This is a genomic window from Borreliella carolinensis, from assembly GCF_032595855.2.
Lineage (GTDB): Bacteria > Spirochaetota > Spirochaetia > Borreliales > Borreliaceae > Borreliella > Borreliella carolinensis.
Window position 1 is genome coordinate 115344 of sequence record NZ_CP132453.1, and the last position, 115343, is coordinate 230686.

The window sequence follows — 115343 nt, forward strand, 5'->3', positions numbered from 1 at the left end:
CTTCTGGCTTATGCTAAAATACATTTCTAATTTTTAATTAAATTTTAAAGTATATTAAAAAGACCTTTCAAATCGTTAAAAAGGCCCAAGCCAAAAAGAAATAGCCCAAAAAAAATACCAAAGCTATAAAAAGAATAAATGGTTTTTGCCTTAAATCTTTTTCCACGTAAAAGCTCAATAAAGCTGATAAAAATTTGTCCCCCGTCAAAAATAGGTATTATAATAAAAAATAGATTCATGCCAGCAAGAATTAAGCTCAAAAAAGAAATGCTATTGATCCAATATAATATTCCTAAAGAATAAGATGAAGAGAGAATGCCTACAATTCCAACAGGGCCTGATACACTCTTAGAGGTATTTAAAAAATTTGTTACTAATAAAAAAATAGAATACAAAATATCTTGCAAAGCATTTATAACCTTAAAAAAAGAATTTTTAATGGCACTTGAAACATTTTCTACTTTAACTATCCTTTTTAAAGGCGGTGAAAAATATATGCCAATCATCTTATTTTTATCATGAAATACTAATTTTGAAGAAAAAATCTCTCCATTTCTAGAAAACTTAATCTCCACAGCATCAGAATTTAAATTCTTAAGAAGATCATCTAAATCTCTTTTATTTTTCAAAAGAATATTATCAATGCTAATTATTTCGTCACCTGACTTCATTCCCGCAATCTTAGCAGGCGAATTTAAAACCACATCTGCTATCACAAGATCAACCCAAGGGCCAATTTCTTTTAAAAAATCTTGCAAACTAACAGTCTCTTTAAAAGTAATATTTTCTTTTTCCCTTAAAACATCAAATGTAACTGTAGATTTTTCCTCAGGAATAATTTTTCTTAAATCAGAAAAATATTCGGTTTTTTTATTATTAACCTTTAATATAACATCGCCGTCTCTAAATTTATCTTTTAAAAAAGAATCTTTATTTAAAACACTAACCCTTGAAGAATAATCAAAATATACAACACCCACCATACTTATAAAAATGAAAACAACAAATGAAAAAATCAAATTAAATAAAGGACCTGCAAAATATATTAAAATTTTTTTAAAATGTGAAATTCCAAATAAAGAATCTTTATCTGCTTTTAATTCTTTATTTGCTTTAAGTTCCTTTTCTAAGTGATCAAATCCCTTAAGCTTACAATATCCTCCTAGAAGAATTGGAGAAAGTCTATACTCAGTATTATTAATTTTAAACTTTAATATGCTGGGGCCTATACCCACAGAAAAAACTTCAACCTTAACTTTGAAAAGTTTGGCAAATAAAAAGTGCCCTAGTTCATGAATAAATATTATAAAACTAAGAGCCAGCACACTAAAAAAAATATACATAAATTCCCTCCAAAAATCACTAAGATAAGTATAAATAAAATATTGGGCCTGTCAAAAGAAAAGAGTCAATAGAATCAAGGGCCCCACCTCTACCAGGAACAATTTTCCCAGAATCTTTTACTCCAGCACTTCGTTTTAATCCCGATTCAAACAAGTCGCCAATAATGGTAAAAACTCCAATCAAAATGCCCAAAATAATAGATTCTCCATAGCTTAAATTTATTAATCTAAAAACCACTGCAAATATAGCAGTAAACACAGAAAACAAAATGCCCCCCAAAAACCCCATTAATGTTTTATTTGGGCTAATAATAGTAGGACGATAACTGTTTTTCCCTAAAAAATAACCAAAAAGATATGCAAAAGTATCATTTCCACTTACCATAGCAAAAAGTATTAACATTAAAAATGGCGCCTTAGGTAAAGTTGTAATAGAAACTGTAAAAGACATTAATGAACCGGGATATATAAGTATAAAAAGTATTGACGATGCTTGAGACAAAAAATTTCCAATCTCATGTTCTTTAATAAACACCAAATTAACAATCCAATTGCTAAAAACTAAAGCTATAACCAAGTAATATATTAAATTCATGCCTAAATAAAAAACATTAAAATGGATATACGTTAAAATTGGGGGAACAAATCCCAAAAAAAAAGATAATATGCTCGAAAGTCCTGACGATTTGAATTTTAATTTTAATAAATCATTAACTTCTTTTGCCGCAAAACCACTAAATATAAAAATTAAAATATTAAGGAATAAATAATTTTTAAAATCAAAAAATATTAAAAATAAAATCAAAGGAACAAAAAATAGAAATGTTCCCAACCTTGCAAAAAAAGCAAATCTATTAATCTTACTCAATAAATCATCTCCCAAAATTTCTTTTTCTAAATTGAAAACATTCCAAATCCTTACTATATCTATTGTCACAATATTCAGGCCACAAAACATTTGAAAAAATCAATTCAGAATAAGCAATCCTCCATAAGAAAAAATTACTTATTCTAATATTTCCACCTGTACGTATTAAAAGATCAAGATCGGGAAGCTCTGGATTATCCAAAAAACTGGAAAAAGTATTCTCATTTAAAGAATCTAAATCAAAATCACTTGAAACAAATTTTTTAACAGCTCTAAGTATTTCACTGCGACCCCCATAATTGATTGCTAAATTTAAAATAAGGTTATTGAAATTTTTAGAAAAGCTAATAGAATCTTTTATAGAACTTTTTACTTCTTCGCTCAAAGACTCAACATCTCCTGAAACTATTATTTTTATTCCATTTTTTTTGTAAAAATCAAATTCAGCTCTCAAGTAGTTAGCAATTAAAAACATCAACTTTTCTATCTCGCAAGCATCCCTTTTCCAATTCTCAGTAGAAAATACATAAAAGGATAAATGCTTAATGCCTATCCTTAAAGAATACTTAACTATTTCTTTTGCTCTTTTTAGACCCTCTTTATAACCCTCCAAAGAAGACAATCCTTTGCTTAAAGCCCACCTTCTATTGCCATCCATAATGATTCCAACATGACTTGGAAGAGAACCTTTATTCATGGATTTAAGCTTCCATTATTGCTTGAATTTTAGATTCTAAAATAGAATCAATCTTTTTGATATAAATATCTGTAGATTTCTGAATATCATCTAAAATTCTTTTTAAACTGTCCTCTGTAATTTCCGATTCTTTTTCTTGCTTTTTAACCTTATTGTTTAAATCCTGTCGTATATTTCTAGTTGAAATTTTATGCTCTTCTGCTATTTTTTTAGCATGCTTTACAATCTCTTGCCGCCTTTCACTAGTTAAAGCGGGAACCTTAATTCTAATAACTGAACCATCACTTGAAGGATTCATAGAAAGATCAGAATTAAGTATGGCTTGCTCTATTTTATTTAAAATGCTTTTATCCCAAGGCTGAATAACAACAAGCCTTGCTTCAGGAATTCTAATACTTGACACCTGGTTTATAGGTGTTCTTTGGCCATGGTATTGAATAAAAATTTTATCAAAAATATTGCTACTAATTCTACCTGTTCTTAACGTTTTATATTCATTATCAAGCGATAAAAGAACTTTGCTCATCTTTTCATCTAGAAAAGCCCTATAATCTTCCATATAAACTACTCCTTGCCGATAAAAAGCAGTACATTATCTACCCTATTCTTAAATACTTAAACTCAACTATTTCTATCTTGCTTGAAATTGATTTTGAAATCTCTTCAAGCATTTCCTTTACAGTAATTTTATCATTCTTTACAAAACTTTGTTCAAGAAGAGAAATCTCAGCAAGATGTTTTTTGATTTTTCCTGCAACTATACCTTTGACTATACCTTCTGGCTTACCACTAGATTTTAATTGTTTAGTAAATATTTCTTCTTGTTCTTTAATATAATTTGGACAAACATCATCATTTTTCAAATAAACAGGAGCAAAAGCAGCCACATGCAAAGCCAAATCCATGGCAAAATTTTGAAACATTTTATCTTCGGTTTTAGAAAAATCATCTACTTTTAATTTGACTAAAACACCAATCTTGGATTGTTCACCATGCAAATAAATTTTTACAAATTCATTAGATTGAATTTCGGTAATAAAAATTTTTTTAACCTGAATATTTTCTTTTATTGTAGCTGCTAAATTTTTAAGCTCTAACTCTTGAGAAGTAGTTAAAGAATCTCTCCCGCTTACTACCAATTCCTTAATCAAAGAATTTCCAAAATTAACAAAATTATGATTTAAAGCAACAAAGTCTGTTTCACAAGAAACAAGTAAAAGCCCAGCATGAATATTATTTGAATATGAGAATACTCTGCCTTCTTTTGCATCTCGATCAAGTCTTTTCTCAGCAGATGCAATTCCCATTTCTCTAAGTTTCTTTTTAGCCAATTCAAAGTCTCCACCAGCAGCAGACAAAGCTTTTTTACAATCTCCAAAACCGGCATTGGTTTCTTCTCGAAGTTTTTTTACATCTTGAGGACTAATAATGCTCATAAATTACTCTCCCCTTTCTTCAATAGAATCACTTTTGTCATTTTTAATTTCAATTTCTTTCATCAAATCTTCTTCATTTAAATTTTCAATTATCTGAATACCAACCTCTTTATCACTTTCTAAAATAGCATCAGATATTATTTTGGTAAACAAAGCAACAGAACGAATCGCATCATCATTACCAGGAATTGGACAATCAATAACATCTGGATTACAATTCGTATCAACCACAGAAATAATGGGGATTTTTAATTTTCTAGCTTCATTAATAGCTATCTGTTCTCGCTTAGGATCAATGATAAAAATAGCACCAGGAAGTGTTTCCATATCCTTGATACCTGTTAAATTTTTAGCTAATTTTGATTTTTCACGATTAAGTTGTGAAATTTCTTTTTTACTTATCATATCAAAAGTTCCATCAACTTCCATCTTTTCTAGCTTTTTTAATTTTTGAACAGATTTTCTAATCGTATTAAAATTAGAAAGCATGCCCCCAAGCCATCTATTGTTCACATATGGCATATCACTTCTTCTTGCTTCTTGTTCTATTATCTCGCTAGCTTGCTTTTTGGTTCCAACAAAAAGCACCTTTTTACCATCTTTTATTACCCTTTGAACAAGCTCATAAGAATCTTTAATGCCCTGTAAAGTCTTTTGAAGATCTAAAATATGTATTTCATTTCTCTCAGAAAAAATAAATCTTTTCATCCTAGGATCAAGTCTTTTTACTTGATGACCAAAATGAACTCCGGCCTCCAATAGGCTCTTCATCGTAACAATTGCCAAATCAACCTCCTATTATCCTTCTCTTTTACTCACCATGAAAACACACGGCGGAAATTATCCCTTCTTTTATAAGAATATAATAAAACAATCCAATTAATAAGTCCACCTCATTAAAAATAAACACCATTCCCTTTAATAAAATTATCAACAAATTATACTAATAAAAAATATTAAAAGCTAAGTTAATATCCAACTCTTTTAAAAATCATTCTTTTATAAATCGTTCTTATTTCTTTCAGAGAATTTAATCAAACCTATTAAAATAATTGACCCCAAAATAGGAAATAAATAAATAACAAAATCTATTTGCCTTTCATAATAATCAGAATAGAAAAAAGGAATAAAAAATAGAAATATAATTCCACCTAAAAAGCTTATTAAATAAACTACTAAAAACTTAAAATTCAATATGTTTAAAAACATAACAAAAAAGCTTACCAAAAAAGAAATAACAATGTTTGTTAAAATTAAATGAGAAAAAAATACTATCATGCTTCCTCTTAAAAATAACTAATCAGATAAACTAAATCCTGACAAATCTCCAAGATTAATAAGAACGCTATAAGCATCATCAACAATGCTGCCCACACCCATAACAAAAATTGCCAAATTATACTTAGGGGCAATATCTTTTGTAAAAAAATCCTCATTTATATGTTTTAGATCAATTGGCCTTTTTTCTTTGTCTGAAAAATTGGACTTTTTAATAGATTTTGAAAAACCCACATATTCTCCTTTGTCAATATAGGACCTATATATGTTTTTCTTCTCAAGAATAGCAGATGAAGAAGTAATTCCATTTTTCACAATAATGAAAGCCTCACCAGGAACATCCTTTCTTAATTCCCCAAAATTTATTTCAAAATATAAAGGCAACTTGTTATCTACCCATTCTTTATTTAATTTAAAAACAGGTTTACCCGAATAAACAGTAGAACTCAAATTTATTTTATAAAATCCTCTATTATTAAATTCACTAACATTGTCAAAAACACCCTTTAAGGCCTCAAAATCTTTTTCTACGCTTTTTTGAAAACTACTTATGTGATAATTGGCACCTTCCGGATAAAATTTGTAATATATATCAAAACCTCTTAATTTACCAGCTGCTTGATTGGAAAAATAACCTGCTGGTAAAAAAAAAGCTACAGAATCTCTTGAAATTCGATTGTCAACCTTTTCTGGTGAAGGAAGTATTAAAATATTGTCAAGACCACATCCAAAAAACCCCATACAAAATACAAAATATAAGATAAAAAAAATTATAAAACCTCCCCCAAAATATACAAATTAATTTTGCTTAAGTTCTAAAATTTTATTATTTGCTATATTTATATACAAATTATTTTCATACGGGAACTTAACAATCTCTTCATATACTTTCACAGCAAGATCTTTATCTTTTTCTTCAATCAATATTGCCTTACTCAAAAGAGCTCTTACCTTTAAAAAATCCAAATTAGTACTATTGATAAGATCTTCATAAACTAACAAAGCGTCTTCTTTTAATCCCATTTTTTCATAAACTGCAGCTTTATTAAGAACAGCAATTTCACTTTCAACACCTTTTGCCTTAATAACAATATCTAAATCCTTAATAGCCTCATCATACTGTGCTTGGCTTTGGAAATAAACAGCTCTGGCCAAATAAAACCTTGAAATAAAATAAGATGAAATTTCTTTTTCCTTTGCAATAAGTTCTTTTATCCTAAGAAATATTTTTTCTCTCTCTTTAGCATCATTTTCTTTTAAATAATCATTTAAATCTTTTTCAAGATTTTCTACTATTTCTCCGCCACTCTTTACATAATCTTTACCTAAAGAATTATAAAAAACAACAATAACAGATATAAACACAAAAATAATAGCAACAAAGAAAAATAAAAGTTTATTTTTAGCCATTATTCATCCCTCTTTAGCAAATTTTCAAATGGCTTATAAGATTCCTCATCATTGCCCTTAAATAAATAAGAAGAAATCTCTTCTCTTGATCTTTGATTTTCATACTCCCTATAAGAGAGCAGAACCGATTTGTCTTTAGAGTCAATGCTTGTTATTACCACCTTAAGTTTGTCTCCAACATTTAATTTTTCGAAAGTTTCTAAACTAGATTCTTTTGTATCTCCCAATTGAATTTTACTAATAAATCCCATTATTTTATTATAAACTCTTACTTGAAAGCCTTTTGATTTTTTCTCTACAATCTCAACTTCAATAGCATCGCCTTTTTTATAGCTTTTAGAAAAATCTTCCCAAGGACTTTCTTCTAGCTGTTTAATTCCTAATCTAACATTCCTCTTTCGTCTGTCAACCTCAAGCACTTTGCCATTAACTAAATCACCTATCTTGAAATATTCTTCAGGATCAATCTCTTCAAGCCAAGAAATATCAAACTTGCTAACATAAGCATCTATACCTTCTTCAATATTCACAAAGGCACCCGCCTTTGTAATATTAGTAACAACTCCTTGAACAACTCTCCCAATAGGATATTTCTCAGTTAATCTCTCCCAGGGATTCTCATTGATCTGTTTAATGCCTAGGGATATTTTTTGATTTTCTTTATCTATCTCTAAAACCTTAACTTCTACAATCTGGCCAAGTTTTATTAATTCTTGAGGGCTTTTTATTACTCTTATCCAAGAAAAATTACTTATATGCAAAAATCCTGACAATTCACTGTCAAGCTCAATAACAGCCCCAAAGGGCAAAATTTTTACAACTTTCCCTTTTACAATGCTATCAATTTTATATTTAACATCTACAGAATCCCAAGGATTTGCTTTTAAAGCCTTAAGAGACAATTCCATTTTGCCTGTTTGTGGGCTTATCTTAATAATTTTCAACTTTAGCTTATCACCAACTCTAACAAAATCTTCAATATTTTCAACTTGATTAAAGGCAATATTTCTTTTATGCAAAATTCCTGTAACAAAATTTTTAATTTTTACAATAGCACCATATTCTGTAATACGCTCAACAACACCATCAACAATATCTTCTTCATTGTAAGAACTTACTAGCTCTATTCTCTTAGCGAGATCTCTTTCTTTTTCTAAAGTGCGTCTATCAAGAATAAGTCTCAAACCGTCCGCTTCGCTTGCTTCAAGGATATAAAATTCAACAACAGAACCTCTTTTTAATTTTTCATCCTTGGACTTAGAGCTTAAATAAAAAGGCATAAAGCCAGAAACATTTTCATTAATTTGAATCTTATAACCATTTGGAAGTTCAACCAACACCTTGCCTTTAATTACTTTTTTATTTTGAATATATTCATATACTTTATCTTGAAAATTTAAAGAATCAAGCTTTTCAACACTTAAAATAAGACCCAATTCTCCGCCCATTCTTACAACGATTGCTTCAAGTTTATCACCAATTTTGGGAACATTTTCAAATTCTTCAATCTTGATAAAGCCTTCCGATTTATAACCAATATCTACTAGAACATAATCCTTCATAATATTAACAACCGTCCCAGAAACACGACTTCCAAGTTCTACTCTTTCAAGTACTTTCAAATAATTTTCTTGTAAATCTTTTTGATTTTCCATTCTCACCTCTCTCTTACTTTTTTCAAATTAAACTTTTTTATTATAATATTACACACATCGTCTAATCCTTTGTAGCTTGTATCAAGGTAAAAAACCCCTTTTGATAATTTTAACTTACCATATTGCTTTTTCTTGTCAACATCATCTCTTCTTTTAAGAGTGTGCTTTAATTCTTCTAAAGTCTCATTCCCATTTCTTTGCTTATATCGCCTCAAAGCTCGAACTTTAACAGAAGCATCAAGATATATTTTAAATTCAGATTCTGGAAAAACTACAGTAGTAATATCTCTACCTTCTATTATATAATTATCATTGCTAAATTTAACAACCTCTCTCAATTTTTTATTTACAATATTTCTTATTCCAACATAAGAAGAATAAAAAGAAACTTGAAAATCAATCTTATCGTTTAAAATTTGATTTTCAACATTCTCTCCATTAAGCAAAAAGGTGGAATTATTAAAACTTATATCATTCTCAATAATCAAATCTAAAAGACTATCTTCACTAATAAAATCGCTACTACTCATAAGAGATCTTTGAGCAATTAAAGTTATTATCCTATAAAGATGTCCAGAACTGATAAATTTATAGTTCAGCCTTACACCAAGCTCTCTTGCAATTGAGCTTTTTCCTGATGCTGAAGGCCCATCAATTGCTATTATCATTTAATTTCTCCAGCTTGGATTTCAAACTATTTATCTTAGACAAAGGAACAATTTTTACTTGGCCTTCCTTTAAACTATCCAAATTAATATTGCCAATTCTAATTCTATGAATTTTTTTTAAAAAAATATTTTTGCTCAAAAACACTTTTCTTATTTCTCTATTTTTTCCTTCGTCTAAAATCAATCTAGCAGAATTTTTATTTAAAATTTCATAAGATTTTAATTTAAAAAATTCTTTTTTTACCTTTATACCCGATTTAAAAGAAATAAGCAAATTTTCATCAATATCTTTTTTTGATTCAATAATATATTCTCTTTCAACTTTTCGCCTTGGGTGAATAATATCATTTGCAAATTTACCATCATTGGTGAATAATAAAAGTCCAGAGCTTTTAAAATCAAGTCTACCAATTGAAAACACACGCTCTTTAAATAAAGGTTGAACTAAAGATATTGCTAACTTTCTTCCATTAACATCAAAATTGGAACATAAGTAATTTTTAGGCTTGTTAAGAGCTAGATAAATTTTATTATTACTTTGAAAATCTTTAAAAACAAAAATCTGTTTTTTATAAATTATTCTGTCTCCTAAAGCCACTTTATCTCCAAGCTTAGCAATAGCGTTATTAACTCTTACAAGCTTCTTTTTTATCAGCTCCTCGCAAAATCTTCTTGACCCTACTCCCTTTTCAGCTAAAAAAACGTGAACTCTGGGGGTTTTAAGTGCAATCATTAATTTTACAACCTCGATACAACACTAATTTATGATTCAAATATCCTAAATTTACAATATTAAGCATTTTGCACTCAAGAGATACTAAAAAATAAGAAAATCTCTCAAAAGAATAATTATCGACATTTAAATCTAAAAGAGAATCAAAAATTACACTATTCTCTTTATTTAAAATAGAAATAATTTTCATCTTTTTTTCAAAAATTTTCAATTCATATTTATTGCAAAAAGGTTTAAATTTTTTATCACACAAAAAATTTTTATTAATAACTTTTTTCTTTAATGCGTCAGACTTTCTCTTCAAATTTTTCCTTTTATTATTATCATTAGCAATAACATTAATATTTTTAACAGAATTCTTACTACTGCTAGAAATAAACTTTTCAATCATTTTTGAGTCATAAAATTTAAAATTCTTTGTTTGACTTAATTGTAATTTTTTATTTTCTCTATTTTTGCCATAACATATTAATTTTTGAACTTTGCGATCAGCCTTATCTTCATATTCAAGCTTAAGTGGAAATAAAATTTGAGATTTCCAATAAAACAAATTATTAGCAAGATAAAAAAAATCGATTAATCCCCTAATGCTTATATTAAGGTCACCTGAAACAGCTATAAATTGTTCAATTATTTGATTTAAACTCAAAGTCTTAAGGATATGTCTATTCATACTAACATATTCAAAAAAAAGCTCTATTCCGCCCGTAAAATTATCAAGGCTGATAGAGTAACTATCCAATTCAGACATTTAAATTTTCCATATTACTCAGATTCATCTTCTTTAAATTCAATGAAGTTATCATCCTTTTGATCAAAATTATTAAAAATTATTTCTCTAAGCCTCTTATCCAAATCATTTGTAAGTGCCACTTCTTTACTAAGATACTCAATAACACTATCTCTTCCTTGTCCCAACTTATTATCTCCTAATGAATACCAAGAACCTGCTTTTTGTATTAAATTATGCTTAATAGCCAAATCTAAAATACCAGCTTCCCTTGAAATACCTTTCCCAAAATAAATTATCAATTCTACTTTGCGAAAAGGTGGAGCAACCTTATTCTTCACAATCTTAACTCTAATCTTATTACCAATAACATCATCACTTGAACCTGATCTGGTTACTTGTTCTATCTTTCGAACCTCAAGCCTAAGAGATGCATAAAATTTTAAAGCATTTCCGCCAGTAGTAGTCTCTGGATTGCCAAACATAACACCAATCCTCATCCTTATTTGATTAATAAACATAATACAAGTGTTGGATTTAGAAAGTATACCGGTAATCTTTCTAAGAGCCTTGCTCATTAATCTTGCCTGAAGGCCAATCTGAGAATCCCCCATTTCTCCATCTATCTCTAATTTGGGAGTTAGAGCTGCTACAGAATCAACTACAATCAAATCAATACCACCACTTCTGATTAAATGCTCAGCAATCTCAAGGGCCTGCTCTCCGGTATCGGGCTGACTAAGCCAAAGTTCTGCAACATTAACTCCTAAAGCTTTTGCATAAACAGGATCAAGAGCATGCTCAGCGTCAATAAATGCAGCTATTCCGCCCTCTTTTTGAATCTCAGCAATCGCTTGAAGAGTCAAAGTGGTTTTGCCAGACGACTCGGGGCCAAAAATTTCTATTACCCGCCCTCTAGGATATCCACCAATGCCAAGAGCCTCATCTAATACAATAGATCCACTTGACATACTCTTTATACCTTTTCCGACAGGAGATTCCCCCATCTTAATAAGACTTCCCTTCCCAAAAGCTTTTTCTATTTGAGCTCTTGCAAGCTCAACAGCTTCCTCTTTATTTGCTCTTTCTATGTCAACAACAGTTTTTTCACTTTTTTCCTTTAACTTTGACATTCTTGAATTTTTCCTAGCTAAATTTTATGGGTTCTATTTTCTTTACAAAATATCTAAAATCAGTATTATTTATAACAAAATTAAGACTATCCCCCTCTTTAGAATCAAGTAAATTTTCTCCAAAAGGCGATTTATATGAAATAATGCCTTCATCGGGGTTTGATTCCCAAGGTCCAAGTATTAAATAAGATTCATCTTTACCTGTAGCTTCATTTAAAATGATAACCTTAGTCCCAAAACCAACAACAGAACTTTGAAGATCCTTAGTATCTATAACTTTTGCATTCTCTATTTCCAACATTAAGGAATTTAATCTTTTTGTCAAAAACTGTTGTTTTTCCTTAGCAGAATGATATTCAGCATTTTCTTTTAAATCGCCAAGTTCACGAGCTTTTCCAATTTCTTTTGAATTTTCTGGAATTTCAACTTCCTTTAAATGTTTAAGCTCTTTTTGCTTTTTGTTCAAAGAACTTAATATGGTTAAAAATCCAATCTCCATTCTCTCGCCTGCAAGCTGCATCTTTTCATCTTCAAACTCAACCGAATCAAATAATTGCCTTATTATAGATTTAATCTCTAAAAGATCCTTTGGGGGGAAATCTTTTACATAAAAACAAGTCATATAAACTCTTTTTGCAAGTTCCTCATCTCTTGCAACTTCTAAGACCGATTTAAGATATCCATCTTTAACTAAAAGATTAATTACCATTTTATAAATTCTTTTACTTGCAACAGAATTATTTTTATTATTAATTTTGATAACACTATCTGTTAAAATTTTAATCAAATTAGACAAAAGATCTGAATCTGAATAACTCAGTTCTATCGAATAAGTTTTATAGTGCTTCAAAATCCAAATATAAGCATCTTTATAAACCTTATAATTTTTTATAACATAATTAAATAATTTTTCCACTTCTTTGGGATCTTCTTTATAAAGTGATTCAATCAATCTCTTATTAACAGAATGAGGAAAAAGTTCTTTGTAATACAAAATCCAATTGCTAAGTTCTTTTTTTATTAAAACAACCAATTCTTTTTTTATTTCTGCATTCAAAATTGAATCAAAAAGATCCACTATTCCTTTTGAATACTCCTTTAAAAGAGACTCTAAATTAACATTTTTTTCTATATTAACTTTTGATGATAATTCTTCAGAAAAATTACCTAAAGATTTAAGAATAACGTAAGAACTTATAACATGATGATCAACCTTTGTAAAATTGTTAACATAAATTAAAAAATAGTTAAGCATCTCTTCTTCAATATGCAAATCCTTAACAATTCCTTTAACATTACAATAGTTTATAAATATCTCGTATCTTTTATAAAAATCTTTCTCAATCTTGAATTTATCATACATTTTTTCATTCAAATTGGAAGATCTCTCATTATATATATAACAATCAAGCTTGCCAGAATCCATGACAAAATGGGGATTGTCCTTTAAAATTTGCTTTGCCTTCAAGCTCCATGAATTCCACGAACTTTGAGTCATCAAGCTTGGAACCAACTCTTTTTTTATCCCCTTTAAATCAATAGCTTTATAACTTTTTATAATAACCTTTATAGCCCACTCAATATCTTTTTTTACTCTATCTGCAAGCTGCTCCTTAGGTGTTACAGCCTTTAATACTCTAATATCTTCTCTGCTAAGAGGAGACAAAGCCGACATCGCCATATCAAACCCAATAAAATGACCTCTTTTGGAAACAAAATCAACTGTAATGCCGTTGTCATTTACGTCCTTTACTATTCCAACAGACCAAGTCTGATGATAAACAAAATTGCCCTTTGCAAAAAACAAATATTTTTCAAAGTCTGAATATACATCAACAAAATTTTTATCTAAGTTTTCAATATCAGACTTTACAAGATAATCCTCAATATTTTTAACATCTTTATATCTTTCTCTTAAAAATTTAACTAAATTTTCTCTTGCCTTATGATTTTTGTTATCAAGCTTTAAAATACCTTTTAAAATTTCTATTGTCTCATCAACATTATCAGTCAAAGAATAATGATCAAATAAATCCTCATAAAGAACTATAGCCTTTTTAAATCCAAGATCTTTTTCAATTTTTTGTAAAATAAGCAAAAAAGAATCAAAATCGTCCGAAACATAATGAATAAGTTTAGCCCATACTTCTCTGATTCCTGACATTTGTTTTTTATCAATAAAACGATAAATAGCTTTTCTAAAATAAAAAATTGATTTTTGCAAATCAATAGTTTCATAATAAGTAGCAAGCTGCCTAACAAACACAGTGTCATCAATATCTGCTTCAACAATTCTAGTCCAAATACTTGGAAGTTTATCATTTTCATTATTTTGAGCATATATTTTTGCAAGAGTATAAAGAGCGTGCTTATTCTCAGAAATTAAAAGCATTTCATTGCATATATGCTCAACAAGGGCCCATTTTAAATTTTGAGAAAACAAATCAATAACGGAAAGCAAATTCATATCATTTAAAGGTCGCCTACTATATATAAGCATTCCAGAAATATAAAGACCTGCTATGCTTTTTTTAACATCCTTTAAATGCCTGCCACAAATATCAAGCACATCTTCCGTTAAGCCTTCATCAATTATATTGTCTATTAAATCATCTAATTCTTTTATTTTGGCAAGAGAATAATTATTAACAACTATTCTTGTCCACTTATCTTCTTGTAAAATACTATCTAATTTCTCTATGGTAGTAATATTAGACATCAAACTCTCCTAATATCGATTTTTTAGCATCAAGCAACTAATTTACATACTGTTGATAAATACCTAGGTCTATTTCTTTTATGTATAACAAAATCTCATCAATACGTGCCCTATCTTCTTTTATCCTTACATAATGATCAATAAGCCAAAAATATTTATTAATAAGCCTTGGAAGCAATATGCTTTCATTTATTGATCTATAAGACTTTTCTTTAAGTTCATTGCGCAAACTGTAAACAGACTGCTTTAGCTGTCCAAGCTCTATAGGCCTTAACTCTCTTTTAATATTAAAAACACCATTAAGAGAGCCATAAACAGGAATCCATTCTTTTATAAGATCATCTGAAATATTTCTGTCAGACTTAATAAGATCTATCAATCTTAAAATCATATCAGACTCAAGAGAATATATATCTATCTTTTGAGGATTAATAAAAAAAGCCTCTCTGAATAAGACTTTAGCCTCTTTAATTTCATCAACTAACGCATAAGAATCAGCAAGCTCTGCAACAACATCTGAGTTATCTTTAAAATCCCCTAATATTTGCAAAAAAACATTAATTGCTCTCTCATAATTTCCCATGCCTTTATAAGACTTAGCAATTTTTATTAAAAGGTCCAAATTTTCTGGATGCATTTTGTATATATTTTTATATATATAAAGACAGGTCTGAAACACAAAATATTTAATAGAATTGCGACCTTGCAAAAACTTACAACCCATCTTTTTCAAATATCGTCCTGCAAAATTATTCCACTCTCGTATTAAAAATTCTGCCTTTTCATAATCTTGCCCTATTCTATCAAGGCTTTCAACTTGACCATTCCAATACACAGAACTTTTCAAAGCTGTTAGAATTTCAATATTATCAAAATCAAGAGAATGAGCCTCTTCGGATTTTATTAAAGCTTCTTTGAAATTGCCTTTTCTAAAATCTAAATAAATCTCTTTGATCAATTCAACGATTCTTTCTGATGACACATCCCCACCATTTTAAACAATATATACAAACCCCCGTTACACTTTATTTAATTATATCATTTATCAATTTTTAGTCAAACAAGAAATTAGGGCAAAATAACAATATTTCGTTTATTATTCTTTTAAAATAAAATCTTATATTATAATATTAAAAAGAAAATTGTGGAGTCAAATTCTAGTAGCTATATGGAACCTAATAAAATTATCAATAAGTCTATTTATTACTATAATTCAAAAAAATATTCACAGGCAATAAAACTCCTAGAAAAAGAAATTTTTTTATTCAAAAATTACTATTTGTATCACTATGTCTTAGGAATGTCTTATCTTCGTATTGGAAACCTTGGCAATGCTCAAACATATCTTAAAAAAGCTTACACTTTAAATCCAAGCGAACCAAATATAAAACAAGCTATTGCTATACTTTTAGTAAGTCAAGGCAAAGAAGAAAAAGCTATTCAGATATGGCTTAAAATGATAGAAGAAAATCAAGAAGTAGATAGATCAGAGCTGTCTCTTGAAATTATTCGAAAAAATCCCATTAAAGGCTCTGCCTTTTTTAAAAATAACAACTTATATGAAAAATTATTTCCAACAATTAAAGCAATACCCGATAAAAATTCAACAAAGTTGATCATAATAATTATCATGGGGGGAATTGTATTTATTTCAATGTTATCAACCTATTTTATTTTTTATGAACAAAAAACAACAACATCCGCAAATCTAAAAGCAGAAATAAACAAAAATTTAAACAATATTGCTGCTTACATTGATGACATTAAAATAAATAACAAAGAAAAAATAAAAAATGAAGAAGGCCAATTCATATTAATACTAACCAGCGACGAAATTAAAAATTCTTTCGAAAAAATCAAAATTTATTTAAAAAAGGGAAAAGATAATTTTGCAAGAGTAGAAATAAATAAAATATTAAATTCAAATGCATCAGAATCAATAAAGCTAAAAGCCAAAAATCTTGCAAGTTTCATCTCAAGACCAGATTTCATTAGCTTTAATGAACATCTAAACCTAAAAGATATTAAAAAAGATCCATCAATATATTCAAACGTATATGTAAAATGGGAAGGAGTAGTAAATAATATCGAAAAAAAAGATAACATAATTCAATTTGACTTTTACGTAGGATACAACAAAAATGTGCTCTCAGGAATTATCCCAACAAAAACAACTTTTGATATTGATATTGATTTTAAAGACAATGTTGAAATACTTGGGCAAATAGAATACAAAAAGAACAAACTTACCTTAAATGCAATAACAATTAGAAAAATAGATAAAAATGCGAATTGATCCTAATATTTTTGCTAAAATTTTAAAAAATAATTAACATTTAAGATTAAAAAGGGGTACACAGTAATTTTTCATTACATTTGATAAGATTTATTGATTCTTCAAAAGAAAGCAGCAATTCTTCTTTTTTTGTTAAATCTCTTACTTTCATTTTATTTTCTTTATATTCTTCTTGACCAACAAAAATTAAAAATCTTATTTCTTTGCTTAAAGCATATTCTATTTGCTCTTTAATATTTTTACCATTTTTATTTTTAAAATAGACTTCACAAGAAATATTTTTAACCTTAGAATAATCATGATTTCTAAACCTAGTAGCAAGTTCATAATAATAATTTTGCAAAGCACTGTCTAAATTTACAATCAAAACTTTAGATCTAGCCTTAGTGACAAATATTTTAATATAACTAAACTTTTCAAGATCAATTATATCCTTTATTCTGTCAACACCAAAAGATCCCCCAACTCCTGAAATTTTTTGAATAGAGTTCGAGAATGAAGAAACCAAATTGTCATACCTTCCTCCACTACAAACACTGCCCATATTGCTGCCAAACACCTCAGATTCAAAAACAATTCCTGTATAATAATCAAGCCCACGCGATATTTTAAGATTTAAGTTAAAAGAATCTTGAATTTTTAACAAACTAAGATGCCGGAAAACATCTTCTACTCTCTTGACAGACTCATTATCGCCTAAAATACTTTTTAAAGCTTGTATTTTATCTTTAAAAGTACCTTGCAAGCCCACTAAACTTAAGATTGAATCTACTGCTTCTTTTTCAATCTCAAGAAGCAACACTTCTTTAACCTTGTCAATTCCTATTTTGTCTATTTTGTCAATATTTCTTAAAATAAAAATAGATTTTTCTTTAAGTCCTAATTTTTCAAAAAAAGAATTCAATATACCAAGATGAGAATAATGAATAATAAATTTTTTATTAATACCCTCGATAAAATTCAAAAAAATCTCTTCAAGTCCATAATATACAACAGAAAGAATCTCAGCATCACCCCTAAAACTATCTTCTCCAACTATATCAAAATCGAATTGCATAAACTCTCTGTATCTACCTTTCTGAGAATTCTCTCCTCTGAAAACTTTTCCAAATTGAGAACGTCTGAAAGGAAATTTTAAAGCAGAAATATTTGTAGCAATAAATCTGGCAAAAGGCACGGTTAAATCAAATCGCATGGAAACATCTCTGCCCCCATTATCTTTAAACCTATAAATTTGCTTTTCGGTTTCCTCTCCACCCTTTTTCAAAAGCAAATCTGAATATTCAAGAACTGGAGTATCTATTAAGTCAAAATTATAAGAATTAAGAACGCTAAATATCTGCCTAACAATATGAATTCGAATCAAAGAATCTTTCGGTAAATAATCTTTAAAGCCTTTTAAAGTTTTAATATCCATTATATTATACCCTCTGCTATATAGTAATTTACTTTTTCAGAATATAATAACATATAATAATATAGATGCAAAAAAAAATGAATAATTTTTTATTTCATATAGTCATAAAATAATTTAAGAGGTCCAAAATTCATGACCAAAAGAATACTTAACAACAAGTATCGAATAAAAACAATATTAACAATCTTTTTTGGCATAACTTTGCTAACTATTTACAAATATTTCACACTAATGGCTTTCAATAACGGCCCAGACAACATAATACCTTTAAAGTCAAATGATATTGCCAAAAGAGGGACAATTTATGATAGAAATGGCAAACCAATAGCATTCTCTTCAAAGTCCTACTCAATCGGAACAAATCCTCAAAAAATAGAAAATATTGTAAGCACATCTGAAACTCTTGGGGCAATACTCCAAATTGACTCAAGAATTTTAAAAGAAAAGCTTTCTTCCAATAAAGGGTTTTTATATATAAAAAGAAAAATAAAAAGAGAAGAATCAGATTTAATAAAAAGAATCCAAGCTGAAGGCAGACTTTCCAATATTGCTTTATACCCTGATTATACAAGAATTTATCCCTTTAGGCATGCCACAAGCAATATTACTGGTTTTGTAGGAACAGATAATCTCGGCCTTGAGGGTATTGAATTTTCTCTAAATAGTATATTAGGAAAAGATAAAACCAAACAACAATTTTTAAATCAAGAGCTAGAAACAAACAACATCTACTTAACAATAGACATGGATATACAACAAGGTGTTAGTAAAATAGCTAAAAAATACTTTAAAGAAAATAATCCTGAAAGTTTAATTACTTTGGTAATGAATTCTCAAAATGGAGAAATATTGTCAATGGTTCAATTTCCTCAATATGATGCAAACTTTTATTCTGAATATCCTGAAGAAATACGAAAAAACCTTTCTTCATCTCTAACCTATGAGCCCGGGAGCATTAATAAAATTTTTACAGTTGCAATAATATTAGAAAGTGGAAAACTAAGTTTAGAAGAAAAATTTTTAGACAATGGAATATATCAGAAACAATTCCCATCGGGAGAAAAAATTACAATCAAAACATTAAATCCTCCCTATAAATATATCGATTCTACAGAGATTTTAATTTATTCATCAAATGTTGGAATAGCTTACATTACTGAAAAAGTTAGCAATGAATACTTTTACAAAAAACTTTTAGATTTTGGATTTGGAGAAAAAGTTGGATTTCCATTCCCCGGAGAAACAAAAGGACTTTTAAATCATTATTCAAAATGGTCGGGACGAAGCAAAGCTACAATTGGATTTGGGCAAGAAATAGGGGTGTCAGCGGTTCAAATATTACAAGCCGCAAGCATACTAGGCAATAATGGAATAATGTTGAAACCTAGAATAATAAAAAAAATAAACAACGATAAAGGAGAAAATATTAAAGAATTTGATAAAGAAGAAATAAGAAGAGTAATATCCAAAAGTTCAGCACAAAAAGTTTTAAAAATGATGAGAGAGGTTGTAAATAAAGGCGGAATTCCAAATCTTAAAATTAAAAATCTTGACATTTCTGCAAAAAGCGGAACATCTCAGGCTATTGACAGAAAAACGGGCAAATACTCAGAAGAAGACTATACTTCCTCTATATTGGCAATATACCCCACAGAACAACCAAAATATATTATTTATATTGTATACAGATACCCAAAAAAAATAATATACGGAACAAGAATAGCAGCTCCAATGGCAAAAGAAATAATAGAATTTATTGAACACCAACAAAATACAATAGCATATAAAAAAATTAAAATGCCATCAAAAATCAAGATTCCTAAAACTGCAACTAATTATACAAATAAAACATACTTGCCAAATTTCATCAACCTTTCCAAAAGAGAAGCAATAGACATACTAAAATACTATGAAAATACTATGAAAATAAAAATAAATGGGGACGGATTTGTTTACAAGCAAAGTATATCCCCCAATACAAAATTAGAAGATATAGCAGAGCTTGAACTGTATTTAAAATAATTGGGTTAATTAAATAAATAAATTTTTAATTTCATTTTTATAAAAATTTAAAATATAGCTTCGCTTAATGTCCATTTTAATCGACATTTCTTTGCCAACTTCAAATGGTTTTTCTAAAAGAGTAAACTTTAATATCTGCTCAAAAGGCTTAAATCCATTAGTTTTATTGATTAATTTTTTTATTTCATCATTTATGGCCTTAAGAACAATATTATTTGCAATAATTTGACGTCTATTATTAGCATCAAAAATTTTTTGCCCAACACTTTCCAAATATTTATTTATTTCTTCAAAATTTGGAAGAATAAGAGCGCCTAAAAATTTTTGATCTTGACCTACAACAACTGCTTTTTCTATTAATGCTGATTCTTCAAGCTTAATCTCAATTGGAGCAGGCTCAACATTTTCTCCATTATTCAAAACAATTGTATCTTTTTCCCGACCAATAATTTGAACAACATTATCCTTAGATAATTTTGCAATATCGCCTGTGTTTAAAAACCCATCAGGACCAATAATCCTACAAGTTGCTTCTTTATCCTTATAATATCCAAGCATTACTTGAGGCCCTTTTACAAACAAAATCCCCTTTCCAGGCTTTTTAAGTTTATTCCCATCGGCATCTCTAATCTCAGCAACAGTTCCAGGCAAAATTTTACCACAAGTCCCAATAATCACTTTTTTATGCTTATTAGAAGCCACTCCGGGAGAAGTTTCTGTCAACCCATAAGCATTGGCAAGTTCAATGCCAATCGAATTAAAAAATCTAGCAGCAGACAACGGCATACTTCCGCCACCAGTAATCCCAACAACAAAATTATTGCCTAAGATTTTATTTATCTTATTAAAAATTAAAATATTTCCCAAAGCTTTAAAAGGAAATAAACAGATTAATCCAAGTATTCCCAAAATTTTCTTTATAGGGAAAAATAAACTAAACCCGTTGTCCGGATAAAGCCCCATTACCACTCTATAGCAAATATCACTAAGAAATGCTGATTTTACAAAAAAATGAAAAATCATTCTAGAAATAAACGGTTTTTTAGAAACTTCTTTGTAAATATTTTGTCTTATTGCAATCCAAAGTCTAGGAACAGCTGCAATATAATGGGGATTAATATTTTTAATATCATCAAGCATTGCCCTTGGAACAATGGTAGAAAACAAACAAACCATACCCTTGAGGAAAATATTGTAAGAGAAAGACCTTTGAAAGGAATGCCAAATTGGTAAAATGCACATAAATATTTGTCCCACTTGCGTATCAACCATTAAACTAAAACTAGAAACCTGATAAAGAAGATTGGCATGACTGAGCATTACCCCCTTTGGATGACCTGTTGTTCCAGAAGTATATATTATTGTTGCCATATCATTAGAATCAACTTTATTTGCAATCTCAATAATTTCTGAATCTTTTCTTAAGTTGTCTCCTAATAAAATACAATCGCTATAAGTATAAATCTCAAAATCATTATATTTCAACCTACCTTCTTGGTTTAAATTTTCAATGATAATAAATATTGGCTTTTCTGTAAATTTAATTTGAACAAACATGTCAAGAAGATTTAAATTTTCTAAAATAACTACACTTGGAAGAACGGAGTTAAAAATAATTTCGGCTTCAAAAAGAGTAACATCAGAACCCTTTGGAATATCAACAGCACCTAAAGATAAAATCGCAAAATCTATCACGGTCCACTCAGCCCTATTTTCAGAGCAAATAAATATTTTATCTTGATGCTTAACATTGATTGACTTTAAAAAGGAAGCAAGCTTTAAAACATTGTTTTTTAAGTCGCCATAAGTAACATGGGCATATCCATTGCTAACTTTATATATTTGAGCAATTTTATCTTTTTGCTGATCAGCCACTTCAAAGAATGCCTTTGCTATTGACATATAATCCTCCTTTTAACAAAATTAACATGGTTTATTATATCATTATTAACCATAAATTCATAAAGATTATTTATAAAGACTCATACTGTAAAAAGCATACAGAAAGCCAATGAAAATAAAAACTTAAAAAGTCAAAACAAATTTTTAAAAAAAATATTTAATAAAAAAATAATTAAAAATCTAAAATTAAAACAATCAGACACTTTTTCTAAGAAATTTCCTTATTTTTTTCTCATAAATACAAAAAATATAATTTTCAAAATCTTTAAAATAATATTTATCCATTTGAAACAAAATGTTCACAAACCTATCAATATGAATTTAGTCGCCTGTTTACAATATTTTAAGTTTTTTTGAAATATTATCAACTTCCATTTCTCGTATTAAAAACTTCAAAAAACCATTAACTATTTCTTTATTACCCAAAACAGCAAATAAAATTTTAACCTTAAGGATTAATTTTTCAAAACAAAAAAATTAATCCCTTCCGTGGGGTAAGAACGATTTAAATCGTCTACAATATCCTTTAATCGATCAACAATTGATTGGTTGGATGTATAAATAATCAAAATAAAATTTTCTTCAGGCCAAACGCCATTACCATGCTTTTCTCCCTTCTTACCTTTTCCATAAACATTTTCTATCTTAGAATAATATATAGGCTCTCCCAACTCTTGCTCTATTTTTTCTATACATTCAAAAACATCAAGCTCTAAAGATAAGTTAGAAACTATTTCAATCCTATATCTATAAAATTCAGTCATATCATTCCCCATCTTCTTCAAATAAATTATCATAACTACTTTTATCTAAAGTATTAATTTTGAATGATTTTTCAACATCTACATTGGACGTTACTCTTTTTAACTTAGATTTAAAACTTGAAACAATGTTGGAAAAAATTTCAAAAAGCATGGGAATAAAAAACAAAGTAAGAAATGTGCTGGCTGTCATTCCGCCAATAAAAGTAAATGCAATTGGCTTTAAAAGCTCATTTCCACTTCCACTAGAAAATGCCATTGGAATAAGCCCTATTATTGAGGTTAAAGAAGACATTAAAACTGGTCTAAGCCTTGAACGACAAGATTCAATAATTGCTTCTCTTAGGCCAAATCCTCTCTTTATCAATAAACCAGTATAGTCTACAAGAACAATTCCCGTATTTACCACAACACCAACAAGCATAAGCATACCAATTGCAGCAAAAATAGAAAGTTTTTCTCCTGCAAGAAAATGTATAAGTACAACCCCTATTGCTGTTAAAGGAATTGTAAAAATAATAATAAAGGGTTTTAAAAAAGATTCAAATTGAGAAGCCATAATGCCAAACACAACAATAATAGCCATCATAATGATTATTTTAAACTGATCCATAATATTTGAAAATTCATTATATTCCCCCTCAACCTTAAGCACTATGCCTTCTTTATGAGGCACCTTATTATTAATAAAATCTACAACCTTTGCAGTTACTTGGGTTAAATTATCATCTGGAGAAATACCTGCATTAAGATAAACAGTTAAAGCTTGATTTTCTCTGTAAATAGATTCGGCTTTATTGGTTTTTTCAAAGATGGCTATTGATGAAAAAGGAATTTTAACCCCAGATGAATTTGTAATAAATATTTTTTCTAAATCTTTTAAATTTTTTACATCCATTCTATCAAGCTTAAGAACAATATCATAATTAAGTCCATTCTCTACATATTGCCCAGCAACAACACCATTAATATTAGCCTTTAACTCATTTAAAATGGTATTCATATCAATGCCATAATTATAAGCTAAGGCTCTGTCTATCTCAACGCCAATTTGGAGTTGAAAATCATTTATACTAAGTCTTGGATTTACAAGTTCAGGAATTTCCTTTTTTAACATAGAAACTAAAACTTTTCCATAATCTTTTATATATTCGAAATCATTGGCCGAAATTTTAATTTTAATCGAATCTCCACCGCCTAAAGCACCACCACTGGAAGGCTCAATATTAAATTCGGGATAAAGATTTCCAATACGATTCATAATTTTATATTTAATAGCATCGTAATCTATGCTTTGGGTTAACTCATCTCTTGATTCTTCCTTAAGAGGAAACAATACATTGAAAGTTATTCTATCAGCATGTAAAGTAGCAATAATGCTTTTATATCCTTTAGCCTCACTTTTTACAATTTCTAAAAATCTATTAGAATAAAATTTTGCATATTCCAAATTAGTTTTATGAGGAAAATTTAAATTAATAATAATTGAGTTCTCTTTACCTCTAGCAAAAGTTGTCACATCTAGCAATAATCCTAAAAGCAAACTACCAATAAAACTAAAAAATATAATTAACCCAAAAATCAATTTGTGATTTAAAACTATATTTAATAAATTGATATACAAAAATTCTAAAAAATAATAAATACTAGCAAAAAAAACATCGATTTTCCTAATAAAAGCATTTTTAATATTTTTTTGAAAACTTGTGTACAAACCTACATAATGGCTTGCTAAAACAGGAACCAAAAAAATCGCAACTAAAAGAGAAACCCCCAAGGAAATAACAATTGTAAATGAAAAGTCTTTAAAAAAATCTCCATATACTCCAAGTTCTGATTTGAAAATAAGAAATGGCCCAAAAACACAAATAGAAGTAAAAGTTGAGGATGTAATAGGCAGCATCATTTCTTGGGCTCCAAGAATGGAAGATGAAATAAGCTTTGCTCCTTTTTGCCTATATTTGTATATGTTGTCTATTACAACAATTGAACAGTCAACAACCATCCCAATCCCAAGCGCAAGACCTGCAAGACTCATAATATTAAGGGAAATATTTACAAAATACATTAAACAAAAGGTCAAAACAATTGCTATTGGAATAGAAATTCCAATAATTATTGTGGCCCTGAAGCTTCTTAAAAAAAAGAAAATAACAAATATCGCAAGCATGGCCCCAAAATAGGCTGAATTTACAACCGTTGAAATGGACGCTTTAATAAAATTAGTACTATCAGAAGCAATTTCTAATCTCATATCTTTAGGCATAGATAATTTCAATTTTTCTATTTCACTCATAACAACATTAGAAACAGCAATAGAATTGGCATCACTACGTTTTTGAACCGACAAAGAAATTGAAGGCAATCCATTATACTCAACATATTCTGACAAATCTTCAAAATCAGTTTTAATATTAGCAATATCTTTGAGTTTTATCTCAATAGGAGATGAATTTATGCCAGAAGAAATGTCGGGCATCTTATAAGCTATAACCACATTGCCTATCTCTTCAATTGATTTAAATTTTCCAGAAACTTCAACCAAATATTCTAAGTTATTTTCCAATATATTACCGGCTGAAAGTTCCAAATTTTGAGATGCTATAATTGAAGATATTCTTGACAAAGAAAGCCCATAAGACTCTAATCTGTTTTGAGAAACTTCAATTAAAACGCGCTTTTTACTCCCGCCATTAACAGTAACAATCGCAACTCCATCAAGCCTTTCAAGCCCGGGTTTGATGATCTCATCAGCATATCTTTTAAGCTCAGAAACTGGCCTTACAGAATTAATAACAATTTCCATTACAGGAATATTTTTAAGATTGTACCTCAAAATTTTAGGGGTTTGTGATTTACTGGGCAGTAAAGACTTTACCAATTCAAGAGCATCTCGAATTTCATTTAAAACCAAATCTAAATCGGTTCCATGATAAAATTCAAGTGTAACGGTGCTACTTTCTTTAGAAGAAATGCTATATATATTTTTCAAATTCTTTACCGAACTCAAGCCACTCTCAAGAACTCTAGAAACACTCTCTTCAACTTCTTTAGGAGAAGCACCGGGATAAACAGTATGAATACTTATTTGGGGAATATCAATCCCTGGCAAAAGATCTACCTTTAATCTTGAAAAAGTATATAAACTTATCATCATTAACAATGAAAATAAAATCAACATTGTTATTGGCTTGCTAACTATTCTCTTTACCAACATAACACATCCCCCAATAAATTAAATATTGCTTTCAGCTGAAAGACCCTCTTTGGTATCTACCAAATTTATTAGAGTTCCATTAGAAAGAGCAGACATACCTTCTACTACAATTAAATCACCCTCTTCAACCTCGCCCGAAAGAGCTACAATGTTATCTATTTCAAAAAGCGTCTTAATGGGTAACATTTGAACACTTTTACTCTCTAAATCAAGCTTAAATACAAATTTATTGCCCTCTCTCTCAACAACAGCCTCTCTTGGAATCTTAATTATATTTCTAAAACGTTTAGTAATAAGTTTGATTTTAGAAAACATACCAATAATCAGTTTATCTAAATTGTTACCAATAGGCGTAAGATATACTTCGATAGTTCGGCTCTTAGAATCTAAAATAGGAGATATTTCTGAAACCTTGGCCTTAAACTTTTCATTAGGATAAGCTCCAACCCCAATAATAGCATCATTTCCAACTTTAATATTTGAAATGTATTTCTCAGAAACATAAGTTAAAATTTGCTTTGTATCTATCCTTCCTACCACTGCTATGTTGGACTGAGGATTAACTGTTTCACCAATTTTTTTTGTAATATTTAAAATATATCCTGAGATTGGCGCTCTTACAGGACTTTTTAAATATACAGAACCAGGCCTTGAAGGATCAAGAGTTGCAACTATTTGTCCCTTTTGAACATAAACTCCAAGTTTTATTCCCAAAGAAGTTATTTTGCCCACAGCGTCTGGAAAAATGCCTGCTTTAACTTTTGTATCTACATCTCCATTTAAAGACAAATAATCACTCAAGATTCCCCTTTTAACCTTCATAGCAATTACTGGAAATCTATAAGGACCTTCTTTCTCCTTATTGGTGTCGCCTTGCTTGTTCTTGCCCGAACAAGCAACTAAGACTAAGAATAAAACTAAAAAATACTTTTTTAAATAAAAGTTAATATTAAAAATCAAATTCATCAAAATACCTCTTAGTCTAATGAATTTATTAAATTTTTATATTCAAGTATAGAATTGGCATAATTTAATTTATCTTCAATGAACTTCAAATCGCTCTGTTTATAAGCAAGCTCAATATCATTCAATTTAGAAAGATCCATGACCCCAGAATTAAAAGCATTAAATGCCATTTGATAATTTTTATTCGCTAATTCTACATTAATTTTAGAAGCATCAAGAATCGCTTTATATCTTCTAATATCCTTTCTTTTTTGAACAATATTAGATTTTAAATTCCTAATTTTACCTTCAAGATTGTTTTGTAGTATTTTTAGCTGATAGTTGTTATCTTGTATTTTTGTAAAACTCTTTGAAAATGGAAACATTTCAGTTAACCCATAATTTAAACTAAAGGATGCTAAAAATCCAGTTGAAAAACCTTTAGAATTTTCATGAAATGATTTATAAGGAGAATAAGAAAATGACAAAGAAAGGCTTGGCAAATAAGTATCCAGCCAAAGCGAACCAATAAGCTGTTCTGTCATTTTTAATCTTATATTCAAATCCTTAATCTCTAATGATTCATTAAAATTTAATTCTTCATTAAATAAAGAAAAATCTATTGTCTCATCTGGCAATTCTCCAATAATTTCAAAATCTTGATCCGGATCTAATCCTATTAATAATTTGAAAATTTCTTTTGATTTTTCAAAATTAATAATCTGACCATCCAAATCTGGTTGAGATTTTTTATACTTAAGCTGCGCATCAAGAAAATCTATTTCTGATATTAGTCCATTATTATAAGCAATTTTAGCTTGTTCAAATTTAAGTTTACTATTTTGTATTTGACTTTCAAAAACTTTTAAAGTGCCCTTTAAAGCTATCAATTGATTGTAAGACTTAAGAACATTTAGCTTAATATTGCGAACAGCGCTTTCTTTTTCTATTTTTGCGCTTTCATACTCCAACATAACTAATTGCATTCTCTTTAAAACAGAAGGAGACAAAGAAAGATTAATCCCAAACCCAAACCCAAACCCCCAATAATCTCTCTCAAGCTCACTCAAAGCAGAAGAATTTCTACTAAGTGTAGAGCTAAGGTTAACATTTGGAACAAAAACATTCCACGCATTATTTTTATAAAGTTTTTTTATATTTTCTTTATACAGAGCATTTTCTGAATCCAAACTATTTTCTAAGGCCATATTTACAGCTTGTTTGGGTGATATTTGAATAATTTCAGCAAAAGAAAAAGAGACGGTCATAAAAATTAAAAAAAATTTTTTAATTTGAAACCCCCTTATAATAAAAATCAAAACTCTAAAGTTATAAAACTTAATTAATATTTTCAATTCATTTGATTAATTATTATAATATAATACAATTCTAAGTATGAACATTTTTAAAATTTTATTTATCTTAAATTATACTCTTATTTTTTTAATAAAAATTTACCAAAATACTTTATCTAAAATATTTGGGCTACAATGCATATACAAACCCACTTGCTCAAAATATTCAATTGAATGCCTTAAAAAATATAACTTTTTAATAGCCTTAACATTAATGACATTAAGAATAATAAGATGTAACGCATTATTCAAAGGGGGAAACGATTTTATTCCTAAATACACCCCTATTTCAAAATCTTTAAAAGAATTTAAAAAAAGATTAATCAAATAAAGTCTTATATTTTTCTGGAACCCACGTCTTTACAACTTCTTTATTCTTTTCAACAAATTCAACTGCATTGCGATACTCTTTGCCCGGCTCTTTATCATTTCTATCCATTAAAGGCAATATTAAATCATCACTCCAATAAAAATGGTCAAAAACATAATATGCATCAAAATCATCATTTCCAAGACCAAGCCTAACAAGAGTATGCACGCTCTCAATCCCCCCCATAATTAAATCGGGATCATCAAGAAATTTAATATCATACCTAGAAAAAGCCCAATGGGGCTTCCACAAAGGAACTAAAACCCACTCGTTTCTCTTTATTGAAGAATCTAAACTTGCAAGCATAACACTCTCGCTTGAAGGAACCAGCTCATATTCTTTACTTAATCCATAATAATCAAGTGCTTGCTCTGTAACAATTTGAGTTCCTGCACCAGCATCTATGCCAATCATTTTGTTTTTAAACTTAGCACCTTTACCCTTAAGCTCGCTAATGCTAGAAATTGGAACATAACTTGGCACTACAAAACCCTGAATGGTTCCTTCATAATTTGCACCAAGATCAACAAACTTTGTTTTCAGTTTTTCGTAATAAAATTTATCGGCCGTAGGAACCCAAGAAGATACCGTACCATCTACCTTTCCAGATGCTAAGTATTGATACATTATAGATGTAGTAACTGAAAATATTTCTGCATTATAGCCCATTTTTTCAAAAACAACCTTCAATACATTTGTAGCTGCTGTTTCTCCACCCCAATTCACATATCCAATTTTTACCGATTTCAAATTCTTTGAACTCTTTTTTTCATCACAAGACAAAAAAGTAAGAAAAACGCAAAAGATAATGAACAATCTAGACATAAAAAATCTCCATTTCATCAACCAATTTCCAAAACCCAATAAACAATCTATACATAAAATAATCTCCATTATTTATTATATATTTCTAAAAATCTTTTAAATTTATTTTCTCTCTTTCCACTATAATGATCTGTATTCAAATAGCTAAATTTAATAAAAATAGATTGCATAATCCTATCTAAAATAATAGCTATAATAACAACTGCTAATCCAGATATTAAACCCTCACCAAAATTTAATCTTTCTATAGAGTAAATTACAGTCCTGCCCAAACCAGAAGATCCAACCATTGCAGCAATTACTATCATAGATATAGCCATCATTATTGACTGATTAATACCTTCAATTATACTCTGAAGAGAAAGAGGAAGCTGAACTTGAAAAAGAATGCGCAAATTACTACTACCAAAGGACTTGGCTGCCTCTATTACTTCATCTGAAACTTGAACAATTCCCAGCCTTGTATATCTAATAACAGGAGGCATAGCAAAAACTATTGTAGCAAAAATAGCAGAAGCTGTACCCATTCCAAAAAAAGGAATAGCGGGAATCAAGTAAATAAAAGGGGGCATGGCTTGCATTAAATCTAGAATGGGTTTTAAAAAAACATAAAACTTTGGGAAATATCCCCCCAAAATACCTATGGGAATTCCCAAAATAACAGAAACTAATACCGAGACAAATATAATAGCTATTGTATCCATTGAAGCTTCCCAAAGATTAAAATACAAAATAAAAAAGAATCCGGGTAAAATTAAAAATATTAATCTCTTTTTCAAGAAAACAAAACTTAGCAAACATACAGTCAAAATAAAAATAAGTGGATTAACGAAAAGAAATAAATTTTTCAAATTTTCATATAAAAAAATTATACTTTTAGAAAAACCTACCCCATCAGAAATTGAAAAATTATCAACCAAAAAATCAAAAAAATTATCTATTTTTAATATAAAAAAATCTTTATTCATAAATTCCTATCTTGATAATAAATCAGAGATTTCATTTAAACTAACATAGCCAACAATGGTTCCCTTTTCTTTTATTATTAAATAATCCTGCTTATTCAAATATTCAACAATCTTTTTTATCTCATCATTTAAATCTAAATTTAAAGATATAAGATTATCATACCTTTTATTGAGAATTTTGTCATATAAACTAAAATTTTCACCTTGACATTTGATAATAACATTTAAACCATTATCACTATCAGAGTTTAAATCAAAATCATCTTTTAAAATATCTTTTATTTTTAAAATATTTAAAACAGGTAAATTTTTAATAAAATCAGATATAAAATCTGTACTAGGATTAGCTAAAATTTCTAAAGGTTTGCCAACTTGAATGATTTTTCCATCTCTCATAAAAGCAATTCTATGTCCCAATTTAAAAGCTTCAATTAAATCGTGAGTAATAAACACAACTGTTTTTTTAAGTTTAGCTACCAGCCTTAAAAGTTCTTCCTGCATTTCTCCTTTAATTAAAGGGTCAAGCGCCGAAAAAGCCTCATCCATTAAAAGAATATCTGGATTAACCACTAATGCTCTTGCTATTCCAACTCTTTGCTTCATTCCCCCAGAAAGTTCATTAATATACTTATATTTTGAATCTTCAAGCCCCACAAGATTTAATACCTCAATAGCACGCTCTTCTCTGATCTTCCTGGGAACATGTTTAACCTCAAGCCCATAAGTAACGTTTCTCAATACATTCATATGAGGGAAAAGTCCAAAGTTTTGAAAAACCATTGCAAATTTATCTTTTCTTAAATTAGAAAGATCTTTGCGATTTATAGCATTCATTTCCATATTATTTACCAAAATAGATCCTGAATCTATTTTATAGATACCATTTAAACACCTGACTAAAGTAGACTTGCCACAACCTGACATACCCATAATAACTAAAATTTCATTTTCATAAACATCAAGATTAATATTGGCATTTGCAATAAAAATAGAAGATTCTTTGTAGATTTGCATTCTATCTTTGCCATCTTCATAATTTTTTATAGCTTGACTTATCTGCTTTTTGTCAACATAATACGAAAATACTTTATAACAATCTTTGATTTTAACAGCAACCCTACTCAAAGCAAACTCCTCAATAAGCCTGCATTATACTTCATAACACATCATTATAAATTATACTAAAATTATTAAATTTTTGCCGATCCGAAATAAAAAACAAAAGACCCCTTAAAGGATCTTTTGTTAAAAATTTGTACCAATTAAATTAGAATTTTATCTAAGCAATGACAAAACATATTGGGGAACTTGATTAGCCTGCGCAATCATTGCCATTGCAGATTGTGTTAAAATGCTGTTAGTTGTAGCTGCCACAACCTCATCTGTCATTGTAGCATCTTTTATTTGAGCATAAGATGCTTTTAGATTTTCAATTGCATACTCAGTACTATTCTTTATAGATTCAAGTCTATTTTGGAAAGCACCCAAATTTGCTCTTTGGTCACTTACCATTCTAATAGCATTTTCTATTTTAGCAAGTGATGTATTAGCATCAACTGTGGTTGTAACATTAACAGGAGAATTAACTCCACCCTGAGAAGGCGCTGTAGCAGGTGCTGGCTGTTGAGCTCCTTCTTGCTGAGCACCTTCTTGAACAGGTGCAGCCTGAGCAGTTTGAGCTCCCTCACCAGAGAAAAGATTTGCAACATTAGCTGCATAAATATTTACAGCAATAGCTTCATCTTGGTTTGCTCCAACATGAACTCTTAAGGTCCAAGAAGCCTGAGACCCTGAAAGTGATGCTGGTGTGTTAATTTTTGCAGGCTGCATTCCAAGCTCTTCAGCTGTTTTTACATTTTGAGAAGCAGATTTGTTTGATAACATGTGCATTTGGTTATATTGAGCCTGATCAGCAATTCTATTAATTTCGTCTGTAAGTTGCTCTATTTCAATTTGTATAGAACCTCTGTCTGCATCTGAATATGTGCCGTTACCTGATTGAACTGCCAATTCTTTCATTCTTACTAAAACTTTTTCTACTTCATTCAAATTTCCTTCTGTTGTCTGAATAAAATTAATAGCTTTAGAAGTGTTTCTAGAAGCTTGTGACAAACCTCTTATTTGAGCATTAATCTTACCAGAAACTCCCATACCAGCAGCATCATCAGAAGCTCGATTAATTCTATACCCACTAGAAAGCTTTTCTTGAGTTTTGCTAAGATTAGCAGCATTAATACCATTATTTCTTGAAGCATTAATAGCTGATGTATTATGATTTATAATCATATATCATTCCTCCATGATTAAATTTAATTATTTGTTTTTGGCAAATCCTTTTGCCTGTTAAAAAGAATAGCACAAAAATTTAAAAAAAAGAAACTCAGACAGCAATAGCATTAAAAATAATTGTTATTATTTATTTCTTTGATTAAAATCAAAAGCTCTTAATGTATTTTCTTGATCTTTCATACGCTTAACAGTAAAATCTAAGGTATTAAGATCACCCTCCACTTTTCTCTCTCTATCTTCGTATTTCTTTTTATAATCTTCAACTTTATTTTTTTGATTAAAAATTTTCAAGTCGTAATTTTTTATTTTATTATAAATAACTCCTCCAGAAGCTACAAGAGGCGACAGACAATCTCCTAGCATTTTAGCAATTCCATTATCATATACTCTGTCCCCATTAAGGTCAAATAAAAAAAGTTCTCTAACATTATCAATATTATTACGAATTGATTCATCAAACTTTTTCTCATCAAGCCTTAAATATCTAGAAAGTCCACCAGAAGAAGAAATAGAATTGGTAAACACTCCCATTTGATTAATTATTGAAAAATTAGGATCACTAGTAACATAGGGTTTAAAAATTATTGACTCTAGTCTAGACTTAAGATTTTTCAATAAAAATTCAGACCTTAGAATACCTAAATTTTTATAAGCCTCTTCTTTTTGAGAATCACTAAGATATGTCAGCTCTTCAACTATATTAGATTTTTGATTGCTGGGTTGATCTTCATTGGAGCTTACAATATTAATCTCAGCAAGAACCTCATTATAAGCACCAATAAAATCCAAAAGAACCCTCTTAATCTCTTCATAATCGGGCTCAACTTTAGCTTCAACCACATCGCTTGAGGCTTTTTTTAAACTTAATGTCACATTTGGAACTAAATCATTAATAACATTTGAATCTCTCTCAACATCTACTCCATCAAATTTAATTTTTGCATTCTCAGCAAAACTTTTAGCATTTATTGGCAAATAACCATCTCTATTTTTGGGATCAAAAATTTCAACATTACTAATAACAATTACTTTATTATTTGCTTTATTTTCAATATTTATTTCTTCCAGATTAGAAAGAGCTCCAACATCAACTTCAACTTCTTCAAAATCATTTGAAATATTTATTAAAGGAAGCTCTAAAGAACCTTCCTTGCTACTTATTTTAACCATATTCATTTGAATATATTTTTTCTCCAAAGGAGTTTTTAAATCAGATCCAAGATCAACTACACTATCTTCACTGTCAACTTTTGCATCCTTAAATGTAGCCCCTCCGGGATTAAAAATAATCTTGCTATCAGGCTCTTCTAGGCCTGTATCAAAATATTTAACTTTAAATTTAATTTTACTCCTAGATGTAATTTCAATGTCTTCAGGAATTTCAATTGATACTTCTGAAAGCGGATTTAAAACAAGACTATTGTTCTCAAAAGCAAGTCTATTATTACTGCTAGATTGATTTACAGCAATATCTGAAAGACTGGGATTAAAATTAGTTTTAAGTTCACTCAAAATACCAATTTGCTTAGCAAAAGACAATCCCTCTCCTTTGATAACAAGTTTGTTTTCTTTGCCTTCCTTTAAGGATTGCAAAACAAAACGACTGTTTCCATTTTTATCGCTTTTTACTATTTTTGCAGATAAAAAACCCTTTCCCTTGTTATTAATATCCTTTACAAGTAAATCAATATTACCGTTGCTTTTTACATTAATTTCCTTCTTGCCAACTAAAAATATATAATCTCCTTCTGGAATTGTAACTTTTTTAGGATCAAAATTTGCAGACAAAAACACATCAGCTGATGCTATTTGATCAACAATTAATTTATGAGTCTCATTCTTAGATCCATATCTAGTAGACAAGGTTAAAACCTCGCTATTGCTAGAATTTCCCGACATTAGATTAAAAGGACTGTTAAGCGATGTAATTTCTTTTGCAAGAGAATTTAAAGTAGAGATTTTTCTATTAATTAACTGCCAAGCACTTTTCTCTTGTTCTAAAGATTCAAGCTTTTTGAAAGAAGTATCAATTTTAGCTTTATCGGACTTAAGCATGGATTCACGAATTTCTTTAGTATTATATTTACTCTCAAGTCCAGGAACAAAAAATCCTGATGCCAAAATAACGCCCTCCGGGGTAAATTATATCATTAATAAAATCGAAAATAAAATATAATATGTAATAAAAAAAATAAACTTTTAAGCATCCAAACAATTTAAAATAAAAAAGTATAAAAAGTAAAACTTTAAAAAAAATTAATGTTTATAGTAAAATAAATTAAAAGGGGTATAAAAATGCCAAATTTTTGCTTATTTAACTCAAAATCCGTTTTAACTGGAAATGATAAACTGGATAATTCGGCAGTTCTGATTAAAGACAATAAAATTTTTGATATTGTAACATCTGATAGACTTAAAAAAATGGATCTGGAAGAGTACCAGATGATTGACACAAAAGGCAATTATATAACTCCTGGTCTTTATGACAATCACATTCATGGATTTCACGGTTATGGAACAGATCAATGTTCAACAGAATCAATACTCAAAATGTCAGAACATTTAGCTCAATACGGTGTAGTAGGATTTTTGCCTACTATTTATCCAAGACCAATAGATGAAATGATTGAAGCAATAAAAGCTTGCACAGCAGCAATAGGTAAAGAAAAAGGAGCTAAAATTTTGGGACTTCACCTTGAAGGGCCTTTTTTTTCTCCTGAAAAAAAAGGAGCGCACCCTGTTTCTCATCTTCATGAACCTAGTATTAAAGTTATGCAAAAACTAATAGATGCGGCTGGCGGAGTATTTGCGGGATCAAACGGCAAAAGAAAAACACACATAAGCACAATGACTGTTGCTCCTGAGCTTAAAGGCATGAGAGAACTTGCAATATTTTGCCTTGAAAACAATATAAACCTTCAAGCAGGACATACAAACGCAACATATGAAAATATGATAGAGGGATTTCAAGTTGGAATACTTCACACAACCCATTTTTTCAACGCAATGTCAAAACTTGACCACAGGAATCCAAATGCAATAGGAGCAGTATTAATACATGGCGATGTTTCTTGCGAAATTATTGCAGATGGCCACCATATACATCCAAAATTAGTTTTAATGCTTAGAAAGCTTAAAGATATAAGTAAAATAGTCCTTGTAACTGACGGACTTACTCCAAATTGTCAAACTTGTGGAAAACTAATTGCAAACGGAGATGAGGTTTATATCGCAGAAGATGGATTATTCCATAGCGTGAAAAGCAACACAATAGCCGGATCAACACTCACAATGATACAAGGTCTTAAAAATTTAGTAGAATTCGGATACAGCTTAAGCGATGCCGTTCAAGCAAGCTCTTACAATCCAACAAGAATCCTAAATATTGATAAAAAGGGATTAATATGTCACGGATATGATGCAAGCATCAATGTCTTAGATAAAGATTTTAATCTAAAGTTAACAATGATAGAATCTAAAATAATTTTTAACAATCTATAACTTTAAACCATTTTAAGGGGATCAAAATGAGATTAATAGTCAGACCTACATACGAAGACATATCAAGATGGGCAGCCAATCACGTAGCACAAAAAATTAAAGAATTTTCTCCAACAAAAGAAAAACCATTTATCCTTGGACTTCCAACGGGAAGTTCCCCAATTGGTATGTATAAGAATTTAATTGAATTAAATAAAAATAAAAAAATTTCATTTCAAAATGTCATAACTTTTAACATGGATGAATATATAGGAATTGAAAAAAATCATCCTCAAAGTTACCATTCATTTATGTGGAAAAATTTTTTTTCTAACATTGATATTAAAAAAGAAAACATAAATATACTAAATGGAAATGCTTTAAATCTTGAAAAAGAATGTGAAGAGTATGAAAAAAAAATCAAATCTTTCGGAGGAATCATGCTTTTTGTAGGTGGAATCGGACCTGATGGTCACATTGCTTTTAACGAACCCGGATCCTCCCTAACATCAAGAACAAGAATTAAAACCTTAACCCAAGACACAATCATTGCTAATTCAAGATTTTTTGAAGGCAATCTGAGTAAAGTTCCCAAAAGTGCACTAACTGTTGGGGTTGGAACAATCATGGATTCACAAGAAATTTTAATAATAGTAAACGGCCACAGCAAAGCAAGAGCACTAAAACATGCCATTGAAAAAGGCATTAATCATATGTGGACAATTAGCGCGCTTCAACTACATAAAAACACAATTATAGTATCTGACAAAAACGCAACTTACGAATTAAAAGTAGGAACAGTAGAATACTTTAATGATATAGAAAGAGAAAACTTTAATAATGACTTAAAATAAACTAATTAAATTTTTAAAGTAAAATACTAAATATAAGATTGAAAATCTTTATAAAATAAGGGCTAATTATCAACTTCATTGTAAATTTTTGAAACTTCTTCCCAATTTAAAGCCTTTAAAAATGCATCAACATATTCAATTCTTCTATTTTGATATTTAAGATAATAAGCATGCTCCCAAACATCAATACCTAAAATTGGTTTATAAGAATTCATCAAAGGACTATCCTGATTGGGCATTGAAATCACTTTAAGCCCATTATCAGGGCACAATACTAACCACGCCCAACCACTTCCAAAAATTTTCATCGCGGTATCTTTCAAATTAGCCTTAAGAACATCTAGGCTTCCAAAAGCTGCATTAATATCGTCTTTAAATTTTTCAAAAAGATTATCCTTGTTTCCCGGCCTTAAAGTTCTAAAATATAAAGTATGGTTAGAATAACCCCCAGCATTATTTTTTATTAAAGTTTGAAATTCTTCTGGAAAATCATGCATATTTTTTAATATATTTGACACATCTGTTAAATGAATTTTATCCATTTTTTCCAAAATAGAATTCAAATTCATTACAAAACCATTATGGTGCTTGCTATGGTGAATTTCCATAGTTTTAGCATCAATATAAGGCTCAACAGCATCATAATCGTAACCAAGTTCTGGCAGCTTAAACATAAAAAACCTCCTGTTTTAACTTTTGCCGTGACAATTTTTATATTTCTTTCCACTTCCACAATAACAAGACTCATTTCTACCTATTTTAGGAGAACTTCTAACCACCTGAACATTAGAAACACTTTTATTCTCATTAATAACAATTCCAGAAAGTTCTTTATGAATTGATTTAACATTCCTAGACTTCTTTGTTGTCTTAAAATCGGAAGAATTGCTATCCAATTTTAACTGAAGAACACGTCTTATGGTAGAAACTTTAATGTCTTTAATAAGCTCGCTAAATATTGAAAATCCTTCTTCTTTGTATTCTGTAATTGGATTTTTATTAGCATAAGATCTTAAATAAACAGCCTCTCTTAAAGAGTCTAAATTTGCAAGATGTTCTTGAAATTTAAAATCAATATTTTTCAAATATTCATATCTTAAAAATCCATTAAAAAGATCTCTACCAATCAAATTTTCCTTTTCATCTAAATTTTCCTTTGCTATTTGCATTAACTTGGCCTTTAAATCAAGAGAATTAATATTTTCAATAGAACCAAGACTTTCAAGCATATAAGCAAAAATTGAATTTACTTCATTTAAAAAAACATTTGAAACTGTACTACTCTTTGTCCCTTCAATTAAAAAACTAAGATATTCTTCTAAAGCAACAAGAATACGATCCTTAATAGCTGTATCTTCAAGAATAGAGTTTCTCTGAGCATAAATAAAATCTCTTTGCTTTGTAATAACATCGTCATACTCTAACAAATGCTTTCTAATTTCAAAATTTCTGTCTTCTACTCGTTTTTGAGCATTAATCAAAGATTTAGTTAAAAGAGAATGTGTAATAGGCTCTCCTGTTGCCATTCCAAGCTTGCCCATTAATGATCTTAGATTGTCTCCAGCAAAAAGACGCATTAAATCGTCCTCAAGCGATACATAAAATCTTGATCGCCCAGGATCACCTTGTCTTCCACTACGTCCACGAAGCTGATTGTCTATCCGCCTTGACTCGTGACGTTCGCTTCCAATAACATAAAGCCCACCAAGACTTTTAACCTCATTATAATCTTTTAGGTAATTTTCCCTCTCATTTTTAACAGCCTCTTGAAATTCTTCAAGGCTTACATTAGTTCCGATTTTTTTCCTAACTCTGTGTTCAATATTGCCCCCAAGTTTAATGTCCGTACCACGACCAGCCATATTTGTTGCTATTGTAACCGCATGTTTTGCTCCAGCCTCAGCAATAATAAATGCCTCTCGAGAATGATTTTTTGCATTAAGAACTTCATGCTTAATCCCCCTACTTTTAAACATGGCTGATAAAATCTCAGATTTTTCAATAGAAACAGTTCCCACTAAAACCGGTTGACCCTTTTTGTAAGTTTTATAAACCTCATCTGTAATCGCATTAAATTTAAATTCTTCCGTATAATAAATAGTATCATTCTCATCTATTCGTGCTAACAATCTATTTGTTGGAACTACAACTACATCAAGATTATATATTTTATGAAATTCCTTAGCTTCTGTATCGGCTGTACCTGTCATACCAGAAATCTTATTAAACATTCTAAATAGATTTTGAAAAGTAATAGTTGCCATAGTTTTATTTTCATTAGCAACTCTAACTCCTTCTTTAGCCTCAATAGCTTGATGAAGTCCATCAGAATATCTTCGCCCTGTTAAAACTCTCCCGGTAAATTCATCTACAATCTCAACACCAGAATCACCAACAATATACTCTCTGTTTTTTAAAAAAAGTAAATGCGCTTTTAAAGCTTGAGTCATATAATGAACATAATTAAAATTTAAATCATTATACATAGACCCGTTAATAATGCCCCTAGAAACTAAAAGTTGTTCAAGATTATTAAGCCCTTTAGCAGTAAAAGAAATTCTTTTGGCCTTTTCATCAACAGTATAATCACCATCAAGGTCATCTATTTCTAAAGGATAATCACCGGTTTTAGAATCCTTAGAGCACTCTTTTAAAAAAGATACAAGAGAATTAACTTCAAGATAAGCCTTGGTGTTGCCCTCTGTTGGCCCTGAAATAATCAAAGGGGTTCTTGCCTCATCGATCAAAATAGAATCAATCTCATCAATAATACAATAATTAAACTTTCTTAAAGATTTTTCATTAAGATCATAACGCATATTATCTCTTAGATAATCAAATCCAAGTTCATTATTTGTAACATAAGTAATGTCTTTAGCATATTGAGCCTTTCTTAGCTCATAATCCATATTAGATAGAACAACCCCCACGCTAACACCCAAAAGATCAAAAACTGGCTTCATCCAATTGGAATCACGCTCTGCAAGATAGTCATTAACAGTAACAATAATAACCCCATCTCCTGTCAAACTATTTAAATACGCTGCTTGAACTGAAGAGAGAGTTTTTCCTTCTCCCGTTTTCATCTCTATTATTTTGCCTTTGTGAAGAGCAAGCCCAGCAATGATTTGCACATCATAAGGCCTTTCTTTAAGGCGCCTTCTAGCAGCTTCTCTAGACAGAGTAAAAGCTCGCTCCAAAATATTATCTAAAGAATTACCCGATTTTAATTCATCTTTAAGCTTTTCTGTCTCCTTTGAAAAATCTTCATCTGCCAACAATAATGCCCAACGCTCAAGCTTATTAATATTTCTTAAAGCTGGAAGATAATCTTTTAAATCTCTTTTACTTTTTGAGCCAATAGTTGTCTCAAGTACTGCTTTTAACATGGTAGGTATTAATTCTCCTAAATAATTGACTTAAAGTCATTTTAAATAATAATATAAAAATATGAAAAAACACTATAAAGCTCTTACATTAAGCCTGCTTTTTGCAATTATATCATGTAACACTAAAACTTTAAACGAACTAGGAGAAGAACAATTCAAAATACCATTTGGAACACTTCCTGGTGCAATAATGCCTCTGAATAACAAATTTACAAATTCAAAATTTGATATCAAAACATATAATGGGCTAGTTTACATTGCAGAAACAAAAACAAATAAATTAATGATTTTCAACTCATATGGAAAACTAATACAGACATATCAAAATGGAATATTTAAAACAAACACCGATTTAAAAATAAAAAAAATAGATTTTGAAGGAATTCAAGCAATATACCCGCTAAACGATTTTATTATTGTTGCAGACAAATTAAATAATAAAAAATCAAAATTCAATCAAAAAGAAAATATTGCCTACTTCATGAGAATACTAATACTAAACAAAAACTCGTCTGTAGAAATTTTGGGGCAAGAAGGTTTAAACGGAATGCCATTCCCACAAATTTACGATGTTAATGTTGATGAGCATGGCAATATTGCAATAATATCAATATATAACAAAGGCTATATAATATATTCTTACAATAAAGAATTTTCTCCACTTTATAAAATTTACGTCAACAAAAACCTGCTAGAAACAATAAACAATCAAAAGACAAAATACAATATTTCAATAGACAAGGTTTTTTTTGAAGTTAACAAAAAAACTCTTTACGTAAAAACTACTTACTATGAAAACATTGGTGACAATGAAAATATAAACGATCTTGGAATTAAAATTAAAGATCAATATATCTATAAAATGAGTTTAAAAAAAAACAAAGAATTAGAAGTTATAAGTAAAATCGCTCTTCCTAAAAACTTACTAGATGATAAACAAGAAAGCTTTATCAACATTATAAAAATACAAAAAGACAAAATAATAGCATCTACTAACATGAAAAATTTATCTAACAATTTAATATGGAAATTAGACGACAAAGGCTCAATTAAAGAACAAATAGCTTTAATTGAGCCTTCAAATTTAATATTTCTCTCTGAGAGTTTATCTAAAGATGGAATACTTAGCATACTTTATGGCGGAAAAACTGGAGTTAGTGTTTACTGGTGGAATTTAAATACGTTATTAAAATTATAATTATAAGAGGGCTGAATTTGCCAACACAATGAAACAGATTAATTGCAATCAACAACTAGAAATCAAATACCAAAAAAAAATGAAAAAACATATCATTATTGGAATAATCTTTGTTGTAATTCTTTTATTTTTTAAAATTTTTCTAATTCCTAGAATTCAAAATCACGAAAACACTAAAAATAATATTAAAATGATAATAAACTATAAACAAGACAAAGACAGATTATCACTAAAAATAAATATAAAAACAAAAAAAACTTCAAGCTTAGGAAAAGCCAAGCTAGATATTTATCTAGACAGTAAATTAATTGAAAGCAATATGTTTTACATAAGCAGTAAAAACTTTACAACATATGCTAATATAATCTATCAAAATGAAAGTTTATTAAGTATAATACTAAAGAGTAATGGCAATAATAATGTCTTTTATAGTAAAAGAATAAAACCTAGGGGATAAAATATGATACAAATATACTTCATGTCCGTTTTGCTTAACATCTTAGGGGGAATAATACTTGCATTTCCAATATTAATAGAAAGAATGAGCTTTTTCAAAATTTTTGAAGATTTTGTAAATTTAATAAACGATAACAAAAAGGTAAAAAGCATTTTTGGATTATTATTTTTAATAACCAGTGCCCTTGAAATAATCAGGCCCTATAAATTGCCAATAATTGGAAATTTGATTCCAGCTATAAGTTTATTTTTAATTGGATTTATTTTGTTTTTAAAACAAAAATTACCAACAGAGGTTCAAAATAATAAAAAATACGGAAAATTCAAATCAATACTTGAAAGCAATCAGCAGTTAATTGGCATTATATCAATCATTATAGGAATAATTCATTTTTTAGCAGCAGAAATACCTTTATTGTAAGATGTTGCAAGATTAAAAATAAAGATACAATTTTCAACAAAACTACTAAAAAGCAACTTGACTTTGACATGATCATTCTATATTATTACTATGATTTAATTTAAATTTTAATTACCGGCTCAATAAAGGCCGTAAATGGTATAAAGGAAGAAGATATAATGATATTTAGAACATATAAGCATTTGGAACTAATAATACTTCCTATGTTAATGATTAGTTGTGCTTTTTTTAAAAAACCACAATCTGTATATCAAGAAAGTAGTACTGGCAAACCAATACGTGCTGAAAAATTACATTCAAAAAATTCACAATCTGCATATGTAGAACAAGAAAGCAGCACCGGAAAGCCAATAAGTGATGAAAAATTACATTTAATATCCGGCAAAATTTTAAATAAAAAATTACCAATCATAAATGGTAATCATGACGTAACTTGGATAAAAACAAAGGCAATGATAATCTTGGATGAATATGGGAAAGAAATACCAGAATTTAAAAACAAATTTGGATATTCTTATATAATATCCCCTATAAAAATGAATAATGAATATAGTTATTACGCATCGCTATTAATACTTTTTGAAACAACTAAAAATGGAGATAAAGAATATGAAATCGAAGATATTAAACTTGTAACAGCTGGTTCCAACCTAGAGCTTAAAAATTCCCTTTTAGCTGCTGAAAATTCACAAGAAGAAGGATATGTTACTGCATACCCATTTGGAATATTGATGAGTGACGAGATTAAAAATGCTTTTAAATTAACATATAAAAATGATCAATGGAATTATATGCTTGCAGATTTAACTGTCAAAAATAAACTTACTCAAGAAACTAAAATTTATAAAATTTCCCTTAATTCAAAATTAATTATTGAATTTTTAAAAGAAGTACTAAAAGAAAATTCTATATTAAAAGACATAGCTGGGGATTTATTTGAAGACATATAAATACAAACAAAAGGAAATATCTTATGAGCATTAAAAAATTTATTTTAACGGTGATAATTCTTTCTCTAGCTAAAAATATTTTTTCTGAAAACGAAATTAATATCTTCGAAAATGAAAATTATATTGTAAAAGAAAATATAAAAACAGAAATTAAAAAACTAAAACAAAGTTTTTTGCTTGCATCTGTTGATGTCGCAATTAGCCAGCCCTACATGGAATTAGTAGATTTAAATGGAGGCCTTATACAAGAACTTGTTGGAATTAGTTATTCATTTATAAATGTATTTTCAAAAATCGGATCTTCTGCTATTATTTCATTTGACTTATCAAACGAGGCTTCCAAGAAATACAAAATCACAAAATTAGAATTTTTAAGTCCCGATAAAGGCAATTTTATTAATAGATTAAGTAGTCTTACTAGTGGAAAACAACAATCAAAAAAAGAACTTGCAAAAGACGCTTACTCATTTGGCACATTAAGAACTGAATCTCTTTCAAAAACAATTGCAGAATATTACAAAGATAATAACTGGTATTATATTTTAGCAGCAATAACAGTGGAAAATAATATAAATAAAGAAACTAAAAAATATGAAATTAGAATTAACCCTAAAATATATAATGATTTTCAAAAAAAATTAAGATTACATTTTAAAGGTAATCAAATAACAAAATTCCCAATACCCGTTATAGAATAAACTTATAAATTAATAAAAAAAAGATTTTTACTTCTCTAAGAGAGCTAAATTTATAATAATAAAACAATGAGTAGTAACAAAACAATAACAATAAATTTAAATAATTTAGAACATAATTTAAATTTAATTAAAAATAAAATTGGCAATAAAGAAATAGTGGCCACTTTAAAAGGTGACGCTTATGGTCACGGGCTTATAAAAATTTTTAAATTTTTAAAATCAAAAAAAATAAATTATTTTGGACTTTCTAATATTGAAGATGCTAAAATACTTAAAAAAATTGATAAAAATATAAAAATATTAATGTACATTAAAGTGGATAAAAAAGAAATTAAAAATTTAATTAAACTTGAGTTAGTACCATTTGTTGCTGATTTTGAATATCTATTTTTAATAGAAAAAGAATGTGCATTGCAAAAAAATAAAATAAAAGTTCACTTAAAAATTGATATTGGAATGAATAGATATGGAATAAAAACAGATGGCGCCCTTGAAATAGCCACATATATTCAAAATTCAAAATTTCTAGAACTAGAAGGGGTCTGCTCACATCTCCCATCAACAGAAGACGTTAAAACCACACAAAAACAAATAGAACAATTCTTGTTTTTTTTAGAAATACTAAAACAAAAAAATATTAATCCCAAATTTGTCCATATTTCCAATTCGGGACACATTATCGATTACAAACTAAGTTCACAATTTAACATGATAAGACCAGGCCTTATTCTTTACGGCTATTGTCCATCCCCAAAAAACAAAAAACCTACTTTAAATTTTAAGCCCGTATTAAGTTTATTTTCAAAAGTAATATTTATCAAAAATGTAAAAAAGGGTGAAAAAATTTCATATTCAGGCACATTTCAAGCCAAAGAAGATATAAAAATAGGAATTATTCCAATCGGATATTTTGATGGAATACCTCAAAATATAAGTAATGATTTTTATTTTTTAATAAACAATAAAAAATGTAAAATACGAGGAAAAGTTTGCATGAATCTAACAATAGTAGAAATTCCTAAAGACCTAAAAGTTAAAACGGGTTCAAAAGTAGAAATTGTATCAGAAAAATTAAGCATAGATGAAATGAGCAAATTTTCCAAAAGAAGTAATTATGAATTGCTATGCAATATAGGTAAATATGATAAAAAAAAATACTTAGATTAAATTACCCAAAGAATCAAATTTTTGAAAATCTATTAAATTGCCTCTAGAATCATAAATCCATTTATAAATTGAAAATCCTCCAACATCATCTCTTAATCTCAAATCCGGACCATGATTTGACTGCTTTGATATTTTGCCAAATTTATTGTATTCATATTTATAAACACTAACTCCATGAATATCGTCTTGCAATTGTCCCAAACTGCCAAAATTTTTTTGAGAAATAAGCCTATTTTGTTTATCATATTCATATAAATACTCAAAAACAAAATTACAATCAGCAACCAAAACCCCATCCTTAGAATAATTTTTCTTTGAAATCATATTGCCATTAGAATCGTAACTAAATTTATACTTTGAAACTCCTTCAAAATCATCTATTGGATTAACAAAATCACCACCAAAATGTTCTTGAGCAATCAAAAATCCTTCTTTGTCGTAAGCGTATCTGTAAATCATCACGCCTTTAAAATCAGCTATTAAATTAAAATTTTTATCAAAAAAAATATTTTCTATTAGATAAAAATTATTATCATATTTATAACTATAAATAGCAATGCCTTTAAAATTATCCATTATTTCATACTTTTCCTCATAAACAGTCGGAATATCTCTATTATAGTTTTTATTGATCTTATTACTGTAGTTTATTACCCTTTTCTCATTATTTTGGATATAAAAAATAGTCTTCTTCATGGCATACCCATTTTGACTGATTGTTAAATTATTATTATTGTCATAATTATATTCTTTGTAATAGCAATCTTTATCTTTAAAATAATATTCATAACGATAAATTGCTACATTATTTTCATCAGGAGTCAAATTATTATTAATGTCGTAATTTAAAATCTCAATAACCTTTCCATCAACATCATAATGATATATTTTAGTAGCCACAGAAAATGGATTTGAAACAACATGAGCTGATTTATCAAGATATTCCTCTTTAATAAGATTATGATTAGCATCATAAGTTAATCTAAACCCACAAGTACCATTTTTTGATCTTACGATATAACCATTTTCATCGTAATACAAAACCGTTTTAACAAATTTAGCATGATCATAGCTAATCTTTGTAAAATATACACCATTTAAATCTTTGATTTGAATTCCTGATTCATTAAATCTGTACACACTAAACTCTCTCTCATTATCGTATAAAAAATGGTAATAAGAAACATCATATTTATCCCTAACCATTTCATTAGATCTATTATAATTAAAAATATTTTTAATCCTGCCATCACTCATATATTCTATATGTTCAATATAAACACTATTATTATTTTTAAAAGCAAGCCCCCTATTTAGAAATATGCGTCTTTCACTGCGCTTAGACCTTTCTATTTTAATTTGGCTTGCATTAAAAAAAGAAGGCATTAAAATGCTAAGCTTACCAATATAATCAACCAAAATAAGATTATTATTGCGATCATAAGTAAATTTATATCCGTACTCTTCCTCAGATTCTTCTTTTGTAATCTCATATTTGCCCACTATACTGTAATTAGCAGAATAATCTGCAAACCTATAATAAACTTCTTTTGAAAAAAGAGAAGCACTAATAAAAAATATTATAAATAGCATGAATAAATTCCTTGATAAATCAATCCTATTTTGATAGATTTTATTATACAATAAATCTATCAAAAGGAGCTTAAAATGGCTAAAATTTCTAAAAACGCTCAAAGAGTGGGCTCAAAAGAACTAATAAGTCGATGGGGAGGAAAAATCATAATGAAATCAAAATTTGAAAATGGAAAAATAAAGCATTATGCAGAATGTCAAACTTCAAAAAATACAGCAAGAAAACCAAGGGATTTATTTTAACAAATAAATCCACTTGCCCATAAACGTTATTTTTTTTGTATCCTATCACTAAATTTAACCCAAGCTTCATCTTGCTCTTGTTTTGTATAGCTCTTATTTGCTGCTTGCTTAGGTGCTGTGCCCCTTTTGGGGTAAGAATTTCTAACCTGCTCTTTTATTTCTTCTCTTTGTTTTCTAATTTTTTCCAACTGTCTTTTAACTCTTTCGTTTGGATCAAAAAGACCACTCCCGCTTTTATTCAAACCAGCTCTAAAATCCAATCTGGACAAAGCCTCTTTATAGCTTTGATGCTTGCCTGTCAAAAACAAAACAATTCTTTTAAAGAAACTTAAATCTTTATAAGCAGCATTCAAAATCGAATACAAATCAAGTTTATATATTTTATATAATGGCAAAAGTTCATTACTATTCTTAAAATATTTAGCTGCTTCAACTTTAATCAAATCTTTAAGATGAGCCTGAACACTTTGTGTTTTGCAAACTCTTCTAAAATGAGAAACAATAAGGTCAAGAAACTTGACTTTATTTTTTAAGCAATACTCATTCATAATATATTTAGATACTAATCTATTGAGAACTTCTTCTAAGCCTTCTTCTGTAAAAATAGACGAAGGATCATCCCCAAAACTAAGAATTTTAAATATATTAGCCTTCAATTCACTATTAAGAAATTTTAAAACCTTTTCATATTCTTCTAGAAAAAACTCATATGCAAAAGGTTTGTACAAATAAAAATTTTCTTTTACTTGAAATATTTTTGGCAAAATATCATGAATTTTAGATTCAAAAAAGTACATATTAGCAACTAACAAGAAATTTTCAGGATCATTTAGCCCTTCAGAATAAACTTTTAAAATACTGGAAAACTCTTCTGTATCAATTGAGCCTTTTTTAAACTCCAAAGTCTTTTCAATTGCTTTTAAAGATTCATCAATTTTAGTAGCCTCTATAGTCTTAAGCTCTTCTAAGTCTTTTTCATTTTTAATAAAAAGATTAAGAAACTCCAAAAAAACAAAATAATTTTTTGAGAAAGTAATTCCTTTCTTGCCAAGAACTTCATCCTTGATTTCAATTATGCCAGAGAGAATCTTGGAAATAGCCCCAATAATATTCTTGCCCTCTTCTAAAGTTTTCTCATAATCAATAAGCTTTAATCCTTTTATTCTAACGAAAACATCTTTTACAACATTATTAGAAGCAATATTAAAAAACATTTTTTTAACAAACTCAATAAAATATAAAGCCCTGCTAGATGGAATTATCAATGATTTCCAAACTAATATTTCCTTCAATTGTGATTTTGTTTCAAAAAACTTATAGTTAATATTTGAATCTGAAATAGTTATAAATTCATCTTGAAAAACCAGCAAGCTAGATTCCACATTCTTAACAGTAAGCAAAGAACTAAAAAGCTCTATTCCTATATAAGTTTTTAAAAATAAATCATCAATAGAATAATAATAAAAATCATAGCTGGCCTCATCGGTCAAAATTATGCTGTCTGGCAAAAATTCTCCGTCGATTGCTATTTTATTAGTAACTATTCCTCTTTTAACTTCATAAAGTTTGCGAAATAAAAAATCAAGTTCTCCTTTTAAACCTCTTATTCTTACAGAATGCTCTTCTATAAAAGAAGAATAATCTATAGCTTCCTTTTTATAAGACAGAATGGTTTTCAAAATTAATTTTTGGGTATCAGAAGATATTCCTAATTGAGAAATCAAAATATCTACTTCTTTACTACTCATATAAAAAATTTCTGGCAATTTTTTCATATTATTCCTTATATCACATTTAAATAATAAAGCATATTACATTAAAAATATATTAACAAATCAAAATTAAGATCAAATAATCAATAAAAGTTAAATAACATTAAATTATATAAAAGATATAAAAGCAAAAAAATTAAAGAAATGCCCCTGCTAAAAACCCCTTTAAATTTAACCACTAAAAATAAAACCAAAGTTATAAATACCATTATACTAAAATCTAAAAGATAAATATCTTGCAACAAGATGGGTCTGAAAAAACTACTACTAGCCAAAATAAACCCAATATTAAAAATATTACTACCAATAATGTTGCCAAATGCAATGTCTGCTTCTTTTCTAATTATTGCAAAAAGAGATACAACAAGCTCGGGAACACTTGTTCCAAAAGCTACAACTATAATTCCAATCAACTTTTCACTAACATTAAAAACATTGTTGGCAATGTAAAGAGCTCCATCAACCAATAATTTCGATCCCAAATAAAGAAAATACATACTAATAACAAAACTTAACGAACTAAAAAATATAAAGTTTAAACCCCGATTTAAATTGCTTGCACCTTCTTGAAAAGAATTTTCCAAGCTGGCATGTGCTTTTTCTTCTTTATAAAAAAGCAACAGATAGGATAAAAACAAAATCAAGATACTTAGCGAGCTAAAGCGATTATAAGGTGTTACAAAAAAAGAGTAAGATCTAAAATCAAATGAAAGCAACAAAAGAAGAAACATTAATAAAAACAGAAACATAAAAGAAAGCTTAAGTCTTTTAAAATTTGCCTTAATATTTAAAAAGAATCCCGCTAAAGGCAGAGCAAGCAACATATTAATAATATTGCTGCCAATAACATTAGAAACAACAATTTCGTTTTTTCCCTTAAAAGCTGCCACCAAACTTGTAAAAAGCTCTGGGGCGCTTGTTGAAAAAGAAACTATTGTAACTCCTATTAAAAGTGTTGGAACTTTTAAATAAGTAGCAATGCTAACTGAACTTTTCAAAAGCAAATCACCACCAAGATACAATAAAAAAATCCCAAATCCTACGTAAAAAAATTGAATTAAATGTTCCAAACGAATCTCCTTTGCAAAAAACAACAATTAAAAAGAATCTAAATATTCTTTTAAGTTGCCTTTAATCATATAATAAACATTAGATGCATTCCAAAGACTAAAGCCACTACCAAAAGACTCTTTGATTCCTTTAAGCTGAAACTTTAAATACTTCAAATAAATCTCGTCATCCACCAATCTTTCTTTTCCTAATAAAAAAGCTTGAACATAAGGCCTAATGACAACCCCACCTAAAGAAAAAGCAAGCGCTCTGTCACTCCCCTCTTTATAAATCCTATAAGCTCTTTTTGTATAATAAAAATTGCTTGGCAAAAAATCATCAGTATAATGTGAAGGATAAAACATGGGAGATATAACGTCAACATAATCTGATAACATTGCAATATTTTGCCCAATACTATTAGTAGGAAACCAGCCATTGTATCCATAAATATCAACTGAAATAGGTACATAAAGCTGTTCTCTTGCCATAATCAAAAAAGATTCAAGAGCATCAACGGGTTGCATTTCGCGCTTATTTATTCTTGAGATTGCAAGAGACACAGGCCCATCTGATGGAAACCTAATATAATCAAACTGTATCTCGTCAATTCCAAAAGATTGAATTTCTTTTGCAATAGAAATATTGTACTCCCAAGTAGCCGGAGAAAAAATATCTACCCAATGCTCTACTTGCACATATTTAACAAGCCCACTAGAATCAACTTTTTTAATAAAATGAGCCCAGGGTTTATTGGTTCTTTTATTCCAAAGAGCATGTTTAAAATTATCGTAATAATACAATTTTGCATCTTTAAATACAACACATCTAGCAATAACATAAATTCCAAGCTCTTTGGCTTTTTTAAGAATATAAGAAACATCAATAAAGTTTTTAACAGATTTCAACTTATTGGGCAAAGAAAGCTTGCTAGAATAAGTCAAATTACCATTATCATCTTTAAAATCAATTACAACGGCATTCATACCTGAATTTTTAATAAATTTAAATCTTTCATCAACTGCCCTCTTATTACGCAATGTATATGCTGTTAAATAAATAGACCCTTTATTTTTAGCAAGTCGCATTCTTTGTGATTTTTCAAAAAAATCTTGATCTTGCAAAGATAATTTTCCAATAAATATCCATTGCCCATTAATATAAGAATAAAAATGATTGTCATATGTTCTCACTAAAATTTTTTCTACATTCTTGCTAGATAAATCTAAAATACGTATTATTTGCTTTTTAAAAGGAAAAGAAATTTTTTTAATAAATCCACTTTTCTGACTAATTAAAAAAATATCTCCATAAACTCCAGAAGAAAAATATAAATTATTTATCTCTTCCTTTGAAAATTCAATAGCACTAATAATGTCGTAATACCCCGCACCTAAATAAATCTGTGGAATTAAACGATTTAAATTTTTAAAACTAACAGCTCCATTAACACTAAGATAAATGCCATGAATCGCAGTTCCAATAGCAATACGCTTATACTCTCCTTGAGAAAAGGCACTTGATGTAATATACGCACCGCTATTAAATTTATCTATTCCCACCAATTTTCTAAAATTTTTTGAATAATCATAAGAAACATAAAGATTGTCGCTTGTAGTCAAAAATGAATTTGAAGAATAAACATCTTCATAAATAGAGGTAATTCGACTAGGAACAAGCTGTTGAAAAGGATAAACCCACCTAGAATTTATCCCGCTCACTTTAACTTTGGTTATTTTTCCATTAACATTTTTACTTAAAAATCCTTTATGAATAAAAAATAAACTATATTTTTTAAAAAATTCTTCATCAGTTAATGGATATATACTAAAAACTTTAAAAACAAAAAAGAAGAAAATAACTATCCAATAGATAAAAATTTTCATATACATTAATACATGATACTTGCAAATCAAAAAATATTAAATAATAGTGATTTTTATTTGAACAATTGAATCTCAATTAAATTCAAAAATACTTAAATTTTATAACAACTTTGCTCCTAAAAATCTTAAGCCCTGCCATAAAGCCTTGTAATAAAACTTATATTTTGACTCAAGGCAGTATCTAAATCACTTTCTAATAATCTAAAAATACAATTATCTAAAGTACTTTTTGGGACATTTTCCCTAAATTTATCTCCTAAGCTAATATAATCTTGCATTGGCACTATTACATTGTCAGAAACACTGCCCATAGCACTTCTTATCATGTCCCAAACAACAAAATTTTCATTTGTATTTAAATAATCAAAAATGTACTTTTTATGCAAATCATCTAAAGAGTCAACAAATTCTCGTATTGTGTCATTATCACTAATTCCTGTGTAAACTATACAATTTTTAATATAATTATGAGGAAGATTCTGATTGCCTGAATCAAAATCAAAGGCAAGTTTCATTATTTTCATTCCTGGAAAATTAAAAAAATCTCTTAGCCTTGAAACATCTTCAAGATCATTTTCAAAATCTTCAACCCAAATTTTTAAATCTTTAATCTCATTTAAAATAAAATTGAAAAAATCTCTCCCTGGTGACTTTACCCACAACCCATTAAAAGCATAAGTCTCACCCGCACTAACTTCCCAAGTAGAAACAAAACCTCTGAAATGATCAATTTTAATTATATCTACATACTTTCTTAAACCCCCAATCCTTTTTGCCCACCATTCATACTTAAATTTCTTTAAAACATTCCAGCTATAAGCTGCACTATCCCAAGCTTGCTCTTGTTCTAAAAAATAATCTGGGGAAATTCCTGCAACCTTATCTTTGCTTGCATCAAATCTTAGCTTAAAATATTTTTGGTGTGCCCAAACATCAGCAGAATCATACGCTATAAAAAAAGGTACGTTCATAACTAGCTCAATCCCCTTATCATTTGCATAACGCTTTAAAGCTTGAAACTGTGAAAAAAAGAAATACTGCAACACCTCTTGCACTTTAATTTCTTTTGAAAGAATATTTCTCAATTTAAATAAATCTTTTTCATTTCTTTTAAGAATTCCTCTATCAAAAAGAACATTAAAAGCATTTTTTGATTCTTTAAAAAAATATTCTTTAAATGCAACAAAACTTGCAAAATCTAAAAGCCAATAAGAAGACTTTTTTTTAAATTTCTCAAAGCTTCTAACCTCATCAATCGAAGCTCTATTAATAAAATTTAACGCGGCTTCTTTAAGAAATTTATCTTTAAAACTTAATTTTTTTAAATCAGAATACCTAGTTTCATTTTCCTTTAAAAAGCTCAAATCTGAATCTATAAATTTGTCAAGGGATTCTAAATCAATATAATAAACATTGCCAGCAAAAGCCGAAAAAATTGAATAAGGGGGAGATCTTGTAAAATCAATAGGAGAATAGGCAAACATTTGCCAATAACTTTGAGAAGATGCAAACAAAAAATCTATAAATTTATAAGCTCCTTTGCCTAAATCTCCAATGCCATATTTAGATGGTAAAGAGCTTATGTTAAGCAAAATACCACTTTTTCTTTTTAAGTTTAAATTAATCCTTATTTTTTTATAATTCATATAAAACCTCTATTAATTAACAATTTAAATAATTCCCACTGTGTTATAAATTATAATAAATATCGCCTCAGAACAACATATCAAATAGCAATTTTAAGAAAAATTTAGAAATTAAATACTTTTATGATAAAATCTATTAATGAATAACAAAGCGACTACGTCATTGTTGCTATTATTTTTAGTTCAAAGCTTAGCTTTCTCTTCTGAAATCTTTGAATTTAAATACATTAAAGGCTCAAAGTTTAGATTAGAAGGCACAGACAATCAAAAAATGTATTTCAACGGCCACTATAATTCAAACTCTACAACCAATATTCAGATTTCAAGTGAAATAAAAGACACAAAAGAAAAATTTGCAAACATTAAAGCTTTTTTTAGAATCTTAAAAAGAGAAAATATTGACGAACCTTACCTATTAAATGAAGAATTTGAAGAAACTTTCAGCATAAATAAGCAAGGAGAATATATAATAGGAGTAAATCAAAAAAGACCTTCTGTTAGAGGTATTCCAAGATTTCCAAAAACACCAATCAAAATAAATGAAAAATGGACATATCCTGCAGAAGAATATATAGAAGCGTCAAAAATAGACAAAAGTATAAAAGATTTCATTGTAAAATTCAATGTTAACTACGAATATAAGGGCAAAGAAGAATACAATGGCAAAAATTACCACATAATTCTTTCGAATTATGAATCACAATATAATGTAAAAAACATCTCTTTCTATCAAAAAGTAGACCAAAAAATTTATTTTGATAATGAAATTGGAAATACATATAAATACAGCGATAAATACATATTTGAAATAAATCAAAATAACAACCAACATTTTAAAATGATTGGAAACTCTCTTGGCAGAGTAGTTTCAATTGAACTTCCAAATGATAATCTTATTGAAACTGAAATTGAAAATTACATCCGAGAAAAAAAAATAAAAACTATTGACGTTGAAAGAAACAATAAAGGAATTAATTTGAGCTTTGACATTGAATTTTATCCTAACTCATTCCAAATACTACAAAAAGAATATGAAAAAATTGACCTTATAGCTAAACTTCTTGAAAAATTTAAAAAAAATAACATACTAATAGAAGGGCATACCGAACAATTTGGACTAGAAGAAGAGATGCACGAGCTCTCTGAAAAAAGAGCTCGTGCAATTGGAAATTATTTAATAAAAATGAAAGTAAAAGATAAAGATCAAATACTATTTAAAGGATGGGGATCTAAAAAACCAAAATATCCTAAATCTTCCCCATTAAAGGCTAAAAATAGGCGAGTAGAAATTACAATATTAAATAATTAGCAAAGTGCATCATCTTTTGCTCTTTTTTTCCTTTTTTGTCTGACAACTAATACATAAAAAAGCATAAGGAATGGCTAAAAGTCTCTCCCTAGCAATCTCTTTTTCACAAGCTAAACACTTACCATAAGAATTTTGAGAAATTCTATAAAGAGCTTGATTTATTAAATTTAACTTTCTCTTTTCAACAAAACCCAACGCTTCAAGATTATTTCCATCCATATTATCAAAAGCAATATCGACAACATCCTTTGGATACATGTCATTATTAATTATTTCTTTTTTGCTATTTTCTACAGACTTAATAGAATCTAATATCTCTCTTTTTTCGGTCGAGAGAAATTTTTTTATCTCTTCAATAAACTCATGCTCAGAAATAGCTTTTTGCATGATACCTCCCTATAAATTACATTTTTAAAAAACTTCGTGTAATTATATACACAATTTCTTATAATGTAAATAAAAAATAATGCTTTTATTCTTAAAAAGAATAATTGAAATGATATGTTTAATCATGTAAAATTTATCCTATTAGAGAAAATTATGGAGGTTGCCTTGAATATTAAAGAAGAAGCCATTGAAACCGAAGGAATCGTAAAAGAATCCCTTCCAAATACCATGTTTAGAGTAGAGCTTAAAAACAAGCACATTGTACTTGCCCATCTATCTGGCAAAATGCGAAAACATTTCATAAAAATAGTTCCTGGTGATAAAGTAAAAGTCGAACTATCTCCTTATGATCTTACAAAAGGTAGAATAGTATACAGAGAAAAATAAAATTAAACCCTTTTAAAAAATTTCAAGTGTTTTAAATATTATTTATTTTTTAAATCAAATCATCTTTTAAAGACACAACAAAATTCTTGTGAATCCAGCCTTGAAGCCCATAACTTGTTTCAATAAGAACAAAATCGTCTTTGCTGTCAAGAATATAAACACTTGCATTTCCTTTTAAAAACCTCCAACTCCTTGAAAAATTGTCAGGAACTTTATAAAGAGAAACTAAATCACCTTTAATTATTCCTACCTCAGATTGTTGTTCAGAATAAAAATAATATGTTTCAAATATAGTAAAACAAGTCGCAGAAAAAATTAAAAATATAACTATTTTTTTCAAATTTTTTGCCAAAAATTTATAAGAAATAGACACAATTAAAAAATTAATCAAAAATAAGCTAATAATAAAAAAAATATTAGAAAAAATAAAACTATTGTTACGAACATTATCTGTAACTCCATTTTTAGCTTCAATCAAATCAATAACCTTGTAAGAAGCTTCATTATTTGGAGCAGCCAAAAATGCCTTATAAGCTGAATAAATAGCATCAAAATCTCTATCCATTTTACTCAAAACAAGTGCTCTATTTAACCAAAGTCCTGAATAATTTGGATATTTTTTAAGAATATTATCAATCTTGATAAGCGCAGCATCATAATTTTTAGTATTATAGTTTTCAATCAAATCATTTATATTTTTCTCTGACAATAAACCATCATTTACAGCATTTAAACTAATACCAACAGCCAATATTAAAATAACCAGTCCAAAACTTGATGCTACAAAAAATTTTTTATAGTTAATTAAAATGATTAAAGATAATAAAAAACCTGGAATCAAAAGTAAATAATAGTATGAAACAAAAAATAAAAAAGTTTTATTTTTGTAATTCAAAATATCAACATAAGATAATAGTTTAAACTCAGAATCTACATTATTTTGTATTTTGTTTATATTATTAAAATCTCCTGAATATTCGTACTTCAATTTTTTCCCTTTAAGGGTATAAACTGTATCATTGTCGGGATTTAAATAATTAAAGTCACCAATATTTAAAAATACACTACCTTTAGTATCAGGTTTAACTGTATAAATTTGAGAAATACTACCCTTGTATCCACTTTTAGAAGGCTTAAAATTATAATTTTTCTTTTTATTAAGAATTTTAGAATTATAAGTTTCAATCTCTGGAAAGTAAAAATGTGGAAAATTCCCTTGACCTGTAATTTTTATTAAAATAGTAAATATATCTTGCTTAATGGTCGAATAATTCGGAGTTTCATAATCAATTCTAAAAGTTCCTACCGCTAAAGATTTAACTTCTCCGGGAATCGGTTTAACTTTTAATAAAAGCTCAGGAGTATTTCTAACAAGGCCAGAATCAATATTAAAAGAAAAACTGGGAATCAAAACATTTTTTGAACCCTTAAGAGGGGTTAGTACAAAGTTATAAAAAGGCACATCTAAAATTTCTTTATTATGAAAAGTTCTATATTTAATATCCCCAAATATAGGCATCTTTTCAACCATTGCATCCTTAATAGCAGGCAAAAATCCAGACATTTCATTAGAATTGCTATCTGAAAGCCAATTTGAACGCAAAACAAGCCCAATACTTTGATATTCATAAATCTCTTTTTTATCAAGATCCCAATATAAATCAACCGGCAGCCCAAAAGAATTTATTTCATCCGCTCTTAGCACACTAACTTCAACTTCTGAAGATAGATAAAAATCACCCTTATAAATTACTTTTAATGGGGGAATCTTAATAAATCCCAAATTCTCAAAAAGATATTCAACTTTAATCTCAATAAAAGAAAAGTTATTATCTGTTGTTCTAGATATTGATAAAACATTGGAATTGGGTTGAACTTCTTTGTTTATTTCAACTTTTAGCAAACTTATGTCAATATCTTGCAAAGAATTATTAAGCCTTATAATCTGAATAAATTTATCACCTTTTAAAACTTTAATATTTTTAATAAAATCAATACCCGTAAGCGAATAAAGTTTTGCGATTGAAAAAAAATAAATAAAAAATACTACCAATCTTCTTTTGGAACAACTAAATTCTCGTCTATTTTTCTCAACCATACAACCCTCTCAAGATTTTCAATATACCTTAAAAAATTTTCATTACTTTCAACAAAATTTTTACTTTTTTCTACACTTAAAGAATTCAAACTATCACGCACTGTTCGTTTTTTTATTATTGCAAGCTCAAGATTATATTTAGCATTATAACTACCAGGATTAATCTTTAAAGCTTCTTTAAAAGCCACTTCGGCCTTATGATAAAGTCCTTGATTATAGTATATTATTCCCTCGTTATAATTGACATTAAAATTTAAAAAAACATCATCGGTCTTCTTTGCATAAGAGAATATTCTAAGAGAACTTTCATACTCACCTAAAGAATAATATACAACGCCAAGATTGTAATATCCCCAAGCAGAATATTTTTTATCATCTACAAGATTATAATAATTTGAAATTGCATTTTGATAATTTCCTCTAACATATTCATAATTGCCAATAGCCATTAAAGACATAGACTTGACATTTGAACAAGACAAAAAAACTAAACACAAAAAGCAAGAATATAAAACCGTTAAAAAGTTTCGTCCCACTTTATCATCCTGACAAATAAATACATAAAAATAAACAACAATGAAATAACCAAAAAAATTTTATATCTTGATACATCAACAAGTATAATGTCGTTTGATGTTCTTCTTATTATACCATTTCTTATATCATTGACAACAAAGTTAATACCTTTTAAATACAAGTTATAATATGATCCCTTAAGAGAAGAGGCAAGAAGAAGTAAATTTTCTTCATTTAACCCGGTTTTAACAAGATTCCCATTTTTATCTTTAATGCTTAAATTTTGATTAAATAAAACGGGATTACTCCCGCCAATCCCAACCACAAAACTTTCCAACTTTAAATTATTGACAAATTTAGAAAACCTATAATAATTATTTTCTCCCCAATCATCTCCATCTGTTAAAATAACTAAAAAATTATAATAAGAGTCATCCTGTACATTGGAGACTACACTAAAAACAGCATCTCCTAAAAAACTCCCAGGAGAGCTTATTAAATCAGGATCTATATAATTTAACATCTTATTTAAACTATTTTTATCCTTAGAAAAAGGTAAAGCCAATATAGACTTGCCTTTAAAAATAGTAAGAGAATATTCCGCATTCTCAAAATTACTTAAAATCAAACTAATCATATTTTTAGCGCTTTCAAGCCTATTAATAATTTTACCTTCATCCACACTTAACATACTACGAGAAATATCAAAAATAAAAGAAATTCTCAATTTACTTCTCTCATCCTCAACAGCTTTTTGTCCCCAAGAAATATCCAAAATGGATAAAATTAAAAAAATCAAGCTAAAAATAAAAAACATTGACATGAGAACTTTTTTAATGTAGTAATTTTGAATGTAGGAATTGTCCCCATACATGAAGCTTAAAGTTTTAAAAAATGGAATATTTCGTCTAAAATCAAGCACACATACAAAAAAAATAAACAATAAAATTAAAAAAAAGTATAAAGCATTATAATTATTTATACTCATAGAATCTCTTTTAAGAAAATTTTTGAAAAAATAAAATAAACAAGTAATAAGCAAAGCGCTAAAACCAAAAATTCTTTATAAATATCTTTATTGTCCACAGCTATTTTGATTTTTCTCTCTAAACTTTCCTTTTTTGAAAAATCTTGAATTGCAAATTGAAAAGAAAAATCATCATTAACCGAATAAAAAAGCCCCCCCGTTTTATTCGAAATCTCAACAAGCATACTAGGATCATAAACCTCTTTAAGACTTCCTTGATAAAATTTTCCAGATCTTAATTTAAAATCAACACTAAATTCCTCAGAACTTCCAATGCCAATAGAATAAATCTTAACATTTAAACCTTGAGCAAGATTGATCACTTGATCTTTATAAATCTCATCTGAATTAACAACCCCATCTGTTAAAACCACTATTGATCTTTTAAGAGCCTCAGAATGCTTTAAATGAGAAAGTGCAATAGAAATGCCTAATCCTAAAGCAGAGCCATTGCCAAGATCCATAATATAAATATCATCTAACTTTTTATTAAAAAACTCCCTATCCGTTGTTATGGGCACGACTATTGAAGCATCTTTTGCAAAAGCTACCAAACCAATATTATCATTTTCGCGTTGAGAAATAAAACTTCTAATCAATTCTTTTGAAAACTCAAGTCTATTCTTAGAAGAAAACTCAACAGCTCCCATACTAGGCGATATGTCAAGAACAATAACAATGTCAGCACCAGCACTAAGATGTATCAATTTCTTTTTTGAAACTGAAGGACCTGCTAAAGCAAACACCATAACCATTGCGGCTAAATATAAAAAAGAATAAGTGAAAAAATACATAAAATTTAATCTATAGTCCTTAAGTTTTAAAGAGTTAAAATTACCATAAAGCGATATTGGAAACTTTATCTTGCCCCCTCTATTTTTAAAAAAATGATTAAAATAAATTATTAAAGGAAAAATGACTAATAAAAACAAATATAAAGGCTCATTAAATGTTAACATTAGCACCTCTATTAAATTCTTCAAAATTCGATGCTGCGGTTCTTAAATCCTCTAAAACAAACGACAAACTATCAAATACTAAATCAACACCACTAAATTTACTAAAATCAGAAAGTCTTAATGTATTAATAAAAATTGAACGAATCTCATAAGGAACCTTAAGATCTTGCAAAATTACAGAAATTTCTGTTGTAGTAATCGCATTAAAATCAAAACCGGTTTTCTTAGATAAATAAACTCTTAAAGAAGAATTTATTAAATTATAAAATGCACTCTGATCCCCACCCTCTCTAACGTATTTAGATAAAATAACAAACTGCCTCTGCAATACTTTGTAAGGTTTTCTAAGTCCGTGCTTAACTATCAAGTAAATCAAAAATCGATTTAAAAGTTTTAAAAGTTTAATAATCAAATAAGGAATCAAAAACAAAACAAGAATGAATAAAAACAAATAGGTGCTTGTTCCAGGAATAAATAAAACGCCTTCTATATTTTTAATTTTAAAATCAGAATTATTAGATACTAGTTTATCTGTATTAATTTTTATATTCTTTAGAATAATCTTGTTTTTCTTACCACTACTAATTACATCCCCAATATAAATAGAAGGAAGAGAACTGCTTCCAATATAAAAAGAAACAAAATTAACTATTATTTCATTTGTTGTGTCATTAAAACTAATCGAATTTACTTCAACAAATTCATCTTTAATATCAATATCTTTAAAATCTACAGGAAAAAACTCTTCACCATCATTTAAAATTAATGAAACTTTAAAATCAACAGAATCGCCCACATAATAACGAGTTGGCATAAATATTTCATTTTTTATTTCATAAGAATACAAAGATAGGGTTAAAAAAAGAAAAAGATTTGAAATAACTCTCTTCAAAATCTATTGTCCCTTTTTAAGAAGAATTTTAAGTTTTTTAAAAACATCTTCTTTAGTATCAATCTCAATAAAACTAATATTTTTTTTAATACATTCTTTTTTCCATTTTATTTTATCAAGCGTCCAATAGTTTTTATAACCACTTAATGTTGATTTGCTAAACCCTGAAACTAAAAAATTTTCTCCAGTTTCAATATCTTCACAAATCAAAGTCCCAATTTTAGGAAAATTTTCATCAAAAAAATCTGAAATTCTTATAGCAATAACATTGTGTCTCTTGCTCAAAACATTTAAAGATTTAAAATAAGCATTCGCCTTAAAATCAGAAATAATTATAACTAAAGATCTTTTTTTATAATATTCTGCTGTATTTTTAAAAATATAAGCTAAGCTGCTACCCGGCTTAAGATTTCTATTAACCGTTTCACTTAATATCAATCCTAGGTGCGAATGACCCTTGCTAGAGGGTATAAACTTGTCTGTTCCACTTGAAAAAAAAGTAACTCCTATTTTATCATTATTAAAAAATGCCATATGTGCAAAAATAGAAACCAACAAATCTTGAACATCCTTTTTATTTACCTTGTCTCCCAAGCTCATGGAAAGTGAATTATCAACAAGAAGATGAAGATTCATCCCCCTATCTTCTTTGAAAACCTTTGAAAAAATGCTATCGGCTTTTGAGCTCACATTCCAATCAATAAATCTAGCATCATCAGAATCCTCATACGGCCTAAATTCATGAAATTCAAGGCCAAGGCCTTTAAAAATTGAACGATAACCACCAAAATTAAGCTCTGAAAGCATTTTCCTTGAAAAGAACTTTAAAGTTTTTATTCTAGTTTTAGTACTACTGCTTATCTCATTATCTTGTATCATTTCAAAATTATTCCCTAAGGAAGCGCTACAGCAGAAAGAAGCATTCTAATAATATCATCAATGCTCATTTCCTCTACCTCTGCCTCATAAGATGGTGTAATTCTGTGTCTTAATACGCTGTGGGCAACGGCTTTGACATCTTCTGGTAAAACAAATATTCGCCCCTCATAAAGAGCATTAACACGAGCACACTTTAATAAACTAAGAGAAGCCCTGGGAGATGCGCCAAATTCAATATATTTGGCAAACGGATAAGTTTTCTTATCTCTCTCTCGAGATGCTGAGATTAAAGTAACAATATAAAGCATTATTTTATCATCAACTTTTACTCTACCAACCGTTCTCTTAATATCAGCCAAAGAATAAGCATTCATCACCTTTGCAACTTTAATATTCTCAAGACGCCCATCTACTGAAAATATTTTCAAAAGCCTTACTTCATCTTGCACTGATGGATAATGAACATTAACTTTCAATAAAAATCTATCAAGTTGGGATTCTGGCAAATTATAAGTTCCCTCTTGCTCTATTGGATTTTGAGTAGCAAGAACAAAAAACGGATCTGGGAGCCTGTGGGTTTCGTCTCCAAGAGTAACTTGTCTTTCTCCCATAGCCTCAAGAAGAGCAGACTGAACTTTTGCAGGAGCCCTATTGATTTCATCTGCTAAAATAACATTTGAAAACACTGGACCTTTTCTAACCTTAAAGGTGCCTGTAGCATTTTTATAAACCATATTACCAGTAAGGTCGGATGGCAAAAGATCTGGGGTAAACTGTATGCGCTTAAATTCAAGATCAAGAACATCAGATACGGTTTGAATTGCAAGAGTCTTGGCAAGCCCTGGAACCCCTTCAAGCAAAACATGCCCATCTGTTAAAAGACCCATTAAAATAGCATCTATCATTTCTTTTTGACCAAGAACTCTGCTTGCAACTTCTCTTCTAAATTTATTTATTAAATGTAACGCATTCTCTACTTCTGAATCTATCTGAAAACTACTCTTCATAATACTCCTAGTCACAACCACTTTAAAATATAAATTGAACTAAAACGATAATAATATTATCTGTAAAGCAAAACCAAATTTCTGTCTACTCTTAATTTTGAATTTAAAGACTTTATTTCTATTTTACTAAATAAATCTTTAATCTGATTGACTTCAAGGTTAATTCTATCAAATTTACCCTTATATGCCATAATCAATCCCCCACTCTTTAAAAGATTCTTTAAAATTAATGCATATTCATTCATACTTCTAAAAGCTCTAATTGTAATAAATTCATACTTCTTTTTTTCTCTTTCAATTTCATATTCTAAAATTTTTACATTTTCTAAATCAAGTTCTAATTTTATCATTTTCAAAAAAGTAGACTTTTTTTTACTTCTCTCTAAAAGATAATATTTCCTAGAAGTATCAAAAATAGACAAAACAATACCCGGAAATCCAGCACCGCTTCCAACGTCAAGAATTTCAGAAGGATTAATCTCTTTAACAGTAGACAATCCCAAAAGAGAATCTATAACATGTAAATTAAGAATAGAGCTAAAATTGCTATTACTATTTGAAATTAAATTGAATCTTGTATTTAAAAGCAAAATTCTCTTTATATATAAATTTATTTTCTCAAGATCTTTGTAATCAAACTGCAAATTATGTTCTGACAAAGCAAATTCAATATCACTCATCATAAAGAAAAATTTATAACTACCTTATTTTTAGGATTTGAAAAATATATTAACAAAACAGTAATATCTGTACTTCTTATTCCAGGGATTCGACTTGCTTGAGCAAGAGTAGCTGGTTGAACCTTGGAAAATTTCTCTCTGGCTTCCCTTGAAAGACCTTCAATAATCTCATAATTAAAATCAAATGGTAGTTTGACAAACTCTAGATTATCAAGTTTTTTAATCAAATCTTTTTGTCTATTAATATAACCTTCATATTTAACATCTAATTCAACCTGTTCTAAAATTACTTTTGAATCACTTAAACTTGGATCAATCTTTATAAGATTATCCAAACTAATAGAAGGATCTTTTAAAATATGGTAAAAATCTTTACTAACATGTTTTTTTAATTGCTCATCAACAGAATCTTTTAAGCTAAGACGCCTTTGCTTTAAAAGCTCCTTTATCTCTTCAACTCGCCTTTCTTTAAAAAGATATCTTGAATATCTCTCCTCATCAACAAGCCCAAGATCATATCCAATCTTAATCAAACGCTTGTCGCTAGTATCGTGCCTTAAATTAAGTCTGTGCTCAGCTCTAGAGGTAAACATTCTGTAGGGTTCTTTAGTGCCTTTGGTAACAAGATCGTCAATAAGAACTCCAATATAAGAGCTGGTTCTTGTTAAAATCATTGGCTTTTTATTTTGAAGTTTAAGAGCAGCATTAATTCCAGCCATTAGCCCTTGAGCTGCCGCTTCTTCATATCCTGAAGAACCATTGGTCTGCCCTGCTATAAAAAGTCCTTTGACTCTTTTACTCTCAAGATTTGGGTAAAGTTCAATTGGATTTATATAATCATACTCAACAGCATAACCAGGCCTTGTAATAACAGCATGCTCAAGACCTTCAATACTGTTAATCAACTTTTGCTGAACATCTTCAGGCAAAGAAGAGCTAAGCCCATTAAGATACATTTCTTCGGTATTAAACCCTTCAGGTTCAATAAAAATTTGATGCCTATCTTTATCTTTGAATTTTACTATTTTATCCTCAATAGAAGGACAATATCTTGGACCATTGCCCACAATCTCGCCAGAATAAAGGGGTGACAGATGCATATTCTTGCTAATTATTTCGTGAGTTTTTTTATTGGTATAAGTTACATAACATGAAAGTTGAGATTTGTCTAACTTGCCATTTGAAAAAGAAAAGGGGATAATGTCTGAGTCTCCAAATTGAACCTCGGTCTTTGAGAAATCCACACTTTTTTTATGAATTCTTGCTGGAGTACCAGTTTTAAGCCTGCCCATTTCAAATCCAAGACTTAGCAAAGTTTTATCAAGCCCATAAGCAGAAAATTCAGCAAGCCTGCCCATATCAGCTCTATACTCCCCAATAAATATTTTACCTCGAAGAAACGTCCCTGTTGTAAGAATAACAACGCTTGATCTAAACTTATTGCCTCTCTCTGTAACAACACCTTCAATTTCATTTCTCATAGAATTAAGAATAAAATCAACAACTGTATCTTGGAAAAGATCAAGATTGTCTTGACGTTCCAAAGTTTCTTTGGCCTTGGTTTGGTACATTAATTTATCAGCTTGAGCACGCGGAGCTTGAACTGCAGGACCACGACTTTTGTTTAAAACTCTAAACTGAATCATGCTAAAGTCAATAATACGGCCCATTTCACCACCAAGAGCATCAATTTCTCTAACCATATTGCCCTTAGCAAGCCCACCAATAGCAGGATTGCAAGAAAGTTTGCCTATTGTGTCTAAATTTTGAGTAATCATTAAAGTTTTAAAATTTAATCTTGAAAGAGCAAGAGCGGCTTCAATCCCTGCATGCCCTCCTCCAATAACAATTGCGTCAAAGTCCATATTTATTTCCCCAAACAAAAATTCTTAAACATATTGTTAAGAACATCTTCACTGCTAACTTCTCCTGTTATTTCTCCTAAACAGTTGATAATCTCATAAGCATCAAATGCCAACATATCATAACTTAATTGGCGATCAATTTTACTCAGTAAATCCAAAATCAAAGCATACGCTTTCTCTAAAAGTTGCATCTGACGACTTGATGATATTATTATATCATCAAGACCAATCTCCACCCTCTCGTAAGAGATTAAAGCCTTTATTTTGTCATAAAGAATATCTATTCCTTCTAAATTTTTAGTACTAATCATTATTAAATTTGAAGAATTTAAAACCTTTGAGCGAACAAATTCTTCGGTGGATTTATTTATCTTTAAATCTATCTTATTTAAAACGAACAATATTTTACTATTAGATTTATTTGAATCAATAAATGAAAAATCATCTCTTGTTAAATTTGAACTAACATCGATCACATAAATCACTAAAGATGCTTCCTTTATTAAAGAATTACTTTTTTCAATTCCTAATCTCTCAACAAAATCATTAGCATCTCTGAGTCCTGCTGTATCAAAAAGATTAAATAAAATGCCATCAAGCTCAAAACTTGCTTCAATATAATCTCTTGTAGTGCCTGGATATGAAGAGACAATTGATCTATCTTTTTTGAGAAACAAATTAAATAACGAAGACTTGCCAGCATTAACAGAGCCTGCTAAAACCAAAGTAACACCGCGATCAATTTTTTCATAAACCTTATAAGAGTTAATTAATTTTTTAAGTTCGGCTTTGCTACTTAAAATTAAATCAAAAGGAATGCTAATTTCATGATCATCAACCTCATAATCAAGATAAACACTAACAGCCGATAAAAAATTTAAAATACATTTTTTTATCGTATCTATTTTAACAAACAAAGCTCCAGAAAGTTTATTAACTGCAAGAGAATAAGTTTTATTGGTCTTGGCAAAAATAATCTCATGGATTGCTTCTGCCTTTGTAAGATCAATTTTCTTAGCAAGAAATGCACGCAAAGTAAATTCACCAGGTTCAGCCATTCTAAAACCACTTTTTAAAAACAAATCTATAATCTTTTTAATCCCAATCACAGAGCCATGCGCCATAACTTCAACAGCATCTTGCCCTGTAAAGCTCTTTGGTGCTCGATACAAACAAACAACAACTTCATCTACCTTGCAATCATTTTCATTATCTAATATATAACCGTAATGAATCGTATTCCCAGATGCCGAATTGAGAGCTGAAGGATTTGAAAAGATTTTAGAAAATTTAGATATAGAAGAAGAACCACTGCTACGAATAACACATAAAGCACTACTTAAAAAAGGAGTTGCAAGAGCTACAATATCATCATCTCTTTCAAAAAACTTACTCATACCTTAATGTATTATAACACAATAAAAAAGACAAAATTGATTTGTAAATATGTTTATAATAGCTTATAATTAATTTTATAAAAATGAAAACAAAACTTGAAATTGAACTAAAAGAAGTTTTAAAAAAAGAACTCCTCTTGGTAGAAGAAATATATAATTCATACTTAAAAATAAAAGAAAATATTGATAATAAAAATGAAATGGAATTTAAAGAGGTCTCAAACAAAACAAAAATATTGCTTGAAAATTTTAAAGAAATTGAAAGCAAAAGAGACGAAATTTGGAAAAAATTCACCAAGAATGAAAACTTTAAGTCAACTTACGAAGCTGTAGAAAAATTAACTACAATTTACAAACAAGAAATATACGACTATCTGCACAAATTGAAAATTGGAATACTGAATATCAAAAATTTAAACTACATAATACAAAACTACGTAAACACATCCCTTGACATGTTAGCAATAATATTTCAAGATATCCAAGAAAGCGTAGAAAATGTAACTTACAAAAACCCTTACGGGCCAAAACTTGGACGCTCAAACGAAGCTTCCGTTTTAATAAATAAAAAACTTTAAAGGAGTTTAGAGTGGATTCAACATTTTCAGGAATAGAAATTGGAAAAAGAAGTTTATTTGCGCATAAAGATGCTATGAATACAGTTGGTCACAACCTATCCAATGCTACAAAACCTGGATATTCAAGGCAAAGAGTAACAATGAAAACCGAAATTCCTCTTTATGCTCCACAATTAAACAGAGCCAAAAAGCAAGGACAATTGGGCCAGGGAATCGTGGTTCAGTCTATAGACAGAGTAAAAGATGAACTACTTAACACAAGAATCGTTGAAGAATCACACCGACTAGGATACTGGGATTCGCAAGACAAGTTTATATCAATGCTAGAAGATGTTTATAACGAACCTGAGGATCAGTCAATAAGAAAAAGATTAAATGATTTTTGGGAAAGTTGGCACGATCTAGCAAATCAACCACAAGGCCTAGCAGAAAGAAAAATAATTCTGGAAAGAGGCAAATCTTTTTGCGAGGGAATAAGAAATAGATTCCATTCGCTTGAAAGAATTTACATAATGGCAAACGATGAAATAAAAATTACAACAGATGAGGCAAATAATTACATTAGAAACATTGCAAATCTTAATAAACAAATTTCAAAATCCCAAGCGATGAAAGACAATCCAAATGATTTAATGGACGCAAGAGACTTAATGGTTGAAAAATTAGGCAATATAATAAGTGTGTCAATTGAAAACAAACAAGATCCAAATGAATTTTTAATCCACTCAGAAGGAAGACACCTCGTACAAGGTTCAATTGCAAATGAATTTAAACTAGAAGCTACAAACGGACCCACCAGGACTAGATGGAACATTTTATGGGCAAATAATGACAAAGCTTACCTTAAAACTGGAAAGTTGGGATCTTTGCTTAACATAAGAGATGAAGAGATTAAAAATGAAATCGGCGAACTAAATAATATGGCTGCCAACATTATAGAGATTGTTAACGAAATACATGAAGCAGGGCACGGAATGGACAAAAAAAATGGGAGAAGCTTTTTTTCTCAAGAACTAAAACTAACTGATGATCGAGGCAGATATGATACTAACGGAAATGGTCAGTTTGATTCCGTTCATATTTTCAAAATTAACAGCACAAACGAAATATTTCCAGAAGAAAAATTGGGATTTTACGGAACTCTTAAATTTGAGGCTACAAATAGCAATGAAATTGTAGAAATAACTTACAATGCTCCAGATACAGTTCAAGATGTAATAAATAGAATAAATAATTCCAACTCACAAGTTACAGCAAGAATCAACTCAGAAGGCAAACTTGAAATCAAAGCGGTTAAAGAGCAAGAAGATGAAAACATAACATTTAAAATTAAACACATAGAAGATTCTGGATTATTTCTAACAAAATATACGGGAATATTAAATGCATCTGGACCTGAGGGGGCCTATGATTACAAAAACATTGACACAACAGACAAATTAGCACCCAAATCAACTTATTCAATCTCCCCTCTAAAAAATCCTGCAGCATGGATAAAAGTTGCAGACATAATAGACTCAGATCCATCAAAAATAGCATCGGGAATTAAAAATCCAACAAATGAAATATCTATTGGAGATAACCAAGCAGCATTGAGAATCTCCTCTTTTGGAAATTCTCAAGTTATGATTGGCAAAAATTTAACACTAAATGATTACTTTGCAAATACAGCATCAAATATAGCAATAAAAGGGCAAGTTTCAGAAATCACAAAAGAAAGTCAATCTCAAATATTAAAAGATTTAACAGATCTAAGAATGTCTATTTCTGGAGTAAACAAAGATGAAGAACTTGCAAACATGATCGAATTTCAACAAGCATTTATTGCAGCAAGTAAATTTATCACTGTTTCTGTTGAACTAATAGACACAGTAATAAATAAAATGGGAGTATAAGAATGATAAATAGAGTAAGTCATCCATTAACATATGAAAATTTCAAAACCTCTACAGCAGAACAAGAGTCTAAAATTACAAAAATTTTAGAAAACTTATACAAAGGCGGCAAAAGGATTGTAAAACTAAGGAACGATCCAACAGGCGTTACTCACGCAATAAGGCTAGATAACGACATATTTAAGCTTAATGTATACATAAAAAATATTAGTACTTCTAAGGGCAAACTAAGGTATACAGAAGGATATTTACAATCTCTTACAAATATTTTAACACGAGCTAAAGAAATTGCAATTCAAGGAGCAAGCGGAACTTATGAGGCAGATGACAAAAAAATGATATCAAAAGAAGTAAATGCTTTGCTTGAAGATGTTGTTGCAATAGCAAACGCTAAGGGGCCTGATGGATACAGTATATTCTCGGGGACCAAAATTGACAGCGAAGCATTTAAAGTAACCAGAGAGAACAAAATAAGCAAAACAAGCAAAGACGGCGCAGGCCCTCAAATAATCAAAGTAGAATACAACGGTAACCAAGCTGAAAAAAAAACAGAGGTATACAATGACATTCATATGTCAAATAATTATCCTGGGAATGTAATATTTTTCTTACAAAACCAGAATATTATCTCATCAATAAATACTAATGGATTTGCCGTAAAAGAAAATACAAAAATTTATATTGACAATGTTGAAATAGGACTAACAGCCGGAGATACTGCACTTGACATTGTTGCAAAAATCAATGAATCTTCAGCACCTGTTGAAGCAAGCATTGATCCGGTTTTAAACTCATTGTCTATTAAAACTACAACTCCACACCAAATTTGGATAACAGAAGAAAAAGACTCAAATGTTTTACAAACACTTGGAATACTTACCAAAAACAATGATACCAAACTGCCTCCTTACAACCTTTCTAGCAGCACAGAGGTTAGAAGCAGGTCTATTTTCGATGCGCTTATTGAGCTTAGAGACACACTTTACAATAACAAAGAAGAGCTTGTTGGAAGCAGAAGTCTAGCAGAAATTGACGAGAGCCTAAAAAGACTACTTATATCCGTTGCGGATCTTGGAGCAAAAGAAAATAGACTTGATAGAAGCTACGAAAGAATAAGTAAAGAGGCTGCGGATATGAAAGAAGATATGGTTCAATACACAGATCTTGATGTAACAAAAGCAATAACCAATTTAAATATGGCAAGCTTAGCTTATCAAGTATCTATAGGAATCTCTGCTAAAATAATGCAAACAACTTTATTGGATTTTATAAAATAAAATGATCGATGAAAAAAGTATAGAATTTGATTTTCCCGAAGGAATACTTGGATTTGAAAACATTAAAAAATTTATAATAAAAGACTCTAAGTATAAGCCTTTTTCTATTATGCAATCCATGAATAAAGACGTAAGTTTTTTGGTAACATCTCCTTTTAATTTTTTAAGCGAATACTTACCAAATATCGAAGAAAAAGATTGGTCGGATATTAAAGCAACAGCAGAAGATGAAAAAGTTATACTATGCATAATTAATATGCATGTTAATGATTATAAAGACATTACAGCTAATCTAAAAGCACCAATCATAATAAACAAAAAAAAATTACTTGGAAAACAAGCTATATGCACAAATGAAAATTACTCACTACACCATAAAGTTTTCAAGGAATAAAGATGCTAGTATTGTCAAGAAAAGTAAATGAAAGTATTAAAATAAACTCTGACATTGAAGTTTTAATATTAGAGATAAAAAAGGATACTGTTAAAATAGCAATTAAAGCCCCTGAAAACATTAAAATATTTAGATCTGAAATTTATGAATTTATTATAGAAGAAAATAAAAAATCACTACTAAAAGATAAGCATAATATAAGCAAAATTAAAAGCCTATTCAATCATTATTTCAAGAATGAAACTTAATCTCTGCATCACTTTGCCTTATGTAAAGAGGTCCTGATAAAATATCATCACTTTTGCGATTTTTTAAATATTTAGCTATCCCAAGTTCTGTCAAAATTTTTCCAAACGAACTTAAATTTTCAATGATTTTAAATTTATAATTGGACTCTTTGGAAACATTCTCAAGATTGTTCCCAATAAGCACTGAATTTGGATCAATCTGATTCAAATATTCAAACAAATCTTCCTTAGAAAAACACAAAATCTTCCCCACCAACTCGCAATTTTTATAGTGCCCAAGAAAATATTTACCTGCAGTAAAAGTTAATACAATTACACTAGGACTGTTTTTAACTAAATTTGCAAAAACATCTAATGTGGAAATATTGACAAAAGGAACAGAAAGACCCAAAGCAAGACCTTTGACAAAACTTAAACTAATTCTAAGGCCAGTAAAAGAACCAGGACCACAAGAATTTATAATTAATTCAATTTGATTAAGATCTATATTATTTTTAATTATAAAATCATTGAAAATTTTTGGAACACTAAAATTAAAATTTGATTTAAGTTCAACCAATGAAAAATTCTTATTATTAATTCTAAAATAAATTATTAACGCTTTATATGAATATTCAAATGCAAGCGTATTAATCATTAAATTCTAAAACCCTGCCTGAATCGATTATTTTAAAAGTTAAAGAAAATAATCTGTCTTTTGGAACAATGCTCAAAGCAATTTGTGGCCATTCAATAGCAATAATTGAGTCAAGATCCATAAGTATTTCCAATCCCCCAACAAGCTCAAATTCTTCTAAAGAAAACACCCGATATAAATCAATATGATAAAATTTAAAATCTACAAAATCATAAACATTAACAATATTATAAGTTGGACTTGTAAAATAAGAAATTCCAAGGTTAAGCGCAAGTCCCTTTAAAAAACTAGTTTTTCCCGCTCCCATATCACCACTTAAAGCAAATATTTTACCAATTGGTAAAGGATAAAAAAAAGATTTGGAAAAATTTATCATTTTTTTTTCTGATTTAAATTCTAAAATCAAGGAAGCTTACCTTTAAACTCCAAATCAATTACATGCCTTTTAATTGCAACCATTAGCTTTAAAACAGGATAATTTAAAAAATCTATAAAATCAATAGTGACGTGCTTTTCTCCTAAGGGTGTAGCCTCAATTACAAATTTGACTTTTTTGATTTCCAAAATGTCATTATACTTATAAACAACATCAGCAAAATATACATTTCTATAGTGTATAAAGCTCTCTTGCTTTTCAATATTATTAAGAGAAATAAGCTGCACAATAATAATCCTTAAAATAAATTAAACTCCCAAAAAGCCAACATAAGAACATTTTTATTTAGCGCTATTTTTAAAGGCGGAATTTTTATTCTTAACCTCTGAATTGCTTTTGGCTATCATTGACTAAAAATCTTCAAATTCCTAAATTTTATGAGATGTCGCAAAAAAATAACTCTAATTCTTAAAATTAAACCTCCCAGGAGTTTTGATTTTTCATCTTCTTATTTCTAAAACAATTTTTTTAAAAGCTTCAATATCTTCAATTGCCAAATTAGACAAAATTTTTCTATTAATTTTTATATTAGACTTCAATAAACCTTCAATAAATTTTGAATAACTAACCCCAGTATCACTTAAAGCAGCCGAAATTCTTGAAATCCACAAGCGTCTAAAATCTCTTTTTCTAACCTTTCTATCTCTTGTAGCATACATCATACCCTTTCTTAAGGTATCTTTAGCTTTTTTATAATTACTCTTTTTTGTACCCCAAAACCCTTTTGTTTTTTTTAAAATTCTCTTACGCCTTGCAACGTGAACTGTTCCGTTTTTAGCTCTAGCCATATCTGTCTCCTAAAATTATTTTCCATAAGGTAATAAAGTTTTAATTCTTTTAGTTTCAAAAGAAGAAAGATTACCTGATTTTCTTAAATTTCTCTTGCGCTTAGAAGATTTTTTCGTCAAAATATGCCTTAAATTTTGTTTTTTATACTTAACTTTACCATTTACAGTAAAAGAATACCTTTTTTTTGCACTTTTACGTGTTTTCATTTTATTTGCCATTTCATCCCCTTTAATTTAATATTTATTTTTTAAACTTGGGCGCTACAATCAAAAACATTGTTTTGCCTTCCATTTTAGCCGCAGATTCCAAAACATAATTCACATCCCCTACTTTTTCAAGAATGCTATTCAAGATGCCATATCCTAAATATGTGTGAGCAAGTTCACGACCTCTAAATCTTATTGTAACTTTAACCTTATTTCCATCTTTTAGAAAACCTAAAATGTTTTTTGATTTAAAATCAAGGTCATGAGCATCTATCTTGGGCTGCATTCTGACTTCCTTAAGCTTAATTACTTTTTGATTCTTCTTTTGCTCTTTTTGACGCTTTTCTTGATGGAATTTATATTTTCCATAATCAATAATCTTACAAACCGGAGGAGATACATTAGGAGAAACCTCAACCAAATCAAGTCCAGCTTCCTTTGCTTTTTTAATAGCATCTTCAATCGATAAAACTTCTTGTGTTCCATTTTCAAAAATAACTCTTACCTCACGAGCCTTGATTCTGTAATTAATTTTCAATTCCTTGTCATTTGATCTGGACCTATCCCTATCTCTATTGGCATTTCTATTTATCATTTAAAAAATATATACTCCTAAATCAATTAATAATTAATATTAATACTTAATTCTATTATACATTCACTAAAAAGTAAATTCTAAGAATAACGTTTACAAAAAGTAATAAAATTAAAAAAATTGATAAAACAAATATCCAAATCACACAAGTTTTTAATCAATCAATTGATTAAAAAAACGTTTAAAAGTAGAATTGTACTTACAATGAGTTTATTTTTATTAACAAGTCTACCGCTAATATTACAAATTTATATGGATATTAAGTTAAGACAAAGTCAAACAAAAAATATCCAAGCCCATGTTTTAGCAATATTTCTTGCAATAACAATGTTTTCTTTCCTTTATTTAACTCAGGAATTTATTCTATATAGATCATTTGAATTAGATTACACATCAAGAATAAGTCTGGGAATTTCAATATTTATCAAAGAACATTTATACTATTATATATTCCCACTATTAATATTTATATTTTTTTTTACTCTAAATGAAAATTCTTTATTTAAAAAAAATTTAACAATTCTTATATATTTCACATTTGGACTAATTTTTTCTAAAAACTTAGAAATAATAATTCTAAATAGCAAAATTTTTGGAGTCTATGAATATATTGAATTACCAATGCTTAATGCAATAGAGCTAATATTTTCAGCCACAATCTTTGAAAAGAAAATTAAAAACTACCAAAAATACTCGGCAAAAGAATACAAAATTATTCTTTCTCCTATTATATTTTTAGGATTATTTATTGCAATTTTAAAAACATTAATCCTAACCAATATGAGAATCTATGCACTAATAATACTTGGATTGGTTTTAATATCTATAGCTATTAATAATAAGTATACTAGGAAATAAAATGTCTGTCCTAAAAAAACTTGCTATAATAGCACTCTTAGCAATTTCAACACAAGGATGCAAAAAATATTCCATTACTGAAAAACAATTTAATTATTCAATAATTTTCTCAGATGCAACTGAATATTTTTTTGAAATTCAAAAAACTCCATTCATAAAAAACGAAATACTATTTATAAATGATAAAAATTTAGAAACTGTAAAAGACAAGCTTAAAACAACAAAAAAAATTCTATTAACGCACAAATCAAATAATGAAATACTAAATAACGAAATTCTAAAAGAAAAAATTTTTTATCTATCAAAAATAAAATTTTCTCTCAAAAAATCTATTGATTTTCTGCTCAACGAAAAATCAATAAACTTGCAAAAAACATTAATATTTAGAGACAAATCTCTAAATAGCGAAGACCTTGAATACTTGGAAAAAAAAGGCAAAGAAAAAAATGCTAATATTACCCTAATAAACGAAAAAAACATATCCTATATGCAAACATTTATTACTCCTCAAATAAACACAATAATATTATTCTCCTTAAGGGATAATAATATTATTTTAAAAAAAATATCAAATTCGCCCTTTTTCAAAAATATAAAATTTGTATTAATTGGCAATACAAGAAAAGACTTAAAAATCATTAAGCTACAATATATAATCACTCTTAAAGAGCCTGATTTAACAAAAATAGTAAAAGATATTGAAAGTAACTTCCAATATGAATTTAGCATTTACAAACAATAAAAATAATTAAATTTAATGCAACAATAAAAGATCTTTAAAACTATTGTATACTGCAATAGCAACATCATTAACAGGACAATTTTTAATCCTTGCAATCTCAAGACATACATATCCTAAAAACAAAGGTGAATTAATTTTACCTCTCAATGGTACTGGAGCTAAAAAAGGACTATCTGTTTCTATTAAAAGATCGTTGGTATTTAACTTGCCAACAAGAATCCTTAAAGATTGTGCATTTTTAAAAGTTATATTCCCAGAAAAAGAAACTTTAAATCCCAAATCAATAAATTTTTTAGCATGCTCATAAGTTCCTGAATAACAATGTAATATACCCCTATTTAAAAAATTTAAAGACCTTACAATATTATAGACATCATCATAGGCATCTCTTATATGCAAAATAACTGGCTTTTTATATTTATCAGCCAAATACAATTGCTCTTCAAAAACTTTAATTTGGAATTTCTTGTTATCTGCTTTAAAATAATCAAGGCCAATCTCGCCAACAGCAACAACATTTTCACTAATCAAAATTTTTTCAAGCTGTTTAATATCATCTTTAAAGTGATCACTTAAATTTAAAGGATGAATACCCGATGTTAAAAATACATTAGAAAAAGGACTTAAAAGATCTTTTCTATCATTAAAATCACTAGGATGCAAGCCGACATCAAGAAAATAAGAAAAGCCGTTTTTAAAACATTCATTAATAATGTAATTAACGTCCAAAGATCTTTTCTTTAATTCATAAAAATGAACATGGGTATCTATTAATTTATCAAAAAAAATAGATTTTTCAATTTCAAGTAAAGAGCCCGTCATTCCATTTTTTTCCTAAGAGCTGCAAGGTAGTCAATAACAACAATATTTTTCATACCAAGATGTAAAAAGCTTGACAAAATATCAATGGCATTCTCAATCTGCCCCAACGCTTCATAACATTCAGCAGCATTAACATACAATGCCGAATTTTTAGGATTATTTTTAATTAAACTTTTAATAGCTATTAATGCTTCTTCATATTTACCCTGATCCTTTTGAATAAGAGCAAGTCCAAGTATGGCAAACATATCAAAATCAACATCAAGAGCCTTTTTATAATAAATTTGAGAATTTTCATAATCATTCAAATAGCGATAAGCATCTCCTACTCTTGTAAGAACCAAATTATTTTTTGGATCTTTTTCGATAATATCAAGCCAATATTTTAAAGCCTCTTTGTACTCCTTATTCCCTCTATAACAATCGGCAAGTCCAAAAACAGCATAAAAATTACTAGGCGAAATTTCTAAAGCTTTTTTAAAAAAATAAATTCCTCTGGTAAATTCCCTTAGCTTGCGATAACAATTGCCAATTGAAGTTAATACTCTAACGTCAACTTTGGATTGATTTAATTCATACATTTTAAGCCAATACTTTAAAGCCTCTTTATATTCTTTAAAGTCATAATACAAATGACCAATACCTACAAGCGCATAATCATTCTCAGGCATTAATTCCATTACCTTAAGATAAGTTTGCTTAGATTTTTGAAAATTTTTTAGCTTCCTGTAAGATGCTGCAACTCTTGTTAAAACCGTTATATTCTCAGGATCATATTTTAAATATTCTTCCCATATGTCTGTGGCTTTTTTATAATTATCTAAATTTCTGTAACAATCTCCAAGTCCAAAAAGAGCATAATTATTGCTTGGATGCTTTACAAGACATTTTTGATAATAAACTATTGCTTTATCGTAATTATTCTTCTTCCTTTCAATGTCTCCAAGCCCAACAAGAGCATAATTATTCTCATTATCCTTTTCAAGGATATCAGAAAATAAACTTTCTGCTTCAGAAAGCCTTTCTTCTTTGATCAATTGATACCCTCTTTTTGATTTCTCAGTGACATCAAGAAGTTGATCATCAGAAATATTCGAGAGATCTTCTAAAGCATCCAAAATTTTTTCATTTAACATAAATACCCCTTTTAAATCGGTTTATCAAAGATATAACTTTAACTACCTCAAACACACCACAAATAATAATACGTAAAGCTCAATTTATATATAAATACAACAAAACCTAATCTAACTTTAATATCCAACTTAATAACATTCATTATATAAAAAAACATGAAAAAATATAATTGATTTTTATTAATCAAGATTATTCTATTTATTTCATGAAAGCAGTTTTGAAAAAATACTAAAATAAAACATAAACATAGACATCAACACAAAACTTATTAAAAAGTCTAACAAAAAAATCTAAAATTAATATAAACTATTACTATCTTTCAGGAGAAATCATAATGCTTTTAGAAAAATTAAATTCAGCAACAAGTAAGATTAAGTTGATAGAAGAAAAATTGCAAGATATAAATCTAATTAAAGATCAAAAAAAATATTCAAAAATAATAAAAGAATATACATATTTAGAAAAAATAAATACTAAAAAAATTGAATACGAGAAAATACTAAGCCAAATTAATGACAACAAAACCATCTTGGAAGAAGAAGATCAGCAAGAAATGAAAGAATTGATAAAACAAGAGCTAATTGATCTGGACAAAAAAAAAGAAGATCTTGAACATCAAATAAAAATACTACTTTTGCCTCAAGATGAAAATGATAGCAAAAACATAATAATTGAAATTAGGGCTGGAACAGGCGGAGAAGAAGCTGCTCTTTTTGCAAACAATCTTTATAGCATGTATATAAAATATTCAGAGAAAAAAAAATGGAAAACAGAAATAATAAACTTCAATGAAACAGAACTTGGGGGATTTAAAGAAATAATCTTTGAAATTAGGGGAAAAGATGTATTTAAAAAATTAAAATACGAAAGCGGTGTTCACAGAGTGCAAAGAATCCCAATAACAGAGTCTAGCGGAAGGCTTCAAACCTCGGCTGCTACTGTAGCAGTGCTACCCAATATTGAAGAAACTGAAATTGATATCAATGAAAAAGATTTAAGAATTGATGTTTACAGATCGTCTGGGGCTGGTGGGCAACACGTTAACACAACTGATTCCGCAGTCAGAATAACACATCTACCAACGGGAATTGTTGTACAGTGCCAAAATGAAAGAAGTCAACATAAAAACAAAGATCAAGCAATGAAAATATTAAGAGCAAGGCTTTATGAATTTGAAGATTCCAAAAAACAAGAGCAAAGATCAAGCAACAGAAAACAACAAGTCGGCTCAGGAGATAGATCTGAAAGAATTAGGACCTATAATTTTCCTCAAAATAGAATAACAGATCATAGAGCAAACATCACTCTTTATAAATTAGAAGAATTTATGCAAGGAGAACTTGATCCACTTCTTGATCCCTTGATGATAGAACTTCAAGAACAAACATTAAAAAGCAGCAATATCTAGCAATGAATATAAACGAGGTTATAAATTATGCTAAAAGTAAAAATTTAGATACAATAGAAGCGCTACTAATACTTGAATTAATTTTAAAAACTAGAAAAGAATTAATAATTGCAAATATAAAAAAAAGCTTAACAAAAAAAGAAAAAAAACTTTTTTTTGATCAAATAGATAAAATAAAAAAAGGAACCCCTATTCACTACATACTTCAAAAGAAAGAATTTATGGGAATTGAATTTGACCTAAACAAGCATGTATTAATCCCAAGATTTGATACAGAATGTTTGGTTGAAGAGGCCTTAATTCAAATTCAACAAAATAGATTTAAAAAAATATTAGACTTATGCTGCGGTAGTGGGTGCATAGGGCTTTCTATCGCCTATTACATGAGAGAAAAAGTAATACTCTCAGACATTTCAACAAAAGCTTTACAAATAGTCGCAAAAAATACAAAAAAGCTCAAACTTGAAAAATTTGTAGAAATAATTCACTCTAATTTGTTAAAATGTATAAAGGGAAAGCTTGATATAATTATTACAAATCCTCCTTATTTAAACAAAGAAGAATTAGAAATAAAAAATAAAATAATAAAAGAGCCCACAAAAGCTCTTTTGGGATTCGGAAAAGATGGGCTTAATATTTCTCGAAAAATATTAAGCCAAGCAAAAGAAAAGCTTAGTCCAAACGGACTCATAATAATAGAATCGGCTCCTTGGCAAATAAAAAGTTTGAAAGATTTTGCAATCAAAAAAGGATTTTCACATTTAAAAACAATTTACGATCTTGAAAAGAGAGCAAGAGCACTAATATTAGGACAAAGGGATGATACAAGCATACGAGATTGCACACTTAATAAAGATAAATGATCTTGAAAAAGCTAAAAATATTTTTAAAAAAACTGTTGAGAATACTTACAAAGATGAATTTGAACGAAAAAGCATATTCAAAGCTCTAGAAATAGCAGAACAACTTCACTATGGTCAATACAGAGAAAGTGGAGAGCCTTACATTATTCATCCAATAATGGTTTCATTATTTCTTGCCAAATTTCAACTAGACTTTAAAGCAACTATTGCTGGACTGCTGCATGACGTACTTGAAGATACAAACATCGAAAAAGAAGAAATAGTAAAAGAATTTGACGAGGAAATTTTAAGCCTAATCGACGGAGTAACTAAAATTCATGATTTACATAATAAAACAAGAAGCATAAAAGAGGCTAATACTATCTCAAAAATGTTTTTTGCAATGACACATGACATTAGAATAATAATAATAAAACTGGCAGACAAGCTTCATAATATGACAACACTCTCTTATTTACCCAAAAACAGACAAGACAGGATTGCAAAAGATTGCCTTTCAACTTATGTTCCAATAGCAGAACGCCTTGGAATATCATCTCTTAAAACATATCTTGAGGATCTTTCATTTAAGCATCTTTATCCTAAAGATTATAAAGAAATAAAAAATTTTTTATCTGAAACAAAAATAGAAAGAGAAAAAAAATTATACAAAGGCAAATTATCAATAGAAAAAGAACTTCAAAAAAGCGGAATTGAAGCAGAAATTACAGTAAGATCAAAACACTTTTACTCAATATTTAGAAAAATGCAAACAAGAACAAATAAGCTTACTCAAATTTTTGATACTCTAGGAATAAGAATAATTTGCAAAAAACAAAAAGAATGTTATGAAATATTAGAAATTGTTCACCGAGTGTGGAAACCAATTCCGGGAAGACTTAAAGACTACATTGCAAGTCCAAAAGAAAATAAATATCAATCACTACACACTACTGTAAGAATACCTGAGGACAACCAGCTTATTGAAATACAAATTCGAACAGAAGAAATGGACAGAATTGCTAATTATGGGGTTGCGGCCCACTGGATATACAAAGAACAAATCGCACTTAAGGCTGACGATCTTTCATTTATAAACCGAATAAAAAAATGGCAACAAGAATCGGCCAACAAAAGCCAATATTCAATGAATGACATACATAAAGAATTGTTAAATACATTCATATATGTTTACACCCCAGAAGGAGAAGTAGTAGAACTTCCCTTTGGATCAAATTCAATTGATTTTGCATACATAATCCACACAGATATTGGAGATCAAGCTCTTTATGCAAAAATAAATGGAAAAATAAGCTCAATCACAAAACCACTTAAAAACGAACAAATTGTTGAAATATTCACGTCAAAAGATTCAAAACCAGATGTAATATGGCTAAACAGTGTGCGAACAAAAAAAGCTCGATCAAAAATTAGATCGTGGCTTAACAAAAATGACAACACAATTTTTGTAGATAACAATATTATTGCGTATCTTGTTGGAGCAAACAAAGAGCAAAGAAAGCTTTTTAGCTTGTTTAAAGCTTATACCAAAACCAAAATAAAAAGAATTGCAATAGACCCCGAATGCAGCCCAACAACAGGTGAAGATATTATTGGAATAATACATAAAGACGAAATAATAGTGCACAATGAAAATTGTCAAAAGCTTAAATCTTATAAAAAAACACAACTGATTGAAGTTGAGTGGGAAGCAACGCCAACTCGGAAAGTGCATCACATTATCTTACTCTTAAAAGAACTTAAAGGGATATTTAGCTATCTTGAAAACATTTTCACACTCAATGATGTAAGACTTATTAGCGAAAAAATAGAAGACTGCGGCAATGGTCATGGAATAACAAATATAATAGTTTCATCAAACACTAAAAATATAACAAAAATTATTTCTGCTTTAAAAGAAAATCCAAATATCTTACAAATAATGCAAATAGAAGAAGATATTAAAAATTATGATAATTAGCATATTGTTATCATTATTATTGCTTGGCTCAACAGGCTCCACTATTGTGCCAAATAAAACGGAAAAAAATGTATTCAATTCAAGCAATAATACTACAAACATAGAAACTGAAAAGAGAATAAAAACGCATATTAGAAAAATTCATCAACTAAATGAAAGACAAGAAAAAATAATAAATACTTTTAATTATATAAAAAAATATTTTAATACAAATGAAGTTAAATATATGGAATATTCTTTACAAGAAATTGGATTTATTGGGTATTCACAAAAAATAATACATTCTAAAATCAAAGGGAACAACATAAATACTTATAATATAATCGTTCCAATTAAAATACAAAATAATTTAAAAAATAATTTAGCAATTGGAATTGCAATTGAGCTATTGCATAAACTTAAAAATACTAACCCTGAAAACAACATAAATTTTTTTTTTGTTGAGGATGATTCTTTAGAAGAAAATACAATAATTAGTAGCAGAATTTTACTTAGCAACAAGTATTTAGGAAAAAATACAAATACAATATACCTAATGTTAAACGAAAATAAAATAAAAAATAAAATTTACTTAGAAAATGAATCTTTCGTAACAAATTCAAAAACAAATTTAGGATTTTTAAAAGCCATTATAAAAACCTTTGAAAAAAATAAAATTGATTTTAACACATCAAAAATAACTGAAAAAAAAATAAACACTTTATATAATTTATATCGTGATGAATCTATACCCCTTTTAATAATAAATAATAATTTAAATCCTATATTAACTGGAAATAAAAATACTATTTTTGAAATTTACAAATCAATCGAAGAAGCATTGACCAGTGAATACAAAAGTAAAAATACCAATGAAGTACACTATATTGTAATTGATACGCCTTTTAAAAAAATAATAATTAATGAAATTGCTTTAATAGCATTAATCTACATTTGCTATAACTTAATTATAATTGTATTTATTAGAAAATATAAAGAAGCTGGACTAGTTATGAAAAAAGTAAAAAATAATTACTACAAATTAGTAAGATTGTTTTTTACTTTATTTTTAAGCACTTATTTATCCTTATTGCTTACAAATAAAATATTTGCGAGCTATGAAAACACAGTGGCTTACAGCATAACAAATCCCAAATATCTAATAACTTTTTTTGCAACTTTACTCATACATAATCTTTTGTCTCTTTTTACATATAATTTCACAATATATTTAAATTACAGACAACTTAAATACCTGGCAATATCAACTTCTATTATTGAACTAATAATATTAATGTTTGTTAAAATAGAATTTATCTTAATAGTTATCATAAAAAGCATTTTATTGTTAATAAAACCAAATAAAAATACTATTATTCGAAAAATAATGGTATTAATCATTTGGATAATCAATTTTGTATTAATAACATTAATACAAAATACTACATCAATCAAAAATACGCTCACACTAAGCTATTTAATATCAATTTGTCTTTTTTCTACCATATTTATTAATATCTCAGAACATTTAAAATCCAAACTTCCAAAAATTAAACAAAATTTAAAAAAAGCTGAAAAACTTGGACTTGCAACTTTTTTTTTAATAACCGCAATCATAATATCTAGCAATATTGATAAAGAAGAGCATGCAATACAAATAGAACAAACAGTTAACTTTCCAGAAAAAATAAATAAAATAAAAATTGAATATCCAAAAGGCAATAAACATCCTATTCAAATAATTTCAAATGACTTTAACCTAACTTTACAAGCAAACGAAAAAACATTAAAAACTAACATTGAAGCTAATGATGAGTTAATAAATATTGATTTTAAAAAAATAGATATAGCAGAAAGAGCTGTTTATAGTATCGATTTGGTTACTCAAAAACTTGCAAATCAAATCGAGCTGCATTTTAAAAACGCATCTAAACTAATAGTTTATCAAAGCAATACTCCTTATAAAATATTAGCTAATAAAATTATTTTTTCACTTAAAAACATTAACTCTAAAAAAACAACAATTGCATTTACTCTCAAATCTCAAGACGACATAGCATATGAAGCATTTGCAAATATTCATATTAAAAAAAATCAAGTTAAAATTTACAATAAAGCTAACAATAAAGAAATAAAAAATATAAAAATAAATTACTCTTACAAAATAAAATATTCAGGAATATTGCCTAAAGCAGCAAAATATAAAAATCTTGAATACTTCAAACTAAAAGATGATAAAGAAATTGAAAATCTAAAAAATTTAAAATTAAATTAATCTTCAAAATTAATCCTTTTTTTCCTATTAATGTAACTTTGAAAAGCATAATCGATTAAATTATCCACCAGGTCTTTAAACTGAAGACCGTCATGACTGCACATTTTAGCAAACATAGATATATCGGTAAATCCTGGAATAGTATTTATTTCATTAAGATAAATAGTTCCTGTTTTTTTTTCAACAAAAAAATCAACTCTTGCCATACCTCTGAGTTCTAGATTCTTATAAGCAAGAAATGCATATTCTTTAATGCTTAACAACTGATTTGTCTCAAGATGTGCAGGAATATTAAAAATAATAGAATTTCCGGGAATAACAGAATATTTAGCATCATAATCATAAAATATAAAATCTTGCACAACAACTTCCCCGGGAGAAAATATTTTCATCTTTTCATTCCCAATAATAGAACATTCGATCTCTCTAACCTCAATAAACTTCTCTATTACAATGGTAAGGTCATACTTTAAAGCCTCTTTAATAAAAGATTCAATTTGATTTTCACTGTAAGCTACATTTATTCCAATTGAAGACCCTAATACTGCAGGCTTAACAATAACAGGATATCCTAAAACCTCCTTTATGTTTCTTTTTACGTCCTCTTTATCTAAAAAATAATCATGTTGTCTAAATCCAATAAAAGGAACCAACGGAATATCAAAACTTTTAAGCAAAAGTTTGCAAAAATACTTATTACTAGAAATAGCACTCCCTATAATACCAGCGCCAACACAAGGAATATCCATGACTTTTAAAACTCCCTGAATAGCACCATCTTCACCGGTTCTTCCATGGACAACGGGGAAAACAACATCAATCTCAAGGTTTTTGTTATTTGAAAAAATTCCAAGCCCTGGCAATAAACTAACAGTGGGTAAAACATCTATATTAATGGACTTTGGGGGATCAGAAACAGAATCTAATAAATACCAAATACCTGTACATTTATCAATATAAACGGGATAAATATTGTATTTATTTAGATCCAAAAGGGCTAAATAAATGCTATAAGCAGATTTGCAAGAAATTTCATGCTCAAAAGAAACGCCACCAAATATTAACATAAGATTTTTCTTCACATCACTTCTCCTTTTCTGATTTTTTTAAACTTAAAATAGCATTTTTAACTACCTCTTGTTCATTCCAAAAAACTTCTCTATTTTTATAAATTATTGAACTTTCATGCCCTTTGCCCAAAGTCACAACCAAATCTCCTGCCCTTGCAAGACTTATTGCTTTTTCAATAGCCTGCTTTCTATCAGGAATAAAAAATAAATCTTGATTTATAACTTTATTAACAATTCCTTTTGCAATGTCTTTAATTATACACATACTATTCTCGCCTCTTGGATCTTCATCGCAAAGTACTATTAAATCAGAATAAATATCTGCAATTTGCCCTTGCAAAAATCTTTTCTCAACATCTCTTTCTCCCGCAGAGCCAAAAACAGAAATCAATCTATTAGCAGCAAATCTTTTAAAAATAGGAAAAAGTTTAGAAAAAGCACCAGGGGTATGAGCATAATCAATTATTACAGAAAAATTTTGACCTAAGTTAATACTATCCATGCGCCCATCAAGACTTTTAATGCAAATAAGCTTATCAACAATGTCTTGAATATCGCTATTTAAAATTTGAGAAACTAAAATAAGAGCAGCCATTACATTCTCAACATTAAAACTCCCAAGCAGATTAACATTAGCAAAATATTTAATCCCCTTGTGATAAAATTCAAACCTGGTAGAATTAGTTTTTTCATCAATAAAACTGACAAAAAAATCTGCTTTACTACTTTTTAAGCTATAAGTAAAAGATTTCTTAACAGCATTCTTAAAATCAGAAGAATAAACGTCATCAAAATTAACAACCCCAAAACCAGAAGCATCACTAACAGACCGAAAAAGACCCAGCTTGACATTCAAATAATTTTGAATTGTTCCATGAAACTCAAGATGTTCATGTCCAATATTGGTAAAAACAACTGCAAAATAATTAACATCGATAAGCCTTGCTGTTTCAAGGTCAAGTCCATGAGAAGTAGATTCAAGAATTGCATATTGAGCTTCATTTTTAACCATGTTACTTAAAAATGAATGTATTTCTGTAGACTCAGGAGTTGATTGTCTGTAGGGATTTTTAATCAAACTCCCACTCCCATCATCAAAAAATACCGTCGATATAAACCCTACTTTAACGCCCTTTTTTTTTAAAAGCAGATATATATAATAACAAACAGAACTTTTCCCGTCAGTGCCAGTAACTCCAATAACTTTTAATTTTTTTGAAGGTTCATCATAAAAAATATTTGAAAAATTAGACATAAATTTTCTTATGTTACAATCATCTACCTTGATATAAGTAACATTAGGACTGTAAAAATCCACATCCCTTGAACACACAATAACATTGCTGCCCTTTTGAATTGCGATTTCAATAAAATCATGCCCATCAAAATGAATTCCTGGAAGAGCAAAAAACACAAACCTGGGCAAAACCAATTTAGAACTATAAGTAACTCCCGATATTTCTAAATCAAGAGAACCTTTTACACATTTTATTAAATCTTGATTTAACTTTAATAAAACTTCATTAAGTTTTTTATTCATACATTAAAATTTTACATAAAACTAATAAAAATAGCTAAGAAATTCAAAATTATGCTTCAATAGAAAATATATTTACAATTTTCTATTTTTTTAATAAACTAAGCAATGTTACAAGGCGCTGTACCCAAGTGGCTAAGGGAGAAGTCTGCAAAACTTTGATTCGCCGGTTCGATTCCGGTCAGCGCCTTTTAAGGTCAAGTCAAAAATATTTTTACACTTAAGAGCATAACTTAAAGCATTTTTATTAAAGATAAATTAAAATAATACATATATGTTAGAATTAATCGTAATACTACTATTTATAATATTGTCTGCTATTTTCTCAGCATCTGAAACAGCTTATACTTCATTAAGTATAATTCAGATACAAGACATAAGAAAAAAAGGAAAATCGGGAATTTCGGTGTACAATTTGGTTCAATCTCCTTCAAAATTAATTACTACTATTCTTATAGGCAACAATATATCAAATATTGTGGCAAGTACGCTTACAACAAAATTTGTACTTGAAAAATATGGAAACAGCGCACTTGCAATATCAACAGGCCTAATAACAATAATCGTTCTAATTTTTGCAGAAATACTTCCAAAACAAATTGCAATTCTAAATAATGAAATCATTGCTCTGTCTACTTCATTTTTTTTAACACCATTAATTTTTATATTTACTCCACTAATATATGTAATAAACAAAATAATAAAAAAAATATTAAATCTCTTTAAAGGCAAAGCTAACTATCAAATGACTAAAGAGAGCATAAAAAATATGCTCTCTTTAGCAGGAAGTTTAGGAATTTTAAACAACGACTCTAGAATATTTATGCAAAAAATGTTAGACATAGATCAAGTAAGAGCTTCTGAGATCATGACTCACAGAACAGAAGTTTTTTCACTCTCAAGTTCATCAAAACTAAAAGATGTAATCAAATTGATCAAAGAAGAAGGATACTCTAGAATCCCTATATACAAAGGACAAAGCAGAGAACAGATAATTGGTATTTTAATAGCTAAAGACCTCATAGAAGTAAGTAAAAAAGATATGAATAAAAACGTTTCTCAATTTATTAAGCCTGCTGTATTTGTACAACAAAACAAAAGAATAAAAGACATACTAGACATTATGAGAAAAAAACAAAAAATAATGGCAATAGTAATAGATGAGTATGGCGGTTTTTCAGGAATACTTACAATAGAAGACATTGTAGAAAAAATTTTTGGAGCAATATCTGACGAATACGACATTAAAGAGGAAAAACCCCTGATTACTCAAATTGGCGACAATACTTACTCAATACTTGGAGAAACTACTTTTGACGAGATTGAAGAGACAATTGGAATATCTATTAAGCATAAAGAATATACAAATACAATTGGGGGATACTTAATAGACCTACTTGACAAAATACCAACAAAAAACGAAACCGTAAAAACAAATGATGGAGAATATTTTATTAAGGAAATTCAGAATAATAAAATCGAAACAATAACTTTTATCAAATCCAAAAAGTAGTGACAAAATTCGCTTACTAAAAGCAATTTAAAACATTAGGAGAAGCAAATGTTTGACATAAAAAAAATTTTTAACAAAACTTACGAATATTTAATAATTATTATTACTTTAATACTAATATCAATAATAGTTATTGCAAACATATTCATAGTAGGGCCATCAGAAGAAGCAATTGTACTTCGCCTTGGCAAGCTTAACAGAACTCTTGATTCTGGGATACATGTCAAGATTCCATTAATTGAAGAAAAATTTATCGTACCCGTAAAAATAGTCCAGGAAATTAAATTTGGATTTCTAATATCTCCAAGCGATATTAGAGAAAATGATAATACAAGCGACGAAGGTAGGATTATTACCGGAGATTTAAATATCATAAACATTGAGTGGTTAGTGCAATACAAAATAAGAGATCCTTATTCATTCAAGTTTAAAGTAGAAGATCCTGAGACAACAATTAAAGATATTGCAAAGTCATCAATGAATAGATTGATTGGGGATAATACTATTTTTGAAATAATAAATGACAACCGGGTGGGAGTAACAGAAGGTGTAAAATCTTCTATGAATGAAATAATAGACAATTATAATTTAGGAATTGACGTGGTGCAAGTACAAATTAGAAATGCTCTGCCCCCAAAAGGAAAGGTTTACGAGGCTTTTGAAGATGTAAACATTGCCATTCAAGATAAAAATAAATACATAAACGAAGGAAAAAAAGAATTTAATCAAATAGTTCCCAAAATTAAAGGTGAAGCATTAAAGGTTATTGAAGAAGCCAGAGGATACAAAGAAAGCAGAATAAACAATGCATTAGCAGATACAGAAATTTTTAATGCCATACTAGACGCTTACTTAAAAAATCCCGACATTACAAAAGAAAGACTTTACAATGAAACCATGAAAGAAATACTTGAAAACAAAGATAATATTGAATTAATTGACAAAAACTTCAAAAATTTTCTACCATTTAAAGAGGTAAAATAAATGAAATTTATAATAAATCTTTTATTATCTACTGCAAAAATTATAATCTTTACAGTAATAGTTTGTTTGGCTATTTTGTCTATTTTTCAACCAATGTATATTTTGAAAGAAAATGAAATTTCAATAACCACTCGACTTGGAAAAATTCAAAGAACCGAAAGTTTAGCCGGACTTAAATATAAAATCCCATTAATTGAAAATGTACAAATATTTCCCAAAATCATTCTTAGATGGGATGGAGAACCCCAAAGAATCCCAACAGGGGGTGAAGAAAAACAATTAATATGGATTGATACAACTGCTAGATGGAAAATTGCAGACATAAATAAATTTTATACAACAATAAAAACAATGAGTAGAGCTTACATTAGAATTGACGCAGCAATTGAACCTGCTGTTAGAGGAGTTATTGCAAAATATCCTTTGCTTGAAATTATAAGAAGCTCAAATGATCCTATTCAACGTTTGTCTAATGGAGTGCTCACCCCACAAGAAACAAAAATTAACGGAATTTATAAAATAACAAAAGGAAGAAAGATAATCGAAAAAGAAATAATTCATATAGCAAACAACAATACTAAAGATATTGGAATTGAAATTGTAGACGTACTAATAAGAAAAGTTACTTATGATCCAAGCCTTATTGAATCTGTAAACAACAGAATGATTTCAGAAAGACAACAAATCGCAGAAGAACAAAGAAGCATAGGATTGGCTGAAAAAACAGAAATTCTTGGAAGCATAGAAAAAGAAAAGCTAAAAATATTAAGCGAAGCAAAAGCCACTGCTGCCAAAATAAAAGCTGAAGGAGATCGAGAAGCTGCAAAAATTTATTCAAATGCATACGGTAAAAATGTTGAATTTTACAAATTCTGGCAAGCATTGGAAAGTTATAAAGCAGTATTAAAAGATAACAGAAAAATTTTCTCAACAGATATGGATTTCTTTAAATATCTTCACAAAAGAAATTGAAAGTTTATTAGTATAAATTTTTTCTTTAAATACCTGTAAAATATAAATTCTGTTATTATAAATTAAATTTTTAGAATTGCTCATTTTAAAACCCCAAAGCTAGCTATAAATCATTTTTTTAGCAATATATCCAAAAGTTAAAATTTGAGAAAAGAGTTGACAAACATATATACTTATGAAAAAATTAAGGTACTAGAATAAAAATGCTGCTGTAGCTCAGTTGGTAGAGCATAGGACTGAAAATCCTTGTGTCAGGAGTTCGATTCTCCTCGGCAGCATACATTTATTTAAATTGCAATTGTTGCTGTAGCTCAGTTGGTAGAGCATAGGACTGAAAATCCTTGTGTCAGGAGTTCGATTCTCCTCGGCGACATTTATTTAAAGATTAAAAGGATCTCAAAGTGATACTTAAAGAAATAAAGCAAATAAAAGATCTAAACGAACAAGACATAATTTTTGCAAGAATAGGAAACTTATCAAAACTTGGCACAAGAGTAAATGAAAAAATCATTAAAATACTTTCCAAAGGCAATACACCATACATTCCTGTAATTAAAAAAGAAGAAGATGAATCATATGAAAACCTGATAAAAAAAATAAATGAAAAAATTTTAAATGATGATCTTAACTATTTAAGAGAAAAGTTAATAGATAATCTAAAAGATGTATATAAGCCTTTTAAAGAAGACGACCCAATATTTATTACCAAGAGCAAAAAACCACTTATGAAAATAAATACATTAATGGAGGCTGAGCCTAATCAAATTTATTGGAAAGAAATATTGGAAGGGAGCTTTAAAATACTTCCAAGGCATAAAATAATATCTTTACAAAAAATTTTATTAGAAATATATCATTATTTTGATGTTCAAAAACTTAGAACAAAAGAAAATCTTAAAGATAAAAAAACTTTAAAAAAATTATATTTATATTCTGCTAGAAGAGATTATGAATTTTTTAAAGGAAAAGTCAAAACAGAAGGTGACTCAATACTGCTACATTCGGTCGATACAACAATTTACTTTCTAATTACAATTGCAAATTTAAACAAAATAAGGTCTTTGAAAAATGCACCTCGTTCAACTATCAAATTTTTTCTTGATAAAACTGAATATACCGAATTTACAGAATTTTTTTATGCAGAAGACATGATACTACAAGCCGCACTTGGATCGCTATTACACTCAATAGGATTAATGCATATAACGATATTAGAAAATATAGGGAATAAAATAAGCCTTAAAGACAAAAATTTTAAAGAACAGCACAAGTTAAAAATAGAACACTTGGAAAAAAATATTAACATTGCTAAAAATTTGTTTAGAATGCGGGAAGATATTTCAGCTATTACAAAAATGATAATCAATGGACAAAAAGACTACCTTGATGCTACCGGACATCCACAGCTAAAAATCAACAAATTTATTCATGAACTTGTTAGAATTTTTTGCATAGTAGATACTTACGACGAATTAGTAAATCCAATAATAATAAAAGAAAGCACTAACCCCTTAGAGGCTGTTAAATTCCTAATAGAAAATAGTGGAAAATACTACTGGAGCAGAAAAGAGCCAAACGAACAAACAAAAAACAAAAAATTTGACATTAACATGCTAGAAAATTTTTTAACAATACTTGCACCTTTTGATTATGGGCAAATAGTAGATGTAACCAAAAAAAATAATAATGAAAATCTTTTTCAAGCTGCTGTTATTGAATACAAAATGGGCATTACACCGAATTTATCTATAATAAACAAAAAAACTCAAACTTACAAAATAGAAGAAATAATAATGGATCTTGAGAACAAAGAAATTTTAATAAAAGATGCAAACGGAAATTATAAAAAAAATTCGTTAAAAAATGTGGACGATTTTATAATAAAAAACAGCATTCCAGAATTAAATAAAAATGAAATTCAACTCATTCTCTTTAATTATGGGAAAAAATAAATCCTACAATATTCTCAAAAAAATAAGTTTTGATCCTCCATACCTTTTTAAATTATAAATTGAAAATTTTGACGTATTTATCTCCAAATCTTCACCAGAAGGATAATGCATAATGATACTAACTTTATCATTTAAAATTTTACCTTTTAAAATAATCTCAAGCAAATTAACCTTATTTTTATAATTAAAAGGGGGATCAAGGTAAATAAAATCATAAAAAAGATCTTTTTTACCCAAAAAATCCTCTGCACTTTGAAAAAAGAATTTATAAAATTCCTCAACAAAACTAAAATTCTTAACTAATGTATTTTTAATTTTTCTATCACATTCAACAAGATGAGCAAGACTGGCCCCTCTGCTAAGAGCTTCAATAGACATTATGCCGGTCCCTGCAAAAACATCCAAAAATTTTGAGTTAATAATATCCTTGAAAATAATAGAAAAAAAGGCTTCTCTAACAAGAGACATAACGGGACGAACAGAACCATTCTTGGGAAACAAAATTTTTTTACCTTTATATTTACCCGAACTTACATACATAAATAAAAATTTTAAAACAATTTTAAAAAACAATGAATATATAAAATTAAATTTTTGCTATAATCTTATTTCAAGAGAGAGAAATATGAAAGGCATTATTCTGGCGGCTGGGTATGGTACAAGATTTTTACCAATAACAAAAACAATTCCAAAAGAAATGCTACCAATTTTAAACAAACCGGCCATAGATTATATTATTCAAGAATTTATCGATTCAGGAATAAAAGACATTTTATTAATAAGTTCAAGACGAAAAAAAGTTCTTGAAGATTATTTTGACAGAGAAATTGAACTTGAAAATATTTTTTTAAAAGAAAATAAAAAAGATGAATTAGATAAGATTAAAAACAAAAAAATTAACATAGGCTTCATAAGGCAAAAAGAAATGCTAGGCACAGGAAATGCTCTGCTTTATGCAAAACCCTGGATAAATAGAGAACCTGTAATTGTAGCTTATCCTGATGATCTTTACATTGGAAATTCACCATTAAGCTTACAATTGATTAATCTTCATGAAAAAACTGGAAAGAACATAATATCTATCATTGAAAATCCAGAAAATATAAATAGATACGGTGTAATAGAACTCTACAAAGACGAAATTCATGTAAAAAACATTGTTGAAAAACCAAAAATTGGAAGTGAACCTAGCAATAAAGCATCTATTGGGAGATTTTTGTACAATTATGAGTTTTTTGAACATTTAGAAGAAGGATTTAAGCTACACCAAAAAGGTGAATACTACCACATTTATGCTTTAAAAAAGCTAATGGATCAAAAAAAAGTATTATATAAAAATATTGAAGGAAAAAGAATTGACATAGGAACTCTTGAAGGTTATCTAGAGGCAATAATAAATTCTGCCAAAAAAGATAAAAATTTAATGGAAATTATAAAAAAAGGAATAAATGAAAACGATTAAAAAGGATTCAGAATTTTATGATTCCCTTGCCACATTAAAAAAGTATATAAATAAATACATAGAAGAAAAAGTTTTAAAATATAGTATTTCTTCCCAGCTTTACAAATTAAAAAAATCTGAAATAATTGAACTTATAAAAATTAGCAATGATTACGAAAAAGAAAAAAATGAATTAAATGCTTCACTTGAAGAATACTACTACAAAAAAACTCAAAATGAAATCATTAAAAAATGGATATTAGAAATAGTAAGAAGCAAAAATTTCGCTCAAATAAGCAAAGAAGCCAATCTCAACACCAAAAAACTAGGAACAACATATAAACTAAAATCTAGCAACTTTTTAAAACTGATTGAAATACAAAATAACCCTTATTATTCTCAAGAAAAAAAAGACATTTACAAGCAAATTATATTAAATTTTTCCAGCAATATTAACATTGACAACCTAGAACGAACAATAGACATTCTGGTAGCTGTAAGAAACAAAAATAAAAATAAAATATTAAATATTTTAAATAAAAATTTAAAATATAAACCGGAAAATCAAAAAGTTTTTAAATCAAGCTTAACCAATAAAGAAAGTAGACTAATAAAATTAAAAAGAATGCTAATACTTACATATTGGCCGGTTGGGTGTTTGAGTAAAAACATTTTTATTAAAATTTTAATAAAACATTATAAATACTTGGAAGAAGAAATTCTAGCACTAAAATACAATGAAATTTTAAACTACTTGCGAGCACTAAAAACTTTAAGTCTTAATGAAATTTTTTATAAGGGTTCGAGTAAAAATATTAACTTCAATTACTTTTTCAGCGATTTTACTCAATACTCTCCAAGGGATTTTCAAGACACATTAAAGTGTTATTTATATGTAATTGAAAAAACAATAACAAAAAAATATTTAACTTGGTTTTTCAAAGACAAAATATCTAACAATTGGGAATCTTTCATAGATGCACTTGAATACATTGAAAAACACAAATTAATCAACATAAAAGAAAAAATAAAAGAAATTATAACTGCAAAATTTCAAACAGAAGATTTTTTTATATCTTTTGACAAAACAAATTTCAACCCCTACGAAAGCTCAATCTTTAAAGAGAGATACATTAAAAGCGCATTTTTAGAAATTATTATGCATTATGTCAAAAAAATTTCTCATAATATAGAAACTTATGGATGGATTGCATTCTATATTTATGCTGACAAAAAGGATAAAAAAATTTTTTGTCAACGCATGAAAGAATTTTTCAAATCCAAAACCTTTGAAATACAAAATCAAATATTTGTATATTTTCTATCTTTTTATCCAAATATTGAAAATAAGCATTTCAAATTTATATCTGACATACTACTCTACCTTGACGAAAATAAAATTACAATACCTAAAAAAATAATAAAAATACAAAAAATAAATTCCAACCAACTAGATTACCAAAAATCATATATTTTAATAAAATCACTAAAAACAAGATCAAGAATTTTAAAAATTATTCTCAAAAATATAAGATTTGATCTTATTGAAACATTGGAAGATGAAAATGAGAAAAAATTATTCCCTGCAATATGCTATTTAATATATTATGAGAATCTGGTAGAATTTATAAGCAATAGAAAGATAAAATCTAATGAAAAAAATAGTTTATTAGAATTTATTTATTTTTTCAAAACAAAATTGAAGCAAAAAATAAATTTTAAAAAAGAACTTATGAAATCTAAAGACATTTAATCTAAATTAAGTATAATGGGAAAAGAATGAGGATTTATTTATTTTTAAATAAAAATTGCAAGATTTTTATTGTATTTTTAATTTTAATATTTAATTCAAAACTAGCATATTCTCAAAGACTAATTAGAATTGGCAAAGAAGAGATGAAAAACAAAAATTATATTCAAGCAATCGAAACACTAAGCGATGCTATTAAAAAATATCCAAAAGTACAACTAGGCTATTACTTTTTATCAATAGCATACAGAGAAAATAACCAACTAACAGAAGCAGAAGGAGCATTGCTTGATGGAATTGCGGTAGGAGGTGAAATCGATTACATACTATATTATGAATTAGGCAACATAATGTTTAACAGAGGAGAAGGTTACTATCCTTTAGCAATAAAATATTATTCTAATTCCATTAAAAGCAGGCCTAATTATGACAGCGCACTACTAAACAGAGCTAACGCCTATGTTCAACAAGGCAAAATAACATCTAAAGAAAAAGAATACCAAAAGGCTTGGGATTCTTATACTATGGCTATCCACGACTACTCGCAATTTATTACCCTTAGATCAAAAACAGAAAAAAAAGACAGCATTTTACTTTTAATAAGTTATTTAAGAAATGAAAAAATTAATCTTGAAAAACTTGACAAAAGCTTAAAAGGACGAACCGAGCATATTGTATACGCGAAAGAAGATAAAAATCAAATACTTAAAGATAGTTTTAAAGACAACCTAGAAACAAATTCTTTAATTGAGCTAGAAAAACTTAATTGGCAAGAGGAGTTATACATAGATGAATAAAAAACATACAAATTTTTCGGTATTATTGCTTTTAATTTTCTTACTTATCCTATCATTTGGGGGTTTTGGTTACTATATATATCAAAGCAAATTAAATGACAAAAATCGAGAAATAATGCTAAACGAAGTTAAAAATAGCGTAATAGATCGAAACTATAAAAAAGCATATTCTGTTGCAAAACTTCTGCAAGAAAAATACCCCAAAAATGAAGACATTACAATGCTTACAAATACACTAGCAGAAATTGCCAACAGCAGTCCTTTTGAATCAAACGAATTACAAAGGGACTCTGCAAATCAAATCTTAGACAAAATCAAAGGCCAAGACAATACAAAAACAAATGTAAACGAAAATTTTGATATAGCATTTAACAATAGATACATCAAAGACAGCACAATAACAGAAAATTACTCTGACAGAAACGATGATATTGGCATTGAAGATGAAGACATATCTGAATTTAAAAAAAGCAAAATCCCAGAAAAAATATACCCAAATACAAACCCAAAAGAAGAAGATCAATCAACACAATCTCCAAATTCCAAATTAAGCGTTAATGATCAAAAAAATTTATTTAATTTGGAAAAACTAAAAAAAAACTTAAGTGAAAAATCACATAGTGAAAATATTTTAAACAGCTCTCAAAAAATAGAAAATGATACGCAAAACACAAATTCTTTCAAAGAACAAACTTCAGAGAATATTTTAAAAACTCCAGACAACAGAAAATACTCAAACAATAGTAATGCTACAACTTTGAAAAAAAATCCTTCAAATTCCCAAAAAGAAAGTGAACTTTCTCCACCCAGTCAAACAATAATAGGGGAAATTCATAGGCCATATAGTTACTTAATAAAAAAAGAACTCTACGAAATATTAGACGATATTAATACCGGCAGAGTCACACTTGGGAAAAACAGATTAAAAGAATTAATTAAAAAAGGCCTAAGCAATAAATTTCAAAAAGTAAATGAGTTGATTGAAAGTCTAAAAAATAAAGAAGCCTCAAATTTACTATTAACCCTAATAAAAAAAGACATTGAACCAAATTTAATTAATATACCAAAAGAACCTTACAAGAAAGAAATTTTTCAATTAAATAAAAAAGACAAGAAACCCCAGCGCTTAGAGGATCTTAAGTCTAAGGTTTATTCAATAAAGCCCGTTGATCTTGAAAACACAAAAACACGTCAACAAGCAATTAACGATCTAAATGAATTCTTAAAAAACAATCCTAACGACACCCATGCCTCTAAAACTTTAGCTCAAGCTAATAAAATACAACATCTGGAGAACCTTAAATCTAAAGTTTATTCAATAAAGCCCGTTGATCTTGAAAACACAAAAACACGTCAACAAGCAATTAACGATCTAAATGAATTCTTAAAAAACAATCCTAACGACACCCATGCCTCTAAAACTTTAGCTCAAGCTAATAAAATACAACACATGGGGGATCTTAAATCTAAAGTTTATTCAATAAAACCCGTTGATCTTGAAAACACAAAAACACGTCAACAAGCAATTAACGATCTAAATGAATTCCTGAAAAACAATCCTAATGACACCCATGCCTCTAAAACTTTAGCTCAAGCTAATAAAATACAACACATGGGGGACCTTAAATCTAAAGTTTATTCAATAAAATCCGTTGATCTTGAAAACACAAAAACACGTCAACAAGCAATTAACGATCTAAATGAATTCCTGAAAAACAATCCTAATGACACCCATGCCTCTAAAACTTTAGCTCAAGCTAATAAAATACAACACATGGAGGACCTTAAATCTAAAGTTTATTCAATAAAATCCGTTGATCTTGAAAACACAAAAACACGTCAACAAGCAATTAACGATCTAAACGAATTCTTAAAAAACAATCCTAATGACACCCATGCCTCTAAAACTTTAGCTCAAGCTAATAAAATACAACACATGGAGGACCTTAAATCTAAAGTTTATTCAATAAAATCCGTTGATCTTGAAAACACAAAAACACGTCAACAAGCAATTAACGATCTAAACGAATTCTTAAAAAACAATCCTAATGACACCCATGCCTCTAAAACTTTAGCTCAAGCTTATGAAAACAATGGAGATTTGCTAAAAGCAGAAAATGTATACGAAAAAATTACCAAACTCACAAATACCCAAGAAGATCACTATAAACTCGGAATCATTAGATTCAAGCTTAAAAAGTATGAAAACTCAATAGCATCATTTGATCAAACAATAAAGCTCGACCCAAAACATAAAAAAGCACATAATAACAAAGGAATAGCTTTAATGATGCTAAATAAAAACAAAAAAGCAATAGAATCTTTTGAGAAAGCAATACAAATTGATAAAAATTATGGCACTGCCTACTACCAAAAAGGAATAGCAGAAGAAAAAAATGGCGATATGCAACAAGCATTTACAAGCTTTAAAAATGCCTACAATCTCGACAAAAAACCTAATTATGCATTAAAAGCTGGAATAGTCTCAAACAACTTAGGCAACTTCAAACAAAGTGAAGAATATTTAAATTTTTTCAATGCCAATGCAAAAAAACCTAACGAAATTGCTATTTACAACCTGTCAATATCAAAATTTGGAAACAATAAACTTGAAGAATCTCTTGAAATAATAAACAAAGCCATCGATTTAAATCCAGAAAAAAGTGAATATTTATATTTAAAAGCATCTATAAATCTTAAAAAAGGAAATTACCAAAATGCTATATCGCTTTACAACTTGGTAATTGAAAAAAACCCCGAAAATACTTCAGCTTATATAAACCTAGCAAAAGCATACGAAAAATCGGGAAATAAAAGTCAAGCAATCTCAACTCTTGAAAAGATAATAAACAAAAATAATAAATTAGCCTTAAACAATCTGGGGATACTTTACAAAAAAGAAAAAAATTATCAAAAAGCAATTGAAATTTTTGAAAAAGCTATAACCAATTCAGATATTGAAGCAAAATATAATCTTGCAACCACTCTAATTGAAATTAATGATAATGCAAGAGCCAAAGACCTTCTAAGAGAATATACAAAATTAAAACCAAACAATCCAGAAGCCTTACATGCACTAGGAATAATAGAATATAATGAAAATAACAATGATCAAACATTAAGAGAACTTATAAAAAAATTTCCAAATTACAAAAAAAATGAAAATATTAAAAAAATAATAGGAATATAAATTTCAATGAACAAAATAAGATTCTTAGATAAATACTTGGTTCAAAAAATAGCAGCAGGAGAATCAATAGACAGACCTTGTTCAATATTAAGGGAATTACTAGACAATTCAATAGATTCTGGAGCTACTAAAATTGAGGTTTTTCTTGAAGAGGGAGGAATTCACAAAATCTTAATAATAGATAACGGAAGCGGAATAAGTAAAGAGGATTTAAAAATCTGTTATCTACCACACACTACTTCAAAAATATCAACAGAAGAAGATTTAAGAAAAATAGAAACTCTGGGATTTAGAGGAGAGGCACTCTCTAGTATTGCAATTTGCTCCAACATTTCAATAACAAGCTCAACAACTAGCAATGAAAGCTATCAAATAGAAATAGAAAATGGAATTGAAAAATGCTTTAAAAAACAACCTGCCATAAACGGAACAATAGTAGATGTCACAAAAATATTTCACAACTTCCCAGCAAGGAAAAGATTCTTAAAGCAAGAACCTATTGAAACAAAAATGTGTCTAAAAGTTTTAGAAGAAAAAATAATAACTCATCCCGAAATAAATTTCGAAATTAATTTAAATCAAAAGCTAAGAAAAATTTACTTTAAAGAATCGTTAATTGACAGGGTTCAAAATGTATATGGAAATGTAATAGAAAATAATAAATTTAGAGTCTTAAAAAAAGAACATGACAACATAAAAATAGAAATATTTTTAGCACCAGACAACTTTTCTAAAAAAAGTAAAAGACATATTAAAACATTTGTCAACAGAAGACCTATCGATCAAAAAGATCTCTTAGAGGCAATAACTAATGGGCACAGTAGAATACTTTCTCCTGGCAACTTTCCAATATGTTATCTATTTTTAGAAATAAACCCTGAATATATTGACTTTAATGTACACCCGCAAAAAAAAGAAGTAAGATTTTACAATCTTCCATTTTTATTTAAACTAATATCTGACAATATTAATAATTTTTTTGATAAAAACATAAATAACTACCAAGACATAATAATAAAAAGACAATTAACAGAAGATGAACATTTAATAGAAATGATCAACGAACCAGAAAACTTTAATAAATTCACCACATATGATATACCACAAAACAACTATTTAGAAAAAGAAGATAATATAAAAGAACTAGACAAAACCATACCACAAGGCAATATTGACCTTAAAAGGTACAATTCAATTATACAAAATAGACCAACACTTAAGGAAAACATTGAAAACATTTTCTCTGACAACTTTTTAGAATTTGAAGAACTGCCAAACAAAAATGAAAAAGAAGAAATAAAATTTAACTATATTGGACAAATATTCTCTGAATTTTTAATCGTTGAAAAAATAAATGAAATTTACTTCATAGACCAACACGCAGTTCACGAAAAAATCATATATGAAAAACTTAGAAATTCAAAAAAAACTATTCAAAAGCTTCTAATACCAATTGAATTCACAGTAGTTGATAAAAACATAGAAGAAATTATAGATAGTGAAATAGAAGAATACAAAAAATTGGACATTATAATCTCCAAAATAGGCTCTAAAAAATATCAACTTGAATCTATTCCTAATATTTGTAATCAATATGAAAATACTCTTATTAACTTTTTTCAATCAAGAAGAAGCAGAACAATAAATTCTCTTGAATCTGACTTATATGCAACTATTTCCTGCAGAAAGGCTGTTAAAGCAAATGACATATTAAGCATTGAATTTAGCAAATTTTTAATAAATGAATTTTTTAAACTAGAAATCAAACATTGTCCTCATGGACGAAAAATTTATTACAAAATATCTAAGTTTGATCTTGAAAAAAAAGTTGCCAGAGCATAAAATAAAATCAGAGTTCCCATGATAAAAAAAATCAAATCAGAAATCAACTTGTTAAAGATAGAAAAAGAAAAAAGTTTAATTGAACTTGGAAAAATATTGAAAAATAATAATATAGTAGAATTAAAAAATTTAAACCACTATCCCAATTTAAAATTAGTAGAAAAAGAATTGTATCAAATGAAAAGCAATTTAAGCAAATCAGAAGAAACTGAAAACATATTAAAAAATTTAAACAAAAAGATTTATATTTTTAAAAAAGAATATAAATCTACTAGTAAATCATATAAAAAAAATCTTAAAGAACTTGCTAAAACAATAATCGAAATTTATCCTCAAAATTTAGAATTAATATCAAAATACAATATGAATTTTTCTAAATTAAAACTTGAAAAATATGAAAAAATAGAATTAGCAAGTGAATATAAAACAAAAAATTATTTACAAAAAATAATGCTTAAAGTCAACTCAGCAATAAACAATATCATCCATATGATAAATGTATATAAGATATCAAAAGAATTTGAAAAGCGGGTATTCACAAAATATTATCCTTCTGAAAATTTTGAAAGCATAATAAATGAATTTTCATTAAATAAAAAATTAAACAATGTAATTGTTAAAGAATTTAAAATAATGAATGAAATCAAAACAAATATAAAAAACATCAAAGAAGAAATAAAAGAAATAATATCTACAAGCAAAAAAGAAAAAATATACAAAAAGAATAAAATAAAAAACGAAATCAATAATATTACAAAAAATAAAGAAAATATTTTAAAAAAAATTGCTGAAGAATTTATTGAAACTACAAAAAAAGATAAAATTACAACTAAAAGCACTGCAATCAGCTCAATAATCCAAAAAATAGAAAAAATAAATCAAAAAATATTAAACTTAAATAATGATTTAATAAAAACAACAAAACAAGAAGAAATAAAAAATATTCAACAAAAAATGCGAATCCTAACAAAAGAAAAAAATAAAATTAATAACAAATTAGATGCATTAACTTCTAAAATAGAAGCTATTCAAAATGAACTTGACAATGAATAAAAAATAAATATAATAAATTAAAGCTAAGGGCCTATAGCTCAGTTGGTTAGAGCACCCGACTCATAATCGGTAGGTCCCAGGTTCAAGTCCTGGTGGGCCCATTTGATCTTTTCAATTAACCTTAAAAAAAAGATTTGAATTTTTTTCGACATAATAAAAGCTTATATAATTATCAAATGTTTTATCAATCTCTGGAATATCTACTGAATCAATTTTAGCAACTGAAGAGATAGGATGTAGTTTATCTTTATAAGTTTTAACAAAAAATACTTTGGAATTGCTTAACTTGTTTAACATTGCCATATCTTTAAACTTATATACATAATTGTGAACATCATCTAAATCATACTTTGACATTCTCAGAGAAATAACAAGCTCTTTATTGTACACCCTCATGCCCTTATCAAAAAGACGAACGCATGAAGTAAAATCTTCAAAAGTTTTATCAAAAAAATTAAACCTTAAATCTCTACAATATAGAATATCCTTGCCAAGGTTAGAATCAATAAAAAAAGAGCTATAATTATTATTAATTACTTGAATAAACTCATTAGTATTCTTATTCTCTATTGATAATTTAAAAACATCCTTTGGATTTAGAACTTTAATTGCAAAATCAAAACTCATGAAGTAATCTAAACGATTTTCAGTAAAATAATAATTTATCTTATAATCAAGCTCTTTTATTTCCGGATAATTCATTTCACAAGAAGAAGCAAAACAACAAAAAAACACTATTAATTTAACTTTTAATCCGTTCTGCATACTCTTTAGTTTCAGAATTAACTAAAATCCTATCTCCAACGTTAATAAAAAGTGGAGCTTTTACTACAAGGCCTGTATTAAGAGTAATATTTTTCATTGCATTTGTTACAGTGTCGCCCTTAACAGCTGCCTCAACCTCTACAACTTCAAAAGCAATCTTTGGAGCCAGCTTAATATCAATAACCACATTGTCAAACATTATAAGAGAATAGATTTCCGACTCCTGCAAAAAAAGTACCTTATCTTGAAAATTAGCACTTTCTTTTAAATCCAAGCTAACTTGATCATAAGTTTCTAAATCCATAAAAACCAAAACGTCTTTATCTTTGTATAAATACTGGGCACTAACTTCATAAATTTCAATAGCTTCTGCGGTATCTGCCCCTTTTAAAGTTTCTCTAATGACAAGTTTGTTTTTCAAGTTCTTAAGCTTTAACCTTACTATTGCCCCTCCCCTACCTGTTTTTGAAAATTCTCTCTCAAGAACAATATGAGGAACCCCCTTGATAAGCAAAAAAGAACCTTTTTCAATCTCACTAGATTTCACTACTGCCATTTAAATACCTCGCAAAACTTAACATACAAATCTAGTAGTAATTTATACCAAAAAATTAAAATATTTGCTATTATTCCTCAATTATAACTTAATAAATAAAGTTATTTTACAATTGACTTATTTTAAATTAATGATATTATATACTTAAACAAAGGAGTTTGCTTGATGAAAAAATTTATTATCTTAATTTTTATGCTATCAACAGGTTTATTATACAACTGTAAAAATCAAGACAATGAAAAAATTGTATCAATTGGGGGATCTACAACTGTAAGCCCAATACTAGACGAAATGATTTTAAGATTTAATAAAATAAATAGTAATACTAAAATAACATACGATGCACAAGGAAGTAGTGTTGGCATAAACGGACTATTTAACAAAATATACAAAATAGCAATATCATCAAGAGATTTAACAAAAGAAGAAATTGAACAGGGAGCAAAAGAAACTGTATTCGCTTATGATGCTTTAATTTTCATTACAAGCCCTGAAATAAAAATTACAAATATTACAGAAGAAAATCTAGCTAAAATATTAAATGGAGAAATTCAAAATTGGAAACAAGTAGGAGGCCCTGATGCTAAAATCAACTTTATTAATCGAGACTCTTCTTCTGGTTCTTATTCATCTATAAAAGATCTACTTCTTAATAAAATATTTAAAACTCACGAAGAAGCTCAATTTAGACAAGACGGAATAGTTGTAAAATCTAATGGAGAGGTAATTGAAAAAACAAGCCTTACTCCGCACTCAATAGGATATATAGGTCTTGGATACGCAAAAAATTCAATAGAAAAGGGTTTAAATATTCTTTCTGTCAATAGCACATATCCTACAAAAGAAACAATAAATAGCAATAAATATAACATTAAGAGAAATTTAATAATAGTTACAAATAACAAATACAAAGATAAAAGTGTAACTCAATTTATTGATTTCATGACAAGCTCAATCGGTCAAGATATTGTTGAAGAACAAGGTTTTTTGGGGATAAAAACATAATTAAATTAAAAGGAAAAACACTTGACTTAATATTAAGTCAAATAATACAATTTAACACTGACATGAGCTTTAAGGGATTCTTTTAAAAAATGCATCTAAGCTTAAAGACAAAAAGAAAAATAATTGAAATTATTTTCAAATCTTTTATTCTTATATCTGCAGTAATAAGCTTTCTATCAATATTGTTTCTAGGTTTGTTCATATTAAAAACCGGAATAACGCCATTTATTAATAACAAAATTAAAATTTTAAACTTTTTATTTAGCACAAATTGGGATCCTACTAGCAATATTCAAAAATCTTATGGTATCTTAGCATTCATTATTAATTCCTTTTTAACTACACTTTTTTCTATTTTAATTGCTTTACCAATTGGATTGGGATTTGCAATATATTTACTTGAAAAAACAAAAGGATTTTATAGAAAATTTCTACAAACAGTAATAGAGCTTTTGGCAGGAATCCCCAGTGTGGTTTACGGATTTTTTGGAAGCACATTTATTGCAGCTTTAGTAAAAAACATTTTTCAAAGAGAAGACAATTTGGGATACAATTTAATAAGCTCATCACTCATATTAAGCATAATGATAGTTCCTACAATAATTAGCGTTTGTTATTCATCACTTAAAGCCGTTCCCAAATCATATAAATTTGCATCTCTTGCATTAGCAGCAACAGACTGGCAAACGATATATAAAATAATAATACCATCGGCTAGTCGAGGTATTTTAGCAGGAACAATATTGGCAATAGGAAGAGCTATTGGAGAAACAGTAGCAGTATTAATGGTAGGAGGGGGCTCTCCTCTTTTTATAAAAAACGTATTTTCTCCCATTAGAACGCTAACCGTAAATATTGCTATGGACATGGGATACGCCTCGGGTGTTCACAGAGAAGCTCTTTTCTCTACAGCTCTAGTATTATTGCTATTTTCAATAATTACAAATTTACTCAAAAATTTTATATTATCTTCAAATAAAGGGTTAAAGAAAAAGTGACCAAACCTCAAATAAATAAATTAATTAATAAGTTCTATTTCTTTATAATTAATTTTATTGCATATTTTTTAACAGCTGTATTAATTTTTCTAATAGCATATGTATTGTACAACTCTTTATCTTATTTCAAAAAAAAACAAACTTTATTTTTAAACAAAGTTCAATATTTTGTGCCATTCAAAACAGAAGAAAACAAAGAAATACAAATTGTTTTTATTGTTAACAAAAATATCAATACAGACAAAATTTCAATAGAAGACATTTACAACATATATAATAATAAAATTTCACACTGGGGAAGCATTTCAGATCAAGGAATTGATATTATACCTATTGCCAGTTCAATTGACAGTATATCTAACAAAGCTATTCTAAAAACACTAATCAAAAACAAAGTATTTAATAAAAGATACATAAAAATCGAACCATCTACAAAAAAAATACTTCAAACTATAAATAGCACAACAGGCTCTATAAGCTATTTAACAAAAGAAGAATTCGAATCCTTGGACTTTAAATTATATCCCAATATTAAAGCTTTAAAAATAAAAACTATATCGGTCCTAATAGGTAAAAAAACTTTAACAAAAAATGAAAATGAAATAATTAATACATTAGGTGTTGATGAAGTTGAAAAACTCATTAAAGGCAAAGAAAAATGGGTTAATTTAATATCAAAGAATATTAAGTTAACAATATTAAAATATAATCTTGATCAAGAAGAAAATATAATACAAACTATAGAAAAAACAGAAGGCGCACTAGCAATTGTGCCTTGGCATTATTTTCAAAATCTTAAAGCACCCTTTATTAAAATGCATTATTTTGATAAAAGCAGTCCTTTGAATTTAAATTTCATATTATCTATTCCAAGAGATTCTGGTGCATATGGCGGAATTTCTTATTTAATATTAAATACTTTTTATGTAATACTGCTAACAACTGCTATTTCAATATGCATTGGAATAGGAACCGGCATAATGCTTGCCGAATACACTTCTAGTAAAATATTTTACAAAATACTATCTATGAGCGTTGACATCCTTTCCTCAATTCCTGCAATAATTTTTGGACTTTTTGGACTGATTTTTTTTGTGCCAATTTTTGGAATAGGAATACTCTCAGGAGCAATTACAAGCTCTCTAATGATATTGCCAATGATTGTTAAAACAACCGAAGAAGCATTTAAAACAATCCCAAAATCATACAAATATGCTTCATTCGCCTTAGGGGCAAATAACACAGAAACTATAATTAAAGTTATGGTTCCAGCAGCTATTCCTGGAATACTAACAGGAATAGTTCTTGCAATAGGAAGAGCTTTGGGAGAAACGGCCGTATTACTTTTTACAATGGGAACAAACTTGGGGCTTGCAACAAATTTAAATGAACCATCAAGAACACTAACTGTACACTTACTGATGTTATTTCAAGAAGGACATTTGGACAAAGGATTTGGAACGGCTTCAATACTTGTAATAATGGTACTCATAATAAATTTGACTTCAAAATTTTTAATAAACAAATTATATAGGATTAAATAAGTGATAAAAGAAAAAGATACACCAAAAAATGAAGTTATAATAGAAACAGAAAATTTAAATCTATTTTATACAGATTTTAAGGCTTTAAACAAAATAAATATTAAAATACTAAAAAATAGCATTACTGCTTTAATAGGTCCATCCGGCTGTGGCAAATCAACATTCTTAAGAACTCTCAACAGAATGAATGACCTTGTTGAAGGTATTAAAATAGAAGGCAATGTAATATATGAGGGAAAAAACATTTATTCAAATAATTTCGATATCTTGGAGCTTAGAAGAAAAATAGGAATGGTCTTCCAAACCCCTAACCCATTTTTAATGTCTATCTATGACAATATAAGTTATGGCCCAAAAATTCACGGAACAAAAGATAAAAAAATACTAGACGAAATAGTAGAACAATCACTAAAAAAATCTGCACTCTGGAACGAGGTCAAAGACAAACTTAATACAAATGCCTTAAGTCTCTCAGGAGGGCAACAACAAAGACTCTGCATTGCAAGAACTCTTGCGATAGAACCAAATGTAATACTAATGGACGAACCTACCTCTGCTCTAGATCCAATATCAACAGGCAAAATTGAAGAGCTAATAATAAACTTAAAAGAAAGTTATACAATAATCATTGTAACTCACAATATGCAACAAGCCGGAAGAATATCTGACAGAACTGCATTTTTCCTTAATGGATGCATTGAAGAAGAAAGCTCAACTGACGAACTATTCTTCAATCCTAAAAATACTAAAACTGAAGAATATATCAGCGGAAAATTTGGATAATTTCAACCTAATGAAACATCAAGAAACATCATTAATGTAAAACCAATAACACCAAATATACTTGGCACTTTATTGTCAATGTCTTTTCTCTTAGCTTCGGGTATTAGTTGTTCAATTGATACATAAATCATGGCTCCTGCAGAGAAAGCCAACGCAAAGGGTAAAATTCGGGTAAAAGAATAAACCGCATAAGCACCCATAAGCCCTCCCACAATTTCTACCAATCCTGACATTTGGCCATAGTTAAAACATTTTGCTAAAGCAACATTACCTCTTCTTAAAGGTAGAGAAATAGCTGCTCCTTCGGGGATATTTTGAATGCCAATACCAAGCGTAAGAAGCATGGCTCCAACTAAAGTTTGAACATCTGGATTAGACGCTAGGGCTCCAAAAGCAACTCCAACTGCTAATCCTTCTGGGAAATTATGTAAAGTAACAGCAGTAAAGAGCAAAAAATCTTTCTTGCCGTGCTTAGTTAAGTCTTCATCAATAAAAGTAAGTTTATCAAGATCTGGAACAAATACATCTACAATGTATATAAAAAACGCTCCAACAAGAAACCCAAAAACAGCCGGCACCCAAGTAATGTATCCAAGCTCCTCAGCTCTCTCGATAGCAGGTTGAATAAGTGAAAAAAAACTGGCTGCTATCATAATGCCCGCTGAAAAACCAAGCATAGCGTCCATTATTTTATTATCTACCTTTCTAAAGAAAAAAACTGCTGCTGCTCCAAAAGCTGTAGTAAACCAAGTGAAAGTAGAACCTAAAAGTCCTAATAATACAGGATGCAAAGTCAATAAATAATCTAAAATTGATTTTATCATAAAGTCTCCTATTAAAATAAATCAACAAATAATAAGTAATTTACTTATCAATCAAAATAGCTTTTATTCTTCTTATACCTGAAGATGAGGATTGTTCTTTTTGTATTTTAAAAGTGCCAAGTTCATTAGTATTCTCTACATGAGGCCCTCCACAAACTTCAAGTGAAAATCCGTCTATCTCATAAACGCTCACCAAATTATCATATTTTTCTCCAAAAAGAGCCATAGCGCCTTTTTCTCGAGCTTCACTTAATTTCATTATAATTTTTTTTACAGATAAAGAATTTTTTATCTGTAAATTAACAATCTCTTCAACTTTTTTTATCTCATCATCTGTCATCTTTTCAGAATGAACAAAATCAAATCTTAATCGCTCAGCAGTAATATTGCTTCCTTTTTGTCTAACATGATCACCTAGTACCAATTGAAGTGCTTTATGCAGCAAATGGGTCGCTGTATGCAGCTTAGTGGTCTCATAAGTATAATCGGCAAGCCCACCTTTAAAGACTTTGTCACCTCCTTTCTTTGAAGTCTTTTGATGCTTTTTAAAATGCTCATCAAAACCCAACTTATCAATGTTAAAACCATGCTCAATGGCGAGCTCTTCTGTTACTTCGTATGGAAAACCATAAGTATCATATAGTTTAAAAGCAATATCGCCAGGAATAGTCTTAGAAGGCAAATTTCTTGTTATTTTGATAAATTCTTGCTCTCCTTGAGATAAAGTTTTAAAAAACTTTTCTTCTTCTGTGCTCAATTCCTTTTTGATAAAATCTTTCTTTTCTGTTAGCTCATTATAAAAAGATCTATAAATAGCTTCTACAGAATCAACAAGATCAGCTAAAAAATGAGATTTTATTCCAAGCTTCTTTGCATATCTTATAGATCGCCTTATTAGTCTTCTTAAAACATATCCTTGGCCCAAATTGGATGGAAAAACAGCAGAACTATCAGCAAGAATAAAGCAAGCTGCTTTAACGTGATCAGAAATTATTCTAATACATCTATCATCATCTTCTTTTTGTCCATAAATTTTACCAGAAATATCTTCTATTCTCTTTATTATGAGCATAAATGCATCTGTATCATAAACTGAAGATTTGCCTTGCAAGAAAGCAATTGTTCTCTCAAGACCCATTCCCGTATCGACACATTTTCGCTCCAATTCTATGTAATTACCATTCTCGTCTTTATTGTATTGCATAAAAACATTATTCCAAATTTCAAAATACTTACCACAAGAACACGTAATATTACAGTCAAGAGAACACTTAGGCTTCCCAGTATCCACATATATTTCAGTATCTGGCCCACAAGGCCCTTTAGATCCAACAGGACCCCAAAAATTATGATCCTTAGAAAGATAATATATTCTATCTTTAGGAATACCCAAGCTTTCCCAAACTTTAGCAGTCTCTGCATCACGCGGAATCTCTTGATCACCTTCAAATACGCTCACATAAAGACTGTCTTTTGGAATATTTAAATAATCAGAAGAAGTTAAAAATTCAAAACTGCACTTTACAGAATACTCTTTAAAATAAGCCCCAAGAGACCAATTTCCAAGCATTTCAAAAAAAGTTAAATGGCTTAAATCTCCAACCTCATCAATGTCGCCTGTTCTTAGGCATTTTTGAACATTAACAAGCATATCTCCTGATGGATGCACTTCTCCAAGAAGATACGGGATAAGGGGCTGCATGCCGGCTGTATTAAAAAGAACTGTAGGATCATTTTCAGGAACTAATGATTTACCCATTATTTCAAAATGGTTTTTTGATTTAAAAAAATCAATATATTTTTTACGCAACTCATTAAGTGTCATTAAATAAATTCCTCATTTTTTCTATATATTATTAAATCGCCTTTTAAAGTTAAATTTTTAATATAATTAACAAAAACTGTTGTCATAGTTTTTAAATCTTTTTTACTTATCTTTCCTAAAAAAGCTTCTTCATCTAAAATAATTTCTTTACGCCTTTTTGAAACATTTGAAAGCATTTTATCTCTAATCTCATCAGTTTTATCTTTAATAATAATTGCAATCTCTTTATCTGTAAACTCTCTTAAAATATTATGAAGATCATTGTCGATGATTCTCAATATTACATTGATATCAAATATTTTTTCTCTAATTTCGCTATCCACAACAGGATTTAAATCCCTCATATTAATATTATTAAGCAGATTTTTCTCCTCATTAGAATCCATATAGCTTAAAATATCAACAAGGATCTTAGATCCATCAAGTTTATCTGTCTTAAGATTCCCCTGCATCTTAAATCTATCCTTAAGCTTATTTGAAATTGCCTCTATTGTCTCCATGCTCAATTGCCTTGGTTTGGCAAGATCTTTTACAAATTTTCTTCTATCTTCTTCTTCTAGCATTGAAAAAACATACTTTTTTTGATCTTTATTTAAATAATTATATAATATAACAAGCGTTTTAATATTCTCATCTTTAATTAATGCCCAAAGTTGTTCATGCTCAATTTGAGATAAATAATCAAAAGGAATAAAAATATCATTACCAGTAACTTTTTTATAAATTGATTTTGCCTTAGATTTTCCCAACGTTTTATTTAATAACTCATAAGCAAAGTTATCATCAACCTTAACATACCTTTTTTGATTTCTTAGCAAATCTTCAAATTCTTTAATAATATGCTCTTTTTCTTCTGGAGCAATATAACTAATCTTTGAAATTTCTCTGGTAATCAAGATTATGTCTGAATCATCAAGCTCAGACATAATCTTTGCAGATTTTTCAAGTCCAATAGCCAAAAAATATTTTGCAACCTTTGTGATCTTACTCTCTTTTCGAATAAATCCCGGCTTTAAATCATTAATATTGTTGGACTTAGGCTCAACAGGTGCTTTATTTTTATTGCCCTTAATAAGACTTATCCAAGATCTAAGCATAGAACCTTGAATCTCTGAATCGGAAAAATTTTTATTTAAACTCAAAGTATCAATTTTTTCAACAGTTTTTTTGCTTAAATTTTTAGCATTTTTATACTTGGAAAGCCTAGGATCCTGCATAACTTTCATCTCTTTTAATGTTTGTAAGAACTAGTAAATTGGGATGCTCTTTGAAAAGTCTGGCTGGACATTCATTAATAGAATTATTAGGGCCTAAAAAATTTTCTAAAGCGCGCTTTTTACCATCGCCCATAAATAATAAAACAACGGCTTTTGAACTAAACAAAGATTTAGGCGTTAAGCTTATTCTTTTACTAGGAAATTTGGGAGAATTGTATTCATACTGATAACCTTCTACATCTGAGAACAACAATTTTCTCGAAGGGAAAAGCGATGCTACGTGGCCATCCTCGCCAACAGAAACCAAAATAAAATCAAAAATATTAAACCTAGAATTAAATTCAATATTATAATCATGAATAGCTGTGGCTTCGTCTATTTCGCTATAAACAAAAGCATGAAATTTGGAAATGCTTATTAAATTTTTATCAACCATTTTGGAAAAAAATTTCTTATTCAAAAGATTATAATTACTATTCTCATCATCTAATGGAACACACCGTTCATCAACTAAAAAAAAATGTGCTCTTCTAAAAGAAAAATTTTGTTTAAGAAAAACACTTAAAAAGTTAACTATACTTCGACCACCACAAATTCCAATACTTGTATATTTATCTTTATCTACATTCATATTAAAAAAATCAAAAAATCTATCTTTTAAATAATTTTCTTCATCAGAATATAAAAACTCCATTTAATTTTCCTTAATACATATAATATAAATAATAATAAATATTTAATAAAAAAGTTTTAATCTTGGATAAATTCAAATTATTTGCTTTAATGCGAACATAAGCCAGATCACCATTCAAATCATAATCTAAATTCCAAATCAAAGATGCCAAAAGGATTTCTTTTTCGCCTATGCCCTTAACCGCAATATAATTGCTATTTTTAATGCCAACTTTTTTTATTCTGTAAGAAATTATAACTAACGATGACAGGAAAAGTATTAAAAAAAATAAATCTTTGGTTTCGCTAGGCATATAACAATTCCTCCTAAAAAAGAACAAATAATTGTTAAATTGGCTCGTTTATTCTAACATATTATGTAATGTTAATAAATCGGAAAATATCAATAGCCCCAATGGTAAACATCACAGACGAGCATTTCAGATATTTAATAAGACTTTTGTCAAAAAAAGTTACATTATACACGCCAATGATTTCCGCAAAGTCAATAATTATGGGTGATGTAAAAAAAATTGTAAAGCAAAACCCCTTAGACTCTCCAATTGCAATTCAAATAGCAACAAACTCCCAAAATGATACCCTTAAAGCTATTCAAATTCTTGAAAAACACTTTAATTTTGATGAATACAATCTTAATGTTGGATGCCCATCTCTAAAAATTCAAAATGCAAATTGTGGAGCTTGTCTAATGAGCAATGCTAATCAAGTAGGTGAAATTTTAAAAACGATGAAAGAAAATACAAATAAGCCTATTTCAATTAAACATAGATTGGGTATAAGGCCTTTACCTAGTGATTACAAAAATGAAAGTTATTCTGAGGTAAAAAGCTTTGTCAAAATAATCTCAGATTTTGGTATCAAAAATTTTATTGTACATGCAAGAATTGCAATATTAAAAGGATTTTCTCCTAAAAATAATAGAAATATTCCAAAATTAAGACATGAATTTGTATATAATTTGAAAAAAGAGAATAAAAATTTGTTTATTGAAATAAATGGAGGAATCAACAGCTTAGAGCAAATTAAAAAACACTTATCTTTTGTTGATTCTGTCATGATTGGGAGAAGTGCGTTTGAAAATCCATACTTTATTGCAAACGCCTCAAGAGAATTTTTAAACGAAACTGATGAAATTATCACAAGAAAAGACTTATTGATGCAAATGGTAGAATACATTAAAGAATACGAAAATTATTTGTCGATAAATGTATTATTCAAGCATCTTATGGGAATAGTATTTTCCAAAGAAGGAGCAAAAAAATTTAGACAAAATTTAACAGCACCATTTCCGAAAAACTTAAAAAAACATGAGATATTGCTAAAAGCTATAGAAACATTGCCAGAAAAAATACTAAACTCTAATTCTTAAAAGGAATATAATCAAAGCCTGTATACTTAACCAAACTTTTAGGAATTTTAACTCCTCCCTTTTGATCCTGAAAATTTTCAAGTATGGAAATAATAACCCTTGTTGTAGCTATTGCTGTTCCATTTACCATGTGTGCAAATTTATTTTGTCCATCTTGATCTTTATATCTAATCTTAAGCCTTCTTGACTGATAATCTGTACAATTTGAAGTTGAGGTAACCTCCCCATAACTACCTTTTCCGTCTCTTCCAGGCATCCAAGCCTCAATATCATATTTTTTATAAGCTGGAGAACCAAGATCAAAAGAACAAATATTTAAAACCCTATAAGGAATTTCAAGCTCAGTAAAAATTTGCTCTTGAATGCTCAAAAATTCATCATGGATAACTTCAGATTCTTCTGCTTTGCAAAAACAAAACATCTCCACCTTACTAAACTGATGAACTCTATAAAGACCTTTTGAAAGCTGACCGTATGCTCCGGCTTCTTTTCGAAAACAATGCGAAAACCCCGCCATTCTTATTGGCAAAGTGAGATCTATTATTTTGTTATAATAATAACCACCAAGCGTAATTTCAGAAGTGCCCACAAGATATTTATCTGTATCCTCAATCTTATAAATATTGCTTTCGTTGCCACGAGGATTAAAACCAATTCCATCAACTATAAACTCTCTTGCAACATCAGGAGTAATAAAAACATCAAACCCTTTTTCTCTTAATTTATTTAAAGAGAAATTAATAAGAGCAATTTCTAAAAAAACTGCTTCATTTTTAAGATAATAAAATTTACTCCCGCTAATCTCGCGTGCTTTGTCAAAATCTAGAAGATCTAAATCTCTGCCAAGCTCTAAATGATCTTTTGGCTTAAAATCAAACTTTGGAACAACTCCAACTTTTTTTATTTCAAAATTATCTTCTTCGCTACTACCAATAGGCACATCAGGTGACAAAATATTGGGTACCCGCTTATTTTCAAGGTCAAAATCAACAGATACTCTTTCAAGCTCTTCTTCTAGATCAATAAGCTGTCTTTTTAAAATCTTTCCGGTTTCTATTAAAGAGTTTTTTAAAACCTCATCGGGATTTTCTCGCATTCTAGAAGAATTTTCATTTCTTTTTGCATTAAGCTCACCAATTTTGGTAATTATTTTTTTTCTCTTATCATCAAGATAAATTAACTTATCAATATCTAAAACAAGGCCTCTTGCTTTAATACTTCTCTTAACAAGATCAAGGTTATCTCTAATAAATTTCAGATCAAGCATCCTATCTCCTAAGATATATCTTAAGTAAAATTTTTAAACAAAATTACAAATAAT

The 115343-nt window shown here is 28.4% G+C and carries 105 protein-coding genes and 4 tRNA genes (1 of these 109 only partly in view); 45 read left to right on the top strand and 64 right to left on the bottom strand.

Features of this window, described 5'->3' with window-relative positions; translation table 11 throughout:
• Nucleotides 1-37: the end of a PAQR family membrane homeostasis protein TrhA gene (gene trhA, locus QIA46_RS00575; protein WP_317268075.1), read on the top strand. 665 nt of this gene lie to the left of the window's left edge; the window shows 37 of its 702 coding nt (coding positions 666-702); its start codon lies off the left edge, out of view; it ends in the stop codon at nt 35-37.
• Between the two features lie 7 nt (nt 38-44).
• Here trhA and rseP read toward each other — a convergent pair whose 3' ends face one another.
• The 16 genes from rseP to QIA46_RS00655 form a co-directional block, all read right to left on the bottom strand.
• The gene (rseP, locus tag QIA46_RS00580; RefSeq protein WP_317268076.1) at nt 45-1343 is read right to left on the bottom strand and encodes an RIP metalloprotease RseP; all 1299 of its coding nucleotides are present in this window, start codon (nt 1341-1343) and stop codon (nt 45-47) included.
• 19 nt (nt 1344-1362) lie between these two features.
• Nucleotides 1363-2226 carry a phosphatidate cytidylyltransferase gene (locus QIA46_RS00585; RefSeq protein ID WP_317268557.1) on the bottom strand — a complete coding sequence of 288 codons (864 nt, stop codon included), beginning with the start codon at nt 2224-2226 and terminating at the stop codon, nt 1363-1365.
• Nucleotides 2216-2908, bottom strand: a complete 693-nt coding sequence (gene uppS, locus QIA46_RS00590) for a polyprenyl diphosphate synthase (RefSeq protein ID WP_317268077.1) — start codon at nt 2906-2908, stop codon at nt 2216-2218. The genes QIA46_RS00585 and uppS overlap by 11 nt, the downstream gene beginning before the upstream one ends.
• A gap of 4 nt (nt 2909-2912) precedes the next feature.
• Nucleotides 2913-3467, bottom strand: a complete 555-nt coding sequence (gene frr / locus QIA46_RS00595; protein WP_317268078.1) for a ribosome recycling factor — start codon at nt 3465-3467, stop codon at nt 2913-2915.
• A gap of 37 nt (nt 3468-3504) precedes the next feature.
• On the bottom strand, nt 3505-4344 hold the full coding sequence (gene tsf / locus QIA46_RS00600; RefSeq protein WP_317268079.1) for a translation elongation factor Ts: 840 nt from the start codon (nt 4342-4344) through the stop codon (nt 3505-3507).
• 3 nt (nt 4345-4347) lie between these two features.
• Entirely contained in the window at nt 4348-5130 is a 783-nt protein-coding gene (rpsB, locus tag QIA46_RS00605; protein WP_002656067.1) for a 30S ribosomal protein S2, read from the bottom strand.
• Nucleotides 5131-5343: 213 nt separating this feature from the next.
• Nucleotides 5344-5622: a hypothetical protein gene (locus QIA46_RS00610; protein WP_317268080.1), complete on the bottom strand. Its 279-nt coding sequence runs from the start codon at nt 5620-5622 to the stop codon at nt 5344-5346.
• 18 nt (nt 5623-5640) lie between these two features.
• Nucleotides 5641-6363, bottom strand: a complete 723-nt coding sequence (locus QIA46_RS00615) for a hypothetical protein (RefSeq protein WP_317268081.1) — start codon at nt 6361-6363, stop codon at nt 5641-5643.
• Nucleotides 6364-6420: 57 nt separating this feature from the next.
• A complete protein-coding gene (locus QIA46_RS00620) occupies nt 6421-7032 on the bottom strand; it encodes a hypothetical protein (RefSeq protein WP_317268082.1) in 612 nt (203 codons plus the stop codon).
• Nucleotides 7032-8687 (bottom strand): 30S ribosomal protein S1, encoded by a 1656-nt coding sequence (locus QIA46_RS00625; RefSeq protein WP_317268083.1) that lies wholly within the window; start codon nt 8685-8687, stop codon nt 7032-7034. Before QIA46_RS00625 ends, QIA46_RS00620 begins: the two co-directional genes overlap by 1 nt.
• Nucleotides 8688-8689: 2 nt before the next feature.
• Nucleotides 8690-9355: a (d)CMP kinase gene (gene cmk, locus QIA46_RS00630; RefSeq protein ID WP_317268084.1), complete on the bottom strand. Its 666-nt coding sequence runs from the start codon at nt 9353-9355 to the stop codon at nt 8690-8692.
• Entirely contained in the window at nt 9339-10088 is a 750-nt protein-coding gene (locus QIA46_RS00635; RefSeq protein WP_317268085.1) for a pseudouridine synthase, read from the bottom strand. Before QIA46_RS00635 ends, cmk begins: the two co-directional genes overlap by 17 nt.
• Nucleotides 10075-10839, bottom strand: a complete 765-nt coding sequence (locus tag QIA46_RS00640; protein WP_317268086.1) for a hypothetical protein — start codon at nt 10837-10839, stop codon at nt 10075-10077. The genes QIA46_RS00635 and QIA46_RS00640 overlap by 14 nt, the downstream gene beginning before the upstream one ends.
• A 14-nt stretch (nt 10840-10853) precedes the next feature.
• Nucleotides 10854-11951: a recombinase RecA gene (gene recA / locus QIA46_RS00645; RefSeq protein WP_317268087.1), complete on the bottom strand. Its 1098-nt coding sequence runs from the start codon at nt 11949-11951 to the stop codon at nt 10854-10856.
• A gap of 13 nt (nt 11952-11964) precedes the next feature.
• Nucleotides 11965-14670 (bottom strand): transcription elongation factor GreA, encoded by a 2706-nt coding sequence (gene greA, locus QIA46_RS00650; RefSeq protein WP_317268088.1) that lies wholly within the window; start codon nt 14668-14670, stop codon nt 11965-11967.
• Between the two features lie 37 nt (nt 14671-14707).
• Nucleotides 14708-15652 carry a tetratricopeptide repeat protein gene (locus tag QIA46_RS00655; RefSeq protein ID WP_317268089.1) on the bottom strand — a complete coding sequence of 315 codons (945 nt, stop codon included), beginning with the start codon at nt 15650-15652 and terminating at the stop codon, nt 14708-14710.
• A gap of 186 nt (nt 15653-15838) precedes the next feature.
• Here QIA46_RS00655 and QIA46_RS00660 point away from each other — a divergent pair, with 186 nt between their 5' ends.
• Nucleotides 15839-16966 (top strand): tetratricopeptide repeat protein, encoded by a 1128-nt coding sequence (locus QIA46_RS00660; RefSeq protein ID WP_317268558.1) that lies wholly within the window; start codon nt 15839-15841, stop codon nt 16964-16966.
• A gap of 46 nt (nt 16967-17012) precedes the next feature.
• On the opposite strand, the gene hisS is transcribed toward QIA46_RS00660, so the two are convergent.
• Nucleotides 17013-18383: a histidine--tRNA ligase gene (hisS, locus tag QIA46_RS00665; RefSeq protein ID WP_301341324.1), complete on the bottom strand. Its 1371-nt coding sequence runs from the start codon at nt 18381-18383 to the stop codon at nt 17013-17015.
• Between the two features lie 132 nt (nt 18384-18515).
• Here hisS and QIA46_RS00670 point away from each other — a divergent pair, with 132 nt between their 5' ends.
• Nucleotides 18516-20405 carry a penicillin-binding protein gene (locus QIA46_RS00670; RefSeq protein WP_317268090.1) on the top strand — a complete coding sequence of 630 codons (1890 nt, stop codon included), beginning with the start codon at nt 18516-18518 and terminating at the stop codon, nt 20403-20405.
• 9 nt (nt 20406-20414) lie between these two features.
• Here the strand turns inward: QIA46_RS00670 and QIA46_RS00675 are convergent, their stop codons facing one another.
• The 5 genes from QIA46_RS00675 to QIA46_RS00695 form a co-directional block, all read right to left on the bottom strand.
• Nucleotides 20415-22307, bottom strand: a complete 1893-nt coding sequence (locus QIA46_RS00675; RefSeq protein ID WP_301341326.1) for a long-chain fatty acid--CoA ligase — start codon at nt 22305-22307, stop codon at nt 20415-20417.
• A 455-nt stretch (nt 22308-22762) separates the two neighbouring features.
• The gene (locus QIA46_RS00680; protein WP_317260037.1) at nt 22763-23071 is read right to left on the bottom strand and encodes a PG0541 family transporter-associated protein; all 309 of its coding nucleotides are present in this window, start codon (nt 23069-23071) and stop codon (nt 22763-22765) included.
• Between the two features lies 1 nt (nt 23072).
• Nucleotides 23073-26285: an efflux RND transporter permease subunit gene (locus tag QIA46_RS00685; protein ID WP_317268091.1), complete on the bottom strand. Its 3213-nt coding sequence runs from the start codon at nt 26283-26285 to the stop codon at nt 23073-23075.
• A gap of 18 nt (nt 26286-26303) precedes the next feature.
• On the bottom strand, nt 26304-27251 hold the full coding sequence (locus QIA46_RS00690) for an efflux RND transporter periplasmic adaptor subunit (RefSeq protein WP_317268092.1): 948 nt from the start codon (nt 27249-27251) through the stop codon (nt 26304-26306).
• 11 nt (nt 27252-27262) lie between these two features.
• Complete coding sequence (locus QIA46_RS00695) at nt 27263-28498, bottom strand: TolC family protein (RefSeq protein WP_317268093.1); 1236 nt, start codon at nt 28496-28498, stop codon at nt 27263-27265.
• A gap of 127 nt (nt 28499-28625) precedes the next feature.
• On the opposite strand from QIA46_RS00695, the gene yidD reads away from it, so the two are divergent.
• Complete coding sequence (gene yidD / locus QIA46_RS00700) at nt 28626-28916, top strand: membrane protein insertion efficiency factor YidD (protein ID WP_317268094.1); 291 nt, start codon at nt 28626-28628, stop codon at nt 28914-28916.
• Here yidD and QIA46_RS00705 read toward each other — a convergent pair.
• The 5 genes from QIA46_RS00705 to fliD form a co-directional block, all read right to left on the bottom strand.
• A complete protein-coding gene (locus QIA46_RS00705) occupies nt 28905-29780 on the bottom strand; it encodes a glycine betaine ABC transporter substrate-binding protein (RefSeq protein ID WP_317268095.1) in 876 nt (291 codons plus the stop codon). The two genes, yidD and QIA46_RS00705, sit on opposite strands and share 12 nt — an antisense overlap.
• 68 nt (nt 29781-29848) lie before the next feature.
• Nucleotides 29849-30748 (bottom strand): ABC transporter permease, encoded by a 900-nt coding sequence (locus tag QIA46_RS00710; protein ID WP_014023401.1) that lies wholly within the window; start codon nt 30746-30748, stop codon nt 29849-29851.
• Nucleotides 30749-30754: 6 nt separating this feature from the next.
• Nucleotides 30755-31873: an ATP-binding cassette domain-containing protein gene (locus QIA46_RS00715; RefSeq protein ID WP_317268096.1), complete on the bottom strand. Its 1119-nt coding sequence runs from the start codon at nt 31871-31873 to the stop codon at nt 30755-30757.
• Nucleotides 31874-32023: 150 nt separating this feature from the next.
• The gene (gene flaB / locus QIA46_RS00720; RefSeq protein ID WP_301341334.1) at nt 32024-33034 is read right to left on the bottom strand and encodes a flagellin FlaB; all 1011 of its coding nucleotides are present in this window, start codon (nt 33032-33034) and stop codon (nt 32024-32026) included.
• A 126-nt stretch (nt 33035-33160) separates the two neighbouring features.
• On the bottom strand, nt 33161-35158 hold the full coding sequence (fliD, locus tag QIA46_RS00725) for a flagellar filament capping protein FliD (protein ID WP_317268097.1): 1998 nt from the start codon (nt 35156-35158) through the stop codon (nt 33161-33163).
• A gap of 174 nt (nt 35159-35332) precedes the next feature.
• Here fliD and nagA point away from each other — a divergent pair, with 174 nt between their 5' ends.
• Together nagA and nagB are read left to right on the top strand one after the other, a co-directional pair.
• Complete coding sequence (nagA, locus tag QIA46_RS00730) at nt 35333-36538, top strand: N-acetylglucosamine-6-phosphate deacetylase (protein ID WP_317260045.1); 1206 nt, start codon at nt 35333-35335, stop codon at nt 36536-36538.
• 26 nt (nt 36539-36564) lie between these two features.
• The gene (gene nagB, locus QIA46_RS00735) at nt 36565-37371 is read left to right on the top strand and encodes a glucosamine-6-phosphate deaminase (protein ID WP_317260046.1); all 807 of its coding nucleotides are present in this window, start codon (nt 36565-36567) and stop codon (nt 37369-37371) included.
• Between the two features lie 62 nt (nt 37372-37433).
• Here nagB and QIA46_RS00740 read toward each other — a convergent pair whose 3' ends face one another.
• Nucleotides 37434-38045 (bottom strand): superoxide dismutase, encoded by a 612-nt coding sequence (locus tag QIA46_RS00740; protein WP_317268098.1) that lies wholly within the window; start codon nt 38043-38045, stop codon nt 37434-37436.
• Nucleotides 38046-38060: 15 nt separating this feature from the next.
• Nucleotides 38061-40760 carry a preprotein translocase subunit SecA gene (gene secA, locus QIA46_RS00745; RefSeq protein WP_317268099.1) on the bottom strand — a complete coding sequence of 900 codons (2700 nt, stop codon included), beginning with the start codon at nt 40758-40760 and terminating at the stop codon, nt 38061-38063.
• A 61-nt stretch (nt 40761-40821) separates the two neighbouring features.
• Between secA and QIA46_RS00750 the strand changes: the two genes are divergently transcribed.
• From QIA46_RS00750 to alr, 6 genes are all read left to right on the top strand, one after another.
• Nucleotides 40822-41958, top strand: a complete 1137-nt coding sequence (locus QIA46_RS00750; RefSeq protein WP_317268100.1) for an LIC_12708 family protein — start codon at nt 40822-40824, stop codon at nt 41956-41958.
• 28 nt (nt 41959-41986) lie between these two features.
• Nucleotides 41987-42415: a hypothetical protein gene (locus tag QIA46_RS00755; protein ID WP_317268101.1), complete on the top strand. Its 429-nt coding sequence runs from the start codon at nt 41987-41989 to the stop codon at nt 42413-42415.
• Between the two features lie 3 nt (nt 42416-42418).
• A complete protein-coding gene (locus QIA46_RS00760) occupies nt 42419-42835 on the top strand; it encodes a hypothetical protein (RefSeq protein ID WP_071891972.1) in 417 nt (138 codons plus the stop codon).
• Nucleotides 42836-42993: 158 nt separating this feature from the next.
• Nucleotides 42994-43785 carry a S2/P23 family protein gene (locus tag QIA46_RS00765; RefSeq protein WP_317268102.1) on the top strand — a complete coding sequence of 264 codons (792 nt, stop codon included), beginning with the start codon at nt 42994-42996 and terminating at the stop codon, nt 43783-43785.
• Between the two features lie 23 nt (nt 43786-43808).
• Complete coding sequence (locus tag QIA46_RS00770) at nt 43809-44483, top strand: S2/P23 family protein (protein WP_301341343.1); 675 nt, start codon at nt 43809-43811, stop codon at nt 44481-44483.
• Nucleotides 44484-44531: 48 nt separating this feature from the next.
• Nucleotides 44532-45650: an alanine racemase gene (gene alr / locus QIA46_RS00775; RefSeq protein ID WP_317268559.1), complete on the top strand. Its 1119-nt coding sequence runs from the start codon at nt 44532-44534 to the stop codon at nt 45648-45650.
• Here alr and QIA46_RS00780 read toward each other — a convergent pair.
• Complete coding sequence (locus QIA46_RS00780) at nt 45642-47243, bottom strand: hypothetical protein (protein WP_317268103.1); 1602 nt, start codon at nt 47241-47243, stop codon at nt 45642-45644. The genes alr and QIA46_RS00780 overlap by 9 nt on opposite strands.
• 75 nt (nt 47244-47318) lie before the next feature.
• On the opposite strand from QIA46_RS00780, the gene QIA46_RS00785 reads away from it, so the two are divergent.
• Nucleotides 47319-47486, top strand: a complete 168-nt coding sequence (locus QIA46_RS00785; protein WP_002657037.1) for a hypothetical protein — start codon at nt 47319-47321, stop codon at nt 47484-47486.
• 26 nt (nt 47487-47512) lie between these two features.
• On the opposite strand, the gene QIA46_RS00790 is transcribed toward QIA46_RS00785, so the two are convergent.
• The 4 genes from QIA46_RS00790 to malQ form a co-directional block, all read right to left on the bottom strand.
• The gene (locus tag QIA46_RS00790; protein WP_317268104.1) at nt 47513-49261 is read right to left on the bottom strand and encodes a hypothetical protein; all 1749 of its coding nucleotides are present in this window, start codon (nt 49259-49261) and stop codon (nt 47513-47515) included.
• 80 nt (nt 49262-49341) lie between these two features.
• On the bottom strand, nt 49342-50328 hold the full coding sequence (locus QIA46_RS00795) for a calcium/sodium antiporter (protein ID WP_317268105.1): 987 nt from the start codon (nt 50326-50328) through the stop codon (nt 49342-49344).
• Nucleotides 50329-50355: 27 nt separating this feature from the next.
• Complete coding sequence (locus QIA46_RS00800) at nt 50356-52200, bottom strand: putative glycoside hydrolase (protein WP_317268106.1); 1845 nt, start codon at nt 52198-52200, stop codon at nt 50356-50358.
• Nucleotides 52201-52319: 119 nt separating this feature from the next.
• Complete coding sequence (malQ, locus tag QIA46_RS00805; protein WP_317268107.1) at nt 52320-53840, bottom strand: 4-alpha-glucanotransferase; 1521 nt, start codon at nt 53838-53840, stop codon at nt 52320-52322.
• Between the two features lie 139 nt (nt 53841-53979).
• On the opposite strand from malQ, the gene QIA46_RS00810 reads away from it, so the two are divergent.
• Complete coding sequence (locus QIA46_RS00810) at nt 53980-55149, top strand: OmpA family protein (RefSeq protein ID WP_317268108.1); 1170 nt, start codon at nt 53980-53982, stop codon at nt 55147-55149.
• 9 nt (nt 55150-55158) lie between these two features.
• Here QIA46_RS00810 and QIA46_RS00815 read toward each other — a convergent pair whose 3' ends face one another.
• The gene (locus tag QIA46_RS00815) at nt 55159-55536 is read right to left on the bottom strand and encodes a TraR/DksA family transcriptional regulator (RefSeq protein ID WP_301341351.1); all 378 of its coding nucleotides are present in this window, start codon (nt 55534-55536) and stop codon (nt 55159-55161) included.
• Between the two features lie 165 nt (nt 55537-55701).
• Here QIA46_RS00815 and infA point away from each other — a divergent pair, with 165 nt between their 5' ends.
• Complete coding sequence (gene infA, locus QIA46_RS00820) at nt 55702-55923, top strand: translation initiation factor IF-1 (RefSeq protein ID WP_002556767.1); 222 nt, start codon at nt 55702-55704, stop codon at nt 55921-55923.
• 49 nt (nt 55924-55972) lie between these two features.
• On the opposite strand, the gene QIA46_RS00825 is transcribed toward infA, so the two are convergent.
• From QIA46_RS00825 to mnmE, 10 genes are read right to left on the bottom strand one after another with little or no spacing between them, the layout of a single operon-like run.
• Nucleotides 55973-57976 carry an SH3 domain-containing protein gene (locus tag QIA46_RS00825; protein WP_317268560.1) on the bottom strand — a complete coding sequence of 668 codons (2004 nt, stop codon included), beginning with the start codon at nt 57974-57976 and terminating at the stop codon, nt 55973-55975.
• Nucleotides 57970-58557 (bottom strand): tetratricopeptide repeat protein, encoded by a 588-nt coding sequence (locus QIA46_RS00830; RefSeq protein ID WP_317268109.1) that lies wholly within the window; start codon nt 58555-58557, stop codon nt 57970-57972. The genes QIA46_RS00825 and QIA46_RS00830 overlap by 7 nt, the downstream gene beginning before the upstream one ends.
• Nucleotides 58539-59525 (bottom strand): vWA domain-containing protein, encoded by a 987-nt coding sequence (locus QIA46_RS00835; RefSeq protein WP_317268110.1) that lies wholly within the window; start codon nt 59523-59525, stop codon nt 58539-58541. The genes QIA46_RS00830 and QIA46_RS00835 overlap by 19 nt, the downstream gene beginning before the upstream one ends.
• Nucleotides 59522-60523 (bottom strand): vWA domain-containing protein, encoded by a 1002-nt coding sequence (locus QIA46_RS00840; RefSeq protein WP_301341354.1) that lies wholly within the window; start codon nt 60521-60523, stop codon nt 59522-59524. Before QIA46_RS00840 ends, QIA46_RS00835 begins: the two co-directional genes overlap by 4 nt.
• A complete protein-coding gene (locus QIA46_RS00845; RefSeq protein ID WP_317268111.1) occupies nt 60510-61415 on the bottom strand; it encodes a hypothetical protein in 906 nt (301 codons plus the stop codon). Before QIA46_RS00845 ends, QIA46_RS00840 begins: the two co-directional genes overlap by 14 nt.
• Before the next feature lie 3 nt (nt 61416-61418).
• Nucleotides 61419-62294: a DUF58 domain-containing protein gene (locus QIA46_RS00850; protein WP_301341356.1), complete on the bottom strand. Its 876-nt coding sequence runs from the start codon at nt 62292-62294 to the stop codon at nt 61419-61421.
• A gap of 14 nt (nt 62295-62308) precedes the next feature.
• Nucleotides 62309-63301, bottom strand: a complete 993-nt coding sequence (locus QIA46_RS00855) for an AAA family ATPase (RefSeq protein ID WP_316256014.1) — start codon at nt 63299-63301, stop codon at nt 62309-62311.
• Between the two features lie 56 nt (nt 63302-63357).
• Nucleotides 63358-63984 carry a 16S rRNA (guanine(527)-N(7))-methyltransferase RsmG gene (gene rsmG / locus QIA46_RS00860; protein ID WP_317268112.1) on the bottom strand — a complete coding sequence of 209 codons (627 nt, stop codon included), beginning with the start codon at nt 63982-63984 and terminating at the stop codon, nt 63358-63360.
• The gene (mnmG, locus tag QIA46_RS00865) at nt 63981-65846 is read right to left on the bottom strand and encodes a tRNA uridine-5-carboxymethylaminomethyl(34) synthesis enzyme MnmG (protein WP_317260063.1); all 1866 of its coding nucleotides are present in this window, start codon (nt 65844-65846) and stop codon (nt 63981-63983) included. The genes rsmG and mnmG overlap by 4 nt, the downstream gene beginning before the upstream one ends.
• 2 nt (nt 65847-65848) lie before the next feature.
• The gene (gene mnmE, locus QIA46_RS00870; protein WP_317268113.1) at nt 65849-67243 is read right to left on the bottom strand and encodes a tRNA uridine-5-carboxymethylaminomethyl(34) synthesis GTPase MnmE; all 1395 of its coding nucleotides are present in this window, start codon (nt 67241-67243) and stop codon (nt 65849-65851) included.
• 83 nt (nt 67244-67326) lie between these two features.
• Between mnmE and QIA46_RS00875 the strand changes: the two genes are divergently transcribed.
• The 5 genes from QIA46_RS00875 to csrA are packed head-to-tail and all read left to right on the top strand — an operon-like array spanning nt 67327 to nt 71635.
• The gene (locus tag QIA46_RS00875; RefSeq protein WP_317268114.1) at nt 67327-67821 is read left to right on the top strand and encodes a flagellar protein FlbF; all 495 of its coding nucleotides are present in this window, start codon (nt 67327-67329) and stop codon (nt 67819-67821) included.
• Between the two features lie 11 nt (nt 67822-67832).
• A complete protein-coding gene (gene flgK, locus QIA46_RS00880) occupies nt 67833-69716 on the top strand; it encodes a flagellar hook-associated protein FlgK (RefSeq protein WP_317268115.1) in 1884 nt (627 codons plus the stop codon).
• A gap of 2 nt (nt 69717-69718) precedes the next feature.
• The gene (locus tag QIA46_RS00885; RefSeq protein ID WP_301341363.1) at nt 69719-70993 is read left to right on the top strand and encodes a flagellar hook-associated protein 3; all 1275 of its coding nucleotides are present in this window, start codon (nt 69719-69721) and stop codon (nt 70991-70993) included.
• A 1-nt stretch (nt 70994) separates the two neighbouring features.
• Nucleotides 70995-71387 carry a flagellar assembly protein FliW gene (fliW, locus tag QIA46_RS00890; protein WP_301341364.1) on the top strand — a complete coding sequence of 131 codons (393 nt, stop codon included), beginning with the start codon at nt 70995-70997 and terminating at the stop codon, nt 71385-71387.
• Between the two features lie 2 nt (nt 71388-71389).
• Nucleotides 71390-71635 carry a carbon storage regulator CsrA gene (csrA, locus tag QIA46_RS00895; protein ID WP_301341365.1) on the top strand — a complete coding sequence of 82 codons (246 nt, stop codon included), beginning with the start codon at nt 71390-71392 and terminating at the stop codon, nt 71633-71635.
• On the opposite strand, the gene tsaB is transcribed toward csrA, so the two are convergent.
• The 6 genes from tsaB to infC all read right to left on the bottom strand — a co-directional run bounded on the left by tsaB (nt 71619) and on the right by infC (nt 74298).
• Nucleotides 71619-72272 carry a tRNA (adenosine(37)-N6)-threonylcarbamoyltransferase complex dimerization subunit type 1 TsaB gene (gene tsaB / locus QIA46_RS00900; RefSeq protein WP_317268116.1) on the bottom strand — a complete coding sequence of 218 codons (654 nt, stop codon included), beginning with the start codon at nt 72270-72272 and terminating at the stop codon, nt 71619-71621. The two genes, csrA and tsaB, sit on opposite strands and share 17 nt — an antisense overlap.
• The gene (tsaE, locus tag QIA46_RS00905; protein ID WP_317268117.1) at nt 72265-72678 is read right to left on the bottom strand and encodes a tRNA (adenosine(37)-N6)-threonylcarbamoyltransferase complex ATPase subunit type 1 TsaE; all 414 of its coding nucleotides are present in this window, start codon (nt 72676-72678) and stop codon (nt 72265-72267) included. Before tsaE ends, tsaB begins: the two co-directional genes overlap by 8 nt.
• The gene (locus QIA46_RS00910; RefSeq protein WP_301341367.1) at nt 72675-72935 is read right to left on the bottom strand and encodes a hypothetical protein; all 261 of its coding nucleotides are present in this window, start codon (nt 72933-72935) and stop codon (nt 72675-72677) included. The genes tsaE and QIA46_RS00910 overlap by 4 nt, the downstream gene beginning before the upstream one ends.
• A gap of 213 nt (nt 72936-73148) precedes the next feature.
• Nucleotides 73149-73496, bottom strand: coding sequence for a 50S ribosomal protein L20 (gene rplT, locus QIA46_RS00915; RefSeq protein WP_317268118.1), 348 nt, complete (start codon nt 73494-73496; stop codon nt 73149-73151).
• 15 nt (nt 73497-73511) lie between these two features.
• Nucleotides 73512-73715 (bottom strand): 50S ribosomal protein L35, encoded by a 204-nt coding sequence (rpmI, locus tag QIA46_RS00920; RefSeq protein WP_317268119.1) that lies wholly within the window; start codon nt 73713-73715, stop codon nt 73512-73514.
• A 22-nt stretch (nt 73716-73737) separates the two neighbouring features.
• Nucleotides 73738-74298, bottom strand: coding sequence for a translation initiation factor IF-3 (gene infC / locus QIA46_RS00925; protein WP_002556788.1), 561 nt, complete (start codon nt 74296-74298; stop codon nt 73738-73740).
• A gap of 204 nt (nt 74299-74502) precedes the next feature.
• Here infC and QIA46_RS00930 point away from each other — a divergent pair, with 204 nt between their 5' ends.
• Together QIA46_RS00930 and QIA46_RS00935 are read left to right on the top strand one after the other, a co-directional pair.
• Entirely contained in the window at nt 74503-75156 is a 654-nt protein-coding gene (locus tag QIA46_RS00930; protein WP_317268120.1) for a hypothetical protein, read from the top strand.
• A gap of 1 nt (nt 75157) precedes the next feature.
• A complete protein-coding gene (locus tag QIA46_RS00935; protein ID WP_317268121.1) occupies nt 75158-75898 on the top strand; it encodes a hypothetical protein in 741 nt (246 codons plus the stop codon).
• Between the two features lie 12 nt (nt 75899-75910).
• On the opposite strand, the gene QIA46_RS00940 is transcribed toward QIA46_RS00935, so the two are convergent.
• Complete coding sequence (locus QIA46_RS00940) at nt 75911-76720, bottom strand: TatD family hydrolase (protein WP_317268122.1); 810 nt, start codon at nt 76718-76720, stop codon at nt 75911-75913.
• A complete protein-coding gene (locus QIA46_RS00945; protein WP_317260074.1) occupies nt 76717-77856 on the bottom strand; it encodes a tetratricopeptide repeat protein in 1140 nt (379 codons plus the stop codon). Before QIA46_RS00945 ends, QIA46_RS00940 begins: the two co-directional genes overlap by 4 nt.
• A gap of 335 nt (nt 77857-78191) precedes the next feature.
• Here QIA46_RS00945 and prfA point away from each other — a divergent pair, with 335 nt between their 5' ends.
• From prfA to QIA46_RS00965, 4 genes are read left to right on the top strand one after another with little or no spacing between them, the layout of a single operon-like run.
• Entirely contained in the window at nt 78192-79265 is a 1074-nt protein-coding gene (gene prfA, locus QIA46_RS00950) for a peptide chain release factor 1 (protein WP_317268123.1), read from the top strand.
• Between the two features lie 2 nt (nt 79266-79267).
• Nucleotides 79268-80128 (top strand): peptide chain release factor N(5)-glutamine methyltransferase, encoded by an 861-nt coding sequence (gene prmC, locus QIA46_RS00955; RefSeq protein ID WP_317268124.1) that lies wholly within the window; start codon nt 79268-79270, stop codon nt 80126-80128.
• Nucleotides 80085-82088, top strand: coding sequence for a guanosine-3',5'-bis(diphosphate) 3'-pyrophosphohydrolase (gene spoT / locus QIA46_RS00960; RefSeq protein ID WP_301341376.1), 2004 nt, complete (start codon nt 80085-80087; stop codon nt 82086-82088). Before prmC ends, spoT begins: the two co-directional genes overlap by 44 nt.
• A complete protein-coding gene (locus QIA46_RS00965; protein WP_317268125.1) occupies nt 82078-84342 on the top strand; it encodes a hypothetical protein in 2265 nt (754 codons plus the stop codon). Before spoT ends, QIA46_RS00965 begins: the two co-directional genes overlap by 11 nt.
• On the opposite strand, the gene QIA46_RS00970 is transcribed toward QIA46_RS00965, so the two are convergent.
• Both QIA46_RS00970 and QIA46_RS00975 read right to left on the bottom strand, forming a co-directional pair.
• On the bottom strand, nt 84339-85424 hold the full coding sequence (locus QIA46_RS00970) for a D-alanine--D-alanine ligase (protein ID WP_301341378.1): 1086 nt from the start codon (nt 85422-85424) through the stop codon (nt 84339-84341). The genes QIA46_RS00965 and QIA46_RS00970 overlap by 4 nt on opposite strands.
• 1 nt (nt 85425) lies before the next feature.
• Nucleotides 85426-86952 (bottom strand): UDP-N-acetylmuramoyl-L-alanyl-D-glutamate--2,6-diaminopimelate ligase, encoded by a 1527-nt coding sequence (locus QIA46_RS00975; RefSeq protein WP_317268126.1) that lies wholly within the window; start codon nt 86950-86952, stop codon nt 85426-85428.
• A 114-nt stretch (nt 86953-87066) separates the two neighbouring features.
• On the opposite strand from QIA46_RS00975, the gene QIA46_RS00980 reads away from it, so the two are divergent.
• The 7 genes from QIA46_RS00980 (at nt 87067) to QIA46_RS01010 (ending at nt 92370) form a co-directional block, all read left to right on the top strand.
• Nucleotides 87067-87139 (top strand) — tRNA-Cys (locus QIA46_RS00980).
• 84 nt (nt 87140-87223) lie between these two features.
• Nucleotides 87224-88462 (top strand): hemolysin family protein, encoded by a 1239-nt coding sequence (locus QIA46_RS00985; RefSeq protein ID WP_317268127.1) that lies wholly within the window; start codon nt 87224-87226, stop codon nt 88460-88462.
• 48 nt (nt 88463-88510) lie between these two features.
• Entirely contained in the window at nt 88511-89446 is a 936-nt protein-coding gene (gene hflK / locus QIA46_RS00990; RefSeq protein ID WP_317268128.1) for an FtsH protease activity modulator HflK, read from the top strand.
• A complete protein-coding gene (gene hflC / locus QIA46_RS00995; protein ID WP_317268129.1) occupies nt 89447-90418 on the top strand; it encodes a protease modulator HflC in 972 nt (323 codons plus the stop codon).
• A gap of 205 nt (nt 90419-90623) precedes the next feature.
• A tRNA-Phe gene (locus tag QIA46_RS01000) sits at nt 90624-90696 on the top strand.
• A gap of 22 nt (nt 90697-90718) precedes the next feature.
• A tRNA-Phe gene (locus tag QIA46_RS01005) sits at nt 90719-90791 on the top strand.
• A 28-nt stretch (nt 90792-90819) separates the two neighbouring features.
• Nucleotides 90820-92370 (top strand): HD-GYP domain-containing protein, encoded by a 1551-nt coding sequence (locus QIA46_RS01010; protein ID WP_317268130.1) that lies wholly within the window; start codon nt 90820-90822, stop codon nt 92368-92370.
• 3 nt (nt 92371-92373) lie between these two features.
• On the opposite strand, the gene rsmD is transcribed toward QIA46_RS01010, so the two are convergent.
• Nucleotides 92374-92943, bottom strand: a complete 570-nt coding sequence (gene rsmD / locus QIA46_RS01015) for a 16S rRNA (guanine(966)-N(2))-methyltransferase RsmD (protein ID WP_317268131.1) — start codon at nt 92941-92943, stop codon at nt 92374-92376.
• A gap of 52 nt (nt 92944-92995) precedes the next feature.
• On the opposite strand from rsmD, the gene QIA46_RS01020 reads away from it, so the two are divergent.
• The 7 genes from QIA46_RS01020 to QIA46_RS01050 all read left to right on the top strand — a co-directional run bounded on the left by QIA46_RS01020 (nt 92996) and on the right by QIA46_RS01050 (nt 102544).
• Nucleotides 92996-93832: a UTP--glucose-1-phosphate uridylyltransferase gene (locus QIA46_RS01020; RefSeq protein WP_317268132.1), complete on the top strand. Its 837-nt coding sequence runs from the start codon at nt 92996-92998 to the stop codon at nt 93830-93832.
• Complete coding sequence (locus tag QIA46_RS01025; protein WP_317268133.1) at nt 93819-95564, top strand: BB_0208 family protein; 1746 nt, start codon at nt 93819-93821, stop codon at nt 95562-95564. Before QIA46_RS01020 ends, QIA46_RS01025 begins: the two co-directional genes overlap by 14 nt.
• 26 nt (nt 95565-95590) lie before the next feature.
• Nucleotides 95591-96358, top strand: a complete 768-nt coding sequence (locus tag QIA46_RS01030) for a tetratricopeptide repeat protein (RefSeq protein WP_014023460.1) — start codon at nt 95591-95593, stop codon at nt 96356-96358.
• Nucleotides 96351-99548, top strand: a complete 3198-nt coding sequence (locus QIA46_RS01035) for a tetratricopeptide repeat protein (protein WP_317268134.1) — start codon at nt 96351-96353, stop codon at nt 99546-99548. The genes QIA46_RS01030 and QIA46_RS01035 overlap by 8 nt, the downstream gene beginning before the upstream one ends.
• A 6-nt stretch (nt 99549-99554) precedes the next feature.
• Nucleotides 99555-101390, top strand: a complete 1836-nt coding sequence (gene mutL, locus QIA46_RS01040) for a DNA mismatch repair endonuclease MutL (protein ID WP_317268135.1) — start codon at nt 99555-99557, stop codon at nt 101388-101390.
• A gap of 18 nt (nt 101391-101408) precedes the next feature.
• A complete protein-coding gene (locus QIA46_RS01045) occupies nt 101409-102443 on the top strand; it encodes a hypothetical protein (protein WP_317268136.1) in 1035 nt (344 codons plus the stop codon).
• A gap of 27 nt (nt 102444-102470) precedes the next feature.
• Nucleotides 102471-102544 (top strand) — tRNA-Ile (locus QIA46_RS01050).
• Between the two features lie 10 nt (nt 102545-102554).
• Here QIA46_RS01050 and QIA46_RS01055 read toward each other — a convergent pair.
• Together QIA46_RS01055 and efp are read right to left on the bottom strand one after the other, a co-directional pair.
• A complete protein-coding gene (locus tag QIA46_RS01055; RefSeq protein ID WP_317268137.1) occupies nt 102555-103208 on the bottom strand; it encodes a hypothetical protein in 654 nt (217 codons plus the stop codon).
• The gene (efp, locus tag QIA46_RS01060; RefSeq protein WP_014023465.1) at nt 103186-103764 is read right to left on the bottom strand and encodes an elongation factor P; all 579 of its coding nucleotides are present in this window, start codon (nt 103762-103764) and stop codon (nt 103186-103188) included. The genes QIA46_RS01055 and efp overlap by 23 nt, the downstream gene beginning before the upstream one ends.
• A 165-nt stretch (nt 103765-103929) precedes the next feature.
• Here efp and QIA46_RS01065 point away from each other — a divergent pair, with 165 nt between their 5' ends.
• The 4 genes from QIA46_RS01065 to pstB all read left to right on the top strand — a co-directional run bounded on the left by QIA46_RS01065 (nt 103930) and on the right by pstB (nt 108094).
• The gene (locus QIA46_RS01065) at nt 103930-104769 is read left to right on the top strand and encodes a PstS family phosphate ABC transporter substrate-binding protein (protein WP_317268138.1); all 840 of its coding nucleotides are present in this window, start codon (nt 103930-103932) and stop codon (nt 104767-104769) included.
• Between the two features lie 89 nt (nt 104770-104858).
• On the top strand, nt 104859-105767 hold the full coding sequence (gene pstC / locus QIA46_RS01070) for a phosphate ABC transporter permease subunit PstC (protein ID WP_316256041.1): 909 nt from the start codon (nt 104859-104861) through the stop codon (nt 105765-105767).
• A 104-nt stretch (nt 105768-105871) separates the two neighbouring features.
• Nucleotides 105872-107311: a phosphate ABC transporter permease PstA gene (gene pstA, locus QIA46_RS01075; RefSeq protein WP_317268139.1), complete on the top strand. Its 1440-nt coding sequence runs from the start codon at nt 105872-105874 to the stop codon at nt 107309-107311.
• Nucleotides 107312-108094, top strand: a complete 783-nt coding sequence (pstB, locus tag QIA46_RS01080; protein WP_316256042.1) for a phosphate ABC transporter ATP-binding protein PstB — start codon at nt 107312-107314, stop codon at nt 108092-108094.
• Nucleotides 108095-108096: 2 nt separating this feature from the next.
• Here the strand turns inward: pstB and QIA46_RS01085 are convergent, their stop codons facing one another.
• The 5 genes from QIA46_RS01085 to QIA46_RS01105 are packed head-to-tail and all read right to left on the bottom strand — an operon-like array spanning nt 108097 to nt 112946.
• Nucleotides 108097-108918, bottom strand: a complete 822-nt coding sequence (locus tag QIA46_RS01085; RefSeq protein WP_014023470.1) for a ZIP family metal transporter — start codon at nt 108916-108918, stop codon at nt 108097-108099.
• 40 nt (nt 108919-108958) lie between these two features.
• Complete coding sequence (locus tag QIA46_RS01090; RefSeq protein ID WP_317268140.1) at nt 108959-110743, bottom strand: alanine--tRNA ligase; 1785 nt, start codon at nt 110741-110743, stop codon at nt 108959-108961.
• Complete coding sequence (locus tag QIA46_RS01095; RefSeq protein ID WP_317268141.1) at nt 110743-111960, bottom strand: flagellar motor switch protein FliG; 1218 nt, start codon at nt 111958-111960, stop codon at nt 110743-110745. The genes QIA46_RS01090 and QIA46_RS01095 overlap by 1 nt, the downstream gene beginning before the upstream one ends.
• Nucleotides 111947-112654 carry a 6-phosphogluconolactonase gene (pgl, locus tag QIA46_RS01100; RefSeq protein ID WP_317268142.1) on the bottom strand — a complete coding sequence of 236 codons (708 nt, stop codon included), beginning with the start codon at nt 112652-112654 and terminating at the stop codon, nt 111947-111949. Before pgl ends, QIA46_RS01095 begins: the two co-directional genes overlap by 14 nt.
• A 10-nt stretch (nt 112655-112664) precedes the next feature.
• On the bottom strand, nt 112665-112946 hold the full coding sequence (locus QIA46_RS01105) for an SIMPL domain-containing protein (protein WP_317268143.1): 282 nt from the start codon (nt 112944-112946) through the stop codon (nt 112665-112667).
• Between the two features lie 68 nt (nt 112947-113014).
• On the opposite strand from QIA46_RS01105, the gene dusA reads away from it, so the two are divergent.
• Nucleotides 113015-114022 carry a tRNA dihydrouridine(20/20a) synthase DusA gene (gene dusA, locus QIA46_RS01110; protein WP_317268144.1) on the top strand — a complete coding sequence of 336 codons (1008 nt, stop codon included), beginning with the start codon at nt 113015-113017 and terminating at the stop codon, nt 114020-114022.
• On the opposite strand, the gene serS is transcribed toward dusA, so the two are convergent.
• Complete coding sequence (gene serS / locus QIA46_RS01115; protein WP_317268145.1) at nt 114012-115289, bottom strand: serine--tRNA ligase; 1278 nt, start codon at nt 115287-115289, stop codon at nt 114012-114014. The genes dusA and serS overlap by 11 nt on opposite strands.
• Between the last annotated feature and the right edge of the window lie 54 nt (nt 115290-115343).

Coding starts and splice junctions, on each gene's coding strand:
- QIA46_RS00855 (WP_316256014.1), bottom strand. CDS start 63,301: ATGAAGAGTAGTTTTCAGATAGATTCAGAAGTAGAGAATGCGTTACAT.
- hflC (WP_317268129.1), top strand. CDS start 89,447: ATGAAATTTATAATAAATCTTTTATTATCTACTGCAAAAATTATAATC.
- QIA46_RS01025 (WP_317268133.1), top strand. CDS start 93,819: ATGAAAACGATTAAAAAGGATTCAGAATTTTATGATTCCCTTGCCACA.
- QIA46_RS01065 (WP_317268138.1), top strand. CDS start 103,930: ATGAAAAAATTTATTATCTTAATTTTTATGCTATCAACAGGTTTATTA.
- QIA46_RS01090 (WP_317268140.1), bottom strand. CDS start 110,743: ATGACACTTAATGAGTTGCGTAAAAAATATATTGATTTTTTTAAATCA.
- serS (WP_317268145.1), bottom strand. CDS start 115,289: ATGCTTGATCTGAAATTTATTAGAGATAACCTTGATCTTGTTAAGAGA.
- QIA46_RS00780 (WP_317268103.1), bottom strand. CDS start 47,243: ATGCTATTTATAATATTTTTTATTAGTGCTTCTCTTTTTTCAAAAGAA.
- QIA46_RS00640 (WP_317268086.1), bottom strand. CDS start 10,839: ATGTCTGAATTGGATAGTTACTCTATCAGCCTTGATAATTTTACGGGC.
- yidD (WP_317268094.1), top strand. CDS start 28,626: ATGAACATTTTTAAAATTTTATTTATCTTAAATTATACTCTTATTTTT.
- QIA46_RS00670 (WP_317268090.1), top strand. CDS start 18,516: ATGACCAAAAGAATACTTAACAACAAGTATCGAATAAAAACAATATTA.
- QIA46_RS00695 (WP_317268093.1), bottom strand. CDS start 28,498: ATGACCGTCTCTTTTTCTTTTGCTGAAATTATTCAAATATCACCCAAA.
- QIA46_RS00785 (WP_002657037.1), top strand. CDS start 47,319: ATGGCTAAAATTTCTAAAAACGCTCAAAGAGTGGGCTCAAAAGAACTA.
- QIA46_RS00660 (WP_317268558.1), top strand. CDS start 15,839: ATGGAACCTAATAAAATTATCAATAAGTCTATTTATTACTATAATTCA.
- QIA46_RS00875 (WP_317268114.1), top strand. CDS start 67,327: ATGAAAACAAAACTTGAAATTGAACTAAAAGAAGTTTTAAAAAAAGAA.
- recA (WP_317268087.1), bottom strand. CDS start 11,951: ATGTCAAAGTTAAAGGAAAAAAGTGAAAAAACTGTTGTTGACATAGAA.
- spoT (WP_301341376.1), top strand. CDS start 80,085: ATGATACAAGCATACGAGATTGCACACTTAATAAAGATAAATGATCTT.
- QIA46_RS00935 (WP_317268121.1), top strand. CDS start 75,158: ATGTCTGTCCTAAAAAAACTTGCTATAATAGCACTCTTAGCAATTTCA.
- pgl (WP_317268142.1), bottom strand. CDS start 112,654: ATGGAGTTTTTATATTCTGATGAAGAAAATTATTTAAAAGATAGATTT.
- QIA46_RS00610 (WP_317268080.1), bottom strand. CDS start 5,622: ATGATAGTATTTTTTTCTCATTTAATTTTAACAAACATTGTTATTTCT.
- nagA (WP_317260045.1), top strand. CDS start 35,333: ATGCCAAATTTTTGCTTATTTAACTCAAAATCCGTTTTAACTGGAAAT.
- QIA46_RS01030 (WP_014023460.1), top strand. CDS start 95,591: ATGAGGATTTATTTATTTTTAAATAAAAATTGCAAGATTTTTATTGTA.
- nagB (WP_317260046.1), top strand. CDS start 36,565: ATGAGATTAATAGTCAGACCTACATACGAAGACATATCAAGATGGGCA.
- QIA46_RS00620 (WP_317268082.1), bottom strand. CDS start 7,032: ATGGCTAAAAATAAACTTTTATTTTTCTTTGTTGCTATTATTTTTGTG.
- QIA46_RS00765 (WP_317268102.1), top strand. CDS start 42,994: ATGATATTTAGAACATATAAGCATTTGGAACTAATAATACTTCCTATG.
- QIA46_RS00840 (WP_301341354.1), bottom strand. CDS start 60,523: ATGTTAACATTTAATGAGCCTTTATATTTGTTTTTATTAGTCATTTTT.
- QIA46_RS00975 (WP_317268126.1), bottom strand. CDS start 86,952: ATGAATAAAAAACTTAATGAAGTTTTATTAAAGTTAAATCAAGATTTA.
- QIA46_RS00940 (WP_317268122.1), bottom strand. CDS start 76,720: ATGACGGGCTCTTTACTTGAAATTGAAAAATCTATTTTTTTTGATAAA.
- mnmG (WP_317260063.1), bottom strand. CDS start 65,846: ATGGACTTTGACGCAATTGTTATTGGAGGAGGGCATGCAGGGATTGAA.
- malQ (WP_317268107.1), bottom strand. CDS start 53,840: ATGAATTATAAAAAAATAAGGATTAATTTAAACTTAAAAAGAAAAAGT.
- QIA46_RS01105 (WP_317268143.1), bottom strand. CDS start 112,946: ATGCCTAGCGAAACCAAAGATTTATTTTTTTTAATACTTTTCCTGTCA.
- QIA46_RS01055 (WP_317268137.1), bottom strand. CDS start 103,208: ATGCAGAACGGATTAAAAGTTAAATTAATAGTGTTTTTTTGTTGTTTT.
- pstC (WP_316256041.1), top strand. CDS start 104,859: ATGCATCTAAGCTTAAAGACAAAAAGAAAAATAATTGAAATTATTTTC.
- QIA46_RS00965 (WP_317268125.1), top strand. CDS start 82,078: ATGATAATTAGCATATTGTTATCATTATTATTGCTTGGCTCAACAGGC.
- QIA46_RS00885 (WP_301341363.1), top strand. CDS start 69,719: ATGATAAATAGAGTAAGTCATCCATTAACATATGAAAATTTCAAAACC.
- fliW (WP_301341364.1), top strand. CDS start 70,995: ATGATCGATGAAAAAAGTATAGAATTTGATTTTCCCGAAGGAATACTT.
- QIA46_RS01095 (WP_317268141.1), bottom strand. CDS start 111,960: ATGCAGGATCCTAGGCTTTCCAAGTATAAAAATGCTAAAAATTTAAGC.
- QIA46_RS00710 (WP_014023401.1), bottom strand. CDS start 30,748: ATGAATAAAGATTTTTTTATATTAAAAATAGATAATTTTTTTGATTTT.
- QIA46_RS00705 (WP_317268095.1), bottom strand. CDS start 29,780: ATGTCTAGATTGTTCATTATCTTTTGCGTTTTTCTTACTTTTTTGTCT.
- QIA46_RS00635 (WP_317268085.1), bottom strand. CDS start 10,088: ATGATTGCACTTAAAACCCCCAGAGTTCACGTTTTTTTAGCTGAAAAG.
- QIA46_RS00815 (WP_301341351.1), bottom strand. CDS start 55,536: ATGCAAAAAGCTATTTCTGAGCATGAGTTTATTGAAGAGATAAAAAAA.
- QIA46_RS00680 (WP_317260037.1), bottom strand. CDS start 23,071: ATGACTGAATTTTATAGATATAGGATTGAAATAGTTTCTAACTTATCT.
- infC (WP_002556788.1), bottom strand. CDS start 74,298: ATGATAAATAGAAATGCCAATAGAGATAGGGATAGGTCCAGATCAAAT.
- QIA46_RS00810 (WP_317268108.1), top strand. CDS start 53,980: ATGAATAACAAAGCGACTACGTCATTGTTGCTATTATTTTTAGTTCAA.
- QIA46_RS01085 (WP_014023470.1), bottom strand. CDS start 108,918: ATGATAAAATCAATTTTAGATTATTTATTGACTTTGCATCCTGTATTA.
- QIA46_RS00985 (WP_317268127.1), top strand. CDS start 87,224: ATGTTAGAATTAATCGTAATACTACTATTTATAATATTGTCTGCTATT.
- csrA (WP_301341365.1), top strand. CDS start 71,390: ATGCTAGTATTGTCAAGAAAAGTAAATGAAAGTATTAAAATAAACTCT.
- rseP (WP_317268076.1), bottom strand. CDS start 1,343: ATGTATATTTTTTTTAGTGTGCTGGCTCTTAGTTTTATAATATTTATT.
- tsaB (WP_317268116.1), bottom strand. CDS start 72,272: ATGATTAATACGCTTGCATTTGAATATTCATATAAAGCGTTAATAATT.
- hisS (WP_301341324.1), bottom strand. CDS start 18,383: ATGGATATTAAAACTTTAAAAGGCTTTAAAGATTATTTACCGAAAGAT.
- QIA46_RS00770 (WP_301341343.1), top strand. CDS start 43,809: ATGAGCATTAAAAAATTTATTTTAACGGTGATAATTCTTTCTCTAGCT.
- QIA46_RS00685 (WP_317268091.1), bottom strand. CDS start 26,285: ATGTTGGTAAAGAGAATAGTTAGCAAGCCAATAACAATGTTGATTTTA.
- QIA46_RS00850 (WP_301341356.1), bottom strand. CDS start 62,294: ATGATACAAGATAATGAGATAAGCAGTAGTACTAAAACTAGAATAAAA.
- mnmE (WP_317268113.1), bottom strand. CDS start 67,243: ATGAGTAAGTTTTTTGAAAGAGATGATGATATTGTAGCTCTTGCAACT.
- frr (WP_317268078.1), bottom strand. CDS start 3,467: ATGGAAGATTATAGGGCTTTTCTAGATGAAAAGATGAGCAAAGTTCTT.
- QIA46_RS01020 (WP_317268132.1), top strand. CDS start 92,996: ATGAAAGGCATTATTCTGGCGGCTGGGTATGGTACAAGATTTTTACCA.
- QIA46_RS00760 (WP_071891972.1), top strand. CDS start 42,419: ATGATACAAATATACTTCATGTCCGTTTTGCTTAACATCTTAGGGGGA.
- uppS (WP_317268077.1), bottom strand. CDS start 2,908: ATGAATAAAGGTTCTCTTCCAAGTCATGTTGGAATCATTATGGATGGC.
- QIA46_RS00755 (WP_317268101.1), top strand. CDS start 41,987: ATGAAACAGATTAATTGCAATCAACAACTAGAAATCAAATACCAAAAA.
- QIA46_RS00835 (WP_317268110.1), bottom strand. CDS start 59,525: ATGAGTATAAATAATTATAATGCTTTATACTTTTTTTTAATTTTATTG.
- mutL (WP_317268135.1), top strand. CDS start 99,555: ATGAACAAAATAAGATTCTTAGATAAATACTTGGTTCAAAAAATAGCA.
- dusA (WP_317268144.1), top strand. CDS start 113,015: ATGTTAATAAATCGGAAAATATCAATAGCCCCAATGGTAAACATCACA.
- QIA46_RS00690 (WP_317268092.1), bottom strand. CDS start 27,251: ATGAATTTGATTTTTAATATTAACTTTTATTTAAAAAAGTATTTTTTA.
- QIA46_RS00740 (WP_317268098.1), bottom strand. CDS start 38,045: ATGTTTAAGCTGCCAGAACTTGGTTACGATTATGATGCTGTTGAGCCT.
- rpmI (WP_317268119.1), bottom strand. CDS start 73,715: ATGGCAAATAAAATGAAAACACGTAAAAGTGCAAAAAAAAGGTATTCT.
- QIA46_RS01045 (WP_317268136.1), top strand. CDS start 101,409: ATGATAAAAAAAATCAAATCAGAAATCAACTTGTTAAAGATAGAAAAA.
- QIA46_RS00625 (WP_317268083.1), bottom strand. CDS start 8,687: ATGGAAAATCAAAAAGATTTACAAGAAAATTATTTGAAAGTACTTGAA.
- tsf (WP_317268079.1), bottom strand. CDS start 4,344: ATGAGCATTATTAGTCCTCAAGATGTAAAAAAACTTCGAGAAGAAACC.
- QIA46_RS00945 (WP_317260074.1), bottom strand. CDS start 77,856: ATGTTAAATGAAAAAATTTTGGATGCTTTAGAAGATCTCTCGAATATT.
- flaB (WP_301341334.1), bottom strand. CDS start 33,034: ATGATTATAAATCATAATACATCAGCTATTAATGCTTCAAGAAATAAT.
- secA (WP_317268099.1), bottom strand. CDS start 40,760: ATGTTAAAAGCAGTACTTGAGACAACTATTGGCTCAAAAAGTAAAAGA.
- QIA46_RS00790 (WP_317268104.1), bottom strand. CDS start 49,261: ATGAAAAAATTGCCAGAAATTTTTTATATGAGTAGTAAAGAAGTAGAT.
- efp (WP_014023465.1), bottom strand. CDS start 103,764: ATGGCAGTAGTGAAATCTAGTGAGATTGAAAAAGGTTCTTTTTTGCTT.
- prfA (WP_317268123.1), top strand. CDS start 78,192: ATGCTTTTAGAAAAATTAAATTCAGCAACAAGTAAGATTAAGTTGATA.
- QIA46_RS00930 (WP_317268120.1), top strand. CDS start 74,503: ATGAGTTTATTTTTATTAACAAGTCTACCGCTAATATTACAAATTTAT.
- QIA46_RS01035 (WP_317268134.1), top strand. CDS start 96,351: ATGAATAAAAAACATACAAATTTTTCGGTATTATTGCTTTTAATTTTC.
- cmk (WP_317268084.1), bottom strand. CDS start 9,355: ATGATAATAGCAATTGATGGGCCTTCAGCATCAGGAAAAAGCTCAATT.
- QIA46_RS00800 (WP_317268106.1), bottom strand. CDS start 52,200: ATGTATATGAAAATTTTTATCTATTGGATAGTTATTTTCTTCTTTTTT.
- rplT (WP_317268118.1), bottom strand. CDS start 73,496: ATGGCTAGAGCTAAAAACGGAACAGTTCACGTTGCAAGGCGTAAGAGA.
- rsmG (WP_317268112.1), bottom strand. CDS start 63,984: ATGATGAGTGATATTGAATTTGCTTTGTCAGAACATAATTTGCAGTTT.
- QIA46_RS00615 (WP_317268081.1), bottom strand. CDS start 6,363: ATGGGGTTTTTTGGATGTGGTCTTGACAATATTTTAATACTTCCTTCA.
- QIA46_RS00675 (WP_301341326.1), bottom strand. CDS start 22,307: ATGTCAATAGCAAAGGCATTCTTTGAAGTGGCTGATCAGCAAAAAGAT.
- QIA46_RS00750 (WP_317268100.1), top strand. CDS start 40,822: ATGAAAAAACACTATAAAGCTCTTACATTAAGCCTGCTTTTTGCAATT.
- greA (WP_317268088.1), bottom strand. CDS start 14,670: ATGTCTAATATTACTACCATAGAGAAATTAGATAGTATTTTACAAGAA.
- hflK (WP_317268128.1), top strand. CDS start 88,511: ATGTTTGACATAAAAAAAATTTTTAACAAAACTTACGAATATTTAATA.
- prmC (WP_317268124.1), top strand. CDS start 79,268: ATGAATATAAACGAGGTTATAAATTATGCTAAAAGTAAAAATTTAGAT.